Origin of the sequence: Nonomuraea sp. NPDC048892 (assembly GCF_040649735.1) — a bacterium.
Taxonomy (GTDB): domain Bacteria; phylum Actinomycetota; class Actinomycetes; order Streptosporangiales; family Streptosporangiaceae; genus Nonomuraea; species Nonomuraea maheshkhaliensis.
Window position 1 is genome coordinate 1 of the sequence record NZ_JBEZFZ010000003.1, and the last position, 112438, is coordinate 112438.

At 70.7% G+C, this 112438-nt stretch carries 105 protein-coding genes, 6 tRNA genes, 1 pseudogene and 1 riboswitch (1 of these 113 cut by a window edge); of the genes and pseudogenes, 49 read left to right on the forward strand and 63 right to left on the reverse strand.

Annotated elements, in window-relative coordinates:
• From AB0C28_RS09735 to AB0C28_RS09800, 14 genes are all read right to left on the reverse strand, one after another.
• A partial coding sequence (locus AB0C28_RS09735) for an ArsB/NhaD family transporter (RefSeq protein WP_358073599.1) occupies nt 1–1075 on the reverse strand: 1075 nt, incomplete at its 3' end.
• Nucleotides 1072–1518, reverse strand: a complete 447-nt coding sequence (locus AB0C28_RS09740; RefSeq protein ID WP_357845237.1) for a CBS domain-containing protein — start codon at nt 1516–1518, stop codon at nt 1072–1074. The genes AB0C28_RS09740 and AB0C28_RS09735, both read right to left, overlap by 4 nt.
• Nucleotides 1519–1833: 315 nt before the next feature.
• On the reverse strand, nt 1834–2619 hold the full coding sequence (locus tag AB0C28_RS09745; protein WP_358073600.1) for a DUF2637 domain-containing protein: 786 nt from the start codon (nt 2617–2619) through the stop codon (nt 1834–1836).
• A 261-nt stretch (nt 2620–2880) separates the two neighbouring features.
• Nucleotides 2881–2954: transfer RNA gene (locus tag AB0C28_RS09750), tRNA-Leu, on the reverse strand.
• A 116-nt stretch (nt 2955–3070) separates the two neighbouring features.
• Nucleotides 3071–3146, reverse strand: a tRNA-Pro gene (locus tag AB0C28_RS09755).
• A gap of 211 nt (nt 3147–3357) precedes the next feature.
• On the reverse strand, nt 3358–4449 hold the full coding sequence (locus AB0C28_RS09760; RefSeq protein ID WP_358073601.1) for a mechanosensitive ion channel domain-containing protein: 1092 nt from the start codon (nt 4447–4449) through the stop codon (nt 3358–3360).
• Nucleotides 4450–4461: 12 nt separating this feature from the next.
• Nucleotides 4462–5457 carry a ribonucleotide-diphosphate reductase subunit beta gene (locus AB0C28_RS09765; protein ID WP_357845231.1) on the reverse strand — a complete coding sequence of 332 codons (996 nt, stop codon included), beginning with the start codon at nt 5455–5457 and terminating at the stop codon, nt 4462–4464.
• A gap of 12 nt (nt 5458–5469) precedes the next feature.
• On the reverse strand, nt 5470–7665 hold the full coding sequence (locus tag AB0C28_RS09770; RefSeq protein WP_357845228.1) for a ribonucleoside-diphosphate reductase subunit alpha: 2196 nt from the start codon (nt 7663–7665) through the stop codon (nt 5470–5472).
• 102 nt (nt 7666–7767) lie between these two features.
• A riboswitch (cobalamin riboswitch) is annotated at nt 7768–7964 on the reverse strand.
• A gap of 4 nt (nt 7965–7968) precedes the next feature.
• Nucleotides 7969–8952, reverse strand: a complete 984-nt coding sequence (locus tag AB0C28_RS09775) for a tripartite tricarboxylate transporter substrate-binding protein (protein ID WP_357845225.1) — start codon at nt 8950–8952, stop codon at nt 7969–7971.
• A gap of 97 nt (nt 8953–9049) precedes the next feature.
• Nucleotides 9050–9826, reverse strand: coding sequence for an SAM-dependent methyltransferase (locus AB0C28_RS09780; RefSeq protein WP_357845223.1), 777 nt, complete (start codon nt 9824–9826; stop codon nt 9050–9052).
• Nucleotides 9827–9883: 57 nt separating this feature from the next.
• A complete protein-coding gene (gene glmS / locus AB0C28_RS09785; RefSeq protein ID WP_357845220.1) occupies nt 9884–11704 on the reverse strand; it encodes a glutamine--fructose-6-phosphate transaminase (isomerizing) in 1821 nt (606 codons plus the stop codon).
• 11 nt (nt 11705–11715) lie between these two features.
• Complete coding sequence (locus AB0C28_RS09790; protein ID WP_357845216.1) at nt 11716–11991, reverse strand: hypothetical protein; 276 nt, start codon at nt 11989–11991, stop codon at nt 11716–11718.
• 101 nt (nt 11992–12092) lie between these two features.
• Nucleotides 12093–12854, reverse strand: coding sequence for an ABC transporter permease (locus tag AB0C28_RS09795; protein ID WP_357845213.1), 762 nt, complete (start codon nt 12852–12854; stop codon nt 12093–12095).
• Nucleotides 12844–13650, reverse strand: coding sequence for an ABC transporter ATP-binding protein (locus AB0C28_RS09800; RefSeq protein ID WP_357845210.1), 807 nt, complete (start codon nt 13648–13650; stop codon nt 12844–12846). The genes AB0C28_RS09795 and AB0C28_RS09800 overlap by 11 nt, the downstream gene beginning before the upstream one ends.
• Nucleotides 13651–13707: 57 nt before the next feature.
• On the opposite strand from AB0C28_RS09800, the gene AB0C28_RS09805 reads away from it, so the two are divergent.
• From AB0C28_RS09805 to AB0C28_RS09845, 9 genes are all read left to right on the forward strand, one after another.
• Nucleotides 13708–14316, forward strand: a complete 609-nt coding sequence (locus tag AB0C28_RS09805) for a TetR/AcrR family transcriptional regulator (protein WP_357845207.1) — start codon at nt 13708–13710, stop codon at nt 14314–14316.
• 65 nt (nt 14317–14381) lie between these two features.
• Nucleotides 14382–16655, forward strand: a complete 2274-nt coding sequence (locus tag AB0C28_RS09810) for an N-acetylmuramoyl-L-alanine amidase (RefSeq protein WP_358073602.1) — start codon at nt 14382–14384, stop codon at nt 16653–16655.
• Between the two features lie 91 nt (nt 16656–16746).
• Nucleotides 16747–16818 (forward strand) — tRNA-Gly (locus AB0C28_RS09815).
• A 15-nt stretch (nt 16819–16833) separates the two neighbouring features.
• Nucleotides 16834–16904: transfer RNA gene (locus AB0C28_RS09820), tRNA-Cys, on the forward strand.
• A 51-nt stretch (nt 16905–16955) separates the two neighbouring features.
• Nucleotides 16956–17027, forward strand: a tRNA-Gly gene (locus AB0C28_RS09825).
• Nucleotides 17028–17046: 19 nt separating this feature from the next.
• Nucleotides 17047–17121: transfer RNA gene (locus AB0C28_RS09830), tRNA-Val, on the forward strand.
• A gap of 345 nt (nt 17122–17466) precedes the next feature.
• The gene (locus AB0C28_RS09835) at nt 17467–17919 is read left to right on the forward strand and encodes a DUF6879 family protein (RefSeq protein ID WP_357845201.1); all 453 of its coding nucleotides are present in this window, start codon (nt 17467–17469) and stop codon (nt 17917–17919) included.
• Between the two features lie 14 nt (nt 17920–17933).
• Nucleotides 17934–18782 carry a helix-turn-helix transcriptional regulator gene (locus tag AB0C28_RS09840; protein ID WP_358073603.1) on the forward strand — a complete coding sequence of 283 codons (849 nt, stop codon included), beginning with the start codon at nt 17934–17936 and terminating at the stop codon, nt 18780–18782.
• 59 nt (nt 18783–18841) lie between these two features.
• Nucleotides 18842–19240 carry a hypothetical protein gene (locus tag AB0C28_RS09845; protein WP_358073604.1) on the forward strand — a complete coding sequence of 133 codons (399 nt, stop codon included), beginning with the start codon at nt 18842–18844 and terminating at the stop codon, nt 19238–19240.
• A gap of 224 nt (nt 19241–19464) precedes the next feature.
• On the opposite strand, the gene AB0C28_RS09850 is transcribed toward AB0C28_RS09845, so the two are convergent.
• The 3 genes from AB0C28_RS09850 to AB0C28_RS09860 are packed head-to-tail and all read right to left on the reverse strand — an operon-like array spanning nt 19465 to nt 22672.
• Complete coding sequence (locus tag AB0C28_RS09850) at nt 19465–20241, reverse strand: DeoR/GlpR family DNA-binding transcription regulator (RefSeq protein ID WP_358073605.1); 777 nt, start codon at nt 20239–20241, stop codon at nt 19465–19467.
• Nucleotides 20242–20246: 5 nt separating this feature from the next.
• Entirely contained in the window at nt 20247–21245 is a 999-nt protein-coding gene (gene pdxA / locus AB0C28_RS09855; RefSeq protein WP_357845193.1) for a 4-hydroxythreonine-4-phosphate dehydrogenase PdxA, read from the reverse strand.
• Nucleotides 21242–22672, reverse strand: a complete 1431-nt coding sequence (locus AB0C28_RS09860) for a four-carbon acid sugar kinase family protein (RefSeq protein ID WP_358073606.1) — start codon at nt 22670–22672, stop codon at nt 21242–21244. The genes pdxA and AB0C28_RS09860 overlap by 4 nt, the downstream gene beginning before the upstream one ends.
• 196 nt (nt 22673–22868) lie before the next feature.
• Here AB0C28_RS09860 and AB0C28_RS09865 point away from each other — a divergent pair, with 196 nt between their 5' ends.
• From AB0C28_RS09865 to AB0C28_RS09875, 3 genes are all read left to right on the forward strand, one after another.
• On the forward strand, nt 22869–23789 hold the full coding sequence (locus AB0C28_RS09865) for an aldo/keto reductase (RefSeq protein WP_358073607.1): 921 nt from the start codon (nt 22869–22871) through the stop codon (nt 23787–23789).
• 115 nt (nt 23790–23904) lie between these two features.
• Nucleotides 23905–24669 (forward strand): aldolase/citrate lyase family protein, encoded by a 765-nt coding sequence (locus AB0C28_RS09870; protein WP_358073608.1) that lies wholly within the window; start codon nt 23905–23907, stop codon nt 24667–24669.
• Nucleotides 24670–24866: 197 nt separating this feature from the next.
• Nucleotides 24867–25649: a hypothetical protein gene (locus AB0C28_RS09875; RefSeq protein WP_357845310.1), complete on the forward strand. Its 783-nt coding sequence runs from the start codon at nt 24867–24869 to the stop codon at nt 25647–25649.
• A gap of 32 nt (nt 25650–25681) precedes the next feature.
• Here AB0C28_RS09875 and AB0C28_RS09880 read toward each other — a convergent pair whose 3' ends face one another.
• Both AB0C28_RS09880 and AB0C28_RS09885 read right to left on the reverse strand, forming a co-directional pair.
• Nucleotides 25682–25993, reverse strand: coding sequence for a DUF6401 family natural product biosynthesis protein (locus tag AB0C28_RS09880; protein ID WP_346108326.1), 312 nt, complete (start codon nt 25991–25993; stop codon nt 25682–25684).
• Nucleotides 25994–26030: 37 nt separating this feature from the next.
• Nucleotides 26031–27185, reverse strand: a complete 1155-nt coding sequence (locus AB0C28_RS09885) for a 4-hydroxybenzoate 3-monooxygenase (protein ID WP_357845178.1) — start codon at nt 27183–27185, stop codon at nt 26031–26033.
• Nucleotides 27186–27254: 69 nt separating this feature from the next.
• On the opposite strand from AB0C28_RS09885, the gene AB0C28_RS09890 reads away from it, so the two are divergent.
• From AB0C28_RS09890 to AB0C28_RS09900, 3 genes are all read left to right on the forward strand, one after another.
• The gene (locus AB0C28_RS09890; protein WP_358073609.1) at nt 27255–28001 is read left to right on the forward strand and encodes an IclR family transcriptional regulator; all 747 of its coding nucleotides are present in this window, start codon (nt 27255–27257) and stop codon (nt 27999–28001) included.
• A gap of 69 nt (nt 28002–28070) precedes the next feature.
• Nucleotides 28071–28964 (forward strand): NAD(P)H-binding protein, encoded by an 894-nt coding sequence (locus tag AB0C28_RS09895; RefSeq protein ID WP_358073610.1) that lies wholly within the window; start codon nt 28071–28073, stop codon nt 28962–28964.
• Nucleotides 28965–29036: 72 nt separating this feature from the next.
• Nucleotides 29037–30461, forward strand: a complete 1425-nt coding sequence (locus tag AB0C28_RS09900; protein WP_357845307.1) for an FAD-binding oxidoreductase — start codon at nt 29037–29039, stop codon at nt 30459–30461.
• 32 nt (nt 30462–30493) lie between these two features.
• Here the strand turns inward: AB0C28_RS09900 and ligD are convergent, their stop codons facing one another.
• The 3 genes from ligD to AB0C28_RS09915 all read right to left on the reverse strand — a co-directional run bounded on the left by ligD (nt 30494) and on the right by AB0C28_RS09915 (nt 34237).
• Nucleotides 30494–31699 (reverse strand): non-homologous end-joining DNA ligase, encoded by a 1206-nt coding sequence (gene ligD / locus AB0C28_RS09905; protein WP_358073611.1) that lies wholly within the window; start codon nt 31697–31699, stop codon nt 30494–30496.
• Between the two features lie 52 nt (nt 31700–31751).
• Nucleotides 31752–32501 (reverse strand): crotonase/enoyl-CoA hydratase family protein, encoded by a 750-nt coding sequence (locus AB0C28_RS09910; protein WP_357845166.1) that lies wholly within the window; start codon nt 32499–32501, stop codon nt 31752–31754.
• Between the two features lie 65 nt (nt 32502–32566).
• A complete protein-coding gene (locus tag AB0C28_RS09915) occupies nt 32567–34237 on the reverse strand; it encodes an acyl-CoA dehydrogenase family protein (RefSeq protein WP_358073612.1) in 1671 nt (556 codons plus the stop codon).
• A 30-nt stretch (nt 34238–34267) separates the two neighbouring features.
• Here AB0C28_RS09915 and AB0C28_RS09920 point away from each other — a divergent pair, with 30 nt between their 5' ends.
• Nucleotides 34268–34987 (forward strand): PaaX family transcriptional regulator C-terminal domain-containing protein, encoded by a 720-nt coding sequence (locus tag AB0C28_RS09920; RefSeq protein ID WP_358073613.1) that lies wholly within the window; start codon nt 34268–34270, stop codon nt 34985–34987.
• Between the two features lie 6 nt (nt 34988–34993).
• Here AB0C28_RS09920 and AB0C28_RS09925 read toward each other — a convergent pair whose 3' ends face one another.
• From AB0C28_RS09925 to AB0C28_RS09935, 3 genes are all read right to left on the reverse strand, one after another.
• Nucleotides 34994–35980: a hypothetical protein gene (locus AB0C28_RS09925; RefSeq protein ID WP_358073614.1), complete on the reverse strand. Its 987-nt coding sequence runs from the start codon at nt 35978–35980 to the stop codon at nt 34994–34996.
• Nucleotides 35981–36085: 105 nt separating this feature from the next.
• On the reverse strand, nt 36086–37483 hold the full coding sequence (locus AB0C28_RS09930; protein ID WP_358073615.1) for a glutamate--cysteine ligase: 1398 nt from the start codon (nt 37481–37483) through the stop codon (nt 36086–36088).
• Between the two features lie 35 nt (nt 37484–37518).
• On the reverse strand, nt 37519–38229 hold the full coding sequence (locus AB0C28_RS09935; protein ID WP_357845151.1) for an SDR family oxidoreductase: 711 nt from the start codon (nt 38227–38229) through the stop codon (nt 37519–37521).
• 102 nt (nt 38230–38331) lie between these two features.
• On the opposite strand from AB0C28_RS09935, the gene AB0C28_RS09940 reads away from it, so the two are divergent.
• Nucleotides 38332–39162 carry a helix-turn-helix transcriptional regulator gene (locus AB0C28_RS09940; protein WP_357845149.1) on the forward strand — a complete coding sequence of 277 codons (831 nt, stop codon included), beginning with the start codon at nt 38332–38334 and terminating at the stop codon, nt 39160–39162.
• Between the two features lies 1 nt (nt 39163).
• Nucleotides 39164–40210 carry a zinc-dependent alcohol dehydrogenase family protein gene (locus AB0C28_RS09945; RefSeq protein WP_357845146.1) on the forward strand — a complete coding sequence of 349 codons (1047 nt, stop codon included), beginning with the start codon at nt 39164–39166 and terminating at the stop codon, nt 40208–40210.
• Here the strand turns inward: AB0C28_RS09945 and AB0C28_RS09950 are convergent.
• The gene (locus AB0C28_RS09950) at nt 40179–40667 is read right to left on the reverse strand and encodes a carboxymuconolactone decarboxylase family protein (RefSeq protein ID WP_357845144.1); all 489 of its coding nucleotides are present in this window, start codon (nt 40665–40667) and stop codon (nt 40179–40181) included. The genes AB0C28_RS09945 and AB0C28_RS09950 overlap by 32 nt on opposite strands.
• A 68-nt stretch (nt 40668–40735) precedes the next feature.
• Between AB0C28_RS09950 and AB0C28_RS09955 the strand changes: the two genes are divergently transcribed.
• The 4 genes from AB0C28_RS09955 (at nt 40736) to AB0C28_RS09970 (ending at nt 44576) form a co-directional block, all read left to right on the forward strand.
• A complete protein-coding gene (locus AB0C28_RS09955; RefSeq protein ID WP_357845141.1) occupies nt 40736–41704 on the forward strand; it encodes an aldo/keto reductase in 969 nt (322 codons plus the stop codon).
• A gap of 51 nt (nt 41705–41755) precedes the next feature.
• Nucleotides 41756–43435, forward strand: a complete 1680-nt coding sequence (gene polX / locus AB0C28_RS09960) for a DNA polymerase/3'-5' exonuclease PolX (RefSeq protein ID WP_357845139.1) — start codon at nt 41756–41758, stop codon at nt 43433–43435.
• A gap of 137 nt (nt 43436–43572) precedes the next feature.
• The gene (locus tag AB0C28_RS09965) at nt 43573–44061 is read left to right on the forward strand and encodes a MarR family transcriptional regulator (protein WP_358073616.1); all 489 of its coding nucleotides are present in this window, start codon (nt 43573–43575) and stop codon (nt 44059–44061) included.
• Nucleotides 44061–44576 carry a tryptophan-rich sensory protein gene (locus AB0C28_RS09970; RefSeq protein WP_358073617.1) on the forward strand — a complete coding sequence of 172 codons (516 nt, stop codon included), beginning with the start codon at nt 44061–44063 and terminating at the stop codon, nt 44574–44576. The genes AB0C28_RS09965 and AB0C28_RS09970 overlap by 1 nt, the downstream gene beginning before the upstream one ends.
• 121 nt (nt 44577–44697) lie before the next feature.
• Here AB0C28_RS09970 and AB0C28_RS09975 read toward each other — a convergent pair whose 3' ends face one another.
• Nucleotides 44698–45123 carry a DUF1232 domain-containing protein gene (locus AB0C28_RS09975; RefSeq protein WP_357845130.1) on the reverse strand — a complete coding sequence of 142 codons (426 nt, stop codon included), beginning with the start codon at nt 45121–45123 and terminating at the stop codon, nt 44698–44700.
• A gap of 420 nt (nt 45124–45543) precedes the next feature.
• Here AB0C28_RS09975 and AB0C28_RS09980 point away from each other — a divergent pair, with 420 nt between their 5' ends.
• The 3 genes from AB0C28_RS09980 to AB0C28_RS09990 all read left to right on the forward strand — a co-directional run bounded on the left by AB0C28_RS09980 (nt 45544) and on the right by AB0C28_RS09990 (nt 49705).
• Complete coding sequence (locus tag AB0C28_RS09980) at nt 45544–46353, forward strand: hypothetical protein (protein WP_358073618.1); 810 nt, start codon at nt 45544–45546, stop codon at nt 46351–46353.
• A gap of 372 nt (nt 46354–46725) precedes the next feature.
• Nucleotides 46726–47772 carry a sulfite oxidase gene (locus tag AB0C28_RS09985; RefSeq protein WP_358073619.1) on the forward strand — a complete coding sequence of 349 codons (1047 nt, stop codon included), beginning with the start codon at nt 46726–46728 and terminating at the stop codon, nt 47770–47772.
• Nucleotides 47773–47914: 142 nt separating this feature from the next.
• Nucleotides 47915–49705, forward strand: coding sequence for a wax ester/triacylglycerol synthase domain-containing protein (locus AB0C28_RS09990; RefSeq protein WP_358073620.1), 1791 nt, complete (start codon nt 47915–47917; stop codon nt 49703–49705).
• Between the two features lie 365 nt (nt 49706–50070).
• On the opposite strand, the gene AB0C28_RS09995 is transcribed toward AB0C28_RS09990, so the two are convergent.
• Entirely contained in the window at nt 50071–50505 is a 435-nt protein-coding gene (locus tag AB0C28_RS09995) for a helix-turn-helix transcriptional regulator (protein ID WP_346108280.1), read from the reverse strand.
• Between the two features lie 153 nt (nt 50506–50658).
• Here AB0C28_RS09995 and AB0C28_RS10000 point away from each other — a divergent pair.
• Nucleotides 50659–50997 (forward strand): annotated as a pseudogene (locus tag AB0C28_RS10000) (STAS domain-containing protein); the annotation flags it as partial.
• 226 nt (nt 50998–51223) lie between these two features.
• Here the strand turns inward: AB0C28_RS10000 and AB0C28_RS10005 are convergent.
• A complete protein-coding gene (locus AB0C28_RS10005; protein ID WP_357845116.1) occupies nt 51224–52153 on the reverse strand; it encodes an aldo/keto reductase in 930 nt (309 codons plus the stop codon).
• Between the two features lie 36 nt (nt 52154–52189).
• Here AB0C28_RS10005 and AB0C28_RS10010 point away from each other — a divergent pair, with 36 nt between their 5' ends.
• Complete coding sequence (locus AB0C28_RS10010; RefSeq protein ID WP_358073621.1) at nt 52190–53209, forward strand: alpha/beta hydrolase family protein; 1020 nt, start codon at nt 52190–52192, stop codon at nt 53207–53209.
• Between the two features lie 179 nt (nt 53210–53388).
• Here the strand turns inward: AB0C28_RS10010 and AB0C28_RS10015 are convergent, their stop codons facing one another.
• Complete coding sequence (locus AB0C28_RS10015) at nt 53389–54426, reverse strand: polyprenyl synthetase family protein (RefSeq protein WP_358073622.1); 1038 nt, start codon at nt 54424–54426, stop codon at nt 53389–53391.
• A 404-nt stretch (nt 54427–54830) separates the two neighbouring features.
• On the opposite strand from AB0C28_RS10015, the gene AB0C28_RS10020 reads away from it, so the two are divergent.
• Both AB0C28_RS10020 and AB0C28_RS10025 read left to right on the forward strand, forming a co-directional pair.
• Entirely contained in the window at nt 54831–56135 is a 1305-nt protein-coding gene (locus AB0C28_RS10020; protein WP_357845107.1) for a cytochrome P450, read from the forward strand.
• Nucleotides 56132–57694, forward strand: coding sequence for a prenyltransferase/squalene oxidase repeat-containing protein (locus AB0C28_RS10025; protein ID WP_358073623.1), 1563 nt, complete (start codon nt 56132–56134; stop codon nt 57692–57694). Before AB0C28_RS10020 ends, AB0C28_RS10025 begins: the two co-directional genes overlap by 4 nt.
• Here AB0C28_RS10025 and AB0C28_RS10030 read toward each other — a convergent pair.
• Complete coding sequence (locus AB0C28_RS10030) at nt 57682–58668, reverse strand: terpene synthase family protein (protein WP_358073624.1); 987 nt, start codon at nt 58666–58668, stop codon at nt 57682–57684. The genes AB0C28_RS10025 and AB0C28_RS10030 overlap by 13 nt on opposite strands.
• A gap of 278 nt (nt 58669–58946) precedes the next feature.
• Here AB0C28_RS10030 and AB0C28_RS10035 point away from each other — a divergent pair, with 278 nt between their 5' ends.
• From AB0C28_RS10035 to AB0C28_RS10050, 4 genes are read left to right on the forward strand one after another with little or no spacing between them, the layout of a single operon-like run.
• Complete coding sequence (locus AB0C28_RS10035) at nt 58947–61376, forward strand: nitrate- and nitrite sensing domain-containing protein (RefSeq protein ID WP_357845098.1); 2430 nt, start codon at nt 58947–58949, stop codon at nt 61374–61376.
• Nucleotides 61373–61792 carry a roadblock/LC7 domain-containing protein gene (locus AB0C28_RS10040; protein ID WP_346108268.1) on the forward strand — a complete coding sequence of 140 codons (420 nt, stop codon included), beginning with the start codon at nt 61373–61375 and terminating at the stop codon, nt 61790–61792. The genes AB0C28_RS10035 and AB0C28_RS10040 overlap by 4 nt, the downstream gene beginning before the upstream one ends.
• The gene (locus tag AB0C28_RS10045; protein WP_357845094.1) at nt 61789–62166 is read left to right on the forward strand and encodes a DUF742 domain-containing protein; all 378 of its coding nucleotides are present in this window, start codon (nt 61789–61791) and stop codon (nt 62164–62166) included. The genes AB0C28_RS10040 and AB0C28_RS10045 overlap by 4 nt, the downstream gene beginning before the upstream one ends.
• On the forward strand, nt 62147–62734 hold the full coding sequence (locus AB0C28_RS10050) for an ATP/GTP-binding protein (protein ID WP_357845091.1): 588 nt from the start codon (nt 62147–62149) through the stop codon (nt 62732–62734). The genes AB0C28_RS10045 and AB0C28_RS10050 overlap by 20 nt, the downstream gene beginning before the upstream one ends.
• 85 nt (nt 62735–62819) lie before the next feature.
• Here the strand turns inward: AB0C28_RS10050 and AB0C28_RS10055 are convergent, their stop codons facing one another.
• The 3 genes from AB0C28_RS10055 to AB0C28_RS10065 form a co-directional block, all read right to left on the reverse strand.
• A complete protein-coding gene (locus AB0C28_RS10055) occupies nt 62820–63650 on the reverse strand; it encodes a maleylpyruvate isomerase N-terminal domain-containing protein (protein WP_357845088.1) in 831 nt (276 codons plus the stop codon).
• A 27-nt stretch (nt 63651–63677) separates the two neighbouring features.
• Nucleotides 63678–64715 carry a S66 peptidase family protein gene (locus tag AB0C28_RS10060; protein ID WP_358073625.1) on the reverse strand — a complete coding sequence of 346 codons (1038 nt, stop codon included), beginning with the start codon at nt 64713–64715 and terminating at the stop codon, nt 63678–63680.
• 147 nt (nt 64716–64862) lie between these two features.
• The gene (locus tag AB0C28_RS10065; protein WP_357845082.1) at nt 64863–65582 is read right to left on the reverse strand and encodes a DUF6882 domain-containing protein; all 720 of its coding nucleotides are present in this window, start codon (nt 65580–65582) and stop codon (nt 64863–64865) included.
• A 190-nt stretch (nt 65583–65772) separates the two neighbouring features.
• Between AB0C28_RS10065 and AB0C28_RS10070 the strand changes: the two genes are divergently transcribed.
• On the forward strand, nt 65773–66333 hold the full coding sequence (locus tag AB0C28_RS10070) for a 2'-5' RNA ligase family protein (protein ID WP_358073626.1): 561 nt from the start codon (nt 65773–65775) through the stop codon (nt 66331–66333).
• Nucleotides 66334–66348: 15 nt separating this feature from the next.
• Here AB0C28_RS10070 and AB0C28_RS10075 read toward each other — a convergent pair whose 3' ends face one another.
• The 7 genes from AB0C28_RS10075 to AB0C28_RS10105 all read right to left on the reverse strand — a co-directional run bounded on the left by AB0C28_RS10075 (nt 66349) and on the right by AB0C28_RS10105 (nt 73575).
• Nucleotides 66349–67074: a TioE family transcriptional regulator gene (locus tag AB0C28_RS10075; protein ID WP_358073627.1), complete on the reverse strand. Its 726-nt coding sequence runs from the start codon at nt 67072–67074 to the stop codon at nt 66349–66351.
• A 207-nt stretch (nt 67075–67281) separates the two neighbouring features.
• Nucleotides 67282–68880 carry a cation acetate symporter gene (locus AB0C28_RS10080; protein WP_357845304.1) on the reverse strand — a complete coding sequence of 533 codons (1599 nt, stop codon included), beginning with the start codon at nt 68878–68880 and terminating at the stop codon, nt 67282–67284.
• Nucleotides 68881–68897: 17 nt separating this feature from the next.
• Nucleotides 68898–69188, reverse strand: coding sequence for a DUF485 domain-containing protein (locus AB0C28_RS10085; RefSeq protein WP_357845074.1), 291 nt, complete (start codon nt 69186–69188; stop codon nt 68898–68900).
• A gap of 204 nt (nt 69189–69392) precedes the next feature.
• Nucleotides 69393–70217: a carbohydrate ABC transporter permease gene (locus tag AB0C28_RS10090; protein WP_357845071.1), complete on the reverse strand. Its 825-nt coding sequence runs from the start codon at nt 70215–70217 to the stop codon at nt 69393–69395.
• On the reverse strand, nt 70214–71101 hold the full coding sequence (locus AB0C28_RS10095; protein ID WP_357845068.1) for a sugar ABC transporter permease: 888 nt from the start codon (nt 71099–71101) through the stop codon (nt 70214–70216). The genes AB0C28_RS10090 and AB0C28_RS10095 overlap by 4 nt, the downstream gene beginning before the upstream one ends.
• The gene (locus AB0C28_RS10100) at nt 71098–72360 is read right to left on the reverse strand and encodes a sugar ABC transporter substrate-binding protein (RefSeq protein WP_358073628.1); all 1263 of its coding nucleotides are present in this window, start codon (nt 72358–72360) and stop codon (nt 71098–71100) included. Before AB0C28_RS10100 ends, AB0C28_RS10095 begins: the two co-directional genes overlap by 4 nt.
• Nucleotides 72361–72417: 57 nt before the next feature.
• On the reverse strand, nt 72418–73575 hold the full coding sequence (locus AB0C28_RS10105) for a PLP-dependent aspartate aminotransferase family protein (RefSeq protein ID WP_358073629.1): 1158 nt from the start codon (nt 73573–73575) through the stop codon (nt 72418–72420).
• Nucleotides 73576–73586: 11 nt separating this feature from the next.
• Here AB0C28_RS10105 and AB0C28_RS10110 point away from each other — a divergent pair, with 11 nt between their 5' ends.
• The 3 genes from AB0C28_RS10110 to AB0C28_RS10120 all read left to right on the forward strand — a co-directional run bounded on the left by AB0C28_RS10110 (nt 73587) and on the right by AB0C28_RS10120 (nt 75984).
• Complete coding sequence (locus tag AB0C28_RS10110; RefSeq protein WP_357845059.1) at nt 73587–74582, forward strand: LacI family DNA-binding transcriptional regulator; 996 nt, start codon at nt 73587–73589, stop codon at nt 74580–74582.
• A gap of 103 nt (nt 74583–74685) precedes the next feature.
• A complete protein-coding gene (locus AB0C28_RS10115) occupies nt 74686–75582 on the forward strand; it encodes a hypothetical protein (RefSeq protein WP_358073630.1) in 897 nt (298 codons plus the stop codon).
• A 9-nt stretch (nt 75583–75591) separates the two neighbouring features.
• Nucleotides 75592–75984: a hypothetical protein gene (locus AB0C28_RS10120; protein WP_357845053.1), complete on the forward strand. Its 393-nt coding sequence runs from the start codon at nt 75592–75594 to the stop codon at nt 75982–75984.
• Here AB0C28_RS10120 and AB0C28_RS10125 read toward each other — a convergent pair.
• Nucleotides 75981–76946: an inositol monophosphatase family protein gene (locus AB0C28_RS10125; RefSeq protein WP_358073631.1), complete on the reverse strand. Its 966-nt coding sequence runs from the start codon at nt 76944–76946 to the stop codon at nt 75981–75983. The two genes, AB0C28_RS10120 and AB0C28_RS10125, sit on opposite strands and share 4 nt — an antisense overlap.
• A 189-nt stretch (nt 76947–77135) precedes the next feature.
• Between AB0C28_RS10125 and AB0C28_RS10130 the strand changes: the two genes are divergently transcribed.
• Nucleotides 77136–79454 carry a helicase-associated domain-containing protein gene (locus AB0C28_RS10130; RefSeq protein ID WP_358073632.1) on the forward strand — a complete coding sequence of 773 codons (2319 nt, stop codon included), beginning with the start codon at nt 77136–77138 and terminating at the stop codon, nt 79452–79454.
• On the opposite strand, the gene AB0C28_RS10135 is transcribed toward AB0C28_RS10130, so the two are convergent.
• From AB0C28_RS10135 to AB0C28_RS10165, 7 genes are all read right to left on the reverse strand, one after another.
• Nucleotides 79451–80938 carry a cation acetate symporter gene (locus AB0C28_RS10135; RefSeq protein WP_357845044.1) on the reverse strand — a complete coding sequence of 496 codons (1488 nt, stop codon included), beginning with the start codon at nt 80936–80938 and terminating at the stop codon, nt 79451–79453. The two genes, AB0C28_RS10130 and AB0C28_RS10135, sit on opposite strands and share 4 nt — an antisense overlap.
• Nucleotides 80935–81327: a hypothetical protein gene (locus tag AB0C28_RS10140; protein WP_357845041.1), complete on the reverse strand. Its 393-nt coding sequence runs from the start codon at nt 81325–81327 to the stop codon at nt 80935–80937. The genes AB0C28_RS10135 and AB0C28_RS10140 overlap by 4 nt, the downstream gene beginning before the upstream one ends.
• Nucleotides 81324–82073 (reverse strand): LytTR family DNA-binding domain-containing protein, encoded by a 750-nt coding sequence (locus tag AB0C28_RS10145; protein ID WP_106234564.1) that lies wholly within the window; start codon nt 82071–82073, stop codon nt 81324–81326. Before AB0C28_RS10145 ends, AB0C28_RS10140 begins: the two co-directional genes overlap by 4 nt.
• Nucleotides 82074–82106: 33 nt before the next feature.
• On the reverse strand, nt 82107–83288 hold the full coding sequence (locus AB0C28_RS10150; protein WP_357845037.1) for a histidine kinase: 1182 nt from the start codon (nt 83286–83288) through the stop codon (nt 82107–82109).
• Nucleotides 83289–83304: 16 nt separating this feature from the next.
• On the reverse strand, nt 83305–83709 hold the full coding sequence (locus tag AB0C28_RS10155) for an HIT family protein (RefSeq protein ID WP_357845034.1): 405 nt from the start codon (nt 83707–83709) through the stop codon (nt 83305–83307).
• Nucleotides 83706–84425 (reverse strand): DUF1838 family protein, encoded by a 720-nt coding sequence (locus AB0C28_RS10160; RefSeq protein WP_358073633.1) that lies wholly within the window; start codon nt 84423–84425, stop codon nt 83706–83708. The genes AB0C28_RS10155 and AB0C28_RS10160 overlap by 4 nt, the downstream gene beginning before the upstream one ends.
• A gap of 80 nt (nt 84426–84505) precedes the next feature.
• Nucleotides 84506–84637, reverse strand: coding sequence for a hypothetical protein (locus AB0C28_RS10165; protein ID WP_358073634.1), 132 nt, complete (start codon nt 84635–84637; stop codon nt 84506–84508).
• On the opposite strand from AB0C28_RS10165, the gene AB0C28_RS10170 reads away from it, so the two are divergent.
• Nucleotides 84636–84863, forward strand: coding sequence for a hypothetical protein (locus AB0C28_RS10170; RefSeq protein ID WP_358073635.1), 228 nt, complete (start codon nt 84636–84638; stop codon nt 84861–84863). The genes AB0C28_RS10165 and AB0C28_RS10170 overlap by 2 nt on opposite strands.
• A 4-nt stretch (nt 84864–84867) precedes the next feature.
• Nucleotides 84868–85443, forward strand: coding sequence for a TetR/AcrR family transcriptional regulator (locus AB0C28_RS10175; RefSeq protein WP_358073636.1), 576 nt, complete (start codon nt 84868–84870; stop codon nt 85441–85443).
• A gap of 106 nt (nt 85444–85549) precedes the next feature.
• Here AB0C28_RS10175 and AB0C28_RS10180 read toward each other — a convergent pair whose 3' ends face one another.
• The 5 genes from AB0C28_RS10180 to AB0C28_RS10200 form a co-directional block, all read right to left on the reverse strand.
• Nucleotides 85550–85990, reverse strand: coding sequence for a protease inhibitor I42 family protein (locus tag AB0C28_RS10180; RefSeq protein ID WP_357845301.1), 441 nt, complete (start codon nt 85988–85990; stop codon nt 85550–85552).
• Nucleotides 85991–86107: 117 nt separating this feature from the next.
• Nucleotides 86108–86806: a DUF3618 domain-containing protein gene (locus tag AB0C28_RS10185; protein ID WP_357845021.1), complete on the reverse strand. Its 699-nt coding sequence runs from the start codon at nt 86804–86806 to the stop codon at nt 86108–86110.
• The gene (locus AB0C28_RS10190; protein ID WP_358073637.1) at nt 86803–87183 is read right to left on the reverse strand and encodes a phage holin family protein; all 381 of its coding nucleotides are present in this window, start codon (nt 87181–87183) and stop codon (nt 86803–86805) included. Before AB0C28_RS10190 ends, AB0C28_RS10185 begins: the two co-directional genes overlap by 4 nt.
• 64 nt (nt 87184–87247) lie before the next feature.
• Nucleotides 87248–87412 carry a hypothetical protein gene (locus tag AB0C28_RS10195; RefSeq protein WP_357845015.1) on the reverse strand — a complete coding sequence of 55 codons (165 nt, stop codon included), beginning with the start codon at nt 87410–87412 and terminating at the stop codon, nt 87248–87250.
• 67 nt (nt 87413–87479) lie between these two features.
• On the reverse strand, nt 87480–88232 hold the full coding sequence (locus tag AB0C28_RS10200; protein ID WP_358073638.1) for a methyltransferase domain-containing protein: 753 nt from the start codon (nt 88230–88232) through the stop codon (nt 87480–87482).
• Between the two features lie 78 nt (nt 88233–88310).
• On the opposite strand from AB0C28_RS10200, the gene AB0C28_RS10205 reads away from it, so the two are divergent.
• Entirely contained in the window at nt 88311–91325 is a 3015-nt protein-coding gene (locus tag AB0C28_RS10205) for a DEAD/DEAH box helicase (protein ID WP_358073639.1), read from the forward strand.
• On the forward strand, nt 91325–92095 hold the full coding sequence (locus AB0C28_RS10210) for an SWIM zinc finger family protein (protein ID WP_358073640.1): 771 nt from the start codon (nt 91325–91327) through the stop codon (nt 92093–92095). The genes AB0C28_RS10205 and AB0C28_RS10210 overlap by 1 nt, the downstream gene beginning before the upstream one ends.
• 54 nt (nt 92096–92149) lie before the next feature.
• Here AB0C28_RS10210 and AB0C28_RS10215 read toward each other — a convergent pair whose 3' ends face one another.
• The 8 genes from AB0C28_RS10215 to ctaD all read right to left on the reverse strand — a co-directional run bounded on the left by AB0C28_RS10215 (nt 92150) and on the right by ctaD (nt 101174).
• Nucleotides 92150–93088 (reverse strand): diacylglycerol kinase family protein, encoded by a 939-nt coding sequence (locus tag AB0C28_RS10215; RefSeq protein ID WP_358073641.1) that lies wholly within the window; start codon nt 93086–93088, stop codon nt 92150–92152.
• A 46-nt stretch (nt 93089–93134) separates the two neighbouring features.
• Nucleotides 93135–95876, reverse strand: a complete 2742-nt coding sequence (locus AB0C28_RS10220; protein WP_358073642.1) for an immune inhibitor A domain-containing protein — start codon at nt 95874–95876, stop codon at nt 93135–93137.
• Nucleotides 95877–95988: 112 nt separating this feature from the next.
• On the reverse strand, nt 95989–96381 hold the full coding sequence (gene frdD / locus AB0C28_RS10225) for a fumarate reductase subunit FrdD (RefSeq protein ID WP_357844995.1): 393 nt from the start codon (nt 96379–96381) through the stop codon (nt 95989–95991).
• Nucleotides 96378–96779, reverse strand: a complete 402-nt coding sequence (locus AB0C28_RS10230) for a hypothetical protein (protein ID WP_358073643.1) — start codon at nt 96777–96779, stop codon at nt 96378–96380. Before AB0C28_RS10230 ends, frdD begins: the two co-directional genes overlap by 4 nt.
• On the reverse strand, nt 96776–97534 hold the full coding sequence (sdhB, locus tag AB0C28_RS10235) for a succinate dehydrogenase iron-sulfur subunit (protein WP_357844989.1): 759 nt from the start codon (nt 97532–97534) through the stop codon (nt 96776–96778). Before sdhB ends, AB0C28_RS10230 begins: the two co-directional genes overlap by 4 nt.
• Entirely contained in the window at nt 97527–99263 is a 1737-nt protein-coding gene (frdA, locus tag AB0C28_RS10240) for a fumarate reductase (quinol) flavoprotein subunit (protein WP_357844986.1), read from the reverse strand. Before frdA ends, sdhB begins: the two co-directional genes overlap by 8 nt.
• A gap of 5 nt (nt 99264–99268) precedes the next feature.
• Nucleotides 99269–99502: a hypothetical protein gene (locus AB0C28_RS10245; RefSeq protein ID WP_346111646.1), complete on the reverse strand. Its 234-nt coding sequence runs from the start codon at nt 99500–99502 to the stop codon at nt 99269–99271.
• Nucleotides 99503–99536: 34 nt separating this feature from the next.
• Nucleotides 99537–101174, reverse strand: coding sequence for a cytochrome c oxidase subunit I (ctaD, locus tag AB0C28_RS10250; RefSeq protein WP_357845299.1), 1638 nt, complete (start codon nt 101172–101174; stop codon nt 99537–99539).
• 214 nt (nt 101175–101388) lie between these two features.
• Here ctaD and AB0C28_RS10255 point away from each other — a divergent pair, with 214 nt between their 5' ends.
• Nucleotides 101389–102669 (forward strand): aminotransferase class I/II-fold pyridoxal phosphate-dependent enzyme, encoded by a 1281-nt coding sequence (locus AB0C28_RS10255; protein WP_358073644.1) that lies wholly within the window; start codon nt 101389–101391, stop codon nt 102667–102669.
• 12 nt (nt 102670–102681) lie between these two features.
• On the opposite strand, the gene AB0C28_RS10260 is transcribed toward AB0C28_RS10255, so the two are convergent.
• Nucleotides 102682–103095 (reverse strand): hypothetical protein, encoded by a 414-nt coding sequence (locus AB0C28_RS10260; protein WP_358073645.1) that lies wholly within the window; start codon nt 103093–103095, stop codon nt 102682–102684.
• 277 nt (nt 103096–103372) lie between these two features.
• Between AB0C28_RS10260 and AB0C28_RS10265 the strand changes: the two genes are divergently transcribed.
• From AB0C28_RS10265 to AB0C28_RS10290, 6 genes are all read left to right on the forward strand, one after another.
• Entirely contained in the window at nt 103373–104734 is a 1362-nt protein-coding gene (locus AB0C28_RS10265; RefSeq protein ID WP_357844976.1) for an FAD-linked oxidase C-terminal domain-containing protein, read from the forward strand.
• A gap of 185 nt (nt 104735–104919) precedes the next feature.
• A complete protein-coding gene (locus tag AB0C28_RS10270) occupies nt 104920–107376 on the forward strand; it encodes a protein kinase (protein ID WP_358073646.1) in 2457 nt (818 codons plus the stop codon).
• A 116-nt stretch (nt 107377–107492) separates the two neighbouring features.
• Nucleotides 107493–109091 (forward strand): carboxyl transferase domain-containing protein, encoded by a 1599-nt coding sequence (locus AB0C28_RS10275; protein ID WP_358074405.1) that lies wholly within the window; start codon nt 107493–107495, stop codon nt 109089–109091.
• The gene (locus AB0C28_RS10280) at nt 109088–111151 is read left to right on the forward strand and encodes a biotin carboxylase N-terminal domain-containing protein (RefSeq protein ID WP_358073647.1); all 2064 of its coding nucleotides are present in this window, start codon (nt 109088–109090) and stop codon (nt 111149–111151) included. Before AB0C28_RS10275 ends, AB0C28_RS10280 begins: the two co-directional genes overlap by 4 nt.
• Nucleotides 111148–111927 carry an enoyl-CoA hydratase-related protein gene (locus AB0C28_RS10285; RefSeq protein ID WP_358073648.1) on the forward strand — a complete coding sequence of 260 codons (780 nt, stop codon included), beginning with the start codon at nt 111148–111150 and terminating at the stop codon, nt 111925–111927. Before AB0C28_RS10280 ends, AB0C28_RS10285 begins: the two co-directional genes overlap by 4 nt.
• 2 nt (nt 111928–111929) lie before the next feature.
• Nucleotides 111930–112438: the 5' end (the start) of an acyclic terpene utilization AtuA family protein gene (locus AB0C28_RS10290; RefSeq protein WP_358074408.1), read on the forward strand. The gene runs 1237 nt beyond the window's last position; the window shows 509 of its 1746 coding nt (coding positions 1–509); its start codon is at nt 111930–111932; the stop codon falls past the right edge of the window.

A 112438-nucleotide genomic window follows, 5' to 3' on the forward strand; every position in this document is an offset into this window, starting at 1 on the left:
CGTCACCGCCGGCGGCCTGCACGAGTTGCTCGACGATCGGGCTCATCGTGGCCACGTAGGGGATGTTGTCCACGATGGCCGACAGCACGGCCGAGGCGCCCAGCAGCCCCATCGTGGTCAGCTCCAGCCGCCCGTCGGTGGCCGCGACGGCGGCCTGGGACAGCTGGCCGATGACGCCGGTCTCGACCAGCGCGCCGACCATGACGAACAGCCCGGCGAAGAACACCAGCGTGGGCCACTCCACCTCGGCGATGGCCTCGGAGGTGGTCACCCTGGTCGCCGCCACCAGCACGCCCGCGCCGAGCAGCGCGACCACGCTCGGCTCGTAGTGCAGCACGGGATGCAGGACGAACGCCGCCATCACCAGCGCCAGCACCGCCAGGCTCTGCCACAGCAGCCGCCGGTCCGCGATCGCCTCCCGCTCGTCCAGCGCCATGATCGATGCGGCGCGTTCCGGGTCGTAGCGGAACGAGCGGCCGAACATCAGCCGGCACAGGCCGACGAACACCGCCATCAGCAGGATCACCATCGGTGCCATGTGGATGAGGAAGTCGTTGAAGCTCAGGCCGCCGCGGCTGGCGATGATGATGTTCGGCGGGTCACCGACCAGCGTGGCGGCGCCGCCGATGTTGGACGCCATCGCCTCGGCGATCAGGAACGGCACCGCCGAGACGGCCAGCCGCTCACACACCAGGAACGTCACCGGCGCGATCAGCAGCACCGTCGTCACGTTGTCCAGCAGCGCCGACGCCACGGCGGTGATCAGCACCAGCAGCACCATCAGCCGGAACGGCCGCCCGCGGGCACGCTTGGCCGCCCAGATGGCCAGATATTCGAAAACGCCGGTCTGTTTCAGCACCCCGACGATGATCATCATACCGAGCAGCAGGAAGATGACGTTCCAGTCGATGCCGGAGTGCTCGGAGAAGAACGCCGCCTCGGCGCCGGTGGCGTGAATGGCCAGCATGATCCCCGCGCCGCCCAGGGCTGCGGCGACCCGGTGGACCTTTTCGGTGGCGATCAACGTGTAGGCGGCCAGGAAGACCGCCACGCTGACCCAGGACAGCACGCTCATGCCGCGAGCATCCGATCCAGCAGCGCCTGCAGCGTCACCGCCCCTATCAACCGGCGGCCGTCGCCGAGGATGGCGACCAGCGGGCTGCGGGTGCGGGCCATCAGCGCGGCCAGCTCCAGCACCGTAGCGTCAGGGTCGGTGACCGGCAGCTCGCGCCGCTGCCGCGGCAGGGCCTCGCGCACGGTCCGGCCGGCGAGGCCGTCCAGGAAGCGGTCGGCGTGCGCCTCGTCCACCACCCGCGCCAGCGCCGGGTCGTCCTGGCAGTAGGTGGGCACGGCCAGGCGCAGCACCTCGGTGCCGGGCAGGATGGTGAACGGCGCGCCGTCGTCGCCGACCACGATGATGCCGGGCAGGTCCTGGTCGGCCAGCATCCTGGCCGCGTCGATCACCGGAGAGTCGAGCCCGACCACGGGAAAGTCGGCTAGCAGGTCACGAGCGCGCATCGGGGCACATCCTTCGGGCAACGGGACAAGGACCTGCCGACCAGACTTCCCGGCGCACCTGTAGGGACCGTATCAAGATGTGTCAAGGTCGGCGAGGCCGGAGCTCCCTGTTCGCCACGCATCCCCAAAATCGGGCTCGGCATACTTCTTGGCGCGCAGAGGTCGGTACAGGTAGACGGCTTTTGCCTTTACCTCGCTCGGCACGGGAAGCTGTACGCCGTCACCTTGGCCACTGGGCGCCGGCCCAGGCGCGTGGACGAGCAGAAATCGTCCGGTTAGAGGTCACATCCGCTCTGGCAACGGTCATGACGGGCGCTATGACCGTTCCCGCTGAGCGCTCTGGTCTGCACGGAGTCCCGGACCTGCCCCGGCCGGGTAGCGGCTGTCGTCGTCCTCACAGGCCGTTGACGACCGCATCGGCACGTTCACGGCCGCCGGTTGGCCGGGGCGGTCGGTATCGACGCCCACCTCCACCACCCACGTCAAGCGATATCCGCTGGTCACATTCCCCGGTCCCATGCACCGGCCGAGCGCGGGGAACTGGAATGTGCTGGTGCTTGCCTCAGCCACAGGACGCCAGTTCCAACGCGCAGGGCCACGCGGAGGGCCCAAGCGCCGAGCGCATAAGCGCTCCAACGGCGCATCTTCGTCCTGATCGCACGCTGTCTGGCCATGGAAGTGCGTCGACCTCTTGGGAGATTGGCGGATCTGACACATGAGCATCTCGTACGCGCCGACCAGCGCCAAGCTCGGCCAGCCGGCGATCAACCGAGCGATGACCGTCGGCTCGGCGACCGCCACGTTGGCCCCGACGCTCGCCAGACTGCTGACAATCAACAACACCCACGGCAGAACGCCACCCCGATCGCCTTGCCGGCTGGCTCGCAACAGCACCATCGACGCCGCCACGATCGTGCCATCCACCGCCGACGGAATGAGCGCAGCAGCCAGCTCGTCCTCGCCATGGGCAACGGCCAGCCCACGCATATGCCGGAACGACACCACCGCAGCAATCCCGGCCAGCACGAGAACCGCCGCCGTGGTCGTCCACCGAATCCACCGATCCGACGACTCCGCTCCCCCAGGCCGCATAGCGGCCATTGCCGCCGGTGACTCGCCAGAGTCGCGCTGAGCTTCGTCAACGTCCCTTGCTCGACCGAAGCATCCGCCAACGTCATCCCCACCACCCGACGATCCCGACTTCGCCTGATGTCGTGGAAGCCGCCGCACGGCCTCGATCTTCGCCTGTCGCTCCGGCTGCGCTCTGCAACGGCAGGAAAGCCTTGTTCAGAGGGCATGTCGACGTGTCCCCTTCTTCTGGACCCCTCGCAGGGGGCACGCAAAAGTTCAGGGTCTTCTCGGTGCCGCTCCAGGGATTCGAACCCTGAACCTCCGCCTCCTGAAGACGGCGCCTCTGCCAGTTGGGCCAGAGCGGCTGGACCCCGGGCTTGGCTGGCGTGGGCCGGCCCGGGGCGAGGGCCTGGTCCGGCCGAGGGGCGCCATTCCCGTCGGCCAGGCCGTAGCCCGCGGCCCTTTCCTTTCAGGGCCGTCGTCCGAGCGGCAGGATTCGAACCTGCGATTCTCCTGCTCCCAAGGCAGGCGGGCTGACCAAACTGCCCCACACTCGGAATGAAAAACAATCAGCCGCCCCGGACTTTCGTCCGAGACGGCTTTCCGGTGAACCCGTCGGAGGGTTATCCGGAAAGCCTCGGCGCACCTGGGGAGGGCGCGAGCAGCCGGTAGCTGATCAGGACGTTCAGGTCGGTCACTTCGGGCTCTCCCTTCTTTCTCGCCGGCGGACGTTGTCCACGGTAAACGGATGATCGGGCGGCGTGCCACCTATTTATTGTCCTTCTGCTCCCGGTGCCAGCCCGCGCTCACCTGGGTCTCGGGGAAGTCGACGCGGAATCGGGGCAGGGCGTCCGGGTAATTCTCCCGGACGAAGTTGACCAAGAATTCGCGTACATCGCATTTGAGGTCCCATGAGGACGGCGAGTCGGCGGCGCTCATCAGGGCGCGCAACTCCACGAGCCCGTTCGGCAGCACGTCGGTGACCTGGAGCGTCCAGTCCTTCTGGTCCCACAGCGGGTTTCCCTGGAGGAACTCGTACAGGGCGTCGCGGAGTTTCGGGACGGGGACGGCCCAGTCCACCCGCAGGTAGACCACGGCCAGGACGCGGCTGCCGTGGCGGGTCCAGTTCTCGAACGGGTTCTGGGTGAAGTACGACACCGGCAGCACGAGCCGCCGTTCGTCCCAGAGACGCAGCACCACGTACGTGAGCGTGAGCTCCTCGATCCGCCCCCACTCCTTCTCGACCACCACGACGTCGTCGAGGCGGAGCGCGTCGCTGAAGGCGAGTTGCAGGCCGGCCAGCACGTTGCCGATGGTCGGCTGGGCGGCGATGCCGACGACGGCGCCCGCGATGCCGGCGGAGGCGAGCAGGCCGGCGCCGAGCGCGCGGACCTGTGGGAAGGAGAAGAGCATCGCGCCGACCGCGACCACGATGATGACCGCGGCGGCGATGCGGCGGACCAGCGCGATCTGGGTCATGATCCGCCGCGCCCGCCGGTTGCGCTCGCCTTCGACCAGCACCAGCCGGTCGAGGACGACGTCGGTCAGCGCGTACGTGGCCTGCACGATCAGCCAGGTGACCGCCGCGATCGTGACCAGGCCGAGCACCCGCTCCACCGTGCCGGCCAGGGCCCGCTCGGCCGGGGCGTCGCCGAACATCCCCTGCCCGAACGCCGCGTTGGCGGCCACCGCGGCGGCCATCAGGAAGGCGGGCCACGTGCAGTGCTCCACGAGGTGGCGGGCCAGGGCCCATTTGCGCCCTGCGCGGTTCAGCAGCCGCCGGAGCACCTCCACCAGGAGGATCGATCCGATCACCGCGATGAGGAGGATCGGCCAGTCCGCCGGAGACTGCACGTTCATGCCCCCTATGTCTTAGAACGTCTCGTCAAAGCTCACATTGCCCTCAACCGCCACTTGGTAAGCAGAGACACGCCGTTCGAAGAAGTTGGCCAGCTCCTGCACGTCCTGCAACTCCATGAACGCGAAGGGGTTGGCCGAGTCGTAGCGCCGGGGCAGGCCCAGCCGGGTCAGCCGCTGGTCGGCGACGTATTCGAGGTACTGGCGCATCTGCTCGACACCCATGCCGGGCATGCCGTCGCCGCAGAGGTCCGCCGCGAAGGCGAGTTCGGCGGCGACGGCCTCCTCCAGCATGAGCGTGACCTGCTTGCCCAGCTCGTCGTCGAACAGCGAAGGCTCCTCGGCGCGCACGGTGTCCACGACGCTGAACGCGAACTCCATGTGCATGGACTCGTCGCGGAAGACCCAGTTCGTCCCCGTGGCCAGACCTCCGAGCAGGCCACGGGAGCGGAACCAGTAGACGTAGGCGAACGCGCCGTAGAAGAACAGGCCCTCGATGCAGGCGGCGAAGCAGATGAGGTTCAGCAGGAACTGGCGGCGTTCCGCGGCGCTCTCCAAGCGGCGCAGGCCGTCGATGGAGTCGATCCACCGGAAGCAGAACTCGGCCTTGTCGCGGATCGAGGGAATGTGCTCGATGGCGGCGAACGCCTTGACCCGCTCGTCCGGGTCGGGCAGATAGGTGTCGAGCAGGGTCAGGTAGAACTGCACGTGCACGGCCTCCTCGTAGAGCTGCCTGCTCAGGTAGAGGCGCGCTTCGGGGGCGTTGACGTGCTGGTAGAGGTTGAGCACGAGGTTGTTGGCCACGATCGAGTCGCCGGTGGCGAAGAAGGCGACCAGCCGGTTGATCAGGTGGCGTTCCTGCGGCGTCATCTTGGCCAGGTCGGCGAGGTCGTTGTGCAGGTCGACCTCCTCGACGGTCCAGGTGTTGCGGATGGCCGCGCGGAAGCGCTCGTAGAAGTCGGGGTAGCGCATGGGACGCAGGGTGAGGTCCATGCCGGGGTCGAGCAGCATGAGAGGGGCTCCTTACTGGCAGGCTTCGCAGGTTTCCGGGTTCTCCAGCGAGCACGCGACCGCCTCGGCCGCCGCGAGCGCGGAGGAGCGGGTGGGCTGGGCCGTCACCGTGGTCTGGGCGATGCGGGTGGCGGGGCGGGAGCGCAGGTAGTACGTGGTCTTCAGGCCGCTCTTCCAGGCGTAGGCGTACATCGAGGAGAGCTTGCCGATGGTGGGGCTGGCCATGAACAGGTTGAGCGACTGCGACTGGTCGATGTACGGCTGGCGCGCGGCGGCCAGGTCGATCAGCGCCTTCTGCGGCAGCTCCCAGGCGGTGCGGTAGAGCACCTTGAGGTCCTCGGGGATGCCGGGCACGGTCTGCACCGAGCCGTCGGCCCGCTTGAGGTCGTCGCGGAGCTGCTGCGTCCACAGCCCGCGCGCCTGGAGATCGGCCACCAGATACCGGTTGACCTGGAGGAACTCACCCGACAGGGTCTCGCGCTTGAACACGTTGGAGACCTGCGGCTCGATGCACTCGTAGCAGCCGGCGATGGAGGCGATCGTGGCGGTGGGGGCGATGGCGATCATGAGCGAGTTCCGCAGGCCGGTGCGCGCGATCTTCTCGCGCAGCGCCTCCCAGCGCGCCGAGCCGGCCGCCGCGTAGTGGTCTGGGTGCAGCACACCGGCGGCGGCGCGCGTGTCGGCGTACGACGGGTGCCGGCCGCGTTCTGCCGCGAGGTCGGCCGAGGTGTCGTACGCGGCCAGCGCGATCTCCTCGGCGATCCTGGTGGACAGCTCCAGCGCCCGCGGCGAGTCGAACGGCAGCCGCAGCGTGAAGAACACGTCGGCCAGCCCCATCACGCCGAGCCCGATCGGCCGCCACCGCCGGTTGGCCGCCCCGGCCTCAGGCGTCGGGTAGAAGCCGAGGTCGATGGTGCGGTCGAGGAAGCGCACGGCGGTCCTTACGGTGCCGCGCAACCGCTCCCAGTCCATGTCGCCATCCACGCCGCCGCCGGCCAGGTGGGCTGCCAGGTTGACCGAGCCGAGGTTGCAGACGGCCGTCTCGGCGTCGCTGGTGACCTCCAGGATCTCGGTGCACAGGTTCGACAGGTGGATGACGTTCTCGGGGCGGGCGGTCTGGTTGGAGGTGCGGTTGGCGGCGTCCTTGAACGTCATCCAGCCGTTGCCGGTCTGGGCGAGGGTCCGCATCATGCGGCCGTAGAGGGTACGCGCCGAAATTTGCCTGACATATCGCCCGGCGGCCTCATAAGCGCGATATTTCGCCTCGAACTCCGCCCCGTACAGGTCGGTGAGCTCGGGCACCTCCTTCGGGTCGAACAGCGACCACATCTCGTCAGCCTCGACCCGCCGCATGAACTCGTCGGGCACCCAGTTGGCCAGGTTGAGGTTGTGGGTGCGGCGGGCGTCCTCGCCGGTGTTGTCGCGCAGTTCGAGGAACTCCTCGATGTCGGCGTGCCAGGTCTCCAGGTAGACGCAGGCCGCGCCCTTGCGCCGCCCACCCTGGTTGACCGCCGCCACCGAGGAGTCGAGCGTGCGCAGCCAGGGGACGATGCCGTTGGAGTGGCCGTTCGTGCCCCTGATGAGGGAGCCGCGCGAGCGCACCCGGGTCCACGAGATGCCGATGCCGCCCGCGTACTTGGACAGCCTGGCCACCTGCCCGTACCTGTCGTAGATGGCTTCGAGCTCGTCGCGCGGCGAGTCGAGCAGGAAGCAGGACGAAAGCTGCGGGCGGCGCGCGCCGGAGTTGAACAGGGTGGGCGAGCTGGGCAGGTACGACAGCGTGGACATCAGCCCGTACAGCTCGGCCGCCTCGGCGACGCTCTCCGACAGCCCGCAGGCCACGCGGAGCAGGAAGTGCTGGGGCCGCTCCAGCACCGCCCGGCTCTCGGGGTGGCGCAGCAGGTAACGGTCGTAGACCGTGCGCAGCCCGAAGTACTCGAAGCGGTCGTCCGCGTCGTCCGGCACCAGCGCGTCGAGCTCGGCGGCGTGCGCGGCGACGAACTCGGCCAGCCCGTCCTGGACAAGCCCGGCCGCGTGGGTGGCGGCGACGGACTCGGAGAACGTGCGCACCCCCTGCCCGGCCGCCTCGTCGGCGATCTCCTCGGCCAGCAGCCGGGCGGCGACCCGGGAGTTGGCCGGGTCGGCGATCACCCTGGCGGCGGCCTCCTCGATGGCCAGGCGGCGGTCAACCTCAACGATCTGAGTCACGTGCTCTCTCTCCTCGCGAGCTCATCCCCGTGAGGGCACGCGAGAGCACGACGGCCAGAGGTCTCCCCCGCCGCGGCGCGCTCCGGCCCGCCCTCGAGGCCCTGAACACTTCACACCGCTGGCAGGTCTTCGGGCTTGCGGGCGTGCTCGATGGCTCCTACTGGCCGTCGCTTCCCGGATCTCTCCAGTGCGTATGACGGCGGTCGTTCCCGCTCACCGCTGCGGGGCAGCCCCGGAATCGCACCGGGTTCCCTTTTGCTCCGCCTCGGGTGAGGCGAACCAGCGACGACCAGGATCCTACATCTAGTGGCCGTTCCCGCAACTACCCCAGCATGTTGTGGCTTTGGTGGCGTCGATCAAACCGAGATCGCGCAGCGTCGCCCGGGTGCGGGCGATCTCCGTGCCGAGCCAGAGCGCGAAGTCGTCGCCCGCCAGCGGGATCGTCAGCCAGCCCGCCGTCCGGCAGGCGGCCTCCCACGCCCTCGACCCCAGCACCTCGTCACACATGCGCACGGCCGCCTCGCGCCGCTCCGCGGGCATGTCCTCGGGCCCGAACGCGGCCACCCAGTCGGCGAAGTCCACCCGTACGCCGCATTCGAGCAGCGTCGGCGCGTCGAGGTCGGGCACGCGCCGGGCCGAGGACACCGCGAGCGCCCTGACCCGGCCGCGGCCGATGCCGGTGCGCCAGTTGGACAGGGGGCCGGCGGCGGCGGTGGCCCGGCCCGCCATCAGCGCGGCGACGGCCTCGCCGCTGCTGGGATAGCCGGTGTAGTCGACCTGCCTGGTGTCGGCGCCGAGCGCCTTGGCGATCAGGCCGAAGAGCAGGTGGTCGGGCTCGCCCTGCGGCCCGCCGGTCAGCAGGGTCCGGCCGGGGCCGGCGAGCAGCCGGGCGCAGAAGTCGTCGAAGTCGCGCAGCGGCGAGCCGTCGGGCACGACCACCACCTCGGCCTCGCCGCTCAGCCTGGCCAGCGGGGTGCCGGTGTCGAGCAGGCTCTGGCCGTTGTTCAACTCGGCCGCGGTGAGCGCGGGCAGGCCGGTCACGGTGATCATCGAGCCGGCGCCCAGGCCGGTGCCGGCCTCGAACCCGGCCGCTCGGGCGGCTCCGGCGAACGCCTGACCGACGCGGGCCCAGCGCCGCCGGTCGGAGTTGATCGAGAATCCGGTACGCGGTGCGGCCAGGCGCTCACCTGCGCGCTCGACACCGCACCCGGCGGCGCAGGCCGCCAGGCCGAGGCCCCAGGCGATGAAGCCCCGGCGGCGCATGATCGTGCTGCCCAAATCCCCCATTACTCTAGGTTATTAACCCATTACAAGTGGCTATACACCGGGGTCCCGGTCAACACACAAAATCACTATTTTTGCCGCTTTTTCATGATTTTTAGGCTTATCTGACTTTCTTTCCGACTCCCGCCATGAGGGACGACGGCAGCGACCAGTCACCCACCAGCTTGGGCCGGTCGGGACGCCAGTCGGTGGCCTGCACGAGCCCCGGCGGCTCCAGCGGGAAATCGCCGAAGAACGCCCGGATCTGCGCCGGTGTGCGGTCGGCCCCGTTGCGCGAGGACGATCCCCGCTGGACGCTCCTGGCCCGCTCCTCGTCCTCGATGCGGCCGAGCGTCGTCGCGTGCGAGATCACCAGATGGCTGCCCGGCGCCATCCGTTCGCGCAGGACGGCCACCGCACGCTGCGGGTCCCGCTCGTCCGGCAGGAAGTGCAGGATCGACACCATCAGCACGGCCACCGGCCGGTCGAGGTCGAGGAACTCACCCGCCTTCGCCAGCACCTCCTCGGGATCGAGCAGGTCGGCCTGGACGAAACAGGCCCTGCCCGGCGAGCGCCGGAGCAGGACCGTGGCGTGGGCGGCGACGACGGGATCGCGGTCGACGTAGACGACTTTGGCCTCGGGGGCCACCTCGTGCGCGCTGCCCTGGGTCGGCAGCCCGCTGCCGAGGTCGATGAACTGGGTGACCCCGGCGCGGGCCACATAACGCACGGCACGCTGGAGGAAGGCCCGGTTCGCCCGGGCCAGCGGGACCGCCTCCGGGATCAGCTCCGCCAGGTGATCGATGGCCTGGCGGTCGACCGCGTAGTTGTCCTTCCCGCCGAGCATGTAGTCGTACATGCGTGCGGGATGGGGCCGGTGTTGGTCGAACTGCCGCACAGTTTGAATTTATGCCGTCCGCAGCGAGATAACGATAGTTTGGCCCGAATTAGCCTCTTACTCGACCGTAACGCTCTTGGCGAGATTGCGAGGCTTGTCCACATCGCGGCCGAGCGCCACGGCGGCGTAATAGGCGAGGAGCTGCAGCGGGATCGTCAGCAGGATGGGATCGAGCTCGATCTCGTTCTTCGGGATGACGATGACGTCGTCGGCCAGTTTGGCGTCGGGCGCGCGGTGGCCGACCATGAGCACCCGGCCGCCGCGGGCGCGGATCTCGCCGAGCGTGGTGAGGTTCTTGTCGAGCAGCTCGTCGTCGGGCACGATCGCGACCGTCGGCATGTCGGGGCCGATCAGGGCGAGCGGGCCGTGCTTGAGCTCGCTGGCCGGATAGGCCTCGGCGTGCACGTACGAGATCTCCTTGAGCTTCTGCGCGCCCTCGCGGGCCACCGGGTAGCCGCGCACGCGGCCGACGAACATCATGCTCGGGTGCTGGGCGTACTTCTTGGCCAGCTCCGCGATCTCCTCGCTCTGGGCGAGGATCTGCTCGATCTGGCCGGGCAGCCGGCGCAGCCCGTCCACGATGCGCCGCCCGTCGGCGGGCGACAGGTCGCGCACCCGGCCGAGGTGCAACGCCAGCAGCGCGAACGCCACCGAGGTCGAGGTGAACGCCTTGGTCGAGGCGACCGACACCTCGGGGCCCGCGTGCAGGTAGATGCCGCCGTCGACCTCGCGGGCGATGGCGCTGCCCACGGCGTTGACGATGCCGATCACCCGGCCGCCCTTGCGCTTGAGCTCCTGGACGGCGGCGAGCGTGTCGTACGTCTCCCCCGACTGGCTGATCGCGACGTAGAGCGTGTCGGGGTCGACGACCGGGTTGCGGTAGCGGAACTCGCTGGCCGGCTCGGCGTCGGCCGGGATGCGGGCCAGCTCCTCGATGAGCTGCGCCCCGATCTGCCCCGAGTAGTACGCCGACCCGCAGCCGATGATCTTCACCTGGCGGAAGCCCCGCGTCTCGCGGGCGTCCATGTTGAGGCCGCCGAGGTGGGCGACGTGGAAACGCTCGTCGAGCCGCCCGCTCATGGTGCGGGTGATCGTCTCGGGCTGCTCGGAGATCTCCTTGAGCAGGTAGTGCTCGTAGCCGCCGGTGTCGTAGTGGCCGGCGTCCCAGTCGACGGTCAGCGGCTCCTTGGCCGTCTCGCGGGCGTCGCTGGCGAAGGTGTGGAAGCCGTCGGCCTTGAGCACGGCCAGCTCGCCGTCCTCCAGGTGGACGACCTGACGGGTGTAGCGGACCAGCGCGGCCACGTCGGAGGCGGCGAACATCTCCTTCTCGCCGATGCCGAGCACGATCGGGCTGCCGTTGCGGGCCACCACCACCTCGCCGGGCCGCTCGGAGTCGATCACGGCGATGCCGTAGGTGCCGACGACGCTCTTGAGCGTCTTCCGTACGGCCTCCTCCAGCGACTCGTTCTCGTCGGCGGCGTGCGCGATCAGGTGCGCGAGCACCTCGGTGTCGGTCTCGGAGGCGAACACCACGCCGTCGGCCTCCAGCTTGGCGCGCAGCTCGCCGGCGTTCTCGATGATGCCGTTGTGCACGACCGCGATGCGCTCGTCCGCGGACAGGTGCGGGTGGGCGTTGACGTCACTCGGCACGCCGTGCGTGGCCCAGCGGGTGTGCCCGATGCCGAGGCCGCCCTTGAACCTGGCCGGCACGACCTTGGCCAGATCGGCCACCCGGCCCTTGACCTTGCGCACCTTGAGGCCCTTGTTGGACACGACGACCCCCGCCGAGTCGTAGCCCCGGTATTCGAGCCGCTGCAGCCCCTCCAGCAGGATGGGCGCGGCGTCCTTGGGGCCGACGTAGGCCACGATTCCGCACATCGAGGTCTCCTCTATCCGTAAACGATCCTGCGAAGCTGCCGTAGCGACAGCTCCGGCGCCGCGACCCGGCGGGCGTCTAACTCGCCGGCGATCCTGGGGAAGATCTCGTCGTTGGTGAATCCCCTGGCCTTCAGCTCCCCGTGCCGGCGGCGGACGAACTCCTCGGCCGGCTCGGAGAAGTACGACAGCACGTCGGCGACCACGCGGGCCGCCTCGCCCGGACCGAGCGGGCTCGTCCTCGTGAGGTGGGTGATGAGATCTTCGTACGGATGCCGTGTCGTGGACACAGACGAGGACACTACGGCTCTGGAGTGAGACACGCCAACATCCTGCCCGAAATCGGGCAGGATTTAACGTCAGAGGGCTCCGGAACGACCCCAGCCTCACGTCAGAGGGTCGCGGAACGGCCCCAGCCCTGGCCGAAGCGCCGGCAGGCGAACGCGCCGGCGGCCACGCCGAGCCCGGCCAGCACCGCCGCGGGACCGGCCGTGCCCGCCACGTCACCCCTGACGGCGGCCTGCAGCATGGTCGTGGCCCAGTAGCCGGGCGAGAGCGGCGCGACGGCCTGCGCCCAGGCGGGCATCAGCGCGTACGGGACCAGCGCCCCGCCCAGCGCGCTGACCGACAGGGCGACGATGTTGCACAGGGTGCTGAGCCCGCCCTGGCTGCGTACGACAGCGGCGACGGCCGTGCCGACGCACAGCAACGCGAAACACCACGCGGCCACGGCCAGCGCGAGCGGCCAGAGCGGTCCCGCCGGGCGCAGGCCGACCACGAGCACCCCGTACGCCAGCAGCACGGTCTGCTGGACGACCAGCACGCCGAAGACCGGCAGCGCCTTGCCGATCATGATCTCGGGGACCCTGGCGCGGGTGGCACGCAGGCGGTCCCAGGTGTGCCAGGTGCGTTCGGTGAGAGTGGCGGTGGCGACGTCGGCCATCGACAACACCGAGAACATCACCAGCAGGCCGGTCACCGCCTGGGTGGCCTCGCCGAGCATGCCCTTGAAGATGAGCATGAGCACCATCGGCATGACGAGGTAGCTGACGAAGTGGGCGGGATCGCGCCGTCGCAGCAACACGTTGTGCCCGGCCAGCACGATGATCCGCCGCAGTGAGGCGCGGGGGCGGCTCGGGGCTTCATGTGACATGTGACAGCTCCCGGTAGAGGTCGTCGAGGGACGGCCGGCGGATGTCGATGCCGAGCACGGGCCGGTCGAGGCCGCGCAGCAACTCGACCAGGGTGGCCGTCGGATCGGTGGTCGCCACGGCGATCTCCGCCGCGCCCTCCACCGTCACCCTGACCTCACCCGGCAGGTCCCGCAGCAGGTCGGCGGCGGCACCCCTGGCGATCACCCGCCCGTTCCCTGCCACCGCGACCGTGGCCGCCAGCTCGGTCAGCTCCGGCAGGTAGTGGGTGCAGTAGACGACGGCGGCCCCGCCCTGCGCCCGGCGGCGTACGGCGGCGAGCAGCGCGGCGCGTGTTTCGGGGTCGGCGCCCGCGGTGGGCTCGTCGAGGAGCAGCACCTCCGGCTCCGGCAGGAGCGCGGTGGCGGCCTGCGTGCGGCGCTGCTGGCCGCCGGAGAGCAGGCCGACCCGCCGGTCGAGCACCTCGGTGAGGGCCAGCTCCTCCGCCGTGCCCTCGACGGCCGCGGCCAGGGCCCGGCCGCGCAGCCCGGCCAGGCCGCCGAAGAGCCGCAGCGTCTCGCGGACGGTGATGCTCGGGTAGAGCGCGAGGTGCTGCGGGGCCATCCCCACGTCGCCCCCGACCCGCACCCGCCCCGCGTCCGGCGCGGTGAGACCGGCGGCGATCTCGAAGAACGTCGTCTTCCCCGCCCCGTTGTGCCCGACCAGGCCCGCGATCTCCCCCGGCTCGACCCGCAGGTCGAAGCCGTCGAGCGCGACGACCCCGCCGTAACGCTTGACCAGTCCTTCGGCTGTCAGCATGACGACCCGCCTCCCTCAGTCTACGTCGTAGACTGCTCTACACTGTAGACTGATGCCGTGCGGAAGCTCAAGACCTCGCGGCAGCCGGAGATCCTCGACGCGGCGCTCGCCATCGCCGACGAACGCGGGCTCGACGCCCTGTCCATGCGGGCCGTGGCGGAGCGGGTCGGGGTGACGCCCATGGCTCTCTACGGCTATTTCCGCAACAAGGACGAGCTGCTCGACGCCCTGGTGGGGCGGCTGCTCACCGGACTGACCCCGTCCGAGGCGGCGGGCACGTGGCAGGAGCGGCTGTCGGAGATCGCGCAGGCGACCCGGCGGCTGGCCCGGGAGCATCCCGCGGTCTTCCCGCTGCTGCTCTTCCGGGCCTCGGTGACGCCCGACGGGGTGCGCGTGGTGGATCTGATCTATCAGGCGCTGCTCGACGCGGGGGTGCCGGAGGCGGACGTACCCAGGATCGAGCGACTGGTGAGCACGTTCGTGCTGGGGTTCGCGATCTCCGAGGTGAACGGGCGCTTCTCCAGCGCCTCGGACGAGTCGCGGACGCGGCGGGGGGCCGATCTGCCCGCGCACCGGCGGCTCGCGGGGCGTCTGGCGGTCGATGACTGGGATGCCGAGTTCGCAGCGGATCTGGCAGATCTCATGCGTATCATCCGACCCGTCTGACACATCCCTTTCCGGGGCATGGTTACGGTGAGTAGTTGTTCCGTGACATTCCTGGGGAGATGTTCATGCACCTCTGGCTGGCCGCCGCCCTGGCCGCAGGCACCCTCACCACACCCGCCGCCCTCCCGCCCGCCGTACCTGGACGGCATCCGCTCACCGGGATGGCGGCCTTCGGGACCGCAGCCGCCGGAACGACTTCAGGGGCGACGACCTCCGGGACAACGACCTCAGGACGGCAGGCCGATTTCGCCGCCGCCGCGCGGGAGTTCGGGGTGCCGGAGAGCGTGCTGCTCGGGGTGGCCTACCTGGAGTCGCGGTGGGACGTTAACGGCGGGCGGCCCAGCACAGCGGGCGGTTACGGGCCGATGCACCTGATCGACGCCTTCCCCGCCGACGCGCTCGGGCACGGCCACGTGATCGGGGACGCCCTCGGGGACCCCCGGGGAGACGACGCGAGACCGATGTCCCGTACGCACGCCGAACTTGGCGCGCCCCCACCGCACGCCGCACTACGCACGACCCAGGACTCCGCCGCCGCACCTGTCACCACTCTTCCCGAGGCCGGCCGCCTGGCCGGCGTGGAGCCCGCCCGGCTGCGGACCGACCCGGCGGCCAACATCCGCGCCGGCGCCGCACTCCTCGCCTCCTACCAGGACCGGCCCAGTTCCGACCCGGCCGACTGGTACGGAGCCGTGGCCAGGTACGCGGGCACGGACGATCCGGTGGCGGCGGAGGCGTTCGCGGACGAGGTGTTCGCGGTGATGCGGGAAGGGGTGCGGCGGCGTACCGATGACGGACATCTGGTGCGACTCGACCCCGTGAACCTGTCACCGGGCGGGAAGTCGGCGGCGAGCGAACGAGCCGGAACCGCCGCCGCCCCGGCCGTACCCGACCCTCTGAACGCCCCACCCGCCACCGCCGAGCAGCACGCCACCGACACGTCAGACGCCACCGCCGGCACCTCGCGCGCTTCAACGGACGAAGAGTTCGCTGACGACGAACCATCGGACAACGAGCCGCTGGACGATGAGCCATTGGGTGATGATGACCCGTTGAACTTCGACCTGGATCCGCATCTGGGCTGGGACGGCGAGGCGGAGCCCGACCTGTCCGGCCTGCCGAAGCAGCAGAAGCCAGGCCAGGCCGAATGCCCGTCCACGCTCACCTGCGAATGGATGCCCGCCGCGTACAAACGCTTCGGCAAGAAGAAGGACCGCGACTACGGCAACCACGACCGCCTGGCCCGCACCCGCTCGGTCGACTACATCATCATCCACGACACCGAGGGCTCCTACGGGGGCATCCCCTCCATGATCCGCAACCCCAAGTACGTGAGCTGGCACTACACGATCCGCTCCCGTGACGGACATGTCGCCCAGCACGTGAAGACGAACGACATCGCCTGGCACGCGGGCAACTGGGACGTCAACACCCGCTCGATCGGCATCGAGCACGAGGGCTACCTGGCCAAGGCCGGCGCCTGGTACACCGAGGCGATGTACCGCTCGTCGGCCAGGCTGGTCAAACACCTGGCCGCCAAGTACCACATCCCGCTCAACCGGGCCCACATCCTCGGCCACGACAACGTACCGGGCACGACCCCGCAGACGGTGGCCGGCATGCACGAGGACCCCGGCCCCTACTGGGACTGGGCCCACTACTTCGCCCTCATGGGCAAGCCCTTCAAGCCCGCGAAGGACAGCGACAAGGACGGTGACTCGGTCATCATCCGGCCGTCGTACACCACCAACCGCCCCCGCTTCACCGGCTGCGTCACCACGAAGCCCGAGCAGGCCTGCCCCGCCCACGGCGCCGCCACCGTCTGGCTGCACAAGTCGCCCAGCCACACCGCTCCCCTCGTCACCGACCTGGGCAAGCACCCGGGCAAGCCGAGCACGTACAGCGTGTACGATCACAGCGCCCGCGCCTCCACCGGCCAGCGCTTCGCCGTCGCGGCCCGGCAGGGCGACTGGACGGCCATCTGGTACCTGGGCCAGAAGGCGTGGTTCCACAACCCGGCCTCCGCCCCGACCGCCATTCCCGCCAAGGGGCCCATGGTGACGCCCGTGTCGGGGCGGGTGAAGGTGTACGGGCGGGCGTACCCGGAGAAGTCGGCCTACAAGAGCGCGGCCTACCAGGCCCTGACACCGCTCAAGTACACGATCGAGCCGGGCCAGACGTACACGGTGGGCGACACGATCACCGGCTCGTACTACGCCGCGAACGCCTTCCGCGCGTCCAAGCACGTCACCACCACCGGCAAGACGCGGTATTACCAGATCCAGCTCGGCCATCGGGTGATGTTCGTCATGACCGGCGACGTCCGCGTGATCAGCTGAATTCCCGGCCACGGCCCCGACGGTGCGCGCGGGCACTCCGCGGAGACGATATGGTTTTCCCGTGGCCCGGCGCACGCCGCCGGAGTTTCACGCGGAAGTGGCTCAGTGGTAGAGCATCACCTTGCCAAGGTGAGGGTCGCGGGTTCGAATCCCGTCTTCCGCTCGGAGCAAGACTCCTGGTGGAGTGGCCGAGAGGCGAGGCAGCGGCCTGCAAAGCCGTCTACACGGGTTCAAATCCCGTCTCCACCTCGATGACCGGCGGACCCTCCGGGATCCGGTAAAGTAAAGAAGCGTCATCACGCGGAAGTGGCTCAGTGGTAGAGCATCACCTTGCCAAGGTGAGGGTCGCGGGTTCGAATCCCGTCTTCCGCTCTGAGTTTTAACTCAATACGGACGATTAGCTCAGCGGGAGAGCGCTTCCCTGACACGGAAGAGGTCACTGGTTCAATCCCAGTATCGTCCACCACACTCCATCGCCAATGTGGTCAACAGGAGTTCCAGCCCCAGGTCACGGCACACGCCGAGAGTCTGGGGCTTTTGTTGTCCGTGGTTGATCACGACTGGGGCCGGCCCGGCGCTCACTTTGTGCTCACCAATGATGACGGTAAGTCTTACTCTCCCTTGACGGCCCACCAGTAACCCTTCAAGCACGAGTGTGCAAGTCCATGCAAACTCGCGTCCTCGGAGTCAGTCATGGCTCTACGGTTCATCGGTATCGACGACACCAGCGGTGGCAACAACTGCCCGATGGTCTGGAAGGACGAAACCGACGGCTCCATCGTGCTGCAAGGCTGGGGAAGTCACCGATCCCTTGGAGACCGGGGACACCTGCACCCCCGACGATCCCTGTTACGTCGAGTGGCAGCAGACCGGGATCATCGATGTGGATACCCACTGGCACGAGTGGCGAGACGAGGTGGCCAGAACGGTGGCCCGCGGTGTGGTCATGCGCCGAGCAAGGATCGTTTCCGAGCCGGTCACCGCGTTCATCCGGTACGAGTACGAACTGACATCGCCGCTCAATATCGCGGCCGGAGAAGAGGTCCGGTGGCTCCCAAGGAGCCGAGCATCGGATCTCATGTTGCCGGGCAACGACTTTTGGGTGTTCGATGAACACCTTGTGCGCTTCACCCTCTTCGGCGGCGACGGACAGTACGTCGGCGAGGAGCTGACGAGCGACCCTGCCCAGATCAAGCTATGCCTGAGAGCATTCGAGGCCGTCTGGCAACGATCAACCGACCATTCCGAGTATCGGCCCGAATAAGCACAATAGGGACCATGCCCAGCTCGCCATACTCGTCCGCCCGACAGGTCCGCCTGGCCATCGCCGAACGCCTTCGCGAAATCATGCGAGACGCGGGCCGCACCGGGCGCTCGCTGGCCGACGCGGCGGGCTGGCATGAGTCGAAGTCATCTCGGTTGCTGCACGCCAAGACCCTGCCCTCCGATGAAGACCTCCGGAGGTGGTGTCAGGTTTGCGGCGCCACAGACCAGGTGGACGATCTGCTCTCATTGTCGAGAACGGCAGAGTCCATGTACGTGGAGTGGAAGCGACTTCATCGGACCGGGCTCAGGCAGCTCCAGGAGTCGAAGGTTCCCCTCTACGAGAGCACGCGTCTGCACCGGGTGTACTGTTCGCAGCTCATACCTGGGTTCTTGCAGACGCCCGAATACGCGTGGGTGTTGTTGAAGATGTTCGGCAACTTCCATAACGCTCCCGATGATCTGGAAGCGGCAGTGGCCGCACGAATGGCGCGCAACGACCTCCTTCGCCGAGCCGGATACCGCTTCAAGTTCCTGCTCGAAGAGCAAGTACTGAGGCATCAGATCGGTGACCCATCGGTGATGCGTGCTCAGCTTGAGCATCTCCTGGCTGTGGCCAAGCTGCCGTCGACCTCCGTAGGAATCATCCCCGTGACCGCACCACGCCGGCTCTGGACGCTGGAGGCGTTCAACGTCTTCGACGACAACCTCGTTCAGGTCGAGTTGCTGACTGCCACGGTGAACGTGACTCAGCCGAGTGAGGTCGGCTTGTACATCAAAGGCTTCACTGACCTGGCCGCCATGTCCGTTGTAGGTGCGCCGGCGAAGCGCCTTGTCCAAGCCGCCCAACAGAATTTCATGTAGGCCTGCAAGCTCGTGCAAGGTTGTTGAGAGCCTCGGTTCTGGGCTCCTACCGTCGAGGCATGGCGGGACACACATCGCACGAACTCCTCTGCACGCCGATTTCGGAGGCGGAGGCGGCGGTCCAGAACACCGCCCTCGACCGGGTTCTTGAGCATCTGATGCCGGCCGGTGTCAACGCCCAACTGATCAAGCGGCGTGCCGACGCCTGCAAGATCGCCCTTTACGAGAGCGACGAGACGCTTCAGCATCCGCCGAAACCGATCATCCACGCGAACGCCGGATGGGAGATCGCCACCGCGAGCATCGGCCGTCTCTCCGGCAGCTACGTGGTTGTTCTGGCGAACGTCGGCGACGAGACCGAGCCGTTGACCGACAGGATGGAAATGGTTCCGGAGAGCGACCCCTCCCGGGTCGCCCAGCTCGTCAACCGGCGTGCCAACGCCGGAGCGTCCGCGTGAGCGCCGCCTTCAAACCCGCCGAGGCGTTCCGCTATCCGTACGTGATCGGGTGGCCAGGGGCGGACGTGTTCGTTCCCGGCTTGCCGCCACTGGTGCCGTTCGCACGCAACGCCGTCCTCAGATTCGACGAGGACGACATGCATCACGCCCTCGCCCGTGAGCTGCTGATACGGCTACATGACATACAGTCGACCGCCTGCCTCCTTGCCGATTCCAGCCAGGGTTCAGCTCGGGGTGGTGACGACGACCGTTCTGACGCCTTTCGCGGTGAACGGTTTGAGCGACTCCTCCGTGGCCGACGCGTCCGTGACCAGAGTCCAGGCGTCCGGCATGCGGGCCCATGCGTGGAACGGGCGGCGGCCGAGTTTGGCGGCGTGGACGAGCAGGTAGATGTGGCGTGAGCGCTCCATCATCAGCTCCTTGAAGCGCGTCTGCTGCAGGCTCGCCTCGCAGATCCCCTCCTCCGCCGTGACCCCGTCGGCGCCCAGGAAGACGCGGTCGAACGTCATCCGGCTCAGCGCCGCCTCTGCCAGCGGGCCCACGAAGCCCTGGCTCACGTGGCGGAGCGTGCCGCCGAGGCATTCGACGTGTACGCCCGTCGCCCCGGCCAGCTCTTGGAGGGCGTTCAGGCCGGTGGTGGCCACCGTCAGGTCCACCGCGTGGCGCAGCTCGTGCGCCAGGGCGCCCGTGGTCGAGCCGGAGTCGAGCAGGACGGTCTCGCCGGGACGGATCTGGGCGGCGGCCCAGGCGGCGATGGCGCGCTTGGCCTCGAACGCCTCCCCGATGCGCTGCCGCAGCGACGCCTCTGGATGGGTGACCACCGCCATCGCCCCGCCGTACGTGCGGGCCAGCAGGCCCGCCGCCTTCAGATGGGCCAGGTCACGGCGGATGGTCGAGGCCGTCACACCCAGCTGGGCCGACAGCTCCTCGACGCTGGCCAGCCCGGTGGTGGTGGCCAGGTGGACGATCTCGTCGCGTCTGGCCTGTGCCGCACGGCCCATCGGCCTCACCACCCTTGCGCGGACGACAGCTCGGCGGCCTGCCGGAGGGCCTCGATCATGCTACCGGCGTCCGCGACGCCCTTGCCGGCGATGTCGAACGCGGTTCCGTGGTCGACCGAGGTCCTGATCACGGGCAGGCCGACGGTGATGTTGACGCCCGCCTCCAGGCCGAGGATCTTGACGGGGCCGTGGCCCTGGTCGTGGTACATGGCCACGATGAGGTCGTAGTCGCCCCGGCCGGCCAGGAAGAACGCGGTGTCGGCGGGCAGCGGACCGTGCACGTCCATGCCCTCGGCGCGCAGGCGTTCGACGGCGGGGACGATCTTCTCCTCCTCCTCGCCGTACCCGAACAGGCCGTTCTCCCCCGCATGGGGATTGATGCCGCAGACGCCGATCTTGGGACGTACGAGGCCGGAACCGCGCATGGCGGCCTCGCCGCGCCGGATCGTCCGCTCGACCAGGCCCGGCTCGATGCGGGCGACGGCGTCGATCAGGCCGATGTGGGTGGTGACGTGGATGACCTTGACCTTGGCGGTCGAGAGCATCATCGACACCTCCTCGGTGCCGGTGAGGTGGGCGAGCAGCTCGGTGTGGCCCGGGTAGAGGTGGCCGGCGGCGTGCAGGGCCTCCTTGTTGAGCGGGGCCGTGCAGATCGCCTGTACCTGGCCGGACATCGCCAGCTCGCTGGCCAGCCGTACGTACTCGTACGCCGCGCCGCCCGCGACCGCCGACACCTGCCCCCATGGCAGGTCGTCGGGGAGCAGGCCCGGGTCGATGACGTTGACGCGGCCCGGCTCGAACACCGCGTCGGCGACGCCGTCCACGGCGACCACCTCGGGGCTCGCGCCGACGAACCCGGCGGCCCTGCGCAGGCGGCGGGCGTCGCCGATGACGACCGGACGGCAGAACGCGGACGTCTCTGGGGCGAGCAGCGCGCCGATGATGACCTCGGGGCCGACGCCGGCGCCGTCCCCCATGGTGAGAGCGATCAGAGGTGTGCTCATGTCAGCCTTTCTGCGGAGGTGAAGTGGTGGGGGGCGAGATGGGCGGCTATGCGGAGGAGGCTGTCACGCTCGCCGAAGCTGCCCGGTCTGGTGACCACGTGGTGGCCTTGGGGGGTTTGGCTGAGCACCGCGCCGTGGTGGATCTGGCCCAGCGGGGTCAGCTCAGTGACGCCGAGCGCGTCGAGGACGCGTCTCGCGGTCTCACCGCCGGTGAGGACGAGGCCGGCGGGCTGGTCGCCGATGGCTCGGGCGACGACTCCGCCCAGGGTGGCGGTCAAGGCCGGCGGGGCGGGGCCCACCATGGTCAGCACGGCTGGGACGTGTCGCGCCAGCACGTCCCGCACCCGGCGGGCGGCGGCTTCGGGCTCGTTCAGGTCGGCCGCGGTGAGGGGGATGGGGGTTACGCCGTGTCTGACGAGCAACGCGGCCTGCTCGGCCGCCCCGGGCTCCGCGGTGCCGACGACTACCAGCAGAGGTGAGGCGCTGGGACGCGAAGCGGGCGCGTCGGGTGGTGGGTCAGGTGGTGGGTTCGAGGGCGGGCCAGGGAACTGGTCAGGTGGTGGGTCGTCATGTGGGCTGGGCGGCGGGTCGAGGGAGAGGGTGCGGCCGACGGCTGCGGCCAGGCCGCCGGCGCCGATCAGGTGGGTGGACGGGTCGGCGTCGAGTGCGGCCGCCACGATCGCGTCGAGGTCGCCGTCCGTCTCCGCGTCGCACACCGCCACCCGGCCGCGTGCCTCCGTGATCGCGGTCGTCAGAATCCGGTGCCCGGCCCGGACGATGCTCAACGGCACGAGAACGGACGGCATCGCGCCGAGCGCGTCCGCCACGGTGGCAGGTCCGGTGAGGTCGGCCGCAGATGTACCCGCAGCCGTGGCAGAGGGTGGTTCTGTGACCGGGCAATCGGCCGTGCTGGGGGCGGGTTCCGGGACTGCGCCCTCGACAGTGGCGGGCGCAGACTGCGCGATTGCTCCCGTGGGCGTGATGGGGGCTGGCTGTGCGAATGTGCCCGTGGCGAGCGTAGGGGTTACGCGCCAGGTGCGTGTTTCGCGCAGCAGGACTCCCCGTACGTACGGGACCCCGCCCGTCACCGTGCGCCCGGCGGACGGGAGAGAGGGGGCGAGCACCACCGGGGCGGTGTCGAGGCAGGCCGCGACCGTGGCGGCGATGTTCCCGCGCAGCAGGGAGTCGATCTTGACGAAGACGCGGCGGCGCCCGGCGTGCCTGAGCGCCTCCCGTACCAGGTCAAAGGTCTGGGGGTGGTGCCGGCTGTCGAGGTCGGCCACCAGCACGGGTGCCTGTGCCGGATACGGCGGGCCGGACAGGGCGATGAGCGCGGAGCCGGCGTGGGACATGAGCACGGCCGCCGTCTCGGCCGCCCCCGACAGATCGTCGGCCAGGGCGAGCACGGACGCCGAGCCCACGCTCATGTCTCCCCCGGCCACCGAATTGCGCGAATCACGCGTTGAGCATTGCACAGAGTACGCAGCTATGCCAGAGTTGCCGGCAAGCGGTGCCCGTTCTCGCGTGGCGTGTCCCCGGTGCGAGGTTTAGGTAGGTGGGGCTCGATAGCATGCGGGGATACAAGTCAGGCGACGTCCATCCGGCGGCGAAAGGACACGCTCGATGAATCCCGAGCCCGTGCTCGGAACCATGACCTTCGGCGACACCGTGGACGCGGACGCGGCCGGGAAGATGCTCGACCTGGCCCTCGACGCCGGGGTCACCGGGGTCGACACGGCCAACGGCTATGCGGGCGGCGCCGCCGAGGAGATCCTCGGCAAGCTGCTGCGCGGCCGTCGCGACCAGGTCGTGCTGGCGACCAAGGCGGGCATGCCCCATCCGGACGCCGGCGGATACACGCCGCTGTCGCCACGCGGGCTGCGGAACGCGCTGACGGCCAGCCTGCGGCGGCTCCGCGTGGATCACGTCGACCTGTTCTACCTGCACCAGCCCGACCGGGCCACGCCGCTGGAGGAGACCCTGGCCACGGTCGCCGACCTGAAGCGGGAAGGCAAGATCGGCGAGCTGGGCGTGTCCAACTACGCCGCCTGGCAGATCGCCGGGATCGATCCCCCGCCCGTGGTGGCCCAGCAGCTCTACAACCTGGTGGCCAGGCGGATCGAGGACGAGTACGCCGAGTTCGCCATGACCAGCGGGCTGCGCACCATGGTCTACAACCCGCTGGGTGGCGGCCTGCTGACCGGCCGGCACCGCTTCGACCGCATGCCGGAGAGCGGCCGGTTCGGCGACTCCCGGCTGGCCGGGATGTACCGGGAGCGCTACTGGGACGCGCGGCTCTTCGAGGCGGTCGAAACGCTCGACGACATCGCCAGGCGGGCCGGGATGCCGCTCGCCGAGCTGTCCCTGCGCTGGCTGGCGGGCCGGCCCGTGGTGAACGCGGTCCTGCTCGGCGCCTCCGGCCCCGACCAGTTGCGGGCCAACCTGGAGGCGCTGGCGGCCGGGCCGCTGCCGTCCGACGTGGCCGCCGCCTGTGACGTGGTGGGCGCGTCGCTCCACGGCCCGATGCCCGCCTACAACCGTTGAGCTGTACGCACGAGGCCCGCCTGCAACCGTTCACCGGTACGCCCGGCGCGAGCGGGCAGCCGTTGAGCCGTACTCACCTCGTTCCCGTACTCGCCGTAGAGGAGATCGATTTCGTATGAGCGCAGCCGAGTTCGCCAGGAAGATCCGTAATCGGGAACAGTGCGTCGGCTACTGGGTGGTTCTCGACGCGCCCGTCGCCACCGAGCGCCTGGCCCGGCTGGGGTACGACTACGTGACGCTGGACGGCCAGCACGGGCTCATCGGCCACGCGGGGCTGCTGAGCAACCTCATGGCCATCGACGCGGGCGGGCGTTCTGTCGGCATTGTCCGGGTGGAGTCCGGAGATCCCGCCGTGATCGGCCGGGCACTCGACTACGGGGCGGGCGGCGTGATCGTGCCGCTGGTCGACACGGCCGAGGACGCCGCCGGTGCCGTCTCCGCGGCCCGCTACCCCGCCGGCGGTCGTCGCTCGTACGGGCCCATGCGCTCCTCGTTGCGCATCGGGCCCACGCCGGCGGAGGCGGATGAGACCGTGGTGGTATTGGCGATGATCGAGACGGCCGGCGGGCTGGAGAACATCGACGAGATCTGCGCCACGCCGGGCCTCGACGGCGTGTACGTCGGCCCTTCCGACCTGTGCCTCGCCGTGGGCGGGCGCTTCCCCAACGACCCGGCGGTGGCCGACGCCTTCGAGGCGGCGCTGGAGCGAATCCGTACGGCCGCCGCGGCGGCGGGCATCGCGGCCGGCATCCACAACCCAGGCGGGGAGCAGGCCGCCCGGCGGCTGGCGGAGGGCTTCACATTCGCGACTGTGGCCTCCGACCTCGTTCATATGGAGCAGGCCGCGGCGGCACATCTGAAGGCCGCGAAGGGCGGCTGATCCTCCGGGGTTGCCAGGCCCGGCGCCCCCACCTCGCCGCCACGCTCGCAGGCCGGCATTGCGCCGGGATTGCGACTGCATGCCCCTGCCTGGGGAGGTATATCGCCTTGTGCGAACTTTGGTAGCTCTGCGTGTATATACCGTTTCAGCCCGGGTAGCGCCGATGCATTGGCTCCTCAGAGGAGGAAACTATGGACATCGACATAGGCCAAGGCATATCGGATGCCTGGCGGCAGATAGCCACGTTCGTTCCGCGGCTGATCGCGTTCCTGGTGATTCTCATCATCGGGTGGATCGTGGCCAAAGCCCTGGAGAAGCTCGTCGACAAGGTACTTGAGCGAGTCGGCTTCGACCGGGCGGTGGAGCGCAGCGGCGTGCGGCGGTGGCTGGAACGCAGCAAGTACGACGCCAGCAGCCTGCTCGCCAAGATCGTCTTCTACGCGATCCTGCTGATCACGCTGCAGATAGCCTTCAACGTGTTCGGCCCCAACCCGGTCTCGACGCTGCTGGCCGGTGTGGTGGCCTGGCTGCCGCAGGCGATCGTGGCCATCGTGATCATCGTGGTGGCCGGTGCGGTGGCCAAGGCCGTCAGGGACATCCTGTCCGGCGCGCTCGGCGGCCTGTCCTACGGCCGTTTCCTGGCGACCGTGGCCGCGGTGTTCATCTGGGCGCTCGGCATCATCGCGGCGCTCAACCAGATCGGCGTTGCCACGGCGGTCACGACCCCGGTCCTGATCACGGTGCTCGCCACCATCGGGGCGATCGCGGCGATCGGCGTCGGGGGCGGGCTCGTCCGGCCCATGCAGCAGCGCTGGGAGCGCTGGCTGAGCCGCATCGAGCAGGAGGCCCCGCAGGCCAGGGCGCACGCGGAGGCGTACCAGCGAGGGCGTGAGGACGCCCGGTCGATGACGGAGGAGACGGCGCCGATCAGGTCGGCGCAGGGCGGCGGAGCCCACCGCTCCGACATGCCTCCCGGCTGACCGCCGGCTCGAAACGGCGGCGCCGCACCGTGTCAGGCCGGGGCGGCGCCGTCCAGGAGGTCCAGTTCGCGGGTGAGCCAGCACACCGCCGTCAGCCGCAGCGACGGCGCGTCCGGCTCGCCGGTGAAGGCCCAGCCCCGGTGCCGCAGCTCGTCGAGGAAGCCGAGCAGATAGTCGCCCAGCGTCTCGCGATCGAGCGGGATCGCGTCGCGCAGCACCGCCGCGTGCTGGTCGACCGCCGCGACCATGCCGGGGTGCTCGACCATCATGGCGAGCTGCGCGTCGCCCAGGGTGTTCATGAGCCAGCGCAGGGGCGAAGCCGCCCATCCGTCCTCAAAGACCACCCCAACACTGTAAAGCATTTCCCAAGGTCAGAGGCCATCACGGCAGCCCGACGTAGTTCTCCGCCAGCGTCGTGGCCGCCGCCTCCGAGGAGGTCACGTAGTCCAGGTACGACAGCTGCAGCCGCCGCGCGTACGGGTCGTCCTCCTCGAACGTGTGCAGCAGCGTCGTCATCCACCACGAGAAGTGCTGGGCCCGCCACACCCTCTTCAGGCACGCCTGCGAGTAGCCCTGGAGCAGCTCGTCGGAGCCGCCGGAGAAGTACGCGTCCAGCGCCTCGGTGAGCACCCTGACGTCGGCCACGGCCAGGTTGAGCCCCTTCGCGCCGGTCGGCGGCACGATGTGAGCGGCGTCCCCGGCCAGGTAGAGCCGCCCGTACTGCATCGGCTCGGCCACGAACGCCCGCATCGGCGTGATGCCCCGCTCCATGATCTCGCCGGTGGTCAGCTCGAAGCCGGGCACGGTCTCCAGCCGGGCCTTGAGCTCGGCCCAGATGCGCTCGTCCGGCCACTCCCCCAGCTCGGCATCGGCGGGAACTTGCAGGTAGAAGCGGCTGACCGAGGGCGAGCGCATGCTGTGCAGGGCGAAGCCGCGCTCGTTCCTGGCGTAGATGAGCTCGTCCGACGAGGGCGCGACGCGGGCCAGGATGCCGAGCCAGGCGAACGGATATTCCCGCTCGAAGACGCTCAGAACGCCCTCGGGGATGGACGGCCTGGACACCCCGTGGAAGCCGTCGCAGCCGGCGATCACGTCACAGTCGAGCCGCTCGCCGCCGAAGGTCAGGTACGGCTCCGACTCCAGCGCGTGCACGGCCACGTCCTCGACCTCGAACCGCACGTCGCCGCCCGCCGCGAGCCTGGCCGCGATGAGGTCCTTGACCACCTCCTGCTGCCCGTACACGGTGATGGCCCGGCCCGGCACGAGCTTGTCGAACGCGATGCGGTGGCCCTGGCCCCCGTACCTGAGCTCGATGCCGTGGTGCGGCAGCCCCTCGCGCAGCATACGCTCGCCGACGCCCGCCTCCACCAGTGTGTCGACCGTGCCCTGCTCCAGCACGCCGGCGCGGACGCGGCGCTCGACGTAGTCCCGGCTGCGCTTCTCCAGCACCACGGAGGAGATGCCGCGCAGGTGGAGCAAGTGGGACAGAAGCAGACCAGCGGGGCCAGCCCCGATAATCCCAACCTGAGTTCGCATGAGGGAAGCATCTGCCTAAGGCGGCGTATCGCCGAGAGGCTGCTTCCATTGAGTGGAAGAATAGCGCTCATGTCAGGCGGATCCCGCGAACCGGGACGGACAGTGACGTCCAAGGTGCTGGCCATTCTGGGCGCGTTCGACGCCGCGCATCCGCAGCTCACGCTCACCGAGCTGGCCGCGCGCAGCGGACTGCCGCTGAGCACGGCGCACCGGCTGGTGGGCGAGCTGGAGGAGTGGCAGGCGCTCGGCCGCACCCCCGACGGGCGGCTGCGGGTGGGGCAGCGGCTGTGGGAGCTGGGCCGGCTCGCGCCCAACCGGCTGCAGGAGCTGGCGCATCCGTGGCTGCAGGAGCTGTTCGGCTCGACGGGTGAGAACGTGCACCTCGCGGTCAGGGACGGCGTCGAGGTGCTGTTCGTGGACAAGGTGTACGGCAGGCGGGCGGTGCCGATCGTGTCGCGGATCGGGGGCCGGCTGCCGATGCATCCGACCGGGGTGGGCAAGGCGCTGCTGGCGTACGAGCCGGACTGGTTCGTCACGTCCTACCTGGCCCGCGCGCTCGAACGCCCGACACCCCGCACGATCACCGAGCCGGGTCGGCTGGCCAGGGAGCTGGCGGCGGTGCGGGCGCAGGGGTACGCGCTGACGCACGAGGAGATGACGCTGGGCTCGTGCTCGGCGGCGGCGCCGGTCCTGGTGGACGGGCGGCCGGTGGCGGCGCTGGGCATCGTGCTCTCCTCGCGGCGGGCCCGCGAGCTGCCCCGGCTGGTCGAGCCGCTGCGCGCCGCCGCCACCGGGATCGCCCGCGCCTACGGGTGATCGCGCAGGACCAGAGGCCGGGATGCGCTTCGCTGACATTTCTGGATTGTGGCGGGTAGGGGTCCCGACATGCGGATTCTGGTCACGGGAGCCACCGGCACGCTGGGCGGCGCACTGGTGCCCGCCCTGCTCAAGGCGGGTCACGAGGTGCGGGCGCTGAGCCGGGCCAAGCGGGAGGACCGCGGGAACGTCGAGTGGATGTGGGGCGACCTCATCTCCGGCAAGGGCGTCGAGGAGGCCGTACGGGACGTGGACGCGATCGCGCACCTGGCCACCAGCGGCCGCAAGGGGCGCGGCGCGGTGGACGTGCCGGGCACCAGGACCCTGCTCCTGCTGGCCAGGGAGGCCGGGCGGCCGCACGTGCTGTTGACCTCCATGGTCGGGGTCGACCGGGCCGCCCACGGCCACCTGCGTCACAAGCTGGAGGCCGAGCGCCTGGTCACGGAGTGCGGCCTGGACTGGACGATCCTCCGCCTCACCCCGTTCCACCAGTGGCTGCACCAACGGCTGCGCGGCTTCGCGTCGCTGCCCGCGCTGCCCGTGGACCGCTCGCTGCCCTGGCAGCCGGTGCACACGGGCGAGGTCGCCGCGCGCGCCGCCGCGCTGCTCAGCGCCGGGCCCGAGGGCAGGGAGATCGAGTTCGGCGGCCCCGAGGTGATCGACACCGAGACGCTGGTCAAGACCTGGCTGCGGGCGCAGGGCCTGCGCCGGCCGTGCGTGCCCGTCCGCTATCCGGGCCGCCTGTACGCGGCCCAGCGCGCGGGCCTGCTGCTCACCGACGCCCTGCCCCAAGGTGTGATCACCTGGCACGACTACCTGCTGCCGCCCGAGCCGATCCTCTCGGACGACTTCGCCTCCGAGCACACCGCCTCGCCCACCAGCCCGGCCACGCAGCCGGAGCAGGATCCTGACCTGCGCGTATACGGAGGCGACGAGGGGTATGAACGCCCGACACGAAGCTAGCCAGGCACCCGGTTTCATTACACTTCGCCGACTTGTAGGCCCCTGAGCTGTTACTAGACAATGTGTTCGGTGATGAAAGGCATCCCGCTGACCAAGGACTTCGCCAACGGCGGCGTCTCCTTCTGGTATCGGCAGATCGGCCTGCCCACGCGGCGGCCGGCGCTGCCGGGGCCGCGTGACTACGACGTCGCCATCGTGGGCGGCGGCTACACCGGCCTGTGGACCGCGTACTACCTGAAGCGGGCCGAGCCCGGCCTGCGGATCGCGATCCTGGAGAAGGAGTTCGCCGGGTTCGGGGCGTCGGGCCGCAACGGCGGGTGGCTGTCGGCCGAGTTCGCCGGGTCACGCAAGCGGCATGCCAGGGCGCGCGGGCGGCAGGCCATGATCGACCTGCAGCACGCCATGTTCCGGTCTGTCGACGAGGTCATCGAGGTGGCCCGCGCGGAGGGCATCGACGCCGACGTGCACAAGGGCGGGCTGATCCACGTCGCGACCAACCCGGCCCAGCGGCGGCGGCTGCGGGCCGGCGTCGCCGACCTGCGCGCGTGGGGATACGGCGCGGACGACGTGCGGCTGATGGAACGTGACGAGCAGCGCGAACGGCTGCAGGTGGCGGGGGCGCTGGAGGCGTCGTACTCGCCGCACTGCGCCCGCATCCAGCCGGCCAAGCTCGCCGTCGGGCTGGCCGGCGTGGTGGAGGGGCTGGGGGTGGACATCCTCGAGGACACCACGGTCACCGAGATCCTGCCCAGGGACGCCGCTCGCGGCGGGAAGGCCGCCGCGGTCACCACGCGCGGCGTCGTCACGGCCGGCTACGTCATCCGCGCGACCGAGGGCTTCACCGCGAGCCTGACCGGCCAGCACCGCCAGTGGCTGCCGATGAACAGCTCCATGATCGTCACCGAGCCGCTGCCGCCGGACGTCTGGAAGCACATCGGCTGGCACGGCAGCGAGCTGCTGGAGGACGAGGCGCACGCCTACGTCTACGCGCAGCGCACAGCCGACGACCGGATCGCGATCGGCGGGCGGGGAGTGCCGTACCGGTACGGCTCGCGTACCGACGACCGGGGGGCCACCCAGGCGCAGACGGTCGCGCTGCTCTGGCGGATGCTGGTCAAGCTCTTCCCCGCCGCCGCCGACGCGCGGATCGAGCACGCCTGGTGCGGCGTGCTCGGGGTGCCGCGCGACTGGTGCTCGACGGTGCACCTGGATCACGCGGCCGGCCTCGGCTGGGCGGGCGGGTACGTGGGCAGCGGCGTCACCACGGCGAACCTGGCCGGCCGCACGCTGCGCGACCTGGTGCTGCGCCGCGACACCGCGCTGACGGGCCTGCCCTGGGTGGGGCGTCAGGTGCGGCAGTGGGAGCCCGAGCCGCTGCGGTGGACCGGGGTGCAGCTCATCTACACCCTGTTCAGGGCCGCCGACCGGCACGAGAACGAACGCGGCACGACCACCTCCGCCTACGCCCACCTGGCCAACCTGATCTCCGGCCGCTGAACGCCCCGCTCACGCCCCGGACCGGCGTGCGTTCAGCTCGCCGGGCCGCCGCCGCCCTGCCACGGGTCGTAGTCGACCTCCAGCGCCTCCTGCTCAGGCCGCTCCTCCTCGGGCACGTGCTGGAGGTTGACCCGGATCCGGTACCACACGCTGCTGCGCCCGCGCATCCCGTCGACCAGCACGTCGGCGGGCTCCAGCCGGGCCGCGGCCTCGGGGTGGCGGGCCTTCCACCGCTCGAACCCGGCCATCGCCTCGTCCTTGTGCTCGGCCTTGGCGATCTCGATCACCGGCATCGTCTGCTGCCTGCGCCCGCTGCCCTTGGGCGGCTTGGGCGCAGGCCCGAGCTCCTCGGCCAGGGCGAGCAGCCCGTCGAGCGAGCCGGGATGCAGGTCGAGGTCCTCCCAGGGGTCGCCGAGCTCGGCCAGCCGCTCGGGCACGGTCTCGATGGTGAACGCGTCGGGCCGGCACCCCGGCACCTCGTCCCAGGTCAGCGGGGTGGACACGCGGGCGTCAGGCACCGCGCGCACCGAGTAGGCGGAGGCCACCGTGCGGTCGTAGGCGTTCTGGTTGAAGTCGACGAACACGCCGTGGCGCTCCTCCTTCCACCAGCGGCTGGTGGCCAGGCCGGGGGCGCGCCGCTCGACCTCGCGGGCCACCGTCTCGGCGGCCTTGCGCACCTTCGTGAACGGCCAGCGCCGCTCGATCCGGGCGTAGACGTGGAACCCGCGCGATCCGGACGTCTTGGGCCAGGCGACCAGCCCGTGATCGGTCAGCACCTCGCGCGCCACCTGCGCCGTGGCCAGCACGTCGGCCCACCCGACGCCGGGCACGGGATCGAGGTCGATGCGCAGCTCGTCGGGCCTGGACAGGTCGTCGGAGCGTACCGGATGGGGGTTGAGGTCGACGCAGCCCAGGTTGACCACCCACAGGAGCTGCGCCAGGTCGGTGCAGACGACCTCTTCCGCGCTGAGCCCCGACCGATATTTGAGCTCGGCCACCTCGATCCAGTCGGGCCGCTTGGCCGGCGCCCGCTTCTGGAAGAACGCCTCCTGCTCGATGCCGTGCACGAACCGCTTGAGCACCATGGGCCGGCCGTGGACGCCGCGCAACGCCGCCTCGCCCACGCTCCGGTAGAACCGGAGCAGGTCGAGCTTGGTGTGGCCGGTTTGCGGGAAGACCACCTTGCCGGGGCTGGTGATGGGGACCTCGCGCCCGGCGACCTCGATGATGTCAGGCATACGGTCACGATACGCGCGGCCACCGACAATCTTGGGAAGCCGTACGCCGAGGTCAGGGGTTCAGGAAGGAGCCGTGCCTGCCCGCGCCCGCCGCGAAGCGGGCGGCACCCTCGGAGGCGTCGGGCAGCGACACCAGCCCGTGCCGCAGCTCGTTCCGCATCGCCTCCGCCTCCGCCATCCCGTCCTGCTCCAGCGCCGACATGCGGTCGCCGCGCAGGCACGCCTGCGGGAACGCGGCGATCCGCGCGGCCAGCTCCTCGGCGTGGGCGCGGGCGGTGCCGGTAGGCACGAGCCGGTTGGCCAGCCCCCACGCGTAGGCTTCCGGCCCCTCGACGGGCCGTCCCGTGAGGATCATGTCCATGGCGCGGGAGGAGCCGATGAGCTGCGGCAGCCGTACGGTGCCGCCGTCGATCAGCGGCACTCCCCACCTGCGGCAGAACACCCCGAACACGGCATCTTCCTCGGCCACCCGCAGGTCGCACCACAGGGCCAGCTCCAGCCCGCCGGCCACGGCGTGCCCGGCGACGGCGGCGATGACCGGCTTGCTCAGCCGCATCCTGGTCGGGCCCATCGGCCCGTCGCCCTCCTCGCCGACGTGGTTGTCGAGCGCCTTGAGGTCGGCGCCGGCGCAGAACGTGCCGCCCTCGCCCCACAGCACCGCCACGTCGGCGTCGGAGTCCTCGAAGTCCCTGAACGCCCCGGTCAGGGCGTCGGCGGTCTTGCGATCGACGGCGTTGCGCGCCTCCGGCCTGCTGAGCACCACCGTGGTGACGGGGCCGCGGCGTTCCACGCGTACGGTCATGAGATCCTCCTCGGGGAACCTGCCGAGCGTACGCTTTCACCTTGTCCACGGCCAGTGACGCCGCCTCAGAGGCTGACCGCGCCTCCCAGCAGCTCGTCGAACGGGTCCTCCGCCGGGCGGTCGATCCCGCGCAGCGGGCCCTGGTCGGCCAGGTGGGCCTCGGCGTACAGGCGGGCCACCAAAGACTTGCGCCCGTCGTCGAGCCCCCACGTGGCCTGGTCCTCCAGCAGCGCGGCGGCGTAGACGTCGGCCATGAACTGCGCCAGCGGATAGAGCCGCTCCTCCGCCACCGCGTGCTCCAGCGCGGACCACGCCTCGATCGCCTTGGTCAGGTCGTCCACGCGCCCGCGCACCAGGTCGGAGGTGGCCAGCGCGCGCAGGTGGTCGAGGAAGGGCAGGTGGGCGCGTTCCTTGAGCATGGCGCGGCGCACGTCGAGGCAGAGGATGTTGTCGCCACCCTCCCAGATCGGGTTGACCTGGGCGTCGCGCAGCAGCCGGGCCACCGGCCACTGCTCGATGTAGCCGTTGCCCCCGTGCACCTCGATCGCGTCGCTGGCCGCGGTCACGCCGAGCCGGGCGGTGCGCAGCTTGATCAAGGCGGGGGCCAGGCGCAGCCGGGGCCCGACGTGGCCGTCGAACACCAGCGCCTGCGCCGCCTCGACCTCGACGATCAGCTCACCCAGGCGGCGGCGCATGAGCGGCTGTTCGATCAGCGGCCTGCCGAACGCCTCGCGTGAGCGGGCGTAGCAGATCGTCTCGACCAGCGCGCGCCTGGCCACGCCGACGCCCATCATGGCCACGCCGAGCCGGGAGGCGTTGGTGAGCTTCATCATGGTGCCGAGGCCGGAGCCCTCGCCGGAGCCGGTTCCTGCCAGCAGGAACGCCTCCGCCCGCTCGAACTCCACCTCAGCGGAGGCGACCGATCTGGTGCCGAGCTTGTCCTTCAGCCGGCGGATGCGCACGCCGTTGCGGCTGCCGTCGCGCCGCTCCCACAGGACGAGGAACGGCGCCACGGCCCCGCCCGGCATCCTGGCCAGCACCACGAACGCCGAACCGTTGGCGTTGGAGGCGAACCACTTGAACCCGGACAACAGCCACGCGTCGCCCGCGGGCACCGCCTCGGTCTCCAGCGCGGCCAGGTCGGACCCGCCGCTGCGCTCGGTGAACATCTGAGCGGCCTCGCCGGAGTAGTAGCCGTTGGCGAAGATCTCCCGTACCCGATCGCGTACGTCCTCGGGCGCGTGCTTCTCGGCGAGGGAGACCACCATGTCCCCGCCCGTGCCGAGCGCGCAGCCCATGCCGATGTCGGCCTGATCGAGCAGGTACGTCCACGCGGCGCCGAGCGCGGCCGGATCGGCCCCGTGTGTCCTGGCCTGTTCGGCGAAGGAGGGCGAAGTGAAGTTCGCGCCCATCAGGGCCTGCCGGGCGGTGTGGAACGACGGCGGCATGACGACCTGACTGACGTCTCTGCCCCACTTGTCGTACTTCTCCAGCCGCGGCGGGTTCCTGTCGGTCTCCTCGGCGCACTCGGCGACGAGCCCGCCCGTCAGCTCGCCCAGCGCGTCGAGGTGCGGCTCGGCCCAGGCGAGCCCGTCGCCCAGGTGGCGGCGCATGAGCAGGCGCAGGGTGGGGTCGCAGCGCCACCAGTTGCGACCGGCCGCGCCCTGGTAACGCTCGGTGGCGTAGCGGTCGCTGCGCTCGCCGCGGTCGAAAGCTTCGATGAGATACCGGCCCATACCGCGAGTGTTACATATACTCGACACGCGATGGAAGAGCGTAATACCACACTGAGCGCGCGTTCCGCGGTGCTGAGCGCGCTGCTCGGCAGTCACCCGCCCCGGCTGCCGGCCCGCCACCTGGTGCGCATCGGCGCGCTGTTCGGCATCGCCGAGGGCACGGTCAGGGTGGCGTTGTCACGCATGCTGGCCGCGGGCGACCTGCTCCAGTCCGACGGCCAGTACACGCTGTCGCAGCGGCTGGTCGAGCGTCAGGCCAGGCAGGACGAGAGCCGCGACCCGCATCCGAAGCCGTGGGACGGCACGTGGGAGGTGGCCGTGGTCACCGCGGAGCGGCGGGCTCCGGCCGAGCGGGCCGCGTTCCGGCACGCGATGCTCGCGCTACGCCTGGCCGAGCTGCGCGAGGGAACCTGGATGCGCCCGGCGAACCTGGCGCGGACCTGGCCGGAGATCGTCACGGCGCAGTGCACGCTGATCGACGGCCGCCCGCACGACGACCCCACGCCCCTGCTGTGGGACCTGGACGGCTGGGCGAGCGAGGCGCGCCGGCTGGAACGCGCACTCGGCCGGGCCGAGGGGCTGGCCGTGGGGTTCCTCGTCTCGGCCGCGGTGCTGCGTCACCTGCTGGCCGACCCGCTCCTGCCGCGCGAACTGCTGCCGGACGGCTGGCCCGGGGCCGAGCTGCGGGCGGTCTACGACGACTTCGACCGCCGTTACCGCGAGGTTTTGCGCCACCACCTCGACGGCTGAGAGCCTTCAGAGGCTGACGCCGAAGATCGTGCGCTTGTTCCTGAACTCGGTGACGCTCCACAACTTGCCCTCCTGCACGGCCAGGTCTTCCGGACCGATCGGGAACGGCCTGGTGCGCAGGGTCTGGCCCTCGTAGACGAGCAGTTTGCCGTTGGTGGTGGCGTTGGCCGCCTGGCTCAGGTACCACTTTCCGCCCCGCGACGTGGCTCCCTGGATCTTGGGATGTCCCATGACGAAGGCGTCGACCGGCGCGCCGCCCGCCAGGTCGAGGTCCCAGCGCCCCACCCAGCCGCCGGGGTCGTTCTCCCGGTATTCGCCGCTGATGAGGCGCGGGGTGGCGCCGCTGCGGTCGATGGAGACGAACGAGAAGCGCGGCCCGGCCTGCGCGACCTTCCAGAAGTCGGTCTGGGGGATGACGTAGCGGTAGCCGAAGGCGTGCAGCTTGCCTCCGTGCCTGCCGACGCGCTGGGGGTCGCCCAGGTCGTTCTGGACGGTACGCAGGTCGAGCACGTTGTTCAGGTCGAAGACGCGCAGGCCGCGTACGGTGTCGGCGACGTAGAGCAGGTCGCCGTGGCAGGCGATGCCGCCCGCGTGGATGTCGATCGGCCCGTACGCCCCGTCCGGCTTGGCCTGCACCAGCAGCGCGTGCCGGTACTTGAGCGTGCGCGGGCTGACGAACGACAGCCTGATGCCGCGTTCGCCGGCCTCCGGCTTGAAGTACCAGCTCACCAGGAACGACGGCACCCCCATCCCGCCGGAGTCGTCGCTGCCGGTCAGGCCCTGGGGGTACCAGTCGGCGGTCTGCTGGTCGCCGTCGTCGAAGGAGTACCACTCGGCCGGCCTGGGGTTCATCGAACCCATCGTCGCGCTCGCGCCCTTGCGTCTCATCGCCCGGTTGGCCGCCGCGAGCACCGCTTCGACGGAGGTGCTCCCGATGTCGCTCGCCAGCTTGGCCGCCCCATCCGCCAGGTCGCCTGTCGCCCGATTCAGCACAAAAGCTGACTTATCGGTAGGAACCATGCCCGATGCCGCCATATCTTCCTCACCTTTTCCGTCTCTTGACCAGTCTGACGGAAAAAGGGCGACCAAGGTTTACGATCACTTCCACAAATGCACAGGAGTACCTGTCAGAGCCAGCTCCCGATAGCGCCGCACGAGCCGCCCGCGGTCGCCGCCGAACCGTTCCAGCGTCTCCCGCTGCCAGACCGACCCGGTCCGCCGCGTCCGGGTGCGCTGCGCGATCACGCCCAGCGCCCGGTCCGCGTCGCCCGGCGTCACCCCGGCTCCGAGCAGCCCTTCCCGCGCCTCGGGCAGCAGCGACAGCACCAGCTCCCCCGCGTCGAACTCGCCCTCCCTGCCGGGCCAGGCCAGCTTGGCGTCCAGTCCGTGCATGGCCGCGCGATAGAAGTTCTGGTACGCCTGCGCGAACTGGTAGCCGGTCAGGTCCCGCTCCGCCTGCGACAACGTCAGCCCCAGCAGGAAGGCCGTGTTCGCCGCCATGTCCGCGCACGAGGGCCCCGCGGGCAGCGCCCGCATCTCGATCCGCAGGTGGCCGCTGTCGGCGGGGTCGTAGACGGGGCGGTTCCACTGCCAGATCGTGCCCTGGTGCAGCCGGAGCTCCGGCACCTCGTGCGGCAGCGCGTCCTCGGTGAGGTCGGGCAGGATCGGGTCGTAGTCCTTCACATAGCGTTCGAACAACTCGTGGGCGCCCTCGTACACCCAGTCGGAGCCGAACGTCACCCGCCCGTCCCTGCGCTCGCGCCGCTGCACGTCACGGTCGTCGGCGGCCTCCTCCATCAGCGCGATCCGCGTCTCCTCCCACAACGTCCTGCCCAGGAAGAACGGCGAGTTGCCGCACGCCGCCAGCACCGGCCCGATGGCCAGCTGCGCGGCGTTGAACATCCGGGCGAAACGCTCAGGAGGCGTGCGTACGTGCACCTGCCACGAGGTGTTGGCGCTTTCGAGGATCACGTCCTCGACCGACAGCTCCAGATCCTCGATCTTGACCAGGAACGGCTCCAGCCGCAGCCGCCTGACACCCCTGCTCATGGCCCGGTAGCGGTTCTGGTCGCTCATCGCGCCCCGCGTGAAGTCCTCGGTGTCGAGCGTGGGCAGGATGCCGATGGGCACCGCTCCCCCGCCCGCCACCGCCGCGTCCACCTTGGCGATCGTCTCCTGCACCTCGCCGCTCAGCGTCTCGAAGGGCCTGCCCGCCAGGGGTATGGGAGTCAGGTTCACCTCGATGTTGAAGCGGCCCAGCTCCAGCACGACGCGGGGGTCACCGACGGCCTCGCGCACCTGGCTGTTGCGCGGCAGGGGCCGGCCCTCCTCGTCGACCAGGAACAGTTCGAGCTCGGCGCCGATCGTGGTCGGCCCCTGGCCGAAACCCGGGGTGTCGAGCAGTTCGCGCAGCACCCCGAGCTGCTCGTGGATGCGGTCCGCGAAGCGGGCGTACTCCGCCTCGGTAAAACGCTCCTTATCCAGATCTCTTCCCATCACCCCCCTCTGTCCTTTTTCCCGTTCATGACACATCACCAGGCGATCACGCCGTCCTCGTACATGTAGGTCCCGGTGGGTCCGTCCGTGTCGAGGGTCGCGAACCGTACGACGACCTCCGCGCCCTGCTCCGGCGTGAGCACGCCCGTGTTCTCGTTCAGGTCGGTGGCGCAGAAGCCGGGGGACACGGCGTTCACCTTGATCGGGGTGTCCTCCAGCTCCTTGGCGTAGCAGACGGTGATCATGTTGAGCGCGGTCTTCGAGGAGTTGTAGGGCAGATGGTTGAACGAACGGAAGGGGGTGGCCGGGTCCACCGCGACGGCCAGCGAGCCGAGCTCGCTCGACAGGTTCACGATCCGGCCGGACGCGGACCGGCGCAGCAGCGGCAGCATGGCGTTGGTCACGGTGACGACGCCGAACACGTTCGTCTCGTAGACCTCCTTGACCTGCGCGGTCGTGAGGGCGCTGGGCTGGAGCGCGGTCATCCCGCCGGTGATGCCGGCGTTGTTGACCAGGATGTCGAGCCGGCCGTACTCGGCCTCGACCCACTTCGCGGCGGCGGTCACGCTCGCCTCGTCGGTCACGTCGAGCTGGACGAACGGCAGCCCGAGCCGCCCGGCCGCGGCCCGTCCACGTTCCTCGTCGCGCGCCGCCACGACGGCGGTGACGCCCTGCCCGGCCAGCAGCCGCGCGGTCTCGTATCCGATTCCCTTGTTGGCACCCGTGATGAGGGCGATTTTCGTCATGTCTCCACGTTCGCCCAGGTCAGGGCAGTATGAGGAGAGACCTGGGGAGGCTGGTATCAACGGTGCCACCCTCGCCGCCGTCCCATCGCGGAGGATGGAGCCATGAACCGCGACGAACTGGCCGAATTCCTGCGCGCCCGGCGTGCCCGCGTCACTCCCACCGACGTGGGGCTGCCGTGCGGGGACCGCCGCCGCACGCCCGGCCTGCGCCGGCAGGAGGTCGCGCAGCTCGCGGGCATGTCGATCGACTACTACATCCGCCTGGAGCAGGCCAGGGGCCCGCACCCCTCGCGGCAGGTGCTCGGCGCGCTGGCCAGGGCGCTGCTGCTGAGCCAGGACGAGCGCACGCACCTGTTCCACCTGGCGGGCCAGCCGCTCGAGCCCGCGCGCATCAGGGATGACGTGCCGGCGAGCGTGCTGCACCTGATCACGTTCCTGGAGGAGGTGCCCGCGTACGTCGTGAACGCCCGCGGCGACATCCGCGCCTGGAACCCCGTGGCCGGCGCCCTCATGGGCGGACTGAACGCCCTGCCGCCCGAGCAGCTCAACGTGATCCGCTGGGTCTTCCTGTCCCCCCAGATCGCCGAGCACCTCAGCGACGAGGAGAAGGGCCGCTTCGCCCGCGCCTCGGTCGCCGACCTGCGCGTCTCCGCCGGCCGCTACCCCGGCGACCGCGAGCTCCAGGCGCTCGTGGCCGAGATGCACGCGCTCAGCCCTGAGTTCGCCGAGCTGTGGGCCCAGCACGACGTGGAGATCCGCCGCGAACAGCGCAAGCAGATCATCCATCCGGCGGTCGGCGTCATCGACACGATCTGCCAGGTCATGCTCGTGCCCGACCGCGACGACCTGCGTCTCATCCTCTACACCACCGAACCCGGCTCGCCGTCGCACCGGGCCTTGCGCGAGCTGCGGCAATTGACTCTAAGCTCATGAGATGCGAGCGGTTGCCTTTGACATCTTCGGTGGAGAGCTCGACGTGCGCGAGCTGCCCGATCCTTCCCCGTCCCCGCACGGGGCGGTGATCAGGGTCGAGGCGACCGGCCTGTGCCGGTCCGACTGGCACGGCTGGCAGGGCCACGACTCCGACATCAAGGTCCTGCCGCACGTTCCCGGGCACGAGCTGGCCGGTGTGGTCGAGGCGGTCGGCTCCGACGTGCGCGGCTGGCTGCCGGGGGCGCGCGTGACCGTACCGTTCATCTGCGCCTGCGGCACCTGCCCCTCCTGCGCCACCGGCGAGCAGCAGGTCTGCGAGCGGCAGACGCAGCCCGGCTTCACCCACTGGGGCTCCTTCGCCGACTACGTCGCCATCGACCACGCCGACGTCAACCTGATCGCCGTCCCCGAGGACATGGCGTACGCCACCGCCGCCGGGCTCGGCTGCCGCTTCGCCACCGCCTTCCGCGCCGTGGCGCAGGTGGGCGAGGTGCGTCCCGGCGAATGGGTGGCCGTGCACGGGTGCGGCGGCGTGGGCCTGTCGGCCGTCATGATCGCCACGGCGGCAGGCGCGCGGGTGGTCGCGGTCGACATCAGCACCGACGCGCTGCACCTGGCCGAGCTGGCCGGCGCCACCCACTTCGTCAACGGCTCGGCCGGAGACGCCGCCGCCCAGGTCAGAGAGCTGACCAGGGGTGGGGCCCACGTGTCGATCGACGCGCTGGGCAGTCCGCAGACCTGCGCGGCCTCCGTCGAGAGCCTGCGCCGCCGGGGGCGTCACGTCCAGGTCGGGCTGCTGCCGGGCGGTGCGACGCCGGTGCCGATGGAACGGGTGATCGGCCACGAGCTGCGGCTGCTGGGCAGCCATGGCATGGCCGCGCACGCGTACCCGCCCATGCTGGAGATGATCAGGGCCGGGATCCTCCACCCCGACCAGCTCATCACCCGCACGATCGGGCTCGCCGACGCCGGTAAGGCGCTCGCCTCGATCGGCTCGGTGCCGGGCGTCACGATGATCACTCCTCGGAGCGCACCCGGAGCGTCCTGACCACCAGCGCCAGCGCGGTGTGATGGGCCACGAGCAGCACCAGCTCGATCCGGCCCGCCTCGTCGTAGCGGTCGCACAGCGCCGCCCACGTCGCGTCGGTCAGGTCGCCGGCGTAGTGCAGGTCGTCGGCCACCTGGAGGACGAGCTGGTCCTCGACCGACCACAGGGCGTCGGGCCTGCGTACCAGCTCGATCTCCAGGGCCGACAGGCCCTTTTCCCTGGCCCGCCGGGAGTGGCGGTTCCACTCGTACTCGCTGCCGGAGTGGTGAGCCGTGCGCAGGGTGGCCAGCTCGCGGTCGCGGTCGGGCAGCGTGCCGTCCTGGAGCGCGGCGTCGAAACGCCGCCAGGGTTCGTACAGGAGCGGGTGCCTGGCCAGGGTGGCGAACACGTTGTACGGGCTGGACTTCGTGAAGTCGTCCCGTTCCCCGGGGGGAAGGGGCCGTACGCGAGGCTTCATGGTCGCCAGCATCTCCCGAGCGGACGCCCCCGGCCAGCCGCCGGATTCATCCTCATAAAGTGTGCACCATGGACTACACGCGACTCGGTGACACAGGTTTGAAGGTCTCGCGGATCTGCCTCGGCATGATGAGCTACGGCGACCCCGCGAAACAGGACTGGGCGCTGCCTCGGCAGGACGCCGAGCCCCTCGTCCGCAGGGCGGCCGAGGCCGGCGTGACGTTCTTCGACACCGCCGACGTCTACAGCGCGGGCGCGAGCGAGGTCGTGACCGGCGAGATGCTGCGCGAGGTCTTCCCGCGCCGCGAGGACTACGTGCTGGCCACCAAGGTGTACTTCCCGATGGGCCGCGGCGCCAACGACCGCGGGCTGTCACGCAAGCACATCCACGCCGCCATCGACGCCTCGCTCAAGCGGCTCGGCACCGACTACGTGGACCTCTACCAGATCCACCGCTGGGACGACGAGACGCCCATCGAGGAGACCATGGAAGCGCTGCACGACGTGGTCAGGGCCGGCAAGGCCCGCTACCTGGGCGCTTCGAGCATGTGGGGCTGGCAGTTCGCCAAGGCGCAGCACGTGGCGCAGGTCAACGGCTGGACCAGGTTCGTCTCGATGCAGCCCCACTACAACCTGCTCTACCGCGAGGAGGAGCGCGAGATGCTGCCGCTCTGCGCCGACCAGGGCGTGGGCGTGATCCCGTGGAGCCCGCTGGCGCGCGGCGTGCTGGCCAGGGCGGGCTCCCCCGCCGCGACGACCAGGACGGGGTCCGACGGGCGCATCGACTACCTGTACGACCCGGAGAACGATCAGCAGATCGTCGACCGCGTCGCCAAGGTGGCCGCAGACCGGGCGCTGCCCGCCGCACAGATCGCGCTGGCCTGGGTGCTGCACCGGCCCGGCATCACGGCGCCGATCGTGGGGGCGACGAAGGAACGGCACGTGGACGACGCGGTGGCGGCCGTTTCGGTGTCGCTGTCGCAGGAGGAGATCTCCTTCCTGGAGGCGCCGTACCGGGCGCGCGAGGTGCGCTTCTGACCCGGGCCCGTCAGGGATTATTTGTCGGACCGGGCCCCTAAGGTATGGGTCATGCGGGCAAATGAGGAGGCGGCGGCGGCGCTGCAGGAATACGCGGAGCTGTTCGCGCTCTGCGGCGGCGACGCCTTCCGGGTGCGGAGCTATCAGAAGGCGGCCAAGGCGATCGCCGGGTTCCCCGACGACATCTCGGTCGTCGACGTGCGCGGCGTGCCCGGCGTGGGCGAGGCGATCGCCAAGAAGATGGAGGAGTTCCTGCAGCGCGGGAGCTTCCGCCAGCTCGACGACCTGCGCGGCCGCGTGCCCGACGGCGTGCGGCGGCTGACCAGGGTGCCCTCGCTCGGCCCCAAGACGGCGATCATGCTGTTCGAGGACTACGGCATCGACTCGACCGCGGCGCTGAGCGAGGCGATCACCTCCGGCCGCCTCGACGGGGTCAAGGGCCTCGGCCCGAAGACCCTGGCCAACCTGCTCAAGGGCATCGAGCAGCTGGAGCAGTCGGGCCGCCGGGTCCACATCGGCGTCGCCATGTCCCTGGCCGAGCAGGTGATGGGGTCGCTGAAGGCCGAGCGCATCGCCTACGCGGGCTCGCTGCGGCGGATGAAGGACACGATCGGCGACATCGACATCCTCGCCGTGGCGCCCGAGTCCATCATGGACGACTTCCGCGCCCAGCCCTACGTCGCCGAGGTCATCGCCTCCGGCGACAAGAAGACCTCGATCCGCACCACGTCCGGCATGCAGGTCGACCTGCGCGTGGTGCCCGCCGGTTCGTGGGGCGCGGCGATGCAGTACTTCACCGGCTCCAAGGAGCACAACGTCGCCATCAGGGAGATGGCGGTCAAGAAGGGCTGGAAGCTGTCCGAGTACGGGCTCTTCGAGGGCGACCGGGTGATCGCCGCCGAGTCCGAGGAGGACATCTACGAGGCGCTCGGCATGCGGTTCGTGCCGCCGCCGATGCGCGAGGACGGCGGCGAGGTCAAGGCGGCGCTGGCCGGCGAGCTGCCCGTGCTGGTCGAGCTGGGCGACCTCAAGGGCGACCTGCACACCCACACCGACCTGACCGACGGCATCGCCTCGCTGGAGGACATGGTCTCGGCCGGCGCCGCCCGCGGCTACTCCTACTACGCGGTCACCGACCACGCTCCCGACCTGGCCATGCAGCGGATGACCCTGGACAAGGCGCTGGAGCAGCGGGCCAGGGTGGCCGAGCTGCAGGCCCGCTATCCCGGCATGCGGCTGCTGCACGGCAGCGAGCTCAACATCGCCCCCGACGGCTCGGTCGACTGGCCGGGCGAGATCCTGCGGGAGTTCGACGTCTGCGTGGCCTCGGTCCACTCCCACTTCGGCATGCCGCGCGACGAGATGACCCGCCGCTTCATCGCCGCCTGCGAGAATCCGTACGTCGACATCATCGGCCACCCCACGACCCGCAAGATCGGCAAGCGCGAGCCGGTGGACGCCGACTGGGAGGCCGTCTTCCGCGCCGCCGCCAGGACCGGCACCGCCATGGAGATCGACTCCTACCCCGACCGCTCCGACCTGCCCGCCGACCTGGTGCGGCTGGCCAAGCACCATGGGGTGAAGTTCTCGATCGACAGCGACTCGCACGCGATCCCGCACCTGGCCAACCAGCGCTTCGGGGTGGGGATCGCGCAGCGGGCCTGGCTGACAACGGACGATGTGATCAACACCTGGCCGCTGGAGCGGCTGCTGGCCTTCCTCGGCCGCTGACGTACCGGCCTCTCCACCGCCGGCCGAACATCGCCGTCCGAAGGCGCTGCGGCGCCGCACGTCGCCCTTGCCCGGCCGCCATGTCTTCACGCGGCCGTTGACGTTGCGCCCCAAATACCGTTAATCTCCATAACGTTATGAAATTTAACGATAAGGCGTTCGGCGGGGACAGGGGCGAGGGTCCTCCTGAGGAGCTGGCGCGCTCGACCGGTTTCCTGCTGTCGTGGGTCGCCGCCAGAGCCGGTGAGCAGTACGAGGAGGCGCTGGCCGAGATAGGGCTCAAGGCGCTTCACCTCGGTGTGCTGACGCAGCTCCAGAGCGGCCCGCTGGTCCAGTCGCGACTCAGTGAGCGGCTGAGTGTGTTCAAACCCGTGATGGTGACGCTGGTCAACGAACTGGAGGCCATGGGCCTGGCAGAGCGGCGTCCCCACCCGCGCGATCGGCGTGCCGTGGAGGTGCACCTTCTGCCGGCGGGCGTGCGGAAGATCCGCGACGCCGAACAGGTCAGCGAACGCATCTCGGGCGAATTCTTCGGCCCGCTGACGCCTGAGGAACGGCAGACCCTGCACGTCCTGCTCGCCAAGCTCGCCGGCGGCGCGGCCACCGGCAGCCGGAAGGAACCCTGATGAACGCTTCGACCGACGCCCGCACCCACGAGCCAGGCGCGGCTCACACGCGTTTCTGGCCGGTCGGGCTGCTCTTCGTCCTCGTTCCCGTGCTCATCGGGCAGATTCCCGGCGCACTCGCCTTCACGCTCAACCCCGAGGTCGCCACCGATCTCGGGATGACCCAGGTCCCCGTGCCCGCGTGGGTCTTCATAGTGGTCTGGCTCGTGATCAAAGCCGGCATGGGGATCGCGGCCTGGCAGCTCTGGCGCCGGGCACCACGCGGAAGCGACGTCACCGTACCCCTGACCGTGCTGATCGCCGGCTATCTGCAGACCAACCTCTTCTGGCTGGCCGACAGCCTGCGCTCCATCGCCGTCACCGACGCGACCGGCCTCCTGCTCGCCGCAGCCACCGTGGTGGTGTTCTTCCGCTACTCGGCCTCTGCGGCTCGCTGGCTGCTGCCCTGGCTGATCTGGATGCCGATCACGCTGGCCATCAAGATAGCGGCAATCGCCGGCCTCTTCTCCGCATAACGGGCCCCGGAGTCCTTGTTCGCCGAAGCCGTGGCGGCGCTGCAGGCACCGTGCTCGCCGGGGGCGATGGAGGCGAGGGCGAGGGCGGCTCCGACGGCGACGTGCCGTGCGGCCGACGCCGTCACGGGAGGCGGCGTTTGTGCAGGCCCGTGAGTCGCACCAAGACCGCGAGCCCGTCCGCACTCCCCGGCCAATGGCGCTCCACCACCGCCGGCCCCGCCTTCCGTACGACCGACCGCAGCACGGCGGCGACCACGATGGCGTCGTCGGCGTACCCGAGGACGGGGATGAAGTCGGGGATCAGGTCAATCGGAAAGGCGAGGTAGGCCAGCAGCAGCCACAGCCGGACCCGTACACCCCGAGGAAGGGACCGGTCTGCGGCCAGCCGCCGGACGAGTCGCAACATGTCGGGCAGAAGCCGCAGCGACTCCCGCAACAGACCGCCACGGGGCCGCACGACGACGAGCGCGACCACCAGCACCGCCCATGTCGCGAGCACCGCGACCGCCGCACCGATCACCAGGTCCCACCACCACGTCCCGGTCACGTTCCTCCTCGTCCGGCACACCCATCCGCCACCCATCCGGCCTGGTCCGACACATCATCCGCCCTCGCCCGGCAACCCCGCGTCCTGGTCCCCCGTCCAACCTCGTCCGGCAACCTGCGTCCAACCTCGCAGAGACGGCCCTCGTCCGACAGCCCCGCCCGATGGGCCCGCCCGACGGGCACGTCCCACAGCCCCGACCGACGGGCACGTCCGACCGGCACGTCCGACGGCGGCCTGACGTCGCGCAGGACCCCGTCGAGCAGGACCCTGTCGAGCAGAGCCCTGGAAGCAGGACCCCAGAAGCAGGCACAGCCGCCCTCTCAACCGTCAGCATGACAACCCGTGGGCTGATGCGCCCGGCCTCACCATACGAAAAAGTGTTCCCACCACCCACCCTCACCCAAGGAGATCCCGAGCAAGATGCACCGGCCCCTACGGATGAAGTCGCGCAAGCTGTGGGCGCGGCTGCTCGCGATTCTGGCAGCGCTGCTCGTGGCCGCCGTCGCCGGGGTGGCCCTGGCCTTCCCGTCCCTGGCTTCGACGTTCTGCCCCGGCTGCTACGGCCTGACGGAGCTGGAGGAGTCCGTCTACACCGAAGACGGCCTGTCCGGCGCGCAGCAGGCGCAGGTGAGACAGACGGTCCAGCAGGCCCGCCGCCTCGTCGCCGACTTCTACGGCACCCGGCGCAGCTCCCCCACCGTGCTCGCCTGCCTGACCGAGAGCTGCTACAAGCGCATCGGCGGCGGCGGGGAGCGCGGCATAGCGGTGCTCAACCGATCGGTACTGCTCTCCCCCAAGGGCATCGACCCGGTGATCGCCGCGCACGAGATGTCCCACGTCGAGCTGCACACCTGTCTAACGTCCGGAGCCGAAGTCCCGCAGTGGTTCGACGAGGGCCTCGCGGTGGTGGTCGCCGACGACCCCCGCTACCTCGCCCCGAAGCCAGCCTCAGAAACGGCCCTGAAGACAGCCCCGGAGACGGCTCTGCAGACGGCTCCGCAGACGACCTCCGACCGCTGCTTGGTGTCACCGTCGGCTCCGCTCCCTCAAACACTCGACGAGTGGCTGAACGCCGCGTCCAAGGACGTGATGACGTATGCGAAATCCGCCTGCCAGGTGAGCCGCTGGCTAGCAGCCAACAACGGCCGCACCGGCCTCCTCACACTGATCGACGACCTCAACGCCGGCCACCCGTTCCCGTTATCCGCCAACCCGGCCCGACTCGGGTGACCATGACCGGGTGAGTTCGAACCCGCAGCGCCGCGTTGACTCGGGCCCGCAGCACCGGGTTGCCTCACACCGGGAACCACCGGGTTAGCTCCCGGAGCCACGGGGATGCCTCAGCCCCGGAGCCACCGGGTTGCCTCGGGCCCAGAGCCGCCGGATTTGGCTCGGGGCCAGGAGCCACCGCATTGCCTCAGACCAGGAGTCGCTGGGTTGGCCCGGGCCCGGAGCCGGGTAGAGGCTGCGGGACGGCTCGGACGGCTACTGGAACGTTCCCGTACAGCTGAGACAGGTTTCGGCAATGGGGTCGCCAGCACGCAGGGTGAGGAGATTAAATGGTTTCCAGGTAGGAAATAGGTATAACGAGGTGATGCTCTCATGAAGCAAGCCACGGCGGCGATCATCAAACCGCTGCCCGACCACCTGTTCAGGGTCCACGGCAACAGCGCGGAGATGCGCTGGGAGTCGATGGCGGGGCTGGGGTACCACACCCCGAACGACCGGTTCTTCGTGCGCAATCACACCTTCACCCCGCTCATCGACGCCACCACCTGGCGACTGAACGTCCACGGGGCCGGCGTGCGCCGTCCGCGCGCGTTCAGCTACGAAGAACTGCGGGCGTTGCCGTCCCGTACGTACGACGTGGCGATCGAGTGTGCGGGCAACGGGCGGCGCTTCTACCGGACCCAGCAGCACGACGGAGCACCCGGCACCCAGTGGGGGCTCGGCGCGATCGGGGTCGCCCGGTGGCGGGGCGTCCCGCTGCGCCACCTCCTCGACGAGGTGGGCGTGCTGCCCGGCGCGGTCGACGTGCTGCCCACCGGGCTCGACGCGCCGTTCGAGGACCACGGCCACGTACGCAGGCCGCTCCCCCTCGACAAGGCCATGGACGACGTGCTCGTCGCCTATGAGATGAACGGCGAACCGCTGCCGCCCGATCATGGATTTCCGGTGCGACTGGTGGTGCCGGGATGGGTGGGAATAGCGTCGATAAAATGGCTCGGCGACATAGAAGTTTCAACAACAGAGCTCTTCACGCCATGGAACACGGTCTTTTACCCGGACGTCACCACCCAGCCGGCGAAGAGCGCATTCGAGCTCGAATGGAATGCGCGCCTGCCCATCGGGAGCCCGCGCGTCGTGCGCGGCCGCTCCTGGTCGGGACGCGGCCGGATCGTACGCGTGGAGGTCAGCCTCGACGGCGGACTGACCTGGCGTCAGGCGGAGCACCACGGACAACACCTGGTCAGCGCATGGCTCCCGTGGCACGTCGAATGGGCTCCGCAGCGTACGGGCACGCGACTGCTCATGGCGCGCGCCACTGACGAGACCGGCGCCACCCAGCCCCTCACCATCCCGCGCCATCCCTTCGGCTACCACTTCGACGCCGTCGTCCAACATCCCATTCATGTCGTCAATGGATAGGAAATTGTCACCCATCCGGGCTGAGCTGGCGATTCACGAAAGGCCGGTTCGGCGCACCTGAATTCATCTGAAAGACTCGCGCAGAAACCTTCCGGAAATCCCCTTGTGTGAGGCTGCCCACATCAAGGGAAAAGGAGAGCCGATGCGCCAGCTGACCGCACTCGACGCCCAGTTCCTCAATGTCGAGACGACCACGACCGCCGCGCACGTGGCCGGTCTCGCGCTGCTCGACTCGGCTGACGGCTCGGTCAACAAAGCCGCCCTGGCGGAGCTGCTGCTGGACCGCCTCCACCTCTCCCCCGCGCTCAGCCTGCGCCTGGTGGAGGTGCCCCTGGGGCTCGACCACCCGTACTGGGCGGCCGATCCCGACTTCGACCTCGCCAACCACCTGTTCGAAACCAGGCTGCCCGAGCCCGGAGACGACTGGCAGCTCGCCGAGACCGTGGCCGAGCTCCACGCCCGCCGGCTCGATCGTGCGCATCCGCTGTGGGAGATGCACCTGATCACCGGCCTGACGGACGGCAAGGTAGCCGTCTACACGAAGGTGCACCATGCCGCCATCGACGGCGTCTCCGGCGCCGAGACCCTCGCTACCCTCCTCGACCTGACCCCCGACGGCCACCTCACCCGCCGACATCTCCCCACGACGACAACGACCCCACGGCCGCAGCGCCCCGCCCACCCTCGGACTCAACACCCCGCCAACTCTCAAACCCTGCCCTCCCCGCAGCCCCCCAGCGACCTCTCTCCCGCGGACCGGCGCACCGACACCCACCCGACCGCCGCCGAACCCCCCGCCGACATCCACCCCTCAGGCCACTCCGCTCCACCCGCCGGCGCCCGTCCCACCAGCTCCGAGTCGCCGGCCGGCGCGGAGCCCGCAGTCCTCGCGGGCCCATCCTCCGAGGTGGGCACTACGGGCGGCGGGTCGATGGGTGGTTCTCCGTCTCCCGAGGACGGCCCGCCGGGGATGATCAGAATGCTGGCCGGAGCCGCCGTCCGTGGCGTGACCCATCCCGTACGCGCCCTCCAGTCGGCTGTCAGGGTGGCGGAAGATCTGGACGCCATCCCTGTGGCCGCGGGTCTCCCCGGCGCGAAGCTGATCGCCAAGGCCGCGCGGGTGGTCGCCGGTGACGGGCATCACCGTCCCGGCCTGCCCAGCCTCGCGGTCCCGCGGACCCCGTTCAACGGCCCCATCAGCGCCCGCCGCCGCCTCTCCTTCGGCTCGCTGTCGCTCAAGGACGTCAAGAACGTCGCCAAGGCCAACGGCGTGAGCGTCAACGACGTCGTCATGACTCTGTGCACGTCGGCCCTGCGCTCGTGGTTGCGCGAGCGGGACGCGCTGCCCGAGACGCCGCTGATCGTGGCCGTGCCGGTGGCGGTACGGAGGGCCGAGGCGAAAGACCTGGTCGGCAACCAGATCTCCACCATGGTGACGCCCCTGCCCACGAACGTCGCCGACGCCAAAGAGCGGCTGCAGGCCGTCGGAAACACCATGGGCCAGGCCAAGCGACGGTTCGCACGGGCCCCGGCCACCTGGCTGAGCGAGCTGTGCTCGGTGCTGCCCGCCCCGGTCACCAGCCTGGCCACGCCGGCGATCTTCCGGCTGGCGGGGATGGCCTTCCCGCCGATCAACCTCATCATCAGCAACGTCCCCGGCCCGCAGTTCCCGCTCTATCTGTGCGGGGGCAGAGTTCTGTCCTACTACCCGCTGTCGGTGCTCACCGACATGAGCGGCGGCCTCAACATCACCTGCTTCTCGTACGACGGCATGCTCGACTTCGGCATCGTGGCCTGCCCCGAGCGCGTGAACGACGTGTGGAGCCTGCTGACGCACCTGCGTACGGCGCTCGATGAGCTGCTGGACGAGCGGGTGAACGATGAGTTCCGCGACGGCGCCGAGGTCGCGCTGGTGACCGGTCAGCCGGCCTAGGTTTCCCGCGGGTGAAGGCAGTATGGCGGCGAACCCGGCGTCTCGGATCACGGGTGACCACCCCGGCCACCCCCACCACCGCCGTCACTTCCCACCTGACAGCCTTGCCATGGAGCCTCCCCGCTGACGCCTTCTGCCCACAGCGACCGTCTCGCTCGGGTTCGCGCTCCCAAGCTGAACGACCCCGCCCTGTTCCGGCCAGAGCTCGTCCTGGGCAATGAGGCCGAGGCCGGGATGTCACCAGGAGCGGGATCTCGGGCGAAGGGAGAATGTCAGGCGGAGTTCCAAGCCAGGCCGAGTTCCCGGGCCTCGACGGGCTTCCACGCCTCGCCGAACTCCCGGGCCGAGGTGCCGGCCTGAGAGGGTCAGTGTTCTGGGCCGGCTACCTGGTCGGCTACGCGGCCGATGCGGGCGAGGCGGGCCAGGGCGGGGCGGGAGAGAACCTCGCCGATGTCGTGCAGGGCGATGATCAGCTCCTCGACCCCGTCGAGCGGCATGTCCGGCTCTCTGCTCAGCAGGATGCCCCGGTAGTCCTCGCGGGAGACGGCGCCGCCGGGCAGTTCGATCCCGACGTCCTCGGCGCGGAACAGCACCTGGACCGAGGTGTCGAGGACCAGGGCGAGGGCGGTCAGCTCGGCCGCCGTGAAGGCGCGCTGGCCGCGCTCGGCCTGGTGCACGGCCTGGCGGCTCCACGGCCTGTCCAGGTAGCGGCCCAGCGCCTCGCCCAGCTCGGTCAGCGACATCCGGCGTTCCGCCCGCAGCCGCGCGAGCTGCCGCCCGATCGCCTCTTCTACCCGCATCCCCTCGTCCCCTCGTCCCCTCGCGCCTGCCTGTCATTCTGCACGATGACACCGACAGCCAGTCATTGACGGAAGGGTGCTCGCGACAGTACTGTAAATCTACAGAGTTCCCCGTCAATGTAGTCAATGACACGACTGATGGTGAGGCGAGACATGCAGGACATCGTCATCGAGGTGGTCGGACCGGTCGGCGACTGCGCCGTGCTCAAGATCGCCGGCGAGGTCGACGTGTTCACCGCTCCCAAGCTGCGCGAGCAGGTGGTGGACCTGGCGGCCAAGGGCGTCGTGCATCTCGTCGCCGATCTCAGCGCGGTGGAGTTCCTCGACTCGACCGGCCTCGGGGTCCTCGTCGGCGGTCTCAAGCGGCTGCGTACGCACGAGGGGTCGCTGGCGCTCGTCATGACCACGGACCGCATCTCGCGCATCTTCAAGATCACCGGGCTCACGGCGGTGTTCGCCTCCCACGGCTCCGTGCAGGAGGCGATCGCGGCCGACGCGCACTGGACGCGGGTCACCGAGCGCGAGGCGGGCAGCGTCGACGAGTGGTGCCGTCAGCACGACCTCGTCGCCGCCTGACCTCCACGTCCGGCGGCCCGGCTTGTCAGTCGACGCTGGTGCCGTCGCCGCAACGTGCCCTCAATGGCGGGCGATGGATGACGGGCTGCCGGGCACGGCGAGTTGCCCGGCAGGGCGCGCTGCTGGGCAGGGCGGTGGCGGGTCAGGGGCGGGAGGCCTCGTCCAGGAGGGTGAGTTCTTCTTCGCTCAGCGTCAGCTCCGCCGCCGCCAGCAAAGGCCGCAGCTGCTCCACGTTGCGCGCGCTCGCGATCGGTGCCGTGATCGTCGGCTGGGCGGCGAGCCAGGCCAGGGCCACCGAGGCCGGTGCGTCCCCGCGTTCCCCTGCGAGCCGGACGAGAGCCTCCAGCGCCCTGGGCCCGTGCGAGGTCTCCAGGTGGCGGGCCGCCGCATCCGCCCGTGGGCTGTCCACGTTCGCCCCGGGCGTGTACTTGCCGGTCAGGAAGCCGCGGGCCAGCCCCGAGTACGGTGTGCTGGCCAGACCCTCCGTGACCACGACCTCGCGCAGCTCGCCCTCGTAGGCGCGGTCGACCAGGTTGTACGGCTGCTGCAACGCCACATACCGGGCCAGCCCCTCCTCGCCGGAGATCTTGAGGGCTTCGGCCAGGCGCGGCGCGTCGTAGTTGGAGGCGCCCACCTGGCGCACCTTGCCCTCGCGGATCAGCGTGTCGAACGTGGACAGCGTCTCCACCAGCGGCGTGTCCCGGTCGTCCACGTGTGCCCAGTAGAGGTCGATGTAGTCGGTACGCAGCCGCCGCAGCGAGCCCTCGACCGCCGTCCTGATCGTGGCCGGCGCCAGCCCCTTGTGCCCCTCCAGCATGCCGACCTTGGTGGCCAGCACGATGGAGTCGCGGTTACGACGCTCGGCCAGCCACTCGCCGATGATCGTCTCCGAGGTGGACTCCCCCGTCGCCCAGTACGGGTAGGCGTCCGCCGTGTCGAGGAAGTTGCCGCCACCTTCGACGTAGGCGTCGAGGACGGCGAACGAGGTCTCCTTGTCGGCGGTCCAGCCGAAGACATTGGTGCCGAGCGATATCGGGAAAACGGACAGGCCGGTAGTGCCCAGTGATCTCATCCCGCTATTATCCGCGCACCCTGGTTGGGAGGCTCGATGCGGCCCCGCTTACGTGGATGCCTGGTCGGCGCGGTGGTCGCGGGCGGGCTGTTCCTGGTCGTGACCGGCGGTCTGTTCCTGGCGGGCGTGGTGACGATCCTGCCGGGGGTTCACGAGGAACCCCGCCCGTCCGCGAACGAGACCGGGACCGGTGCAGAGGGCCCGGCGGAGAGGTCCGCGGAGAGCCCGGCGGAGGTCGTGGCGGAGCGGCGGCTCGACGAGCGCAGGATGGAGCTGACGATCAGGTCGGACGCCCTCGGCGCCACCACGGGCGTACGCCTGCTGCTCCCGCGCGGCTGGGAGTCGCGTACCGGCTGGCCGGTGCTGTGGCTGCTGCACGGCGGGCTGGACGATCACACGTCCTGGACCGAGCGGACCGACGTCGAGGCGCTGACCCGCGACACGGGCGTGCTCGTCGTGATGCCGGACGGCGGCCGGTGCGGCAGCTACTCCGACTGGTGGAACGGCGGTGCGGGCGGCCCGCCGCGCTGGAGGTCGTACCACCTCGACGAGCTGCTGCCGCTGCTGGAGTCCCGCTACCGGGCGGGCGGCCGGCGCGCCGTCGCGGGCTATTCGATGGGCGGTCAGGGCGCCATGCTGTACGCGGCCGAGGGCCGGTTCGAGGCGGCGGCCTCGTTCAGCGGCGCGCTGCACATCCTGGCGCCGGGCGTCCCGCAGGCCGTGATGGCGGGAACCACGATCGGCTGCTTCGGCACGGACTGGAAGCGCGTCTGGGGCGACCCGAAGGCGCAGCGGGACGTCTGGCGCGCGCACAACCCCTACGACCTGGCCGGGCGGTTGAAGGGCGTCGAGCTGTACGTGTCCGCCGGGCAGGGCGACATAGTCGAGGACCTGGCGAACCGGGCGGCCAGGTTGTTCGCCGGGCGGCTGGAGGAGCTGGACATCCCGGTACGCACCCACTTCTACCAGGGCGGGCACCGGCACGTGTACTGGCAGCGGGAGCTGCACCGGGTCTATCCGCGGCTCATGAACGCGATCGGGGCAAAACCTGCATGACTCGACCGGCAGGACTCGACCGGCAGGACTCGACCGGGGTCAGCCGGCCCGATGGACCGATGTCAGCCGGCCCGATGGACCGATGTCAGCCGGCCCGATGGACCGATGTCAGCCGGCCCGATGGACCGATGTCGGCCGATCCGGCGGACCGACGTCAGTTGACGCGACGGACCCGCGCGTCAGTTGACCCGGTCGACCAGGGAGTCGCACAGGGCGCGGAGCTCGCCGGCGTCCGGCAGGTGTTCGTCGATGACGCCGAGCGCGCTCTCCACGTACCGATCGGCCAGCGCCTGGGCCTTCTCCCGGCCGCCGGCCTCCTCCACGAGGTGGGCGGCGTGCCGTACGGACTCCTCGTCCGTCGCCCCGGCCGCCAGCAGGGCGGACAGTTCGCGGGCGGCGGAACCCCCGTCGGCCAGCGCCGCCAGCACGGGAAGCGTCTTCTTGTCGCGCCGCAGATCGCTGTAGATGGGTTTGCCCGTCACGCGCGGATCGCCCCAGATGCCGAGCATGTCGTCCACGATCTGGAAGGCCACCCCGAGGTCGCGGCCCATCGCCCACATGGCGTCGGCCAGTTCCGGCGCCCCGCCCAGAGCCACGCCGGCCGCCGCGGCGGCGCCCAGGAGACCGCCGGTCTTGCCCGCGGCCATCTCGGCGTACTCGTCGATGCCGACCTCGCCCGGCCCCTTCCACGGGCGGCTCTCGAAGGCCATGTCGGCGCTCTGCCCCTGGACCAGCTCGATCAGGGCGGCCGACAGGTACGGCATCGCCTCCGGCCGCCCGGCCAGCTGGCTGACCGCTAGCGCCAGCAGCGCGTCACCGGTGAGCAGCGCGGGGCCCACGCCGTACGCCTTCCACAGGGCGGCGCGGTGCCTGCGCAGCTCGTCGCGGTCGATGATGTCGTCGTGAGCCAGGGAGAACGCGTGCACCAGCTCCACCGCCACCGCGCCGGGCAGAGCGGACTCGGCGGGCGCCCCGACGGCCTCGGCGCTCAGCAGGGCGATGGCGGGCCGCACACCCTTGCCGCCGTCGCCACCGCTCCCTCCGGATTCATCGACCCCGCCGCGCGGGCCGCCGTCGGTGTCGGACCGGCCCAGAGCGAACGCGGCCATGCGCTCCCCCCAGGGGTCGAGCACCGATACGGCGTCCCTGAGGGCGGGGTCGAGGAGGCCGCGACAGCGGGCCATCGTGGCCCCGCGCAACGGATGGCTGAGATTCAACTGGCGCTCCTACCCCGGGTACGATCTTGAATCTACATGCACAAGCATGTGATACTCCACCAGACGGTTGACTTTTGTCAGGAGATGTCCGTGATGTGAGACGGGCACCGTAAGCGATGGAGGGATCACAAGTGGCGTTCGGGGCTCGTGCGACCAGAGTGCCCGCGAAGGCGCCCGCTGAGCCGGCCACAGCCACTCGAGCCGCACCGCGACCCGCCCTTCCCCCCATCTAGTTCAGACGCCGCCTCTCACCCATCAGACACGCAGGCATCACGGACGCCGACGCCCGCCGGCTCTCGTGTGCCATCGCATCCGGATCGGGGATCGCTGTCATGCCGCACGCCAAGGCAACCCGCACCAACACACCTCACATCGTTCCCTCCCACCACGCCATTCCCAGGCTCGTGAGCGACCCGGTCACCGAGCTGGCCAGGATGGGCACCGACGCCGCTGGGCGGGTCGTCCGGCTTCACCTCGGGCCGTTCCGCCCGTACCTCATCTCGCACCCCGACCATGTCCAGCAGGTGCTCAAGACGGACTGGACCAACTTCGTCCGCGCGGGCGTCTTCTGGCGGCCGCTGCAGCGCCTGATCGGGCACAGCATCCTCGGCGAGGGCGAGAGCTGGGCGTCGGCGCGGAAGATCCTCCAGCCGCTGTTCACCGCCCGCTACACCGCCTCGCTGGCCGAGGACATGGCCGACACCATCGCCGCGCGCATCTCCGAGCTCGACGACTACTCGCGGGCGGGCCGGCCGATCGACCTTGAGCACCAGATGACCTCGATCGTCAACGACACCGTGATCAAGGTGCTGTTCGGCGGCCGGATCTCCCGTGACACCGCCGAACGGCTGGCGCCCGAGTTCGCCACCTGCGCGACCTCGATCGGCTTCCGCATGCTGCTCCCCTTCGCCCCGTACTCGATCAGGGTGCCCGGCGACCGCGCCTTCCTGCGGTCGGCGAAGAAGATCGACGAGATCGTCTACCCCCTCATCGAGCAGGCGCGGCACGAGAAAACCAGGAGCAAGGAGGTCGTCTCGGCGCTGCTCGCGGCCCGGCTGGAGAAGGAGGGCGAGGCCGACCTGCGGCAGGTGCGCGACGACCTGGTGAACATCTACGGCGCCGCCTCCGAGACCACGGCCATGTCGCTCATCTGGCTGTGGCAGGTGCTGCACGACCATCCCGGCGTGCGGGAGCGGCTGCAGGAGGAGGTCGACCGGGTGGTGGGCGACGATCCGGTACGTCCTTCGCACATCACCTCGATGCCCTACCTGCGCATGGTCCTCCAGGAGCTGCTGCGGGTCTATCCGAACGCCTGGGTCGTCCCCCGCCAGACGGTGGCGGACACGGAGATCGGCGGCGTGCCGATCAAGGCGGGGTCCCAGGTGCTGATCAGCCCGTACACGACCCACCGGCTGGAGGAGTTCTGGCCCCGGCCGCTGGAGTTCGACCCCGAGCGCTGGGCCGACGAGAAGACCGCGCTCTCGCACCGGTACGCGTTCGTCCCCTTCGGGGTGGGCCCGCACGTCTGCCTCGGCCAGCACCTGTTCTACATCGAGGCCTCCCTGGTGATCGCCAACGTGATGAGCAGGTTCCGGCCGGTCGTGGCCAATCCGCAGCAGCTGAAGCCCGTACCAGGGGGAGCCACTTTGAGACCCAAGCAGAAGCTGTTCCTCCAGCTGCACCCGGCCGAGCGGACGCGTGCGGCGTGAGCGTCGGCGAGGCGGCGGACATCACCGCGGGTACGGACATCGCCGCGGAAGCGGGCGAACTGGTCACGAGCCTCATGCTGCGGCCGTGGGGGCAGGTCTCGACCTCCGTGTACGAGACCGGCCGGCTCGTGTCGCTGGCCCCCTGGCTGACCGGGCATCGGGAACGCACCGACTACCTGATCCGCACGCAGCGCCAGGACGGCGCCTGGGGCGCGCCCGACGGGTACGGCGTGGTGCCGACCCTGAGCGCCACCGAGGGCCTCCTGGCGGCACTGACGCGCGCGGACCCGGACACCGATCGCGCGAGCCTGGCCGGCGCGGTGGAGCGCGGCCTGCGCGTGCTCACCACCTGGCTGAGCGGCCCGCTCGACCTGCCCGACATGCCGGCGATCGAGCACATCGTCCCCTCCCTGATCGCCCGCATCAACCAGCGCGTCGAGGACTTACCCGGTCAGGCGCCGATCCCGCTGCCCGCGGCCATGAGCTACGACGCGCTCCACGTCGTCAGGTCGCGGGTCAGGTCCGGCAAGGAGGTGCCGGAGAAGCTGCTGCACGCCCTGGAGATCGCCTCCGACGCCGCCGCGGGGGCGCCCGGCATCCGGCCCACCCCGATCGGCAGCGTCGGCGCCTCACCCGCGGCGACCGCCGCCTGGCTCGGAGAGCACGGGGAGCGCGACGCGCACGACCCGGCCCGCGGGCACCTGGAGGCGGTGGTCCGGCTGTACGGGGGCCCCGTGCCCGTGGGGCTGCCCATCACCGTGTTCGAGCGCGGCTGGGTACTGAGCTGGCTGCTGCGGGCGGGGGTGGAGATCGAGGTGCCGCCGGAGATGGTGGCCGACATCAGGACCGCGATCGGCCCGGCCGGCACGCCCGCGGGCCCTGGACTGCCCGCCGACGCCGACACGACGTCCGTGGCGCTGTACGCGCTGGCGCTGCTGGACGCGCCGTACGAACCGGACAGCCTGTGGGGGTTCCGGGCCGGCACCCACTTCTCCACCTGGCCCGGCGAGCAGGGCGTCTCGGTCAGTGTGAACGCGCACATCCTGGACGCCTTCGGCGAGTACGTCCGCCGCGTGCCCGCCGCCGCGCCGCGCTACGAGGCGGCCATCGGCGAGCTGACCGGGTGGATCCGCGAGCGCCAGCAGCCGGACGGGAGCTGGACGGACCGGTGGCACGCGTCCCCGTACTACGCGACCGTGAGCTGCGCGCTGGCGCTCGACGCCTTCGGCGGGGAGTCCGCGCGGGACGCGGTGCGCGCGGCGGCCGAGTGGACGCTGCGGACCCAGCGGCAGGACGGCTCGTGGGGCCGATGGGAGGGCACGGCGGAGGAGACCGCGTACGCGATCCAGATCCTGCTGCTGACCAGCGGGCACGCCGACCCGCGGCGGCTGGAGGCGGCGGACCGCGGTCACGCGCACCTGTCGGGCCGGGCCGGCGAGCACCCGCCGCTCTGGCACGACAAGGACCTGTACGTGCCCACCGCCGTGGCCCGCGCCGCCGTGATCGCGTCGTCGCACCTCGTCCGGCGGGCACGGGCACAGGCGGTTCAGCCGCGATGAGCGTCCGCGTCGGCGGCGAGGTCCTGGACGGTGTACGCGTGCGTGTCCCTGGCCATGTACCAGCCGCCGCTGAAGAACACGCACCTGCGCTGCCCGTCGGCGACCCACGCCAGATCGGCGGGCAGGCCGGCCAGCGCCCGCGTGAAGTCCGCGTTGAGCTCGCGGATGTGCGCCGACACCTGCTCGACGGCCGCCTCGGTACGCAGGCCCGCGCGTTCGAGGATGAGGACCGCGTTCGGCTTGCCCTCGCTCCGCTCGCGCTCGAACGTCCTGACGTCGTTGGCCAGCCGCAGGCAGGCGGCCCCGAGCTCGGTGACCTGCCCGACGGTCTCCCAGGCGGCGGCGTCGGCGGGGCCCGGGCCGCAGATCCCGAGCGCCGCCAGCCACCACGTGTGGTAGAGGAACGTGACGGTGGCGTTGGGCAGGTAGTCCGCGTAGGCGGGCCACGGCTCGCCGCCCGTCGCCCAGACGCTCTCCTGCGCCATGGCGGCGCCGGTGAGCTCCAGCTGCTCCGCCAGGAGCGGCGCGTACGCGGCGGCGGCGCCGTACCCGTGGAAGCGGTCGCACCACGTCTGCCAAGCGTGCAGGGCCTGCTCCATGGGCGTGGTGCCCGGCCCCGTCTCGATCCGCTCGCCGACCAGGACGGAGGACAGCCGCCGGAACAGCGCCACGACGTCCTGGTCAGTCCACCTGCCCGTGACGTTGCCCATGACGCTGCCCATGACGCTGCCCGTGACGTTGTCGGTGATGTCGTCGACGCCGAACAGGATCGTGCTCAGGGCCCCGAGGTCGGCGATCTGCTCGCGCCGCGCCCCCGGGAACGTGGCCGCGGCCGACAGGCAGCTGAAGGCCAGCCGGCTTCCGGCGCTGTCTCCGTCGGCGAAAAGGGCGGTATAGGGACTCAGCAGACGGGCCACATCAGGGGCGGAGTCGAGTGCGGCTCGCAGGATGCCGCCGCGGTCCTCCGGTGGCACGCCCGCCAGTTGATGTGACTGTTGAAGGAGCTGGTCAGCGAGGTCATTGTGGATGCGGAAATAAACGGAGGCAGGCTCGGTCACTTGCCGAGAATATCGTTTCTGACCCATTTTGGGGTGAATTTGACTAAATTGTGTCAATAGCCCGGCAAGTGTGATTACCGTTGCTTGAGAGACGCTTTGCCGGTGCGCTAGAGTCCCTTGATCGATATGATGTCCAGCGTCCCCGCACGTCAGGTGGCTGGCGTTCAACATGTGACTTTCACCGGGTGGATATAATGCGCTTCCGCAAGACGCGGCTGCGGACCAAGATCACGGCCATGCTGCTCTCCCTGGCAGCCTTGTGGGTCTTCGCCGCGTGGGTCACCCTCCGTGAGGGCGTCAACCTCCTCTGGGTCTCCCAACTCGACAGCGCTGTGTCGGCCCCGAGCGACCCTTTGCTGTTCGCGCTGCAAAAAGAGCGTCGTATTTCGATGGTGAGACTGAGCGAGAAGACCGCCCAATCTCGCAAAGAACTGGAAACGCAGCGTAAGCAGACCGACCGCTTCCACGCGGCTTTCCGTGAGTCGGCGAGCTCCGGCGTGGTGGATCTGGCTCTCGACGACCAGGGCGACGAGCGGCTCGCCGAGATGCTGACGCGGCTGGAGTCCCTCAAGGAGGTCCGCAAGGGCATCGACGCGGGCCGGTTCGACCAGACGCGCACGTCGGACGCGTACGCCGACGTCATCGACCCCATCTACGGCCTCTACGGCTCGCTGGCGACGCTCGACGACAAGGAGCTCGCCGGAGACGTCCGCTCGCTGCTCGCCCTGAGCCGCGCCAGAGAGCTCCTCACCAGAGAAGACGCGCTGCTGGCCGGCGCGCTCGCCGACGGGCGGCTGACCCCCGACACCCTGGCCGGCTTCTCCCAGATGGTGGGCTCCTGGCGGATCACCGCCGAACAGGCCGCGACCGACCTGCCCGACTTCGACCGGGCCGCCTACGACAAGCTGATCAAGGGGCAGTCGGCCGTCCGGCTGCAGACCCTGGAGAACAGGGTCATGGCCTACGACCAGAGCTCCCTGAGTCTGCCGTTCACCGCCGCGGAGTGGAAGTCGGCCACCGAGCGCTTCCTGACCGACTTCAACACCATGGTCCTCGACGCCGGTGACCGCGTGGTCGAGCGGACGGTGCCGGTCGCCGTCAACGTGATCGTCCGGCTGGTCCTGGCCGGCGGCCTCGGCCTCCTCGCGGTCATCGCCTCGATCATGCTGTCCATCACCACGGCCCGGTCCCTGTTCGCCCAGCTGCAGAAGCTGCGCGACGCCGCCCACGAGCTTTCCGACGACCGCCTGCCCGGCATCGTCGAGCGCATCGGCCAGGGCGAGGAGGTCGACGTCGCCAAGGAGGCGCCCGCGCTCGACTTCGGTGACGACGAGATCGGCCAGGTGGGCCAAGCGTTCAACACCGTCCAGCGCACCGCCATCGGCGTCGCCGCCGAGCAGGCCGAGCTGCGCCGCAGCATCCGCGACATCCTGCTCAGCCTGGCCCGCAGGACGCAGGGCCTGGTGCACCGCCAGCTGACCGTCCTCGACGTGATGGAGCGCCGCGAGACCGACCCCGAGGAGCTCAAGGAGCTCTTCCGGCTCGACCACCTCGCCATCCGGATGCGGCGCAACGCGGAAAACCTCATCGTCCTGTCCGGCTCCGCGCCCGCCCGGACATGGCGGCGCTCGGTCCCCATGGTCGACGTGGTCCGCGGCGCGCTGGCCGAGGTCGAGGACTACACGCGGGTCTCGCTCATGCCGATGGGCGACGTGGTGCTCGTCGGCCGGGCCGTCGGTGACGTGATCCACCTGCTCGCCGAGCTGATCGAGAACGCCGTGTCGTTCTCGCCGCCTTACACGAACGTGCAGGTCAGCGGGCAGCTCGTGGCCAACGGGTACGTGATCGAGATCGAGGACCGCGGCCTCGGCATGAAGCCCGAGGACCTGGAGGCGGCCAACGAGCGCATCGCGGACCCGCCGGAGTTCCGCATCACCGGCACCGCCCGGCTCGGCCTCTACGTGGTCAGCCAGCTCGCCAGGCGGCACGAGATCCAGGTCGTGCTGAAGGCGTCCCCGTACGGTGGCACGACGGTCGTCGTCCTGCTGCCGCAGGAGCTCGTCCAGCTCGACCCCACGCCCGAGCCGCACGACGGCGAAGGACGTGACCGGCTGCCGCGCAGGCAGCCGGCGGTGGCGGCGGCGACCCGGCCGGCCTCGGCCGAGAACGTGCGCACGCTCAAGCCCGGCCGCCCCACGGCCGTCCCGCGTCCCTCGGCCACTCCTGAGAACGGACCGGGGAGCAGGCCCGCGACCAGGCCGGAGCCCCGGCCGGTGTCGCGTCCCACCCCCGTGGCCGACCCGAAGCCGGCCGCTGAGCCGGCCCCAGAGCCCAAGAGCGCCCCGGCGCCCACCCCAGAAACAGCGACAGAGAAGCCGGCCGACCCGGAGCAGCAACCTGTGGCCGAGTTCACCCCATCGGGGCTACCGTTGCGCGTGCCCCAGGCCAACCTGGCGCCAGCGCTGCGTGACGACACGCCCACGCAGCCCGACCTCGAGGAGGACGATGACGAGCGCTCGCCGGAGGAGATCCGCGCGATGATGGGATCTCTGCAGTCAGGCACCCGTCTGGGCCGCACCCGCGCGGCCGAGATGATGGACGAGCAGCCCGGAGGTGAAGCATGACCCCGTCTACGGGAACCGACCTCAACTGGCTGCTCGACGACCTGGTCGGCCGGATCAAGGAGACCGAGCACGCCATCGTGCTGTCGTCGGACGGACTGCTCATGGCCTCCTCCGCGGGCCTGCAGCGGACCGACGGCGAGCACCTGTCCGCCGTGGCCTCAGGGCTGCAGAGCCTGGCCAAGGGAGTCTCCGAGCACATCTCCGGCGGCGAGGTGCGGCAGACGGTCGTCGAGTGGAAGAACCAGTTCCTCATCGTGACCACCGCGGGCGAGCGGGCCTGCCTGGCCGTGCTGTGCGCGCAGAACGCCGACATCGGGCTGGTCGCGTACGAGATGGCGATGCTGGTGGCCCGCGTGGGCCAATACCTGACCTCGGGGGCCCGCAACGCCGAGGCCATCGCCAGGAGCGACCGGTGAGAGGCGCCGGCGAGCCCACGGACGAGCACTGGGTGGATCCGGAGATCATCCGGCCCTATGTCGTCACGCGCGGCCGTACCCAGCCTGCCCACGGCAGGTTCGACCTGATCTCCATGGCGCTGGCGGTGGGCCCTCCACCCGGGCCGGACGCGGGGCTCGATCCCGAGCACCTGCGGATCATCCAGCTCTGCCGCGAGCCCAAGTCCGTCGCCGAGATAGCCGCCTACCTGGACCTGCCGGCGGGCACGATCCGGGTGCTGCTCGGCGACCTGTTCGACCGTGAACTCGTCTCCGCGCAGGAACCACGATCCGAGGTGGACATGCACGACATGAAGATGTACAGGGCGGTGCTCGATGGTCTTCGCTCGCTCTGAGCGTCCGCGCCTGCCGACGGCGATCAAGATCCTGGTCGCGGGTGGGTTCGGCGCGGGCAAGACGACCATGGTGGGAGCCGTCTCCGAGACCCGGCCGCTGCGCACCGAGGAGGTGCTGACCGACCGCGGCATCGGCGTGGACGACCTCACGTCCGTCGAGGCCAAGCGGACCACCACCGTGGCGATGGACTTCGGCCGCATCACGCTGGGCAGCGACTACGTCCTGTACCTGTTCGGCACGCCAGGGCAGGAGCGGTTCTGGTTCGTGTGGGACGAGCTGGCCGAGGGCTCCCTGGGCGCGGTCATCCTGGCCGACACCCGGCGGCTGGCCGACTGCTTCCCGTCGGTCGACTACTTCGAGCGGCGCGGGACGCCGTTCGTGGTGGCGGTCAACTGCTTCGAGGGGGCGCCGACGTTCGAGCTGGACGAGGTACGCCTGGCGCTGCAGCTCAGCCCGTCCGTTCCGATCATCATGTGTGACGCGAGGAAGCGTGAGTCGAGTCGTGAGGTGCTGATCGCGCTGGTCAAGCACTCGGCCCGGCTGCGCGCCGAGCCGGTCGGCAGCTGATCTCCCGGGCCTGGGAGCGCTCGGAAGAGCGTTCCCAGGCTTTTTCGTTCGACCGGGGTATCGGCCTGTAGGCCCGGGGTCGGGCTCAGGCGACGACGGCGAGCAGGGTCGTCATCGCGGCCGTGAGCTCGGGGTCGCCGCTCGACGTGGAACGCTCGCGCGCCTCCCCCACGGTGATGCCCCTGCTCGCCAGCCGCCAGAACACGTCCTGGTCCATCGAGACCCGCGCGGCCGGCTCGCCCGCGTCCTCCGCCATGCGCCAGCGGCCGTCGCGCCGTACCGTGCTCCACCGTCCACCGGCCGGCCCCAGCACCTCCAGCTCGGCCGCCGTCCCCTCGGGCCGCTCGATCGTGCGCAGGGTGTGCGGCAGGGCGCGGGCGAAGAGGTACGGCACCGGAGCCATGAGCTCCGGCTGGGTGGCTCCCGGCATGGACACGGCGTCGCGGATCTGCTGCTGGTGCACCCAGAACTCGGTGTACTCGCGCCCGATGTCGAGCCACGTGGGGCTGTCGACGTCGGTGGCGGCCCAGGACACGTTCAGGCCGGCCGGTGACTCCAGGTCGTGCGCCGCCCAGACGGCGTCGAGCTGGGGCCCGAGATGCTCCAGCAGCTCGATCAGCAGTCTCGGGCTGAGCTGGCGGGTGGCCGCGACGAACTCCCCGTTCGTCCGCGCGAGGTAGGCGGGCAGCGTCTCGTCGTCGGCGAAGACGGCGCCCGCGTAGCCGTCGCGGCTGCCCGACAGGCGCCGCAGGTAGTCGTTGAGCACGTGTCCGGCGATGTCGTGCACGTCCCAGCCCGGACAGATCGTCTCCTTCGACCAGTCCCCCGGGCCGAGGGCGCGCAGCAGGCCGAGCAGGGCCTGCCGTTCGCGCGGGAACAAGGGGCGGACGTCGATGACGGGACCGAAGATCGTCATTTTCGTGGTTCTCCCGGGTAGCGGTGCTCAGTAGCGCACGGTGATGCGGCCGGCTGCGGGGGCGACGGTGACGGTGCCGCCGTACGGGACGACCAGCTGCGGGTCCGTGTGCCCGACGTCCACGTTGAAGACCAGTGGAATGTCCGGGTTGTACTCGGTGAACGCCCTCAGCACGGCTTCCCGCTGGGCGGCGATGTACTCGGCCTTGCCCTCCGGCGTCAGCCGCTTGTCCATCGACCATGCCTTGGGCCGGCCGACGACGGCGGCGCCGAAGTGCTGGAGCAGGCCGCGCTCGCCCATGGCCATGACCACGCGGTAGACGTAATTCGCGTCGGGCAGCTCCTCCGAGGTCTCCAGGAACAGCACGCAGCCGTCGTACGTGGCGGGCGGCCTGATGTGGGTGCCGACGCGCAGGTTCCAGTCGACGATCTCCAGGCAGCCACCCCACGAAGGGCCGGTCACCTCACGTTCCGGGCCGTGCCACTGCCAGCCGTCGCCGGGGAACAGCTCGGGCTCGCTCAGCAGCGTCTCCGGGTCGCCCCAGTCGCGGTCGACGTCGCTGTGGCCCGTCGCGGGACGCAGCTCGTACTCGTCGTGCGTGAACAGCGCGGCCCGCAGGGCCTCTTCGGTCTGCGCGTGCATCGCGCCGCCGCGGCCGAACGCGGTCATGATCGCGCCGCCGTAGTAGGAGACGATGCCGAGGTTCCACAGGTAGTTGCACAGGTTGGTGTTGTCGCTGAGGCCGAAGAACGGCTTCGGGTTCGCGCGCAGGACGTCGGGGTCGAGGTGACGCAGCACCTTGATCTGGTCCTCGCCGCCGATGGAGGTCAGCACGGCCTTGATCGACGGATCGGCGAAGGCCGCGTTGACGTCGGCGGCGCGCGCGGCAGGGGAGGCGCCGAGCACGCGGGTGGTCGGGTATTCGACCGGGATGAGCCCGAAGCCCTTCTCCAGGCGGGACAGGCCCAGCTCGTACGGGGCGGGGAAGATGGCGGGCAGCCCGGCGGCCGGGGACAGGATCGCGACTCTGTCACCGGGCGCCGGTTTGTCGGGGTAGGCCAGCATGCGGAGCAAGTTACCCGAGCCCCTTGACCCGGGCCACGGCTTTTCCGTCCGGGGGCTGTCAGGGCGGCGCCGCTGCCGGAGGGGCGTTGATATCGGGGGCGGCGTCAGGCGCCGTCCCGGCGGTGTCGATGTTGGAAGAGGGCGGGCTCAGCCGCCGTTCGCGGACGACAGGTTGGCGTTGATGTGGGCGATCCGCCCCAGCCCGTCGAAGTCCACGACCGCCGACAGGCCGGGCCCGGAGAGCGTGGCCTGATCGCCGTCGAACCTCACACCGAGGCCCCGGTGCTTGGCATAGCTGTACACCACCCGCCGGTGGTCCGACAGTCGCAGGCCGGCGAGCGCCTGCTGCATGACCCGCATGACACGGACCGACTCGATCACAGGCAGGTGGAAGTCGGGGTGCTCCACCAGGAAGGCCGCGCGCGTGCCGCCGCCCGCGTCACCGTTGTAGGAGGTCCAGAGGCCGGTCACCGCCTTGGCCGCCTCGGTCATCAGCCCGGCGACGATATGCGGCTCCGTGGGCGAGCCCGGCAGCGCACTGAACGGGACCTCCGCCGAGGCCAGCTCCTGGATGCCGTGCTGGAGCCCGAAGTCGCGCAATTTCGCGGCCGTCGCCGCGACCTCGGGCGGGAAACCGGACGGGTTCGCCCACGCCCACAACCACGAGCCCGGACCGGGGGCGGCGCTGCCGAGCAGGTGGAAGGCGGTGCACGTGCGAGGCCGCACCCCGGTGAACTCGAAACGCTGCGCCTGGAGGTCCACGTGCCAGCTGTGCTCGGCCAGGACTTCTTCCAGATGCAGCTGGTGTTCCAAGGAGATCAGGGCGGCGTCGTCGAGAAGGTCGGTGAAAGTCAGCGAATTCTGCACCCCCGGGAGACTATTAGGTCGCACCCGAATCCAGTGCAGTCTTTCCCGAAATATCCGAATAAAGCAGGGACCGAGCGACCCCTGACGCCCTGCTCGGACCGACGCGAGACGTCGTGGTGGCGAGGGCCAAAGAAATGCGATACACGCTGGTGGCAAGGGCATGCGGGGGCAGTGTGAGCTGAGGGGAGCGATGACGGAACGGCGTGACGTGGGCGAGGGTGCGGGTGCGGGGAGCTCGGCGGGTGGGGGCGAGCGGAAGGCGGCGCATCGGGCCGGGGATACGGCGCTGGTGGTGACGGTGCCGGAGGCGGAGGCGCTGGTGGGGCGGTGGCGGGAGCGCGAGGACGGCATCCCGGCACACGTGACCGTGCTGGTGCCGTTCCTGCACACGAGCCGGATCGACGACAACGTGCGAACCGAGCTGCGGGCGCTGTTCCGGCTGCATCCGGCCGTGGACGTCGGCTTCCGGCGGGTCGGGCGCTTTCCCGAGGTGGTCTACCTGGCGCCGGAGCCCGCCGAGCCGTTCGTCCGGCTGACGGAGGCGGTCGTGGCGCGCTGGCCGGAGACGCCTCCGTACGGCGGGGCGTACGACACGATCATCCCGCACCTGACCCTGGGGCGCGCCGGCGTGGTGGAGGAGTCGGCCCTGGACGGGGAGCTGCCGCTGACGTCCCGGGCGCGGGCCGTGACACTGCTGGTGTGCGTGGACGGTGAGCGCTGGACGGAGGGCGAGGTGTTCCCGCTCGCCTGACGCCTCATCCCCGGTTCACTCTGGTCCGGTTCGGTCGGCGCTCGGAGTGCGGGCGTTCAGGTACGCGTGCAGTTCGGCGGCGCCGTGCAGCATCGCGCGGCCGCGGGCCGACAGCCGCTCGTGCCAGTCGTTCAGTGCGCTCTCCAGGGGCGCGAGACCGCCGGCCGCCCGGACCTGGGCGAGCAGCAGGGCGATCTGCTCCAGCGGGTAGCCGCCTCTCCTGAGCTGGTGCGCGAGCTGCGCGTCCCGTACGTCGGCGGCCGAGTAGACGCGATACCCCGTCTGCGGATCGCGGCGCGGCGTGACCAGCCCGGCCCGTTCCCACTTGCGCAGGGTCGCGGGCCGGATGCCGAGCCGGACGGCCAGCGGGCCGATGAACGTGCCGGCGACCGGTGACGGGTCCGGCGGTTCCAGGGCGCGCAGGGCCTGTTCGACGGCCCGGAGGGTGCGGCGGTCGTCGAGCAGCTGGGCGTGGCTCTCGTCGATCAGCCGCAACGCCTCCTCCTCCGCGTCCCGGTGCACGGCGCACATGATCGACGTGGCGGTCCGGTGGCCATGGGCGGGCACCAGGGCGAGGAACGCGCCCAGAGCCCGGGAGTGCAGGCGGGTGTAGGTGCGGTAGCCGTACTCGGTGCGGGCGGCGGGCGGCAGGATGGCCGCGTCCTCGTAGTTGCGGACCGCCTGGGTCGACAGGCCGTGCTCACGCGCCAGATCCACCGGCCGGAGTCGCGCACCGGGCATCGAGCGCCTTTCCGTGTTGACGGGTTGCTCAGATTACCCGGTCCCCGGTCGCGGAACGGCCGGCGTCTCCTGCCCCGCGGGCGATCCCGCACACGCGAGAGGGCCCGGCCGGGAAGTCCGGCCGGACCCTCATCGGGCAGGCGCCCCAGGGGCAGGGGGGGTACGGGCGCCCTGTTGGTCAAGCCCTGCTGTGGTTGCCGAGCAGGGTCAGTGCTTCGACGCCTTCTCCGCGCCGACGCCGGTGAGCGAGCGGACCTCGATCTCGGCGTACTTGGCCGCGTTGTACTCCTTGCTGAGCACGGTGCCGATGTAGCCGCACAGGAAGCCCAGCGGGATGGAGACGATGCCGGGGTTGCTCAGCGGGAAGATGACGAAGTCGGCCGTCTTGAACAGCGCCGTCGGACCGCCGGACACCACGGGCGAGAAGATCACCAGCGCCAGCGCGGAGACCAGGCCGCCGTAGATGGCCGCGACCGCGCCGGCCGTGTTGAACCTCTTCCAGAACAGGCTGTAGAGGATCGCCGGCAGGTTGCCCGAGGCCGCCACCGCGAACGCCAGCGCCACCAGGAACGCCACGTTCTGGCCCTGGGCGAGGATGCCCAGGCCGATCGCGACCGCGCCGATGACGAAGGCGGAGATGCGGGCCACCACGACCTCCTGGCGCTCGCTGGCCTGGCCGCGCTTGAAGACGTGCGCGTACAGGTCGTGCGAGAAGCTGGAGGAGGAGGCCAGCGTGAGCCCGGCGACCACGGCCAGGATCGTGGCGAAGGCCACGGCTCCGATCAGCGCCAGCAGGATCGTGCCGCCGAACGAGCCGAAGATCTCCTCGCCGATCCGTTGCGCCAGCATCGGCGCCGCGGTGTTGCCCGCCGCGTCTCCCTCGGCGATCGCCGTCTTGCCGACCAGGGCCGCCGCGCCGAAGCCGAGGACCAGGGTCAGGAGGTAGAAGACGCCGATGATGCCGATGCCCCACAGAACCGACTTGCGGGCGTCCTTCGCGGTGGGAACGGTGTAGAAGCGGATCAGGATGTGCGGCAGACCCGCCGTGCCCAGCACCAGGGCCAGGCCCAGGCTGATCAGGTCGATCTTGCCCGCCAGGCCCTGCGCCTCGGTGCCGTACTTCTGGCCCGGGCTGAGGAACGCCTCGGGGTTGGCCTTGGGGCCGCTGACCGTGGCCGCCTGGCCGAGCAGGGCCGACAGGTTGAAGCCGAACTTGCCCAGCACCAGCAGCGTCACCAGGGCGGCGCCGCTCATGAGCAGCACGGCCTTGACGATCTGGACCCAGGTGGTGCCCTTCATGCCGCCGAAGACCACGTACACGATCATCAGGGCGCCGACGCCGACGATCGTCCACGCCTTGCCGGCCGGGCTGTCGATGCCGAGCAGCAAACCGACCAGCGCGCCCGCGCCCACCATCTGCGCCAGCAGGTAGAAGATGCTGACCACGATCGTGGACACGCCGGCCGCGGTGCGGACCGGGCGCGGGCTCATCCTGAAGGCCAGCACGTCGGCCATGGTGAACTTGCCGGAGTTCCGCATCAGCTCGGCCACCAGCAGCAGCGCCACCAGCCAGGCGACCAGGAACCCGATGGAGTACAGGAACCCGTCGTAGCCGGACAGCGCGATGATGCCCGCGATGCCGAGGAAGGACGCGGCCGACATGTAGTCGCCGCCGATCGCCAGGCCGTTCTGCACGCCGCTGAACGACCGGCCGCCGGCGTAGTAGTCGGCGGCGGTCTTGGTCTGACGGCTCGCCCAGAAGGTGATCGCCAGGGTGGCGGCCACGAAGGTGAGGAAGAGGATCATCCCCAGGGTCGTCGAGGTCACTGGGTCTCCTCCTCCACCTCGTGGCGCAGCTTGTCGGCGATCGGGTCGAGCACCTTCTCCGCGTGCCTGGCGTACGCCCACGCGATGAGGAACGTGGAGAGGAACTGCAGCAGCCCGAAGACGAGCCCCACGTTGATCTCACCGATCAGCTCGATGGCCATGAACCCGCGCGCCCAGCCGGACAGCACCACGTAGAGCAGGTACCAGACGAGGAACGCCACGGTCATGGGGAAAGTCCAGCGGCGGAAGCGCCGTTTCAGTTCCTGGAACTCACTTCTCTCCTGCATTTGCTCATAGACCGATGCGTCATGTTCTTGTGTCGTCACGAGACCTCCACTGTGATGCGGATCACGCCCAACGTAAGAGCGCAACCTACCTGTCGTGGAGATCCCAAGGAGGGTTGTTCGCCGAGCCGCTGCGGGCGGGCGATTAGTTGGGGATGGCCTGCGGTGAAAGGTCCGTCTAGCGCGATGAGCGGTCGGCTATCCCAATCACCCCTTTACGGCTCCAGCCGTCAGTCCCTCGACGATGTAGCGCCGGATCGCGGCGAACAACACCAGCGTGGGCACCACCGACACGACCGTGGCCGCGGCCATCGAGCCCCAGTCGATGTCGTACTGGGTGATGAAGGAGTTCATCGCCACCGGGATCGTCTTCGCGTCCTCGCTGTCGATGAACGTGATCGCCAGGAACAGCTCGTTCCAGCACTGCACGAACGCGAAGATGAACGTGGCCGCGATCCCCGGCAGCATCACCGGGATGACCACCCGCACCATCGCCACCAGCCGGGAGGCGCCGTCCACCTGCGCGGCCTCCTCCAGCGCCACCGGCACCCGCTCGTAGAAGCCGCGCATGATGATCGTGGCGAACGGCACCAGCATGGCCACGTACACCAGCATCAGCCCCGACAGGCGGTTGAGCAGGTCGAGGTCGGACATCAGCAGGTAGAGCGGCCCGAGCGCGATGAACAGCGGGATCATCTGGGTGACCAGGAACGCCAGCATCAGCATGCCGCGCCCGGGGAAGGCGAAGCGGGCCAGCGTGTAGCCGCCCAGCACGCCGATCGCGGTCACCGCCGCGGCGGCGGCGAGCGAGACGAGCAGGGAGTTGAGCAGGTACGCGCCGAAGTCGGCGAACGAGAACAACTCGGCGTAGTGCTCGAAGGTCGGGTTCGCCGGCCAGTACCGCAGCGGCACCGAGAAGATCTCCGGCTTGGGCTTCAGCGAGGTGACGACGATCCAGTACAGCGGGAACAGGGTGATCAGCAGCCAGGCGCCGAGCACGACGACCTTGGCCGTGAGCGCGAGCCGCCTCATCGGGCCTTCTCGAATCTCGTGGCGTTCAGGTAGAAGACGCTGAAGGCCAGCAGCAGGCCCAGGATGAGCAGGCCGACCGCGCCCGCCCGGCCGTAGTCGCCGCCGATGACCTGCTGGATGAGGAACGTGGTGATGATGTCGGTGCTGCCGGCCGGGCCGCCGCCGGTCATGGAGTAGATCAGGTCGGGGAAGTTGAGGATCCAGATGATCCGCAGCAGCACGATCAGCGCCAGGGTGGGCCTGATGTGCGGCAGCGTGACGTGCCAGAACTGGCGCAGCCGGGAAGCCCCGTCGACGGAGGCCGCCTCGTAGAGCTCCTTGGGCACCGACTGCAGCGCGGCCATGATCATGATGGCGAAGAACGTGACGCCGTACCAGATGTTGGCCACGATCACCGAGGTCATCGCCCAGCCCGGCGTGGCCAGGAAGCCGATGCGCCCGTCGATGAGCCCCGTCTTGAGCAGCAGGTCGTTGATCACGCCGAACTGGCCGTTGAACATCCACCGCCACAGCAGCCCGATCAGGAACCCCGACATCGCCCAGGGGAAGAAGACCCACGCCTGGTAGAGCCCCCGGCCCCGGAAGTGGCGCCGCAGCAGCAGCGCCAGCCCGAAGCCGAGGAAGAACTGGAAGAACAGCGACACGGCGACCCACGTGCCGGTGTTGCGCAGCGCCGTCCAGAACCGCTCCTCCCCCAGGACGGCCCGGAAGTTCTCCAGGCCGACGAAGGGCGTCGAGGTCAGGTCGAACAGGTTGTAGCGCTGGAACGCGATCACCGCGCCGCGGATCATCGGGTAGTACGTGAACAGCACCACGAACACCACGCCAGGCAGCAGGCACAGCGCGATGAACCGGGCCCTGCGGACGGTGAAGGCGCGGTTCACGACACCTTCTTGGCCTGGTCCGCCCAGAAGGCGTCCCACGCCTTCAGCACCTCGGCCGTGCTCTTCTTGCCGGTGATCAGGGCCTGGACGTCACGGTCGGAGTCGACCAGGAACTGGCTCCAGCCGGGGTAGTCGACCGGCCTGATCGTGATCACCTGCTTGGGGTCCTGCTGGGCCTCCAGGTACGCCTTCCACGCGCCCTGCGAGAACTGCGGGTCGCTCTGGGCCTGCTTGGAGATCGGGATGAGCGAGTTGCCCTTGGCGAAGGCGATGCTCTGCTTGGCCTCCGACAGGAACTGCACCAGCTTGACCGCCTCCTTCGGGTGCTTGGTGAAGGAGGTCGCGCCCCAGCCGGCGTAGCCGACGGGCTGGTAGGCGTACCCGCTCGGGCCCTTGGGGATGGGGGCGGTGGACCAGGCCGTGACGCCGCTCTCCTCGACCGTCTTGATCACTTCCGGGTCCTGGATGAGCATGCCGGTGACGCCCGAGGTGAAGCCCTGGACCATCTCGGGGTAGCCCCAGGAGACGGAGTCGGGGGGCGACGCCTCCTTGAAGATCTTCACGTAGAGGTCGAGGGCCTGGGCGGCCTCCGGGGTCGAGAAGATCGTCCGCTTGTCCTTCAGATAGAAGGATTTTTCGGGATCCAGGGCTTCGCCGTTGTACGCGCTGATCATCATCACCGCGTAGTCGGCCCCGCCCTTGCCGCCTCTGAACGAGTAGCCGAAGCGGTCGCCCGAGGTCATCTGCTTGCCCGCCTCGTACAGCTCCTGCCAAGTAGTCGGGGGCTTGGTCATGCCGTAGTCGGTCCGGTAGAACAGGGTCCGCTGGTAGAACCCGTACGGGATCAGGTAGGGCTTGCCGCCGACCTCGACCGCCTTCTTCTGGGCCAGCTCGGTCAGGTCCGACCAGCCGGCCCAGTCCGTGGTGGGCAGCTCGGCCAGCCAGCCGTTGTTGGAGAAGGACTTGGCCGTGTGGTCGCGCACTTCCAGCACGTCCAGGTCCTTCTTCGTCTGCAGGATCTGGGTGATCTTCTGGTCGGCGCTGTCGAGGGGCGGGGAGACGAGTTCGACGGTGACGCCGGGGTTGGCCTTCTCGAAGTCGGCGATCAGGGACCTGATGAGCTTCGTACGTTCCGGGCTGGTCAGGCTCTCGATCATCCGCAGCCGTATCTCGCCCGAGGACGACGAGCCGAAGCCGCCGCATCCGGCGGACACCAGCGTCACGGCGACCACGGCCGCCAGGAGGAGGGGGTTTCTCACGACGAGCCTCCCGCGATGGTTCTAGACAGCGCTGTCAGTCACGCGCTGTGAGCCAACCTAGGCGACCAGCCCCTCAAGCGCCAGACCAAGGTCCTTGATCAAAGTGTCCGCGGGCTCCAGGCCGACCGAGAGCCGCACCAGACCGACGGGGATGCCCATCGTGGCCCGCACGCTCTCCTCGGTGGTCAGCGCGGGTGCGTTCACCAGGCTCTCGAACCCACCCCACGACACCCCGATCCTGAAATGTCGCAATTTATCGAGAAAAGCTGAGACCTTCTCCCGCGACTCCGTGTCGAGCTCCACGCTGAACAGGCTGGAGAACCCCGACATCTGCCGCAGCGCGATCGCGTGCCCCGGATGCGACGGCAGCCCCGGATGGTTCACCGCCCGCACCCCCGGATGATCGTTCAGGAAGGCCGCCACCGCCAGGCCCCGCTCCTGGTGCGCCGCCATCCGGACCGGCAGCGTGCGCAGGCCCTTGATCACCTTGGCCGCGTCGTGCGGCGACATGGCGGCCCCGTAGAGCTGGTACTCGGTCAGCGCCAGCGGCCTGACCAGCCGGGCGGAGCCCACGACGACCCCGCCCACCAGGTCGCTGTGCCCGCCGATGTACTTCGACAGCGAGTGCACGACGAGGTCCACCCCCATCGTCAGCGGCTTCTGGAACAGCGGCGTGGACCAGGTGTTGTCCATCACCGACACCAGCCCGTGCTCCCGCGCCCACGCGGTGATCCCGGCGATGTCCACGACCTGGTAGGCCATGTAGGAAGGGGACTCGAAGTAGAGTAGGCGGGTGCTCCCCCTGATTGCGCTGTCACATTGCGCGAGGTCCTCTACATGCGTGTGCGTGACCCCGAACTTCTCCAGATAGCGCAGGAACTGGGTGGTGGGTCCATAGACCGCGCCCAGCACCAGCACGTGGTCGCCGGCCGACACGAGGGAGGAGATCGTCGCCGAGATGGCGCCCATGCCCGAGCCGAAACACTTCGCCCGCTCTCCCCGCTCGAGCGCCGCGAGCTTACGCTGGGCGAGGTCGACCGTCGGGTTGGTCCCCCGCCAGTAGACGTAGCGCTCGTCCTCGTTCTTGATCGCCTCGCCGAGTTCCTCCGCGGTCTCGAACGTGAACACCGAGTTCTCGTACACCGGCGGGTTGACCGCGCCCAGCACCCACGGCTCGTCCTCGCCCAACCGGCTACAGATCCAATCGTCATCCATGGGGGCAGACTATGACAGCTCGCACGCCTAAGCCGACGATGGCCGACGTGGCCAGGCACGCGGGCGTGAGTCTCAAGACCGTCTCCCGGGTGGTCAACCAGGAGCCGCACGTCAGGACGTCCCTGCAGCAGCGGGTGCAGGCGGCGATCAGCGCGCTCGGCTACCGCCGCAACGAGGCCGCCGCCCGGCTGGCCAGGGGCGCGACCATGCTGACGCTGGGGCTGGTCATGGAGAACATCTCCAACGAGTTCTACTCCCGCCTGGCCGCCGCCGTCGAGGCCGCCTCCGCCGAGCACGAGGCGCTGGTCGTGTTCGGCTCGTACGAGGAGAGCTCCGCCAAGGAGCGCATGCTCATCGAGTCCATGTACGCGCGGGGCGTCGACTCCCTCATCATCGTCCCCTCGGCGGCCGACCACGGCTGGCTGGCCGAGCACGCCGGCCTCACCACCGTGTTCGTGGACCGGGTGCCGTCCGGGCTGCAGGCGGCCGACGTGGTCCTGCTCGACGACGTGTGGGGCGGCCGGGCCGCCACCGAGCACCTGCTGGCCCACGGGCACCGCCGCATCGCGCTGATCTCCGACGACGACGGGCTGAGCTCGGTGCACGACCGGGCCATCGGCTACCGTACGGCGCTGGCCGGGGCCGGGGTGGCGGCCGACGACGAGCTCGTGGTGTGCGGGGTGTTCGAGCCCGCGCGGGTCGCCCACGAGGTCACCAGGCTGCTCGGCCTGCCCGAGCCGCCGACCGCGTTCTTCGCCACCAACAACCGGGCCGCGATCGGGATCCTGCAAGCCCTGCGGGAGCGGCCCGAGCGGCCGGCGTACGTGGGGTTCGACGACTTCGCCCTCGCCGACGTGTTCAACCCCGGCGTCACCGTGGTCCGCTACGACGTCGCCCGGCTGGCCCGCAGCGCGGTCGACCTCCTGCTCAACCCGTCGCGGGTGGCGCGGCGGGTGAAGGTGCCGGTCGAGCTCGTGGCGCGCGGCTCGGGAGAAATCCCGGCCTGATTCCAAGACGAGGTCAGGTCTCTGCATGCCCTCGTCTGAATCGTCCCCTGGGCGGGTAGCCACCCGGCTGTACGACTTCGGGGCCGGCTCAAGGAGAAGAGCGATGTCCGAGAGCGACGATGCCGAGACCTCGTGGGAGGCCGCCGATCCGGACGTCTACCTGGACGTGCCCATGGTCAAGGTCGAGGAGCTCGTCCTGGACGTGCAGGACCTGCGGGCCAAGGTGTCGCTGCAGGCCGAGGTGCTGGATCTGCTCAGGCTGAACGTGGGCGCGGACGTGGTGCTGGGGAGCGTCAACCTGACGATCAAGGGCGTGGAGGCGCAGGCGGTGCTGCAGGTGCGGCTGGACAACGTCGCGCGCATCATCGACCGGGTGCTGACCACCATCGACGACAACCCGCAGATCCTTGAGCACGTGACGCGCGAGCTCGGGTCCGCCGTCCACGACCTCGGGGCCGGGGCGGGGCACGCGGTGCGCGACGTGGGCGTGGGCGCCGGCCACGCGGTCCGCGACCTCGGGGCCGGCACCGGGGGCGCCGTACGGGACGTGGGGGCGGGCGCGGGCGCGGCGGTCCGTGACGTCGGGGCCGGGGCCGGGGAGGTCGTACGAGACGTGGGCACGGGCCCCGGTGGCACGGTGCGGGACGTCGGGGCAGAGGCCGGAGAGGTCGTACGGAACGTCGCGCCCGGAGCCGGAGAGGCGGTGCGAGACGTCGGGACCGGGGCCAGGGAGGTCGCGCGGGACGTCGGCCCCGGAGCCGGAGAGGTCGTGCGGGATGCGGCGGTGGGGGCCGGGCCTGTCGTCGAGAAGCCCGGCGGCACGAGGCCGGAGGAGGGGACGGCGGCGGGGACGGCTGCGGGGCACGAGGTGGAGGCGATGAGCGCGCCCGAGCTGGCCGCCGCCCTGGCCCGCAGGACCTTCAGGGCCGGCCGCGACTGGCTCGACCACCTCACCGGCGGCCCGGGACACGCGGCCAAGCGTCATCCCAGGCGTAAGTGAGGACCCGCCGTGCCGGTTCCTGAGCGCCCGGCCGTGCCCGACGTCGAGATCAGGGCCTCGGTGAGGGCACGTGAGCTCCGCTTCCGTGCACGCCCCGAGGTGAGCACGCACGCGGAGACGGAGCCGGCCGGGGAGCACGCCTCGGGCAGCGACCGCACGAACCTGCCCGCCCAGGTGGCGGCCGGCGTGACTTATCACGACATCCAGCTCGACTTCCGCATCGCCGCCCGCCTGACCGCCCCACCGCCCGGCTCTGGCCTCCCGCCCGAGCCCCGGCCCGATTCGCCGTCACGGCCCGCACCGGAACCCCGGCCACCAGCCCAGCCGGCGCCCAAGCCTCGGCCCCGATCCCCCACCCGGCCCGCACCTGGACCCGGGCCCCAGCCTCCGGCTGAACGCTAGACCGGGGTGCCCGGGCCGGGATGAGTGGTGCGGCCGGTTTCGTAGGCGTCGTGGAGGACCGTGGCCAGTTCGTCGGCCAGTTCCGCGCTGGCCGCGACCACACCGCTCCAGCGCCTGGTCAGGTCGGTGTCCAGGACGATCGGGCGGCCGAACACGTCCCTGACCGCCCCGCCACCCGCCTCGGCCAGCACCACGGAGGCGGCGATGTCCACCAGCCGGTGCGTGTCCGTGGCGGCGTCGGCGAACGCGTCCGTCGCCCCCTGAGCGACCAGGGCGCCCTCCAGGCAGCTCGTGGACAGGATCCGTACGCGCCCCGCCCGGCGCGCCACCTCCCACCACGCCGACGCCGCCCCCGGGTCGGCGGGATGGGGGCGCAGCAGGGAGACGGCCGCACCGGGCAGGGACGTGCGGCCGGTGGTGCGCAGCGGGGACGGCGTGCCCGCCTTCGCCCACCAGCTCCGCCCGGTGTCCAGCCACACGGTCAGCCCCTCGATGAACGCGTCGTCCACGGCCACGGCGGCCGAGAACGCGGACAGGGGCACGCCGGCGGCGGCGTTGTTGGAGCCGTCCACGGGGTCCATGACCAGGGTCAGCGCCGAGCCGTTGTCGACCCAGCCGGTCTCCTCGGTCAGCACGTTGACCGGATGGCGCGACAGCGCGGCCAGGATGGCGTTCTCCACCAGCAGGTCGATGCGCATGGTGGGCGTGCCGTCGGCGCCCTCCGCCACGACCTCGGCCAGGGTGGCGCGGTCGTGCTCGGCGGTGGCGTCGGCGTACGCCTCCAGCGCCGCCACCGCGGCCGCGGCCAGCGCGGGATGAGCCTGCACGGGCACCCCGGCCACCCACCCACGCCCCTGCGGCACCGAGGAGCCGATCCGCCGCCGCCCGGAGGAGCCATGATCTCGTGGCTCCAGGGTGGGTGCGGGATCGTCGGGTCGTTCGGGTCCGTCCGTCGCCGGCATCGCCGTCCTCCCTCTCCGGGAAAGCCGCTCCCCAGGAATCCGTCACGTGAAGTCCCGTCACATGGAGGCGGCCCCGCCCTCGTCATACCCCCGCAGTCAGCAGAGTCTCACTCACCGTTATGGCCATCCGTACGGCCGGGTCTCGTGATCGGGGCGGCGGGACGTCACCCGGCGAACTAAAGTCGGACCGTGGCTCTTCTCCCCTCGGCGCTGACCCAGATCCTCCGCAACAGGCCCGAGCTCGCCGAGGTGCCCTCCGTAGAATTGCTCGAACGGCTGCTGGAGCGGCCCGAGCTGGCCATTCCCGTCCTGCTCGACCTCGACGCCGACTGCCACGTCGTCAGCCAGGCCGTCCAGGCGGCGGGCGGCGCGGCCACCCGCGAGACGCTGGCCGCCCGGCTGCACGACCCTCTCGGCCGGCTCGGCGAGGTGCTGGACACGCTGGCGGGGCACGGCCTGATGACGCTCGACGGCGGCCCCAGCGGCGGCCCCGGCAGCGGCCCCGGCAGCGGCCCCGGCAGCGGCACTGTGCGCTCGCGTCACCCCGCCGGCCTCTGGCAGCATCCGTTCGGGCTGGGCCGGCCGCTGCGGGAGTTCGGGAAGACGGTCACGGCCGAGACGCTGAAGACGATCGTCAGGACGTTCGGCGGGCAGCCCGCGGGGCGCAAGGCCGACCTGGTGCGTCAGGCCGAGGAGCTGCTGGCCGACGGCACGGCGGTGCGCGCCCGCGCGGCCCGGCTGCCGGCGCAGGCGCGTGCCTTGCTGGAGTCCATGGCCGCAGGGCCTCCCGTGCTGGCCGGCACGCAGTTCGGTTACGGTCCCGTCCCCCGTTCGCAGCCCGTCGAGCGCCTGGTGCAGGCCGGGTTCGTGATCCGCGACGGCTGGGAGTACGAGCTGCCCAGGGAGATCGCGCTGGCCCTGCGCGGCGACGGCTGGAAGCCGGCGCTGACCGGGCAGCCCCACGTGCCGGCCGGCCCTGTCCCCCCGAGCGACGGCGTGGACACGGCGCTGACCGCGATCGAGCGGGCGCGGGCCCTGGCGGAGCTGGCCGCCACGGAGTCCGTGGCCGAGCTGAAGGCGGGCGGCGTGGGCGTGCGCGAGGTCAGGCGGGTGGCCAAGGCGCTCGGCCTGCCGGAACCGGAGGCGGTGCTCTGGCTGGACGTCACCTTCGAGGCCGACCTGATCGGCTCGGAGCAGGGCGAGCGGCTGATCGCCACCACGTTCCTGGACGACTGGCTGGAGCGTCCTGCGGGCCGGAGGTGGCGGGTGCTGGCCGAGAGCTGGCTGCGGCTGCCGCAGGCGCCCACGCACCGCGTCGTGGGGTGCTGCGAGGAGCACATGACGCCGCTGCCGCCGCCGTACGGGTTCGCCTGCGAGGCGGGCCGGATCCGGCGCGCGGTGCTCCAGACGCTGCGTACGCTGCCTCCTGGCATGGGCGCGGACGCGGACAGGATGCGCGAGGCGGTGGCCTGGCGCACGCGGGCGATGGCGGAGGTGCCGGAGGCGGCCGGCACGTTCGTCGCCGCGGCCCTGCGCGAGGCCGAGTGGCTCGGCATCGTGTCCGGCGGGGCACTCACGACGCTCGGACGGGCCCTGCTCGACTCCCGTGGAGCGCACCCGGCACCCGGACACACCCTGGCCGACCCCGGCGGGACGCACACGACACCCGGACACACCCCGCCCGGCTCCGGCGACGTGGACGCGCTCTTCCCCGCCCCGGTCACGACCGTGACCCTGCAGAACGACCTGACCGCCGTCGTCACCGGCGCCCCCTCCCCCGAGCTGGCCGCCTTCCTCGACCTGGCCGCCGACCTCGAATCGCGCGACCGGGCGAGCGTGTGGCGCTTCTCGGAGTCGAGCGTGCGCAGGGCGCTCGACCAGGGCACGGACGCCGAGACGCTGCTGTCAGGGCTGGCCCGTTTCGCCGCCAAGGCGATCCCGCAGCCGCTGAGCTACCTGATCACCGACACGGCCCGCAGGCACGGCACCGTCAAGGTCGGCGCGGCCCCGTCCGTCGTGATCGCCGACGACCCCGCCGTCATCACCGAGTTGTGCGCCGCGAAGGCGCTGCGCAAGGCGGGCCTGCGGCGGATCGCGCCGACGGTCGCGCTCGGCACGCTGCCTCCCGGCGAGACGCTGCGGCTGCTGCGGCAGGCCGGTCACGCCCCGGTCGGCATAGCCGCCGACGGGACGATCCAGGCCGAACGCCCCGAGCGTCGGCGCCTGCCCGTTGAGCCGGACCCCGGCGAGGCAGGCTTCGACGCCGAGGCCGCCGCCCTGCTCATGCTCGGAAGTCCCGACCGGCCCGCGCCCGGCTCGGCCGAGCAGGCGCTCCAGGACGCGGCCGTGACCGGCGAGCCGATCGTGATCGTCTGGAAGCGGGGCGAGCACTACATGGACGACCTGGAGTTCGGGCCGGGCACGGTCATCGGCTACTGCCACGACTGCGACGAAGTCCACCGGATGGAGCGGGCCAAGATCAAGAAGGCGTACCTCCTGCAGAGCTAGGACGAGCGGGGCCGCCAGTCGCCGCGGTCGAGGTCGAGGTTCTCCGGGGTGTGCAGCCTGACCATGGTCCTGGCCGTGCCGGGCGGCACCCGGTGCGGGGTCAGGAACGACACGGCCACCATCACCGCGAACGCGATCGGCACGGTCCACGCCGCCGGCTGCGCGAGCAGGGCGCCGGCCAGGCCGGACGCCGGGCCGCCGATGATGGTCGCGAGGACCGCCGCGCAGGCCAGCCCGCCACCGACGAAGAGCCCGGCCAGAGCCCCTGTCGTGGTCAGGCGGCGCCACCAGATGCCGAGGACGAGCAGCGGGCAGAACGACGAGGCCGCCACGGCGAAGGCCAGCCCCACCACGTCCGCCACCGGCAGCGCCCGCGCCCACAGCGCCAGGGCCAGCGGCACCGCCACCGCCATCAGGGTGGCGATCCTGAACGAGCGCACCCCACCCTTGAGCAGGTCCTGGGCGATCACGCCTGCCACGGACACGGTGAGCCCCGAGGACGTGGACAGGAACGCGGCGAACGCCCCCGCGGTGACCAGGGCGGTGAGCAGGTCGCCGAGGGTGCCGCCGATCATGCGGGCGGGCAGCGTGAGCACCACCGTGTCGGTACGGACGAGGTCGGGGGCGTACATGCGGCCCAGCCAGCCGTACACGGCGGGCAGCAGGTAGAACGCGCCGAGCAGCGAGAGCACGACCAGCGTCGTACGGCGCGCGGCCCGGCCGTCGGGGTTGGTGTAGAAGCGGACGAGCACGTGCGGCAGCCCCATGGTGCCCAGGAACGTGGCCAGGATCAGCGAGTACGTCGAGTAGAGCCCGTACTCCCTCACCCCGCCCAGCGGCATCTGCCAGGTGAGCGCGTCCGCGGCGCTCACGGCGGGCGCGCCGTCGGCCCGCCAGGCCAGCAGCAGGAAGACCAGCGGCACGGCCAGCGCGGTCAGCTTCAGCCAGTACTGGAACGCCTGCACGAACGTGATCGAGCGCATGCCGCCCGACAGCACGTTCACCGCCACGACGACGGCGACGAGCAGCCCGCCGACCCACACGGGCGCGCCGGTGATCGTGCGCAGCACGAGCCCGGCGCTCTGGAACTGCGGCATCAGGTAGAGCCCGCCGATGAGCACGACGAGCACGCTCGCCGTGCGGCGCACGGTCATCGACTCCAGCCTGGCCTCGGCGAAGTCGGGCAGCGTGTACGCCCCCGAGCGCCGCAGCGGCGCCGACACCAGCACCAGCAGCACCAGGTAGCCGCCGGTCCAGCCGACGGGCAGCCACAGCATGTCCACGCCGAAGGACAGGATGAGCCCGGCGATGCCCAGGAACGAGGCCGCCGACAGGTACTCGCCGCCGATGGCCGAGGCGTTCCAGAGCGGACTGACCGTGCGCGAGGCGACGTAGAAGTCGGAGGTGGTGCGGGAGAACCTGATGCCGAACGCGCCGATGAGCACGGCCGCCAGCATGACCACGAGCACCGCCGCCAGGCTCATCGGCGTTCGACCAGCTCGGCGAAGTGCCGCTCGTTGCGTTCGGCCTGGCGGACGTAGAGCCAGGCGCCGATGACGAAGGCGGGGTAGAGCAGCCCGCCCAGCACCGCCCACGGGAGCGGCACGCCGAGCAGGTGCACCTCGCGCAGGTCGGGCAGGAGCAGGAACAGCAGCGGCAGGCCGCCGATCACGCAGGCCAGCACCGTGCAGACGAACAGGGCCAGCCGGAACTGGGTGCGCAGCAGCGAGTGCATGTAGACCTCGCCCAGCCGGGTCTGCTCGTCGATCTCGCGCAGGGCCGGATAGCGGGGCCGGCGGGCGGCGGCCGTCCTGGGGCTGGTGACGGTGACGCGGCGGGGCACGTCGGCACGGCGGCGCGGTACCTGGCTCATTCCTGCCTGCCCTTCCTGGCCCGCCGCACCAGCAGGTCGCGCAGCTCCCGGGTGTGCCGCCGGCTGACCGGCAGCTCGGTCTCGCCCACGCGCACGGTGCACCTGCCCGAGTCGATGTGCAGCTCCTCGATGTGTTTGACGGCCACCAGGTGGCTGCGGTGCACCCGGATGAAGCCCGCGGAGGCCCACCGTTCCTCCAGCGTGGCCAGCGGGATGCGGACGAGGTGGCTGCCCGCGGCGGTGTGCAGCCGCGCGTAGTCGCCGTGCGCCTCCACGTAGATGACGTCGGCGCTGGAGACGAATCGCGTCACCCCGCCCAGTTCGACCGGGATCGTGTCGCTCTCGCCGCCTTCGACGGGCACGTCGGCCGAGACCGCCACCCGCCTGATCGCCTCGGCCAGCCGCTCCGGCCGTACGGGCTTGAGCAGGTAGTCCTCGGCCTTGATCTCGAAGGCGTCCACCGCGTGCTCCTCGTACGCGGTCACGAACACCACGCGGGGCGGGTTGGCGAACTGCGACAGCAGCCGGCCGAGCACGACGCCGTCCAGGCCGCGCATCCTGATGTCGAGGAACACGGCGTCGATCGGCCGCCCGTCCGCGATGGCGCGGTCGAGCAGCCGTAGCGCCGCGGCGCCGTCCCTGGCCGTGGCCACCTCGCCGATGCGGGGATCGGCGCGCAGGAGGTACGACAGGTCTTCGAGGGCCGGCAGTTCATCATCAACCGCCAGTACCCGGAGTTGTGCCATAGACAGTGACTAAACCGACAACAAAGATCGAGGTCAACGGGCAGAGACGCCTGGGTGATATTTCGGCAACCTGATGTTGACCTTGGTGCCCGCGCCGCCGGCCGTTTCGACGACCAGACCGTACTCGTCGCCGTACACCTGACGCAGCCGCTCGTCCACGTTCGCCAGCCCGACGCCGCCCGCCGGAGCGATGTCACCTGCGAGAATGCGGCGCAGCCGCTCAGGGTCCATGCCGAGCCCGTCGTCCTCGACGCTGATGCGGCACTCCGCGCCCGCGTCCTCGGCGATGATCGTGATCCGGCCGACACCGTTCTTGCTCTCAAGCCCGTGCCGGACGGCGTTCTCGACCAGCGGCTGCAGGCACAGGAACGGCACCGCCACCGGCAGCACCTCCGGCGCGATGCGCAGCGTCACCTGCAACTGGTCGCCGAACCTGGCCCGCTCCAGGATCAGGTAGCGGTCGATCGAGCGCAGCTCCTCGGCCAGGGTGGTGAACTCGCCATGCCTGCGGAAGGAGTAGCGGGTGAAGTCGGCGAACTCCAGCAGCAGTTCCCTGGCCCGCTCGGGGTCGGTGCGGACGAAGGAGGCGATCGTGGTGAGGGAGTTGTAGATGAAGTGCGGGGAGATCTGCGCGCGCAGCGCCCGCACCTCGGCCTCCATCAGTAAAGTGCGCGAGCGGTCGAGCTCGGCCAGCTCCAGCTGTGAGTCCACCCAGCCGGCGACCTCCTGCGCGGCCCTGACGAGCCCGGCCGAGGTGTTCTGCCCGTAGGCGGCCAGCGCGCCGACCACGCGGTCGTCGGTGGTCAGGGGCACGACCACGGCGTGCCTGATGGGGCATTCGAGCAGGTCGCAGTCGATGGTCAGGACCTGGGTGCGGCCGTCCTTGAGGGTGGCCGCCGCGTGCTCGAACGCCTGCTCGGCGTGGTGGTCGTCGCCGGCGCCGTCGTAGACGAGCAGGCGTTCGCCGTCGGTGACGGCCACGGCGGCCGAGCCGAGCAGGGCGCGCAGGTGACGCGAGGCGCGCTCGGCGCCGTCCGCGGTCAGGCCGGCCCGCAGCGGCGGCCCGGCCATCGAGGCGGTGTGCAGGGTCTCGAACGTGGCCCGCTCCGCCGGGCTGGTGCCCAGCTCCCTGCGGCCCCGCATGACCCGCCACAGCACGATCGACGGCACGCCGACGAGCACCGCCACGACGACCACGTCGACCAGGTATTCCACGCCGCCTGAGCCTAGCTCAGAGAGCTTGCTCGATGAGGGCGGCGTAGGACTCGGCCTCCTCGGCGGAGTCGTACTTGGTGCGCGGCCAGAAGAAGCCGCGCAGGCCGTCCTTCTTCTGCCGGGGCACCACGTGCACGTGCAGGTGGGCCACGCTCTGGCTGACCCGGTTGTTCATGGCGACGAACGTGCCGCCGGCCTTCAGCCCCTCCTCGACGGCGCGGGCCATGGCCTGGACGCGCTCGAAGAACGGGCCCACCTCGCGCAGGTCGGTGAGCGTCTCGACGTGTACGCGCGGCACGACCAGCACATGGCCCTTGAAGACCGGCCGGACGTCGAGGAAGGAGACGGCCACCTCGTCGGAGCTCACCACGTGGGCGGGCCGCTCACCGGCGATGATCTCGCAGAACAGGTCGCCGCTCACCGGCCGGCTCCCAGGGTGGGGTGGTCCCTGAAGGCGGTCCAGCTCGTCACGTTGGGCTCCGACCAGCGCTCGGGCGCGTGCAGGAAGTGCTCGCCGACGCGTTCGCGCAGCCGCTCGGGCACCTCGGCCACCTTGGCGCCCCTGCAGTGGTAGACGAGCCCGCCGCCGCGCCGCCCCATCGCCATCCACGGCAGCCACGGCGAGACCCGGCACCAGGAGAACACGCACGGGACGTCCGGCACGCCGGACTCCAGGTCCGCGGCCGAGACGAAGAACTGGAACAGCTCCAGCGCCCGGTAGGTGTCACTGGCCGAGTTGTCCGGATAGTCGGCGACCTTGAGCGGCGAGGGGTAGGCCAGGCGCACGTCCACGTTGTAGACGATCTGGCCGCCGAACCGCGTCTCCGGCACCGGGGAGGCGCCGAGCCGCTGGTTGACCGGGTCGTTGAAGACGTGGCGCACCTCGACCGTGCGGCCGGTGAACGGGTTGTCCCAGGTGTCGAGCACCTGCCTGCTCGCCGGATCGAGGTAGAGCGCGGCCTCCCTGGTCAGGAGCTGCCGGCCGGTGCCGGTCTCGACCGCCCTGGCCACGTTGAGCCCCTCGAACCCGAACAGGTGGTGCGGCCCGTCGTCGTCCTGGTGGCCGTAGACGTCGCCGGTCCAGTACGAGATCACCTCCGCGCCGTCGGACGAGGCGCGGACCCGGATGAAGTCCATGATCTGGAGACTAGCCGACCACTTAGCGACACCGCGTTGCTATGTTGGGGACATGGTTGGGGACATTGACGTTCGCCGCCTTACTCATCCCGCTCGGCCGGATGGGCGACGTACGCGGCAGGCGTAAGACGTTCGCGCTCGGGCTGGCGGTGTTCCTGGTGGCGAGCCTGCTGGCCGCGGCGGCGGGCGACGCCGCGCTGCTGATCGGCCATGACCGACCGCCTGCCGGACCAGCCGCAGCTCGCCAGGGCCGTACGCGAGAGCGCCGGGGCGGCCGTCGCCTCCATCAGGGACCCCGCGCGGCACGCCGCGGCCGTGGCCGCCGCCGCCGAGGCCACCCGCCGGGTCACCGTCGTCACGGGGCTCGTGCTGTTCCTGGGGGTCGGGGCGACGCTGCTGCTGCCCGATACTGGAGGCAGGCGACCCGAGGAGGAGTGAGGCGGTGCCGAGGATCAGCGCGGCCACGGTGGCCGACCACCGTGCCGGCCGGCACGCGGCCCTGCTGGCGGCCGCGCTGGAGATCCTGGTCGCCGAGGGCCCGGCCGGGCTGACCCCGGCCGCCGTCGGGGCCCGCGTGGGGCTGGCCCGCTCCAGCGTCTACCGCTACTTCTCCTCCACCGCCGGCATCCTGGCCCAGCTCGTCGAGGACGCCGTCCCGCGCTGGCGGGCTCGGCTGGAGGGCGTCACGTCGGTGCCGGGCGGCCTGCGGGAGCGGGTGCGCGAGTTCGGGGTCGTGACGCTGTCGTTCGTGGCGAGCCCCGACTACGCGGTGCTGCGCGCGGTGGTCTCGGCCGAGCTGCCGCCCGCCTGCCGGGTCCGGCTCGACGAGCTGCACGAGACGATGATCGCCCCGCTCCGCGACGTCCTGGCCGAGGCCGGCCACGAGCATCCCGACCTGGTCGCCCACCTGGGGTGGAGCATCCTGGGCGAGGGGCGGCGGCGGCTCGCGGCGGGCGCGGATCCCGAGGTGGTCAGGGAGACGACGCTCGACGTGCTGTGCCGCGCGATGGCGGTCTGAGAGCTCTCCCGCTCCTGATCCGGGGCCGGTACGTCACGACTCGGGCCACCCGTCGCGACATCGGGACCTGGACCTGCGCCGGGGCCTCGACCTGGGCCTGGGGCGCTCATTCCGCCACGGTGACGGCGAAGATCGCCTCGCCCGACTGCCTCTTGCCGTCCTCCGTGGACGGTGTCCTGGCCTGGCCGCACCGCCAGCAGTCGAACAGCCGCACCTCGGTCGTGCCCGGCCGCTTGCCGTTGAAGACGAAGTAGCTGGTGCCGCCCGAGCCCGGGGCGTCGCCCTCGCTCTCGCGTTCCTTGCTGATGAACGAGGCCACCTTCGCGTCCGGCACCTCCGCCAGCTCCCAGCTGTCGCCCACCGACGGGTTGTCGGGAACGGCCAGCGAGAACCGCTGCCCCGGGCGCACCCGCACCTGCACGGTCGCGCCCTTCGAGCCCTTGATCACCTTGCCGTAGTCGTTCACCGCCGACCCGGCGCCGCACGCCGTCAGCGGCGCCACCAGGGCCAGGAGCAGGGCCGGCAGGACGGCAGCCGTCGCACGCATCACCCGGGCAGGCTATCGGCCTCAGGCGGCCCGCGCGGCACCGCGTCCGGCGAGCCGCCCACAGGGAGCATCGGCGGCCTGCTTGCCGCGCCTACTGACGGCGCTCACTTATGGGGCCTACTTATGGGACCGCCGCCTCATCATGCGCCGCGCCACGAACGCGACCACCACGCCCGCCAGCGCGACGAGCACCACCGGCCGCTTCCTCGCCCCGGCCGCCACGTCCTTGACCTGGTCGGGCGTGCTCGTCCTGACCTTCTCCGCCACGTCCGCGGCCTTGTCCTTGGCCAGTTCCGCGGCGTGTCCCGCCTTGTCCTTGGCCAGCTCCGCCGCGTGTCCCGCCTTGTCCTTGGCCAGCTCCGCCGCGTGGCCGGCCCGGTCCTTGGCCAGTTCGGCGGCGTGCCCGGCGCGGTCCTTGGCGACCTCCGCCACGTGCCCCGCCCGGCCCTTCACGTCCGTCTTGGCCGCCAGCGCACTGACGGTCTCGCCCAGCTCCCGCCGGGTCTTCTCGATATCTCTGCGCACGTCGTCCTCATCCTTCTGCTCGTCGTTTTGCCGGCGGGCCCCGCCCGCGGGCTCCTGTTCGGTCCGATGGCTCCCGGCGGCCTCGGACCGTTCGTCCGGGACGGGGGGCTCGGGCACGAACGTCTCGTGTTCCTGCCGGGCCTCCTCGGCCCGGTGCGCGTTCTCCGCCGCGCCCGGCCTGGTCGGGGGTACGTTGATCGACTCGCGCTCGGTCGGCGTGCCCACGGTCGCTCTGCGGGAGCCGACGTCGCCGGCGTGCTGCTCGCTGTATCCGGGGTCCGTCTCGCTCATCGCCGTACCCTCTCCTTGACCATGTCGAAGTCGGCCTTGACGCTCGCGATGGTCTCTTGGGGCACCGGCGGCCCGGCCTGCTTGACCTCGTTCTTGCCGATGAGCCCGAGAAGGGCGGCGGCGACGAACAGCACGGCCGCCACGATGGCGGCGGCCGCCCATCCGGGCAGCACCAGAGCGAGGAGCATGACGACGGCGGCCACGAGGGTCGCACCGCCGAAGAACGCGGCCACACCGGCCGCACCGAACAGGCCCGCGCCGAACCCGGCGCGCTTGCCCTTCTCCGCCAGCTCCAGTCTGGCCAGGCGAAGCTCGTCCTTCACGAGCCGGGAGACCTGCTCGGAAAGGTCGTTGACCAGCTTGTGGGTGTCGTTCACGTCGTTCGCCTCCTCCGCTGAGGAAGGCGACTACCCAGACGGCCGGCCTTTTATCACGCGCCCGTCAGCGCTTGGCGGCCCTGATCAGGAACTTGAAGACCGACGCCACGGGGTCCTTCTCGGTCTCGCACCAGTTGCCGGGCTGCTTCGGCCTGCTGAACGGGGACGGGAGCTCGCACGAGGGAGCCTGCGGCTTCGGCCGCTCACACCACGATCCCGGAGTATTCATACCTCTATGGTACGACTTCGGCTGCCGCCGAGCCGGGCTTCGCCACCGCTTTGTCCGCCTGTCTCGCTCAGCCGCGCCTGACCTGGCAGATCAGATGGGTCAGGGCCGCCACCCGGCGGTAAGGGTCGGTCCTGCCCGCTTTCTCCTCGGCCGCCAGCAGGTCGTAGACGTCGTCCGGTACGGGTTCGTCCTTGGGTACGGCGTCGCTGAACACGCGTACGCCGTACCACTGCCGCACCTCCAGCCCCTGGGCCCCCAGTCGCTCCGTCAGCTCGTCGAGCCGGTCGGCCCTGGCGTCCACGCCGAGCCGGTTGCGATAGCCGGTGCCCTCGAACGCCCGCAGTGCCCCCGCCCAGTCGCGCATCAGGCCCGGCCGCATGGCCAGGGCGTCGCCGTTGCGCACCAGCAGCGACAGCAGGCCGCCGGGGGCGAGCCGGCGGGCCAGGGCGGCGATGAGGGGGTCGGGGTCGTCGAAGTACATCAGCACGCCGTGGCAGAGGACCGCGTCGAAGCCGCCCGGCTCGAACAGCTCGCCCAGCCGCTCGGCCTCGGCGTGCACGGTCCTGACCCGCATGCCCGGCTGGATCCCGGCTTCCAGCAGGCCGAGCAGCTCACGCGACGCGTCGAGCGCGGTGACGTGGTGGCCTCTGGCGGCCATCCTGAGCGCCTGCGTGCCCTGGCCGGAGCCGACGTCGAGGACGCGGCAGGGGGTGGCGGGGAGGTGCTCGGCGAGCTGCCGGGTGACGAGATCCTGGCGGACGACGTCCCGCAGCGTTCCCAGCCCCTCGCGCCACCTGTCCTCGGCCCCCGAGAATCTCATGACCGGATCTTACGGGGGACGATCTCCGCGTCTTCGTGGCGGCCCCCGATCTTCCGCTGGTGGCGGTAGCCTGCCCGGGTGCTGATACACGGGGTGTGGACGACGGACGGCCTCGCCTTCTGGGCGGAGACCACCGACCCCACGACCCCGGAGCGCGGGGGCAGCGGAGGCGCCCGCGACTCCGGCGGCGCAGTCTCGTCGCGGCGGACCGGCGCGGTGCGGCCGCATCCCTTCGCCGCTTCGTCGGCGGACGTCGCCGCCGCGCTCGGCCTGGACGACGTCCCGTCCCGGACGCTGGAGCTGCTGCTGCCCGGCTCGGCCAAGGAGCCGCTGCCGTCGCCGGAGACCGGCCGGCTGACGGAGGTGTCGCGGCCGAGACTGCGGCTGTGGCGGGTGCCTGCCGTGCTTCCCGCCGTCCCCGACGCACTCGACGCGCCGGCCGCCCACCGCGGCACCGCGACGATGCGCCACTGGTCCGCCGTCGCCGCCTTCGCCCGCGACCTGGTACGCCGGGGCCGCGTCCTCCCCCGCCTGATCCGCCCCGATCAGACGGAGAGCACCCCGCCCGGAAACACCCCGGCCGGAAACGATCCCGACGGCATGGGGATGTGGGCCGTCGCGCCCGACGACGCCAGGGCCGGATGGCGGCCGGTGCTCACCGGGGCCGACGCCGCCTACTTCCGCGAGCTGGCCCTGGCCATGCCGCCCGCCTGCCGTACCTCCGCGACCGAACGCCCCTCCGCCGAGGTGCTCGGACAGGCCCTGGAGACGTTCGCCGACGCCGTGGCTCGCGCGGCGCTGACCGCTCCGCTGATCGTCAGAAAGCCCAGGACGACCCGGGAACGCTGGCTGGCCGCGCTCGCCGGCGACGCCCCCGCCTGCCCCGACGACCCCGAGCTGCACGACGAGCTGGAACGCTGGCACGACTCGGTCGTGGCCGCCGAAGGCGCGACGCGCATGTGTTTCCGGCTGCTGGAGCCGGAAGACACCGACGACTGGCAGGTCGAGCTGGCGTTGCAGGCCACCGACGACCCCAGCCTGTACGTCCCTGCCGCCGCACTCTGGGACGGCGTGACAGGACTGCCCGGCAGGCCCGAACGCGACCTGCTGAGCGGGCTCGGCCGCGCCGTCAGGCTCTATCCCGAGCTCGACCGCGCCCTGCGCGTCCCCAAGCCGAGCGTGCTGGAGCTGGACACGGCGGGCGCGTTCGGCTTCCTGCGCTCGGCCGCGCCACTGCTGCAGGCGGCCGGGTTCGGGGTGCAGCTGCCGCGCTGGGCCGGCCGCACCCGGCTGGGGCTGAAGCTGACCACCAGGACCAAGACGCAGTCGGCCGCCGCCGGCCAGGGCTTCGGCATGGCGGAGCTGCTGGACTTCCGTGTCGACCTGGCGGTGGGCGAGGAGACGATCAGCGAGGAGGAGCTGGCCGAGCTGGCCCGGCTCAAGGTGCCGCTGGTCAGAGTGCGCGGCCAGTGGGTGGAGCTGGACGACAGGCAGCTCAAGGCGGCGTTGCGGGCCGTCGAGGGCGGCCGTACGGGCGAGGCGAGCGCCGCCGACCTGCTGCGCGAGATCGTCCAGAGCGATGACGAGCTGCCGCTGCTGGCGGTGGACGCCGACGGCGCGCTCGGCGACCTGCTGTCCGGGCAGGCCGAGCGGCGGCTGACCCCGCTGGCCACGCCGCCGGGCCTGGACGCCACGCTGCGGCCGTACCAGGAGCGGGGGCTGGCCTGGCTGAGCTTCCTGTCGGGGCTGGGCCTCGGCGGGGTGCTCGCCGACGACATGGGCCTGGGCAAGACGATCACCACGCTGGCGCTGCTCGTGCACGAAGGGCCCGGCGCGCCGACGCTGCTGGTGTGCCCGATGTCGCTGGTGGGCAACTGGCAGCGGGAGGCGGCCAGGTTCGCGCCGGACCTGCGGGTGTACGTGCACCACGGCAGCGGCAGGGACGCGGCCGAGATCAAGGACGCCGACCTGGTGATCACCACGTACGGCACCGCCCAGCGCGACCTGGAGACGCTCAAGGAGCACACCTGGCGCAGGGTCGTGTGCGACGAGGCCCAGGCGATCAAGAACAGCGGCACGCTGCAGGCCAGGGCGGTGCGCGCGATCCCCGCGGAGAGCAGGCTCGCGCTGACCGGCACCCCGGTGGAGAACCACCTGGCCGAGCTCTGGTCGATCATGGAGTTCGCGAATCCGGGGCTGCTGGGGCCGCGCTCGCGGTTCAGGACCCGCTTCCAGGAGCCGATCGAGGCCCGTCAGGACGAGCAGGCGGCCAGGGCGCTGAAGCAGGCGACCGGCCCGTTCATCCTGCGCCGCCTCAAGACCGACAAGTCCATCATCTCCGACCTGCCGGAGAAGCTGGAGGTCAAGGAGTGGTGCCCGCTCACCACCGAGCAGGCCACGCTCTACCGGGCCGTCGTGGACGACATGCTGGCCAGGATCAACGACAGCGAGGGCATCGAGCGGCGCGGCCTGGTGCTGTCGGCCATGGCCCGGCTCAAGCAGGTCTGCAACCATCCCGCCCACCTGCTCAAGGACGGCTCCAGGCTGGCGGGCAGGTCGGGCAAGCTGGCCCGCCTGGAGCAGCTGGCCGAGGAGATCCTGGCCGAGGGCGAGAAGGCGCTGCTGTTCACCCAGTACGCGGAGTTCGGCACGATGCTCCAGCCCTACCTCGCCCAGCGGCTGGAGCGGCCGGTCCTGTGGCTGCACGGCGGCCTGCCGAAGAAGACCCGCGACCGCCTGGTGGACCGCTTCCAGCACGACGACGAGCCGACGCTGTTCGTGCTCTCGCTCAAGGCGGCCGGCGTCGGGCTCAACCTGACGGCCGCGAACCACGTCATCCACGTGGACCGCTGGTGGAACCCGGCCGTCGAGGACCAGGCGACCGACCGCGCGTTCCGGATCGGCCAGCGCAAGAACGTCCAGGTGCGCAAGCTCATCTGCGCCGGCACCCTGGAGGAGCGCGTGGACGAGATGATCGAACGGAAGAAGGCGCTGGCCGAGCGGGTCGTCGGCACCGGCGAGGAGTGGCTGACGGACCTGTCGACCGAGGAACTGCGCGAGGTGTTCGCGCTGACGGCCGAAGGGGTGAGCTGATGTCCGGCTGGTACGACGGCGGCGGCCCGATCAAGGTCGAGCACGGTCTCAAGGCCCGCACGCGCCGCGGCAGCATCGGCTCCACCTGGTGGTCGCGCCGGTTCATCGACATCCTGGAGCGCATCTGCGACAAGGGCCGCCTCACGCGCGGCCGTGCCTACGCCCGCCAGGGCCAGGTCTTGTCGATCGACCTGTCGGCCGGTGAGGTCAGGGCCGCCGTGCAGGGGTCGCGGCGGCAGCCGTACAAGGTCGTGGTGCGGATCGAGGCGTACGACGAGCGACGCTGGACGGCCGTCGAGGAGTCGATCGCGGCGCAGGCCGTCTACCGGGCCAAGCTGCTGGCGGGCGAGATGCCGCCGGAGATCGAGGAGTTGTTCGCGGCAATGGGGCTCGACCTGTTCCCGCGCGACCTCGACATGGACTGCTCGTGCCCCGACTGGGGTTTCCCGTGCAAGCACCTGTCGGCGGTGCTCTACCTGCTGGCGGAGTCGTTCGACGACGACCCGTTCCTGGTGCTGGCCTGGCGCGGCCGGACCCGCGAGCAGTTGCTCGGCTCACTGGCCGACGAACCGGCGACCGCCGGGCTGTCGGTGACGGACGTGCCGTTCGCCGACCGCCTGGCCGACTTCTACGCCCCCGGAGCCACGGCCCACCGCCCGGAACGCCGCCCCACACCGGCCGCCCCCGACCTGCTGCTGCGCGTCTTCCCACCGCCCGGCGACCTCACCCGCCCGCTCACGCAGGCCTACCAAGGCTTCGCCGACGCCTGACGCCGAGCCGGCGCCCGAGACGGAGCCGATCGCCTGAGACCGGCCTTCAGGCGATCAGCGGTCGTCGAAGTCGGCGGGGACCATGACACGGACGCCGTTCGGCACCACGCGGAGCCGGATCGGGGTGCGCAGCCGCACCTCGCCGTCCACGTCGGCGGCCATCGGCGGGTCGGTCTCCAGGAGCATCTCCCGGCCCGTCACGAACGGCCCGCCCGCGAGGCTGCGCCAGCGGCCGGTGGTCGCCCTGATCAGGGTCTCGCCGAGCAGGCGCAGCTTCTTGCCCGAGCCCAGCTGGTAGGCGACCAGCATGCCGTTGTCGATGCTGATGTCCCTGGCCACCTGCCAGCCGCCGTGGAAGCGGCCGTTGGCGATGTTGAGCTGGTGGGTGAGCAGCTCGTGGCGCTCGCCCTCGACCGTGATGTAGGCGCGGAACGGCGTGTGGCCGGGCAGGATCGTCAGCGCCGTGAGCGGGTAGGCGGGGCGGCCCACGATGCGCTTGAGCCACGGCTTGACCTTGCCGGCCACCTCGACGGAGACGCCGAAGCTGGCCAGGTTGGCGAACGGCCGGTCGTCGGCCATGCCGAGGTCGATGTCGGCCACCTTGCCCTCGGCGAACACCTTGATCGCGCCGGCCAGGTCGAGCGGCAGGCCGAGGCTGCGGGCGAAGTTGTTGGTGGTGCCGAGCGGCAGCACGCCGAGCGCGACGTCGCGGTGGGCGACGTGGCGTACGGCGGAGGACAGGGTGCCGTCGCCGCCGCCGACGATGAGCAGGTCGGGGTCGGTGGCGAGGGCGGTGTCGAGCAGGTCGCGCAGGCGCTTGGGGTTGTAGACCGACAGCTCCACCAGCGGCTCGAAGCCGAGGTTGTGGATCTGCTCGATCACCTCGAAGTAGTGGCGGCGCCCGCGCCGCGAGCGAGTGTTCACCACCACCGCCACCCGGCGATCGCGCTGGATCGCCTGGGTGTGCTCGTCTTTGGTGCGCAATTCGCTCATGGTCATCAATGTTAGGGCCGCCGGGCCTGCCCGGCGGCCCCTTGATTCACTTCTTCGGCGGGACCACGTGGACGATCGCGCCGAGGTTGCCCGGCAGCGGGCTCACCAGTTTGAACTGCACGCCCAGCGCCTTGCCCTCGTCACCGGGGTTGCCGGTGCCGAGGGTCGAGCCGGCGGCCACCTGGCCGTACAGCTCCGTGGCGGGGGTGCCGTCCTGGTGCACCACACGGGTGGAGTAGCGCTGGTCGCCCTTGGAGGGCACGACCACCGAGGCGTCGACGTCCCGGTAGAACAGGCCGGTGCCGATCTGCTCGATGCCCGGGTACCAGGTCTTGGCGTCGGTGAAGGTGGAGACGCCCTTCTGTGCGGGGAAGTCCGTGCAGTAGGCGCTGTACGGCTCGTCCGCCGCCTCCAGGCACTCCTTGAACGGGTACGTCTTGCCGAACCCGAACGCGGCGTTCGAGGTCTGGACGCGCCCTTGCAGGTTCTTGTTGAGCGTCGGGTCCTTCGTGGCCGCGGCGCCGGTGCGGCGGAGCGGCTCGTAGTGGGAGTCGACGACCAGCAGGCTGCCCTTGGGGCCGATGCTCGGCGACTGGGTGACGGTCGATCCGACGTTGTTGTTGACGAACGTCGAGTCGCGGTACCACACCAGCAGGCCGGGCGCGTTGTACTTCACCTTCTGCACCTTCCACGCCCCCTCGCGGAGGTAGTCGGTGTCGTAGGTGTACTGCAGGCCCTTGTCGAAGCCGTCGAAGTTGCGCCACTCGGCGAGGTAGAAGCGGGAGATCTCGCGCTCGCCGTTGTTGCGGGTCCAGCCGGCTCCGCTGGTGTTGGTGAACGTGCCGCCGACGGGCTTCCAGCCGGTGTCGCCCTCGACGTCGTCGCTCCAGACGGAGGTGCCGCCGTTGGTGAGCTCGAAGTCGTCGGCGTGCCAGCCGCGCTCCTGGAAGGCGGCGTCGGAGTTGAACGTCAGCCGCAGCTTGACGCTCTGCCCGGCGAACGGCGTGAGGTTCACGTAGTCGTGCCGCCAGCCGCCGCTGTCACCGGTGAGGCCGTACTTCTTGTCGCCGAACGTCTTGAGGTTCTTGTTCGGGTCCGGGTAGTCGTCGGCCGTGCTGACCTCGTTGCCGGCCTCGTCGAAGACCTTCTGCTGGGTCCACGTCTCGCCGCCGTCGGTGGAGACCTCGACGAAGCCGAAGTCCCAGTCCTGCTCGATGACGTAGTTGTTCCACATCCAGAACTTCACGTCGGTCCCGGCGGGGACGGGCACGTCGCGGGTCAGGGTGAGGTTCGCCCAGTCCTGGTCGAGGCCGCTCCACCAGGCGTTGGAGCCGCTGTGCACGTCGATCATCTTCAGCGGCGTGGAGGCCAGGTTGACCCGGACGCCGTCCTGGGTGAGCTTGGGCGTGCGCGAGGACTGGCCGACCGTGACGAGCTTGGCGGCGTCACCCGGGTTGAACGTCTTCGGGTTGGCCCAGCCGAGCACCCACTTGTCCCACAGGCCCATGTGCGTCGGCATCGACTGGAAGATCGGGCCGGAGTGGGAGCCGCTGGACATGAGGTCCCAGAAGTCCACGGCGGAGCTGGCCGCGCCCGAGGTGTCGTACAGGTCGGGCAGGCCGAGGTCGTGGCCGTACTCGTGGGCGAAGACGCCGACGCCGGAGTCCTCCGGCTGCACGATGTAGTTCGAGATCTTCTTGTCGGTGCCGGGGATCTTGTAGCCGCCCGCGACCGCGCTGGAGTGCGCCCAGATCGCGTACGTGCCCTGGGCGCCGCCGTCGGAGGACTTGTCCTTGCCGGCGTGCACGAGCACCAGGTGGTCGATGACGCCGTCGGGCTCGGTGAAGTTGCCGTCGCCGTCGGCGTCGGAGATGTCCTCGACGTCGTAGTCGGCCCACGGGAAGTCGGGCTGCGCGGCGGCCAGGGCCTCGACCGTGTCGATCGGCAACTGCTGGGCGCCGAGCGGGTTGTCCGGGTGGCCGGACATGTCCTGCGGCGCGCCGCCACAGGCCGCGGCGCCGTAGTACGCCTCGGAGTGGGGCACCTTGATCCAGCCGACCGCGGAGCCGGTGACGGAGTAGGCCCCCTTCGACATCTCCTCGTACATCTTCTTCATGGTCTGGCCGGAGATGTCGATGCCGCGCTTGCCGTCGCGCGGGTCCTTCAGGTCCGGGCGCACGCGCTCGGTGATGCCCTTGTCCGTGTAGAGCATCTTGTTGAAGTGCGCGGTGCTGAAGTCCTTGACCCAGAAGGAGTTGTTGTCCTTCTGTGGCAGCGTCGCCGGGTCGGGGATGTTGTTGTGCAGCGGGCCGTTGAGCAGCGTGCCGGCCGGCTCGACGGCGCAGTCGTTCGGCGCGCTGTTGACCGTGCGCAGCCGGTTGAAGCCGGAGAAGTCGTCGTTGGCCTGGTCGTTGAACTCGACGAGCACGGTGAGGAGCTTGGCCGTGCGGGTCTGCTTGGAGTTCTTGAAGATCCATTCAGCGGGGTTGCGGCCGGACTTGACGGCCTGCTGCTCGCGCGCGGCGAGAATGCGACCGGCCGCCGGGTTTCCGCTGCTGAACTTGCGGTCGAACTTCTGCGCCGGGCTGAGCGAACGGGCCCGCTGGTCGGCGACCGCGGGGTCCTTTACTTCCTTCTCCACCTGCGGAGGCGCGTAATTGATGTAGAAGTCGGAGGCCGTGGGCTCATAGACCGCGACGGAGCTCGCCTGCGCGGCGGGCACGGACAACGCGGCGCCGAGCAGGGCCACCGCGGGAAGTGTTGCTAACAGGCGCTTTGTGCTGGGCACCAGGAACCCTCTCTGCCCGGGATCGCCGGGCGCATGGCCATAGGGTGTGCAATGCCGGACGTTAGAGGGTGCGTCAACGAGTCGTAAAGTACGTTGTTGAAACGTGATCAAACTACGACATTTCCACCATCAATACGGCGGCGACCACCCCGCCCGCGACGGCTCCTCCGTAACAGAGCAGCGCGATCAGCGGGTCGAACCTGGCGATGCCGAAGAGCTCCTCGCTGGTGTGCCGGATGCGGTGCGCGGCGTGGAAGAGACACAGCACGACGACCACCACCAGCCCCACCCGGACCAGCACGCCGTCCAGCAGCGCCCGCAGGTGCTCGGGCGTGGGCCAGGCCACGATCCCGAGCGGCATGAGCACCCCGAACAGCAGCACCAGCACGGGCAGCAGCAGCGCCGCCACCACTCCCCCGCCGCTGAACAGCAGCCACAGGTACGGCTCCGGCGTGCGCCTGGCCGAGCTTCCTCCACGCCTGGCCGGACCCCTCTCGCGCCTCACCGGAACCCCCTCAGGACGAAGAACGCGATGATCGCCGACACCACCAGCCACAACGAGTGGTTGCCGCCCTGGATCAGCCACGCGGGCAGCCGGTAGCCGTCCAGCCGCACCACGGTGGCCTTGGGCGCGAGGTTGAGGAACGTGATCGCGTGGAAGCAGGTCGCGGCCAGCGCCAGCACGTTGATCGCGATCATCCACGGCCGGGCGGCCAGCGCCGCGAACTCCGGCAGGCTCCCGCCCAGCACCGCGTCCACGAGCAGCAGCAGGAAGACGACCGCCCAGGCCACGAAGACGCTGGTCAGCTCGCGCAGCACGAAGACGGTGTAGGCGCGGCTGCGGGCGAACCAGAAGGCGTCCCGCCGCGGCCGGTAGTCGCCGGGGGCGACGCCGGTCTTCATCGCCGGCTCCACGGCAGCACCGAGCGCAGGGCCGCGGTCAGCTTGTAACGCTGGATGGCCTCGGCCGGATCCACGTGCTTGGGGCAGACGCTGGTGCACTCGCCGACGAACGTGCAGCCCCACACCGAGTCCTCCAGGTTGAGCACGTCGAACCGGTCGCCCATGTCCCGCGAGTCCAGGTTGTAACGCTGGGCCAGCGCCATCGCCGCCGGGCCGAGGAAGTCGGGGTCGAGCACGTAGACGGGGCAGGCCGAGTAACACAGCAGGCAGTTGATGCACATGCTGTACTGCTTGTACGCCTCCAACTGCTCGGGCGTCTGGGCGTACTCGGCCGTCAGCGGCGGCTCCTCCCCCTCCCTGATCAGCCAGGGCCGCACGGACGACAGCTTGGCCAGGAAGTCGTCGATGTCCACGACCAGGTCCCTGATCACGGGGAAGCCCTTGAGCGGCTCGATCCTGACCGGCCCCTCGCCGTACTCGGTCAGGAAGGTGCCGCAGGTCAGCCGGGGTTCGCCGTTGACGTTCATGCCGCACGAGCCGCACACGCCCATCCGGCACGACCACCGGTAGGACAGGCTGCCGTCGAGCCGGTCCTTGATGTAGTTGAGCCCGTCGAGCACCGCCCAGTCGGCCATGAGCGGCACCTCGTAGTCCTGGAACACCGGCTCGGCGTCCTCGCCAGGCCGGTAGCGGGAGACCTCCATGCGGATCGTGCGCGTGCTCGCCCGCCGTACCGCCTCGGTGGTGTCAGTCACGGCCGTAGACCCTTTCTCCCGGAGGCCAGCGGGTGATCGTCACGGGCAGCAGCCCGACGGACGGGGCGCCGTCGGGCGCGCGGTGCACGAGCGAGTGGGCCAGGTACGTCTCGTCGTCCCTGGCGGTGAAGTCGGTGCGCTGGTGCGCGCCGCGCGACTCCTGCCTGTTCAGCGCGCAGGCCACCACGGTCTGCGCGATCTCCAGCATGGCGTGCAGCTCCTGAAGGCTGATCAGCTCGGTGTTGAAGGCGGTGCTGGTGTCGTCGACGCGCGCTTCTTGGGCGCGCTCACGCAGGTCCGCGAGCGTGTCGGCGGCCTTGGCCAGCACGTCTCCCGCGCGGTAGATGCCGGCGGCTCCCTCCAGCGTGTGCTGCATCCGTTCGCGCAGGTCGGCGATCCGCTCACCGTGGCTGCTGCCCCCGCGCACGCGTTCCAACCGCCGCCGCTCGTCCTCTCCCTGGGTGCGTACGGCCGCCACCTCCGCCGCGCCGGCGTGCGACCTGGCGAACGCGGCGGCCGCGATCCCGGCCCTGCGGCCGAAGACGAGGATCTCCGGCAGCGAGTTGGAGCCGAGCCGGTTGGCGCCGTTGATGCTCACGCACGCCGTCTCCCCGGCCGCGAACAGGCCGGCGATCGGAGTGGCGCCGTCGATGTCGGTGTGGACGCCGCCCATCATGTAGTGCGCGACGGGCCGCACGGGGATGAGGTCGGTGGCCGGGTCGAGGTTCTGGTAGCTGCGGCACAGCTCGCGCACGAACGGGATCCGGGCGTCGATCTTCGACTCGCCGAGGTGGCGCAGGTCGAGGTAGACGACGGGCCCGTACGGGGTGTCCACCGTGCGGCCCTTCTCCTGCTCGTGCACGAACGCCTGCGACAGCCGGTCGCGCGGCCCGAGCTCCATGCTGCGCAGCTTCGGCGTGGGCGTGGGGCTGCCGAGGTCGTAGTCCTGGAGGTAGCGGTAGCCGTCCTTGTTGATCAGCCAGCCGCCCTCCGCCCTGGCCGCCTCGGTGATGAGGATGCCGGTGAAGGGCAGGCCGGTGGGGTGGTACTGAACGAACTCCATGTCCTTCAGCGGCGCGCCCTCGCGGTAGGCCAGGGCCATGCCGTCGCCCGTCTTGATGGCGGCGTTCGTGGTGAAGGGGAAGATCCTGCCGCAGCCGCCGGTGGCCAGGACGACCGTTCTGGCGGGGATGGTCTCGATGCGGCCGGTCCTGATCTCGACGGCCACGACGCCGTGCACCCGGCCGTCGTCGACGACGAGCTTGGTGACGTACCACTCGTCGTACCTGATGATGTCCTGATATTTCAGGGTGGTCTGGAAGAGCGTGTGCAGGAGGTGGAAGCCGGTCTTGTCGGCGGCGTACCAGGTGCGCATCTTCTTCATCCCGCCGAACGGGCGCACCGCGACCCGGCCGTCGCTCTCCCGGCTCCACGGGCAGCCCCAGTGCTCCAGCTGGATCAGCTCCTTGGGCGCCTCCGACACGAACGCCTCCACCGCGTCCTGGTCGCAGAGCCAGTCGCCGCCCGAGATCGTGTCGTAGCAGTGCTCGTCGAGCGTGTCGCCGGCGCCGATCACGGCGGCGGCGCCGCCCTCGGCGGAGACGGTGTGGCTGCGCATCGGATAGACCTTCGACACGACCGCCACCCTGAGCGAGGGGTCGGTCTCGGCGACCGCGATCGCCGCCCGCAGCCCCGCTCCGCCTCCCCCGACGATGAGCACATCGATCATTGGGGTCACACTCCGTGGTCCGGTTGGATCGGGTCCTTCACCCGCTTGCCGTCGTGGCGGATGGCGGACAGGTGGATGCTGCCGTCGTGGTACTCGTGGCGGATCCTGCGGCAGCCGCAGTCGAAGAGCTGATCCCGGATGACCAGGCCGTAACCGTCGTCGTCGAGAAGACGTTCACCGCCCGACTTCTTCCCGCAGGGGGCCGTCTCGGGGTCGAAGGGAGTCTTCGTGCCGGTCATCGCCGATCTCCTTAGATGGGCGAAACATGGGGGGTCAGCCGGGCTCGTCCTGACGCGGCGGCACCTCAGGGGCGCCGACCGTGCTCTCCTGGCCGCTTGCTGGGGTCTCGTCCGGCTCGTGCGGGTAGTGCAGGTCGAACGCGGGCCGCTCGGAGCGGATGCTCGGCATGCTGGTGAAGTTGTGGCGCGGCGGCGGGCAGCTCGTGGCCCATTCCAGGGACCCGCCGTAGCCCCACGGGTCGTCGAGCGTGACCTTGGGCGCGTGCCTGGCGGTCTTCCAGACGTTGTAGAGGAACGGCAGCGTCGAGGCGCCCAGCAGGAACGCCCCGACCGAGGAGATCTGGTTGAGCGCCGTGAACCCGTCGGCCGGGCTGTAGTCGGCGTACCGCCTGGGCATCCCGGCCTGGCCGAGCCAGTGCTGGATGAGGAACGTGGTGTGGAAGCCGAGGAACAGCGTCCAGAAATGCACCTTGCCCAGCCGGTCGTCCAGCATCCGGCCGGTCATCTTCGGCCACCAGAAGTAGAACCCGGCGAACATGGCGAACACCACCGTGCCGAAGACCACGTAGTGGAAGTGGGCGACGACGAAATAGCTGTCGGTGATGTGGAAGTCGAGCGGCGGCGAGGCCAGGATGACCCCGGTCAGCCCGCCGAGCAGGAACGTCACCAGGAAGCCCACCGCGAACAACATGGGCGACTCGAAGCTCAGATGGCCCCGCCACATCGTGCCGATCCAGTTGAAGAACTTCACGCCCGTCGGCACCGCGATGAGGAACGTCATGAACGAGAAGAACGGCAGCAGCACCTGCCCGGTCGGGAACATGTGGTGCGCCCAGACGGTCATCGACAGCCCGGCGATGGAGATGGTGGCGCCGATCAGGCTCATGTAGCCGAAGATCGGCTTGCGGCTGAACACCGGGATGACCTCGGTGACGATGCCGAAGAACGGCAGCGCGATGATGTAGACCTCGGGGTGGCCGAAGAACCAGAACAGGTGCTGCCAGAGCAGCGGCCCGCCGTTCTCGGCCAGGAAGACCTGTGTGCCGAGCTTGCGGTCCGACTCCAGCACCAGCAGCGCCGCCGCCAGCACGGGGAAGGCCATGAGCACGAGCATGCTGGTCAGCAGCACGTTCCAGGTGAAGATCGGCATCCGGAACATGGTCATGCCGGGCGCGCGCATGCCGATGATCGTGGTGATGAAGTTGACCGCGCCGAGGATCGTGCCGAGGCCCGACAGGGCCAGCCCCATGATCCACAGGTCCGCGCCGACCTGCGGCGAGTACACGACGTCCGACAGCGGCGTGTACGCGAACCAGCCGAAGTCGGCCGCCCCGCCCGGCGTGAGGAACCCGGCCACCACCATGAGCCCGCCGAACAGGAACAGCCAGTAGGCGACCGCGTTGAGCCGGGGGAAGGCCACGTCGGGCGCGCCGATCTGCAGCGGCATGACCACGTTGGCGAACCCGGCGAACAGCGGCGTGGCGAACAGCAGCAGCATCACCGTGCCGTGGATGGTGAACAGCTGGTTGTACTGCTGCTGGCTGACGAGCTGCATGCCGGGCGCGGCCAGCTCGGCCCTGATGACCATGGCCATGACGCCCGCCAGGAGGAAGAACCCGAACGAGGTGATCAGGTAGAGGTACCCGATGACCTTGTGGTCGGTCGTCGACATCCAGGAGGCGATGACGGTCCCGGTGCGGCGGCGCCTGACCTGCTCGATCGAGGTCTCGCGAACAGTCGTCACGGGTGCTCCCTCCGACGTGGAGTTGTGCCTGCCCCGATCTACCCATTCCACGTCAACGATCGCCGCTCGGGAAGGCGTTCTTTGACATTCGCCACCGAAAGCTTTGGTGATCTCCCCCGGCGGGGCCCGCCAGGGTGTCCAGATGGCGGATATCGAGCGGTCCACCTGGCGGCGTCTTCTATCCTTCGATAGCCGAAGCCGAACCGAGGAGATGATCGTGACCGCTCAGCGTGACTACGCCGACCTCGTCCAGCGGGGGCTCTCGCTCGACCTGACCCGGGGCAAGCCGTCGCCGCGCCAGCTCGATCTCTCCAACGCCATGCTCACACTGCCGACGTCCTACCGGGCGGCCGACGGCAGCGACGGCCGCAACTACGGCAACCTCCAGGGGCTGGCCGAGCTGCGCGAGCTGTTCGCACCGCTGATCCAGGTGCCGGCCGGTCAGCTCGTCGTCGGGGGCAACGCCAGCCTGGCCCTGATGCACGACACGATCGTGCACGCGCTGCTGAGCCCGGTGCCCGGGGCCGCGCGCCGGTGGATCGAGGAGCCGGAGATCACGTTCCTGTGCCCTGTGCCCGGCTATGACCGGCATTTCACCATCTGTGAGCGGCTGGGCATCAAGATGGTCAGCGTCCCGATGACCGCCGACGGCCCCGACATGGACGTCGTCGAGCGCCTGGTCGCCGCCGACGCGAGCGTCAAGGGCATGTGGTGCGTGCCGAAGTACAGCAACCCGACCGGCGTCACCTACAGCGACGAGACCGTGCGCCGGCTGGCCGCCATGACCACCGCCGCCCCTGACTTCCGCCTCTTCTGGGACAACGCCTACGCCGTCCACCACCTCACCGACACCCCCGACGAGCTGGCCGACCTGCTCGCCCTCAGCGCTGAGCACGGCCACCCCGACCGCGTGTTCGTCTACGCCTCGACCTCGAAGGTGACGCTGGCCGGCGCGGGCGTGTCGTTCTTCGGCTCCTCGCCCGAGAACGTGAAGTGGTTCCTGCACAACACCTCGAAGCAGTCCATCGGCCCCGACAAGATCAACCAGCTCCGTCACGTGGAGTTCCTGCGTGACGGCGCCGGCGTGGCCGCGCACATGCGGCGGCACGCCGAGCTGGTCGGGGCGAAGTTCGAGCTGGTGGACAAGGTGCTGAGCGAGCGGCTCGGCGGCCTGGCCACCTGGACCAGCCCCAGGGGCGGCTACTTCGTCAGCCTGGAGGTGCCGCACGCCGCCGAGGTGGTGGCCAAGGCCAAGGCGGCCGGGATCGCGCTGACGCCCGCGGGCGCCACGCACCCGTACGGGAAGGACCCCGACGACCGCACGATCAGGATCGCGCCGACCTTCCCCGAGCTGGACGAGCTGGAGCAGGCCATCGAGGGGCTGGCGACCTGCGTGCGACTGGTCGCCGACGAGCGGGGCTGAGCCCGCCCTCCGTCATCGGGAGGCGCCGCCGTTCCTGAAGCCGAAGATGTACTCGCGCGTCTCGCTCGGATGGAACGGGACGCCGACACCCGGCTCGAAGGCGACGTTGTCGCGGGGGCAGTAATAGAGGCGTTCCCAGACGGCCAGGGCCTTCTCCCTGGCCGGCGCCTCCTGCGTGTCGCGCTTGCGGGCGCCGTACGAGCCGAGCACGTTCAGCAGCCCGAGCCCCCAGAACAGGCCCGTCAGGCAGAACGGCGCCAGCAGCACCTCGCCCCAGCGCGGGTCCTGACCCATCGCGATCACCAGCGACACGACCAGATGAACCAGGGCCGCCACCAGTAGCAGCACGTAGCCCTGGTTCCTGGCCCACGGCGTGTAGTGGCGGGCGGGGAACGACAGCCAGACCGCGAGCTGCGTGCGACTCATGACGTGTTTCGACGCGCCGAGCGAGGCCGCCGTCGGCAGATCGGCGATCTCACGCGTCCCCGGTAACCTGACCCGCCCGATCCTGTACGTGGTACCGGCGGCGACCGCCCCGGGAACCGCAACGACCTGGCCGGTCTCCGAGCACACCGGGCACCTGACTTCCACCCGGGCAGTCTGGCCTTAAGGAACGCACTGCGCAAACCGTCCGTCACACCGTGCGGGCGGGCGGCGCCGGCCGCCGCTTCCTCGCACCGGGAGTGCGCCTAGGGTGCATAGTGTGAGACCGATCGATGCCCTGGTGAACTCCCTGCCCGAAGCCCGCGTCATCACCGACCCCGACGTGATCGACTCCTACGCCCGTGACCGCACGTTCCTGGAGCCGGGCAAGCCGCTCGGCGTGGTGCTCGCCGCCTCGCGCGACGACGTGGTGACCACCCTGCGCTGGGCCACCGAGCACCGGGTACCGGTGGTGCCCAGGGGCGGGGGCACCGGACTGGCCGGCGCCTCGGTCGCCGGCGACGGCTCCATCGTGCTGTCGCTGGCCAGGATGACGGCGATCAGGGAGCTGTCACCGGCCGACGAGATCGCCGTCGTCGAGCCCGGCGTCATCACCGCCGACCTCGACCGGGCCGCCAGGGAGCACGGGCTCATGTACGCGCCCGACCCGTCCTCGTACGAGATCTCCACCATCGGCGGCAACCTGGCCACCAACGCGGGCGGGCTGCGCTGCGTGAAGTACGGCGTGACCAGGGACTCGGCGCTCGGCCTTGAGGTCGTGCTGGCCGACGGCCGGATCATGAACACCGGCCGGCGCACGATGAAGGGCGTCACCGGCTACGACCTGACCGGCCTGTTCGTCGGCTCGGAAGGCACGCTCGGCGTGATCACCGCCGCCACGGTGCGGCTGCGCCGCGCGCCGGCCGCGCCGCCCGCGACGTTCGCCGCCGAGTTCGGCTCGCTGCGCGACGCGGGCGCGGCCGTCTCGGCGATCATGGCGGCCGGCTGCCAGCCGTCGCTCATGGAACTGCTCGACCGGGCCACGCTGGAGGCCATCGACGAGTGGCGCAACATCGGCCTCGAACCCGGCACGCAGGCCATGCTGATCGGCCAGTCCGACGCCGCCGACAGCCAGGCCATGGCCGCGCGCATGGAGGAGATCTGCACCTCGAACGGGGCCTCGTTCGTGGCCGTGTCCTCCAGTCCGGAGGAGGCCGACGAGCTGATCGGGCTGCGCCGGCTGGCGTACGGGGCCAAGGAGCGGCAGGGCGCGTGCCTGGTCGAGGACGTGTGCGTGCCCCGGTCGGCGCTGCCCGACATGATCACCGCGATCGAGGCGGCGGCGGTCAGGCACGGAGTGCGGATCGCCACGGTGGCGCACGCGGGCGACGGCAACGTGCATCCGGTCTTCATCTTCGAGCACGGGTCCGTGGAGCCGCCGCCCGAGGTGTGGGCCGCGGCGGACGAGGTGTTCAAGCGGGCGCTGGAGTTCGGCGGCACGCTCACCGGGGAGCACGGGGTGGGGCTGCTGAAGCGGCGGTGGCTGGGGCTGGAGTCCGGGCCGGTGGCGGAGGAGGTGCAGCGGGGCATCAAAGCCGTCTTCGACCCGCTCGGCATCCTCAACCCCGGCAAGGCGATCTGACGTCCGGTGCAAATCGATCTTGCCTTGACCAAGCCGTGACTTCGGTCACTGATGTGTACTCGACCTGCGACGAAACGCTGACTTTGCTCGTCAAAACATGAATCTTCTGACAGGTCCGGCAGACGCCCCGTCTGTCGCGCTGGTAGCGTTTTGCCTCATCTATTGGGTGGTAATGGGGGTCCGACGTGAATCAGTTCCAGCCGTTGGCGGCGGACGACCCGCGGCGGCTGGGGGCGTTCGACATCGTCGCCCGGCTCGGCGAGGGTGGCCAGGGCGTTGTCTATCTCGGCAAGAGCGACTCCGGTGAGCAGGTCGCGGTCAAGCTGCTGCACCACGCCCTGGTGGCCGATACCGATGCCAGGACGCGGTTCCTGCGCGAGGTTGCGGTGGCCCAGCGGGTGGCCAGGTTCTGCACCGCTCCAGTGCTGCACGCCGACCTCGACGGGAGCCGGCCGTACATCGTGAGCGAGTTCGTCCCGGGGCCGTCGCTCCGGGAGCTCGTGATCAACGAGGGGCCGCGGCGGGGCGCGGCGCTCGAACGCCTGGCGATCAGTACGGCCACCGCGCTCGCGGCCATCCACCGTGCCGGGATCCTGCACCGCGACTTCAAGCCCGCCAACGTCCTCATGGGGCCCGAGGGTCCCGTCGTGATCGACTTCGGCATCGCCCGCGCCCTCGACTCCCCCGGCGCGACCGCCACCGGCATGGCCATGGGGACGCCCTCGTACCTGGCGCCCGAGCAGCTCAGCGGGGCGGCGGTGTCCGAGGCGGCCGACGTGTTCGCGTGGGGCGTCACGATGGTGTTCGCCGCGACGGGCAAGCCCGCGTTCGGCGCCGACTCCATCCCCGTCGTGATGAACCGGATCCTCAATGAGGAGCCGGAGCTGGAGCAGATGGAGGGCGGGGTCCTCGGGGACCTGGTGGCCGCCTGCCTGTCGAAGGACCCGTCCCAGCGGCCCAGCGCCGACGAGCTGATCGTGCACCTGACCGGCCAGCCGGCCCCGAACGCGGCCGTCGAGCCGGTCACGGGCCGGCAGAAGACGGCCGGCGCCGCCGCGGCGGGTGCCGCCGCGAGTGGCGCGGGTGGCGCCGGCGGCCAGGGGGCTGCCGGTGGCGCGGCGGGATCCGCGCAGGACAACTACCCCGGTCCCTGGCATCAGCCGACCGGCCCCGTCGCGGTGGGCGGGCCGCTCCAGACGGGCCCGCAGTCCGTGGCGCCGCCGCAGACGGGCGACTACGGCCACGCGGCCGCCGCCGTTCAGGGCGGCCCTGCCGGCCACGCGCCCCAGGCCGGGCCTCAGGCGGGCGCGCCGCACGGCGGCCCTGGCGGCCTTCTGGCCGGCGGGCAGCAGGGCGGTCCTGGCGGTCCCCTTGCCGGTACGCCGCAGGCCGGACCGCATGGTGCGGCTCAGAGCGGGCCACAGCCGGGCATGGCGCAGGGCGCGCAGGCCGGTGGGGCGCAGGGTGCGCAGGCGGGCATGGGGCAGGGTGGTCATGGGGCGTTCGGGGCGCATCAGCCCGGCGCGTTCCCGCCCGGCGCTCCCCAGCCGCCGCACCGTCCCGGTCAGGTCGGGGCCGGCATGCAGGCGTCCGGGATGCCGCACGGCCCCGGCGCTGTCGGCGGCCCCTTCCCCGGCGGTCACGGCGGCACGGGCCATCCCGGTGGACCCGGTGGCAACGGCCCCGGTGCCGGTGGAATCGGCGCCGGCGGAATCGGCGCCGGTCATGGTGCGGGCGGACCTGGTGCCGGTGGCCCTGGAGTCGGTGGACCCGGTGTCGGCGGGCCCGGTTCCGGTGGGCCTGGGCAGTCCGGTGACGGGGTGCCGGCGAAGCAGCGCCGTACGCTGACCCTCGCCCTCTCCGGCGCCGCCGCGGCCGCGTTGCTCGTCGTGGCCGGCGCGGTCGTCGTGCAGGCGAACAGCGGCAAGGAGGTCCCGGTCGTCGCCGTGGGCAACACCTCCACCGAGCCCGACGGCGGCTCCGGCGCGGGCCAGCCGGGCGAGCCGCCCGAGTCCGTGCAGCAGACCCTGCCGCCGGAGATCCCGACGGACACCACGCCTCCCGTTCCCACCCTGGAGATCGAGGAGAAGAAGACGCGGAAGCCCACCAGGGAGCCCGTCGCCCAGGTGCCCAACCCGGCCACGCAGGCGCCCCGGCCGCAGACCACCACGAGCCGGCCGCAGCCTTCTCCGAGCAAGACGAAGAAGAAGAGCACGAACATGGTCGAGCCGGATCCCGATCCGTCGACCCGGCCGTTCGACGAATCCGCGAAGGCCACCAACCAGCCGGCCAAGCCGTCGCAGCCGCCGCTGAAGCCCAACACGGCCACGCCGGTCGGGGTGTGCGGCGCCGGATACAAGGTGATCAGCTCGCACAAGCTGGGCGAGGGCGCCACGACGTACCTGCTCTACCACGCCGGCGCGGGCAAGAACTGCGTGGTCACCATCTCGCGCATGATCATCCCGGCCAAGGTGAACATGAACGCGATCCTCCAGGTCAAGGGCGGCTCCAGCGCGAGCAACCCGGGCAAGTTCACCTCGTACGCCGGTCCCATCCGCCTGCCCGCCAAGAAGAAGTGCGTCATCTGGGGCGGCACGTGGCACAAGACCTCGTGGAAGTCCGGCTGGAGCCACTGCACCTGATCCAACGCTCCCGGCTCACGAGCCGTCGCCCGGCAACGGGCGGCGGCTCGCTCTGTGCCCGGGGCACCAGGCTGCGCTAGCGTGCTCAGCACATGATCGTCGGCTCTGCCGGAGGAGTGCGCGTGATCAGGAGCAGACTCGATACGGAGAGCGAGGACTACCGGCTGCGCCGCGAGGCGATGCTGGCCAAACTGGCCGAGCTCGACGCCGAGCAGTCCAAGGCGGTGGCCGGCGGCGGCCAGAAGTACGTCGAGCGCCATCGCGCCCGCGGCAAGCTGCTGGCCAGGGAGCGGATCGAGCTGCTGATCGACCCCGACTCCCCCTTCCTGGAGCTGTCGCCGCTGGCGGCATGGGGCAGCGAGTTCCCCGTCGGGGCGAGCGTGGTGTCCGGGATCGGGGTGATCGAGGACGTCGAGTGCGTCATCACCGCGAACGATCCCACGGTCCGCGGCGGCGCCTCCAACCCGTGGACGCTGAAGAAGTCGTTGCGCGCGGCGGAGATCGCGCTGCGCAACCGGCTCCCGTACGTCAATCTCGTCGAGAGCGGCGGCGCGGACCTGCCCACGCAGAAGGAGATCTTCATCCCCGGCGGCCAGATCTTCCGCGACCTGACCCGGCTGTCGGCGGCCGGGGTGCCGACGGTCGCGCTGGTCTTCGGCAACTCCACGGCCGGCGGGGCCTACGTGCCCGGGATGAGCGATCACGTGGTGATGGTGCGGGAGCGGGCCAAGGTCTTCCTCGGCGGGCCGCCGCTGGTCAAGATGGCGACCGGCGAGGAGTCCGACGACGAGTCGCTCGGCGGCGCGGAGATGCACGCCAGGATCAGCGGGCTGGCCGACCACCTGGCCGTGGACGAGTTCGACGCTCTGCGGATCGGGCGGCGGATCATCGCCTCGCTCGGCTGGCGCAAGCGGGGCTTCGTGCCCGACGGGCCGGTGCGGGAGCCGGTGTACGCGGCCGACGAGCTGCTCGGGATCGTGCCTGAGGATCTCAAGGTGCCGTTCGACCCGCGCGAGGTGATCGCCAGGGTGGCCGACGGGAGCGAGTTCGACGAGTTCAAGCCGCTGTACGGCGCCTCGCTGGTGACCGGGTGGGCGCGGATCCACGGTTATCCGGTGGGCGTGCTGGCCAACGCGCGCGGCGTGCTGTTCAGCGAGGAGTCGCAGAAGGCCGCGCAGTTCATCCAGCTCGCGAACCAGTCGCGCACGCCGCTGCTCTTCCTGCAGAACACGACCGGCTACATGGTCGGCAAGGACTACGAGCAGGGCGGCATCATCAAGCACGGCGCGATGATGATCAACGCGGTGTCCAACTCGACCGTGCCGCATCTGACGGTCGTGATGGGCGCCTCGTACGGAGCGGGGAACTACGGCATGTGCGGGCGTGCCTACGATCCCCGCTTCCTGTTCAGCTGGCCCAGCGCCAAATCGGCGGTGATGGGGCCGGCGCAGCTGGCCGGGGTGATGTCCATCGTGGGACGGGCTTCGGCGCTGGCGAAGGGCCAGGTCTACGACGAGGAGGCGGACGCCGCGATGCGGGCGATGGTGGAGGAACGGATCGAGGCCGAGTCACTGGCCTTCTTCCTGTCGGGACGCCTGTACGACGACGGGGTGATCGACCCGCGCGACACGCGTACCGTGCTGGGCCTGTGCCTGTCGGCGATCAACAGCGCGCCGGAGCCGGAGCCGGCCGGGTTCGGGGTGTTCCGCCCGTGATCAACCGTGTGCTCGTCGCGAACCGGGGCGAGATCGCCCGCCGGATCTTCCGTACCTGCCGGGAGCTCGGCGTCTCCACGGTCGCGCTCTTCTCCGACCCCGACGCGGACGCACCTCACGTGGCCGAGGCGGACCTGGCGGTACGCCTGCCCGGCGCACACCCCGCGGACACTTATCTGGACGCAGCGGCGATCCTGGCGGCCTGCGCGGCCACCGGAGCGGACGCGGTGCACCCCGGTTACGGCTTTCTGTCGGAGAACGCCGATTTCGCCCGTGCGGTGATCGGGGCAGGGCTGGTGTGGATCGGCCCGCCGCCCGAGGCCATCGCCGCCATGGGGGTCAAGATCGGGGCCAAGCGGCTGATGGCGGAGGCCGGGGTGCCCGTGCTGCCCTCGTACGACCTGTCCGGCCCCGCCTCCGTGCCCGCGGAGTTCCCGCTGCTGGTGAAGGCGTCCGCGGGCGGAGGCGGACGCGGGATGCGCGTCGTGCGCGAGGCGGGCGAGCTGGCGCGGGAGGTGGAGTCGGCGCGGCGGGAGGCGGCGTCCGCCTTCGGCGACGGCACGGTCTTCGCCGAGCCGCTGCTGGAGCGGGCCCGGCACGTCGAGGTCCAGGTGCTGGCCGACCGGCACGGGACCGTGTGGGCGCTGGGCGAGCGCGAGTGCAGCGTGCAGCGGCGGCACCAGAAGGTGATCGAGGAGTGCCCCGCGCCCGGCATCTCCCCTGGCACACGGGAGCTGCTGCACGACGCCGCCGTCCGCGCCGCCCGCGAGATCGGCTACGTGGGCGCGGGGACGGTGGAGTTCCTGGTCGACGGCGAACGGGTGGCGTTCTTGGAGATGAACACCCGGCTCCAGGTCGAGCATCCGGTGACCGAGCTGGTGCACGGGGTCGATCTCGTCCGGCTGCAGCTTGAGGTGGCCGAGGGGGCGGCGCTGCCGGCCGGGCCGCCGGAGCCGTCTGGATGGGCGGTCGAGGCGCGGCTGTACGCCGAGGACGCCGGTTACGTGCCGCAGTCGGGGGTGTTGCGGCGGTTCGAGATCACCGGGGATGTTCGGGTGGATTCCGGGGTGGAGTCCGGGTCCGTGGTGTCGCCCTACTACGACGCGATGCTGGCCAAGGTGGTCGCGCACGGGGCCACGCGGGCGCAGGCGGTGCGGAAGCTGGTGACGGCGCTGCGTGGGGCGCGGCTGCACGGCCTCACCACTAATCGGGATTTACTGGTAAATATTCTGACAAATCGGGAGTTCTTGGCCGGTGACACGCACACCGGCTTCCTCGCCCCCGGCGGTCCCATCCATCCCGGGCCGGCGCCCAGTGACGCTTCCAGCGCCGCTCCCGGCACCGGAAGCGATCCTGGCGCCGGCGCCGGGGGCGATCCTGGCGCCGGCGCCGTGGCCGACTCTGGTGCCAGTGCCAGTGCCAGTGCCAGTGCTGGCGCTGGTGCCGGCGCCGACTCGGGTGCCGGTGCCGAGACCGCCTCCACCGACGTGGCCGGTGAGCTGGCGCTGCTGGCGGCCGCCCTGGCCGTCGCCGCCGGCAACCGCCGCAGAGCCAGGGTGCTCGGCGGGCTCCCCGGCGGCTGGCGCAACGTCCGCTCCCAGCCCCGCCGCACCCGCTTCGCGGAGATCGAGGACGACGTCGTCTACGACCCGCTCCCCGAGGGCGTCACGGTCGTCCGGGCTGATCCGTACAAGGTGGTGCTGGAGCGCGACGGCGTCCGGCGCGCCTTCGACGTGGCGCAGTACCCCGACGGGAAGGTCTGCGTCGACCACGCCGGCGGCCACGCCGAGCTGACCCCGCTCCCCCGCCTGCCCGAGCCCGCCGACCAGGTCGCCCCCGGCTCACTCCTGGCTCCCATGCCGGGTAGCGTGCTGCGGGTCGAGGTCGAGCCGGGCGACCGGGTGGCCAAGGGCCAGGAGGTCCTCGTCCTTGAGGCGATGAAGATGGAGCATCGGATCGCGGCGCCGGCCGACGGCGTGGTGGCCGCCGTACACGTGGAGAAGGGCCGCCAGGTCGACGCGGGAGCGGTGCTGGCGGTCATCGAGGAGGGGGACTCATGACGGACCTGGTGCACAAGGAGCTGACGGGGGGCGTCGCGACGATCACGCTGGACTCGCCGCCCAACCGCAACGCGCTGTCCTCGCGCCTGCTCGCCCAGCTGTCCGACCGGCTGAGCTGGGCACTGGCCGAGCCGGAGGTCAGGGTGATCGTGCTGACCGCCACCGGCAAGGTGTTCTGCTCGGGGGCCGACCTCAAGGAGCAGCGCGCGGCGGACGGGCGGCCTGACGCGCCGGTGACGGCGTCGTTCCCCGAGGTCCTCGAACTGATCTGGGACAGCCCCAAGCCGGTCGTCTGCCGGCTCAACGGCACCGCGCGGGCGGGGGGCCTCGGGCTGGTGGCCGCCTGCGACTTCGCCGTGGCGCCGCTGACGGCGTCGTTCGCGTTCACCGAGGTACGGCTCGGGGTCGCGCCGGCCATGATCGCCGTGCCCGTGCTCAGGAGGCTGAACGCCCGGGCGGCGGCCGAGTACTTCCTGACCGGCGAGGTGTTCGACGCGGCGCGGGCGGTGGAGATCGGGCTGCTGTCGCGCGCCGTCCCCGAGGACGAGCTGGACGCGGCCGTCGCCCACTACACCGGGATGCTGATCAAGGGCGGCCCCGAGGCGCTGGCGATCACCAAGCGGCTGGTCAGGGAGGTGCCCGCGCTGTCGTTCCGCGACGGGCTGAGCCGGATGACCGAGTTGTCGGCCGAGCGCTTCACCTCGGAGGAGGGCCAGGAGGGCATCGCCGCGTTCATGGACAAGAGGGCCCCCAAGTGGGTCCCGCCGCGGGCGTGACCATGCTGCGCATCGCGAACTGCAGCGGCTTCTACGGCGACCGCCTCTCCGCGGCCAGGGAGATGGTCGAGGGCGGGCCGATCGACGTGCTGACCGGCGACTGGCTGGCCGAGCTGACGATGCTCATCCTGGCTGGCAACCGGCTCAAGGGCCGTCCGGGCTACGCGCCGACGTTCCTGCGCCAGCTGGAAGACGTCCTCGGCACCTGTCTCGACCGGGGCATCAAGATCGTGACGAACGCGGGCGGGCTCGACCCGGCGGGCTGCGCGCGGGCCGTGCACGAGCTGGCCGGACGCCTCGGCCTGTCCCTCTCCGTGGCGCACGTGACAGGCGACGACCTCACCGGCCGGCCGCTCGACCTGGTCAACGCCGACACCGGCGAGCGCCTTGAGGCCACCCCGCTGACCGCCAACGCCTACCTCGGCGGCCGGCCGATCGCCGCCGCGCTGTCCGCGGGGGCGGACGTGGTGGTGACGGGCCGGGTGACGGACGCGGCGCTGGTGACGGGTCC

Excerpts from the sequence above, each read along its gene's own strand:
- AB0C28_RS10285 (WP_358073648.1), top strand. The coding sequence starts at position 111,148 with ATGACGGACCTGGTGCACAAGGAGCTGACGGGGGGCGTCGCGACGATC.
- AB0C28_RS10260 (WP_358073645.1), bottom strand. The coding sequence starts at position 103,095 with ATGAGTCGCACGCAGCTCGCGGTCTGGCTGTCGTTCCCCGCCCGCCAC.
- AB0C28_RS10035 (WP_357845098.1), top strand. The coding sequence starts at position 58,947 with ATGCGCTTCCGCAAGACGCGGCTGCGGACCAAGATCACGGCCATGCTG.
- AB0C28_RS10140 (WP_357845041.1), bottom strand. The coding sequence starts at position 81,327 with ATGAGCCAGGTACCGCGCCGCCGTGCCGACGTGCCCCGCCGCGTCACC.
- AB0C28_RS09900 (WP_357845307.1), top strand. The coding sequence starts at position 29,037 with ATGAAAGGCATCCCGCTGACCAAGGACTTCGCCAACGGCGGCGTCTCC.
- AB0C28_RS09745 (WP_358073600.1), bottom strand. The coding sequence starts at position 2,619 with ATGGCCGCTATGCGGCCTGGGGGAGCGGAGTCGTCGGATCGGTGGATT.
- AB0C28_RS10070 (WP_358073626.1), top strand. The coding sequence starts at position 65,773 with ATGACGGAACGGCGTGACGTGGGCGAGGGTGCGGGTGCGGGGAGCTCG.
- AB0C28_RS09765 (WP_357845231.1), bottom strand. The coding sequence starts at position 5,457 with ATGCTGCTCGACCCCGGCATGGACCTCACCCTGCGTCCCATGCGCTAC.
- AB0C28_RS10060 (WP_358073625.1), bottom strand. The coding sequence starts at position 64,715 with ATGCTGGCCTACCCCGACAAACCGGCGCCCGGTGACAGAGTCGCGATC.
- AB0C28_RS10135 (WP_357845044.1), bottom strand. The coding sequence starts at position 80,938 with ATGAGCCTGGCGGCGGTGCTCGTGGTCATGCTGGCGGCCGTGCTCATC.
- AB0C28_RS09810 (WP_358073602.1), top strand. The coding sequence starts at position 14,382 with ATGCACCTCTGGCTGGCCGCCGCCCTGGCCGCAGGCACCCTCACCACA.
- AB0C28_RS10160 (WP_358073633.1), bottom strand. The coding sequence starts at position 84,425 with ATGGACTTCATCCGGGTCCGCGCCTCGTCCGACGGCGCGGAGGTGATC.
- AB0C28_RS10110 (WP_357845059.1), top strand. The coding sequence starts at position 73,587 with ATGACAGCTCGCACGCCTAAGCCGACGATGGCCGACGTGGCCAGGCAC.
- AB0C28_RS09955 (WP_357845141.1), top strand. The coding sequence starts at position 40,736 with ATGGACTACACGCGACTCGGTGACACAGGTTTGAAGGTCTCGCGGATC.
- AB0C28_RS10170 (WP_358073635.1), top strand. The coding sequence starts at position 84,636 with ATGACCGACCGCCTGCCGGACCAGCCGCAGCTCGCCAGGGCCGTACGC.
- AB0C28_RS09775 (WP_357845225.1), bottom strand. The coding sequence starts at position 8,952 with ATGGGGGATTTGGGCAGCACGATCATGCGCCGCCGGGGCTTCATCGCC.
- AB0C28_RS09845 (WP_358073604.1), top strand. The coding sequence starts at position 18,842 with ATGGCGGGACACACATCGCACGAACTCCTCTGCACGCCGATTTCGGAG.
- AB0C28_RS09920 (WP_358073613.1), top strand. The coding sequence starts at position 34,268 with ATGGAAGAGCGTAATACCACACTGAGCGCGCGTTCCGCGGTGCTGAGC.
- AB0C28_RS10255 (WP_358073644.1), top strand. The coding sequence starts at position 101,389 with ATGGCGGATATCGAGCGGTCCACCTGGCGGCGTCTTCTATCCTTCGAT.
- AB0C28_RS10005 (WP_357845116.1), bottom strand. The coding sequence starts at position 52,153 with ATGAGATCACTGGGCACTACCGGCCTGTCCGTTTTCCCGATATCGCTC.
- AB0C28_RS10055 (WP_357845088.1), bottom strand. The coding sequence starts at position 63,650 with ATGACGATCTTCGGTCCCGTCATCGACGTCCGCCCCTTGTTCCCGCGC.
- AB0C28_RS09970 (WP_358073617.1), top strand. The coding sequence starts at position 44,061 with ATGAACGCTTCGACCGACGCCCGCACCCACGAGCCAGGCGCGGCTCAC.
- AB0C28_RS09860 (WP_358073606.1), bottom strand. The coding sequence starts at position 22,672 with ATGAGCGTGGGCTCGGCGTCCGTGCTCGCCCTGGCCGACGATCTGTCG.
- AB0C28_RS10185 (WP_357845021.1), bottom strand. The coding sequence starts at position 86,806 with ATGAGCGAGACGGACCCCGGATACAGCGAGCAGCACGCCGGCGACGTC.
- AB0C28_RS10165 (WP_358073634.1), bottom strand. The coding sequence starts at position 84,637 with ATGGCCGATCAGCAGCGCGGCGTCGCCCGCCGCCGCGGCCAGCAGGCT.
- AB0C28_RS09930 (WP_358073615.1), bottom strand. The coding sequence starts at position 37,483 with ATGGGAAGAGATCTGGATAAGGAGCGTTTTACCGAGGCGGAGTACGCC.
- AB0C28_RS10115 (WP_358073630.1), top strand. The coding sequence starts at position 74,686 with ATGTCCGAGAGCGACGATGCCGAGACCTCGTGGGAGGCCGCCGATCCG.
- AB0C28_RS09935 (WP_357845151.1), bottom strand. The coding sequence starts at position 38,229 with ATGACGAAAATCGCCCTCATCACGGGTGCCAACAAGGGAATCGGATAC.
- AB0C28_RS09965 (WP_358073616.1), top strand. The coding sequence starts at position 43,573 with ATGAAATTTAACGATAAGGCGTTCGGCGGGGACAGGGGCGAGGGTCCT.
- AB0C28_RS09895 (WP_358073610.1), top strand. The coding sequence starts at position 28,071 with ATGCGGATTCTGGTCACGGGAGCCACCGGCACGCTGGGCGGCGCACTG.
- AB0C28_RS09740 (WP_357845237.1), bottom strand. The coding sequence starts at position 1,518 with ATGCGCGCTCGTGACCTGCTAGCCGACTTTCCCGTGGTCGGGCTCGAC.
- AB0C28_RS09870 (WP_358073608.1), top strand. The coding sequence starts at position 23,905 with ATGAGCGCAGCCGAGTTCGCCAGGAAGATCCGTAATCGGGAACAGTGC.
- AB0C28_RS09885 (WP_357845178.1), bottom strand. The coding sequence starts at position 27,185 with ATGCGAACTCAGGTTGGGATTATCGGGGCTGGCCCCGCTGGTCTGCTT.
- polX (WP_357845139.1), top strand. The coding sequence starts at position 41,756 with ATGCGGGCAAATGAGGAGGCGGCGGCGGCGCTGCAGGAATACGCGGAG.
- AB0C28_RS10090 (WP_357845071.1), bottom strand. The coding sequence starts at position 70,217 with ATGAGGCGGCTCGCGCTCACGGCCAAGGTCGTCGTGCTCGGCGCCTGG.
- AB0C28_RS10230 (WP_358073643.1), bottom strand. The coding sequence starts at position 96,779 with ATGAAGACCGGCGTCGCCCCCGGCGACTACCGGCCGCGGCGGGACGCC.
- AB0C28_RS10245 (WP_346111646.1), bottom strand. The coding sequence starts at position 99,502 with ATGACCGGCACGAAGACTCCCTTCGACCCCGAGACGGCCCCCTGCGGG.
- AB0C28_RS09795 (WP_357845213.1), bottom strand. The coding sequence starts at position 12,854 with ATGTCACATGAAGCCCCGAGCCGCCCCCGCGCCTCACTGCGGCGGATC.
- AB0C28_RS10080 (WP_357845304.1), bottom strand. The coding sequence starts at position 68,880 with ATGATCCTCTTCCTCACCTTCGTGGCCGCCACCCTGGCGATCACCTTC.
- AB0C28_RS09910 (WP_357845166.1), bottom strand. The coding sequence starts at position 32,501 with ATGACCGTACGCGTGGAACGCCGCGGCCCCGTCACCACGGTGGTGCTC.
- AB0C28_RS09800 (WP_357845210.1), bottom strand. The coding sequence starts at position 13,650 with ATGCTGACAGCCGAAGGACTGGTCAAGCGTTACGGCGGGGTCGTCGCG.
- AB0C28_RS10040 (WP_346108268.1), top strand. The coding sequence starts at position 61,373 with ATGACCCCGTCTACGGGAACCGACCTCAACTGGCTGCTCGACGACCTG.
- pdxA (WP_357845193.1), bottom strand. The coding sequence starts at position 21,245 with ATGAGCACACCTCTGATCGCTCTCACCATGGGGGACGGCGCCGGCGTC.
- AB0C28_RS09915 (WP_358073612.1), bottom strand. The coding sequence starts at position 34,237 with ATGGGCCGGTATCTCATCGAAGCTTTCGACCGCGGCGAGCGCAGCGAC.
- AB0C28_RS09995 (WP_346108280.1), bottom strand. The coding sequence starts at position 50,505 with ATGCGGGTAGAAGAGGCGATCGGGCGGCAGCTCGCGCGGCTGCGGGCG.
- AB0C28_RS09940 (WP_357845149.1), top strand. The coding sequence starts at position 38,332 with ATGAACCGCGACGAACTGGCCGAATTCCTGCGCGCCCGGCGTGCCCGC.
- AB0C28_RS10210 (WP_358073640.1), top strand. The coding sequence starts at position 91,325 with ATGTCCGGCTGGTACGACGGCGGCGGCCCGATCAAGGTCGAGCACGGT.
- AB0C28_RS10200 (WP_358073638.1), bottom strand. The coding sequence starts at position 88,232 with ATGAGATTCTCGGGGGCCGAGGACAGGTGGCGCGAGGGGCTGGGAACG.
- AB0C28_RS10085 (WP_357845074.1), bottom strand. The coding sequence starts at position 69,188 with ATGCAGGAGAGAAGTGAGTTCCAGGAACTGAAACGGCGCTTCCGCCGC.
- AB0C28_RS09760 (WP_358073601.1), bottom strand. The coding sequence starts at position 4,449 with ATGAACGTGCAGTCTCCGGCGGACTGGCCGATCCTCCTCATCGCGGTG.
- AB0C28_RS10125 (WP_358073631.1), bottom strand. The coding sequence starts at position 76,946 with ATGCCGGCGACGGACGGACCCGAACGACCCGACGATCCCGCACCCACC.
- AB0C28_RS09990 (WP_358073620.1), top strand. The coding sequence starts at position 47,915 with ATGCGCCAGCTGACCGCACTCGACGCCCAGTTCCTCAATGTCGAGACG.
- AB0C28_RS10215 (WP_358073641.1), bottom strand. The coding sequence starts at position 93,088 with ATGAGCGAATTGCGCACCAAAGACGAGCACACCCAGGCGATCCAGCGC.
- AB0C28_RS09980 (WP_358073618.1), top strand. The coding sequence starts at position 45,544 with ATGCACCGGCCCCTACGGATGAAGTCGCGCAAGCTGTGGGCGCGGCTG.
- AB0C28_RS09865 (WP_358073607.1), top strand. The coding sequence starts at position 22,869 with ATGAATCCCGAGCCCGTGCTCGGAACCATGACCTTCGGCGACACCGTG.
- AB0C28_RS10180 (WP_357845301.1), bottom strand. The coding sequence starts at position 85,990 with ATGCGTGCGACGGCTGCCGTCCTGCCGGCCCTGCTCCTGGCCCTGGTG.
- frdA (WP_357844986.1), bottom strand. The coding sequence starts at position 99,263 with ATGATCGATGTGCTCATCGTCGGGGGAGGCGGAGCGGGGCTGCGGGCG.
- AB0C28_RS10105 (WP_358073629.1), bottom strand. The coding sequence starts at position 73,575 with ATGGATGACGATTGGATCTGTAGCCGGTTGGGCGAGGACGAGCCGTGG.
- AB0C28_RS10145 (WP_106234564.1), bottom strand. The coding sequence starts at position 82,073 with ATGGCACAACTCCGGGTACTGGCGGTTGATGATGAACTGCCGGCCCTC.
- AB0C28_RS10195 (WP_357845015.1), bottom strand. The coding sequence starts at position 87,412 with ATGAATACTCCGGGATCGTGGTGTGAGCGGCCGAAGCCGCAGGCTCCC.
- AB0C28_RS10010 (WP_358073621.1), top strand. The coding sequence starts at position 52,190 with ATGCGGCCCCGCTTACGTGGATGCCTGGTCGGCGCGGTGGTCGCGGGC.
- ctaD (WP_357845299.1), bottom strand. The coding sequence starts at position 101,174 with ATGTCGACGACCGACCACAAGGTCATCGGGTACCTCTACCTGATCACC.
- AB0C28_RS10050 (WP_357845091.1), top strand. The coding sequence starts at position 62,147 with ATGGTCTTCGCTCGCTCTGAGCGTCCGCGCCTGCCGACGGCGATCAAG.
- AB0C28_RS10075 (WP_358073627.1), bottom strand. The coding sequence starts at position 67,074 with ATGCCCGGTGCGCGACTCCGGCCGGTGGATCTGGCGCGTGAGCACGGC.
- AB0C28_RS09945 (WP_357845146.1), top strand. The coding sequence starts at position 39,164 with ATGCGAGCGGTTGCCTTTGACATCTTCGGTGGAGAGCTCGACGTGCGC.
- ligD (WP_358073611.1), bottom strand. The coding sequence starts at position 31,699 with ATGCCTGACATCATCGAGGTCGCCGGGCGCGAGGTCCCCATCACCAGC.
- AB0C28_RS09850 (WP_358073605.1), bottom strand. The coding sequence starts at position 20,241 with ATGGGCCGTGCGGCACAGGCCAGACGCGACGAGATCGTCCACCTGGCC.
- AB0C28_RS09950 (WP_357845144.1), bottom strand. The coding sequence starts at position 40,667 with ATGAAGCCTCGCGTACGGCCCCTTCCCCCCGGGGAACGGGACGACTTC.
- glmS (WP_357845220.1), bottom strand. The coding sequence starts at position 11,704 with ATGTGCGGAATCGTGGCCTACGTCGGCCCCAAGGACGCCGCGCCCATC.
- AB0C28_RS09890 (WP_358073609.1), top strand. The coding sequence starts at position 27,255 with ATGTCAGGCGGATCCCGCGAACCGGGACGGACAGTGACGTCCAAGGTG.
- AB0C28_RS09840 (WP_358073603.1), top strand. The coding sequence starts at position 17,934 with ATGCCCAGCTCGCCATACTCGTCCGCCCGACAGGTCCGCCTGGCCATC.
- AB0C28_RS09985 (WP_358073619.1), top strand. The coding sequence starts at position 46,726 with ATGAAGCAAGCCACGGCGGCGATCATCAAACCGCTGCCCGACCACCTG.